Here is a 112,412-nt window from a genome sequence, read left to right as displayed (position 1 = left end):
GGTGGACAAGCTGGCGCTGAAGGCCAACACCCAGGTGTCGATTTTCACCGAAGTGCTGGCGGGCGCCTGGGAGCGGCTGGAACAGGGGCGCGCCGACATCGTGATCGCGCCGGACATGCATTTTCGCGCGTCGTCGGAGATCAACACCCGCAAACTGTACAAGGTGATGAGCGTCTACGTCGCCGCGCCGGATCATCCTATCCACCAGGAGCCGGAGCCGTTGTCCGAGGTGACCCGCGTGAAGTACCGCGGCATCGCGGTGGCGGATACCGCCCGCGAGCGCCCGGTGTTGACCGTGCAGCTGCTGGATAAGCAGCAGCGTCTGACGGTGAGCACCATCGAAGACAAGCGTCTGGCGCTGCTGGCCGGATTGGGGGTGGCGACCATGCCGTACCCGATGGTGGAAAAAGATATCGAGGCCGGACGGCTTCGCGTGGTAGGGCCGGAATACAGCCGAGAAGCCGACATCATCATGGCCTGGCGGCGCGACAGCATGGGGGAGGCGAAAGCCTGGTTCCTGCGCGAAATTCCGCGCCTGTTCGCGCAGCGCTAACGTCGGTGGCATGAGATCCCCTTGCCGGGCGGCAAGGGGATTTTTTTGCCTTAGCCGAAGAACCGATCGCGGTCGTGCGGCTCGTCCAGATCCTGCGCCGGCCCGATGGAAATGATGCCGTGCGGGTTGATGGTGGCGTGGCTGCGGTAGTAGTGGTTGCGAATGTGCGGCAGGCTGACCGTGTCGGCGATGCCCGGCATCTGGTAGATGTCGCGCAGGAAACCGTACAGGTTCAGGTAGTCGCTGATGCGGTGTTTATCGCACTTGAAGTGGGTGACGTACACCGGATCGAAGCGCACCAGCGTGGTCCACAGGCGCAGGTCGGCTTCGGTCAGCCGATCGCCGGTCAGGTAGCGGTGCTGCCCCAGGATTTGCTCCAGGCGCTCCAGCGCGTTGAAGACCCCGTTGACCGCTTCGTCATAGGCTTCCTGGCTGGTGGCGAAACCGGCCTTGTACACGCCGTTGTTCACTTGATCGTAAATCCAACCGTTCAGCTCATCGATTTTGCCGCGCAGCTCGGCCGGGTAGTAATCGCCCGCGCGGGCGCCCACGCCGTCAAACGCGCTGTTGAACATGCGGATGATGTCGGCGGATTCGTTGCTGACGATGGTTTGCCGCTGTTTATCCCACAGCACCGGCACGGTCACGCGCCCGCTGTAGTGCGGATCGGCCTGCAGGTAGATCTGATACAGGAAGTCGGCGTGATACAGCGGATCGCCGGTGGTTTCAGGAAAATCCTGGCCGAAGGTCCAGCCGTTTTCCAGCATCAGCGGGTGCACCACCGAGACCGGAATGATCTGCTCCAGCCCTTTCAGTTTGCGCATCAGCAGCGTGCGGTGCGCCCAGGGGCAGGCGAGAGAAACGTACAGGTGATAACGGCCGGCTTCGGCCTGGAAGCCGCCCACGCCGTGTTCGCCCGGCTGACCGTCGGCGGTCACCCAATTGCGAAACTGAGCGGTTGAACGTTTGAAACGGCCGCCGGTAGACTTCGTGTCATACCAGATGTCTTGCCAAACGCCATCGACGAGTTGTCCCATGGGAATCTCCTTGGTGTCCGAGTGAAAAGCGACAGGGCCCGGCATGCCGGGCCCTGAATGACAGTTTAGATTACCATTTCTTATTCAGAAGACGGTCGATGCTGAAGCCGCCCGGGCCTGCGACCGCCAACACGATGAAGCCGCCGGCGATGGTCAGGTTTTTCATGAACATCAGCTGGTTTACGCCTTCCGCAAAGTCAGTGTGGAACAGCAGCGCGGTCAGAATGGTGAAGCCGGCAGTGAACAGCGCTACGGTGCGGGTCAGGAAACCGAACAGGATCGCCAGACCGCCGCCAAATTCCAGCAGGATGGTCAGCGGCAGCAAGAAGCCAGGCACGCCCATCGATTGCATGTACTGTTGGGTACCGGCATAAGCGTCACCCATTTTGCCGTAGCCTGCCACGATAAACAGGATTGGCATCAGAATACGAGCAACCAGCAAACCTGTATCTTCTAATTTTTTCATCATCTACTCCAAAGTGTTTTTGTGCGCCTGTTCGGCGGTAGTCATATCAACGGGCGGTATATCGGGTCTCTCACCCTGTCCGGCCCATATCGTATTGATGGAGTGAATGTTAAGCGGGAAGTGCTCAGGTTGTTAGCAAGTAAAACTGTCGTAATTTTTCAAAAAATCTGAATCTTTAGCGTGCTAATAAACTGACGCTGGTCAGCAGGTTGCCCGGCCCTCGGGATAAGCAGCGCTGTTTTAGGGGGAAAACGAGGGCGGAGCAACAGGATGTTTGAAGGAAAAATGTGGGGCTTACTTGGCGGAGAAGGTCTTTTTAAACAGGCGGATAGCGCTCCAGGCACCGAACGCGCGGCGCGACCAGCGGATCATCTTGCTGGGGTGGCGGATGCCGTACAGCGCCATGACGCTGGAACCGAGCACCAGATAGCGGCGCAGGCCAAACACCGTTTGCCAGCCGCGGTCGATGCGTTCGGTCTTCTCCAGCCACAGAGACTTGTGTTCGGCCAGATCCAGGCGTTGCTGCTGGATCTGGCGAATCAGCCTCTCTTTTTTCCATTCCAGGTAGCGGCGGCGGCTCATGGCTCGCGCTCCAGTTCGGCGCGGTCGAGTTCCAGCTGCTTGCGCGTGGCGCCGAGCAGCGTGGTGCGACGGGCCTTGACCAGCGTCCAGATGGTGCCGACCACGGCCAGGAACAGCAGCACGCCGGTCGTGGCGCCCAGCGCCACCAGCCGGTAGACCGGATCGATGGCCCAGAAGATCAGGATCAGCAGGCTCATCAAACCGAAGGCGGTGAACAGCAGCGTCATGCCGGCCATGATCAGCAGCTGAATGAGATTGACTTTCTCCTCTTCCAGCTCGACCACCGCCAGCCGGACACGGGTTTCCACCATGCCGACCAGGATCGTGATGATGCGCTGACCGATATCCAGGACCCCTTTAGCGGGGCCCTGCGCGCGCACTTGCGGTTGTTCAGCCATGATTAACGACGCGCGAGCAGCACGCCCAGCACGACGCCGACCGCCGCGCCGATACCGATGCCGGTCCACGGGTTGTCGCGCACGTAATCGTCGGCCTGACCGGCGATCTGTTTGGTTTGCGAAGCCAGCTTGTCACCGGCGTCGCTCAGGCGAGCGCGGGTCTCTTTCAGCGCGCCTTCCGCTTTCGAACGCAGCTTCTCCAGCTCGGCTTTCGGCTTGTCGGTGGAGGAGTTCAGCACTTCCTCGAGCGTATCGGCTAAGGACTTCAGTTCAGCGCGTAAGTTTTCTGCATTTGAATCATGTGCCATGTGATTATTCCTTAACGTTTATTTCGACAGACTTTTAACATAGCGGATTTTTTCGCCGGAGCAAAGGGGTGATGGCCAGCAGATAACACCAGACATCAATTCCATATGCTTAAGAAATCCCGTGTGATGGGGCTCTCATCGATAAATCCGCTGGTGTAAAAAAAATTATTCCGCCTGGGCGCGTTTCAGCTCAGCCTGCGCTTCCGCCAGCTTTTGCTGCTTCTTGGCGACCTTGTCCAGCTTGCCGGTTTGCTGCGCTTCTTTCAGCTCCTGTCGGCGCTCGTCGACCTTGCGCTGCTTTTCCGCGATATTTTTCTGGCGTTCGGCCTGCAGGCCGGCTTCGGTACAGTGAGTCTGCACTTCGCTCAGCGCTTTTTTCAGCCCGTCCACGCGGTGGGTGTTGCCGTGTTGGGTGGCGTAGTCGATTTGCTGCTGGATGTCTTGCGCTTTGGCGGCGCAGCCGCCCTCAGCGGCCGAAGCGAACGCCGGCAGCGTACAGAGTGGCAACAGCAGTAACAGTGAGTGGCGTAATTTCATCTTTCAGTTCCTTTTCATGGGATGCCTGAACAGGCATCCGCTTTCCTGACTGCCGAAGGCAGCAGCGCGAGAGGAGGGCGTTCATCGCCGGCTGAAGTTACCCTTCAGCATAGTCATGAAACCGGCGTGCCCCCAAAGAATCAGCAGTGACTCGGTGCCGACTGATTAATTCTTGAGCTAATCGATGCGAATGAAAATGAAGATAATGGCAATGAAAGGAAACCCCTTCATATGAAGGGGGATTATCCCAGGTTGAGTGGGGAACGCGCAAATTCGCGTACCCAATGCGACGGCACGGGGGACTCGCTCAACGTGATGTGGTAACCGGGCGGTAGGATGGTTTGCAGCGCTTCGCGCGCCAGCAATTGCTGCTCCGGCGAATCCAGACGGATGACCAGGCCATCGCCTTCCGGCGTAATGCTTTTGATGCGGATGCCGCGCTCATCCAGGCGCTGGTAGACGTAAAAACCGTCGGGCAGCGACAGCCCTTGCTGGCTGGCGCGAATGCGCAGCTCGCTCTCGGTACGCACCATGCAGGGCACCAACAGCGTCGCCAACGCCAGCAGGGCGAGCGCGATCATCAAGACGTATTGCCAGCGCGGGCGCTTTGCTGTCACGCCCCTTTCCCCGGATTCTGGCCGCTGGCGCGTTTCTTGCGCCACAGTACGATCAGCGAGCCGACCAGCCCGACCACCAGCAACACCAGCGGCAACATCATCAGGCAGAACATCAGCTGATCTTCATACTTGCGGAACACCGGGGTTTTCCCCAGCGCGAAGCCCAGCGTCGTCAGGATCAAGACCCACAGCAGGCCGCTCATCCAGTTGAAGAACTGGAAGCGCGCGTTGCTTAGGCCGGACAGGCCGGCGATGGTCGGCAGCAGGGTGCGCACGAAGGCCAGGAAGCGGCCGACCAACAGGGCGGAAAGCCCGTGGCGGTGGAACAGGTTATGCGCACGCTGATGGTAGTGGGCCGGCAGGTGCGAAAGCCAGCCTTGCACCGTTCGCGTATTGCCGAGCCATCGGCCCTGTATGTAACTGACCCAGCACCCCAGGCTGGCGGCGACGGTCAGGATAACGATGGTCAGCGGGAAGCCCATGGTGCCTTTGGCGATCAGTACGCCGACCAGGATCAGCAGGCTGTCGCCCGGCAGGAAAGCGGCCGGCAGCAGGCCGTTTTCCAAAAACAGGATCATGAACAGCAGGATGTAGAGGGTCCACACCAACGAAGGGTTCGCCAGCGTCTCAAAATCCTGCTGCCATAAGGCATGTATCAGTTCTTTAATGATGTCCATCCGGTGTTCCTAAAACGTCATTGTTTATTTTTATCTCAGCGGCGGAGCGGGCGTGGGCTGAAAGCGCGCGGCGATCCTAATGCTGATAACGATGAAACGGCGTTGCTTTAAGGTTTCTAAGCGGTGCGACACCGGTCATAGGTGGTAAGTCAGCGTGCCACGGTACTGCATATTGCTTTCTTTCCAGCCGGCCTGCCGGCTCTGTTGCCTGGAGGCGTCCAGCATCCAGTCGACCTGGGCAAGCCGGTTGGGGGCCGGGGTGTCCTGGCGGGGGAAACGAATTCGGTAGCCCGGCTCTGCGGCCAGGGTATAGACCGGTGCCGTCAGGGAGGACGCGAGCAGCGAACCGGGGAAAGAGTGCGCTCTGGGCAGCAGCAGCGGCAACTTGCCGGGGGCTTTGCTGCGCGCTTCGGCCGGTGCCCGATACACATGATCATAGGGGGAAAGCGCCGGCTCCGCCAGCAGCGGCAGGCTGCTTAGCGCGCTGGGAGTTGGCTTGGGTAACGCCACGCATAGCTGTTGGCCGGAGACCGAACCGGTCCAGCAGAAAACAGCAATCAGCATGGCAAACAACCAGCGCATTTATTCGCGTCCCGCCCCCGCAGCAATGGGTAAAAAAGTGGGCTAACTCTACCAAAATAGCACGATTGGCAACAGGGAAATCTACGTTGCCGACGGTGAAATAGTACACGGCAAACGGCGGTTCCGGCATCGATTCAGCGGATTTTACATTACCTGACATAAGCCGACGGTTTTTGACCGCTTGGGCTATTTCGGCTCGTGGCTCATGCCATCCAGATGCACCACCGGATTCTCGGCGAACAGGTAGCGGTCGGCGTTGTATTCGAAGTCGTCGCTGGTGGCGTTAAACAGCATCTGCTTGGTGTTTTCCAGGTGCTGCCACATCGCCAGTTTGGCGGCGTAAGGATCTTTGCGCATCAGCGCCTTGAGGATCTGATCGTGATCGTCGCACCAGCTGGCGATCGAACGTTCGTCGATATGCTCGTGCAGTTTCTTCCAGTAAGGGTTGTTGACCCGCTGCACCCACATTTTTTCCACGATGGTGGCCATGGCGGTGTTTTGGGTGGCCAGCGCCACCTGCACGTGGAATTTCAGATCCCACTGCGAATCGCGGAAGCGATCCTCTTTACGGGCGTGCTCCTGGATCTCCATCAGCTGCACGATATCTTGTTTGGTCACCTGGGTGGCGGCGAATTCGGCGATGTTGCTTTCGATCAGCTGGCGCGCCTGCAGTAGCTCAAACGGGCCCGCGGTGGCGAACTCGATGCTGTCGCCCGGCACCACCAGGTGTTTTTGCTGGTTGGACACCACGTGGATCCCGGATCCCTTGCGCACGTCCACATAGCCTTCCACTTCCAGCATGATGATCGCTTCGCGCACCACGGTGCGGCTGACATTCATCTCTTCGGCGATGTATCGCTCGGCCGGCAGCTTGTCGCCTACCGGGTAGCGGCCGCTTTCGATACGTTGCTTAAGCTCGGCGGCCAGTTGCTGATACAGGCGTCTGGTTTCGGTGAATTCCATAGTGAATGCTCTATACGGTGCGGTGGGAGGGGGCGCGTGGCCATCGGATTTGTTATACCACTTATTCGGCACCGCTGCCAGAGGAGCAAAAGGCCCGGCGCGGCGGCCGGGCGGCGGGATCAGCTGCGCGCCGGGGCCGGCTGCAGCGTGGCAGGCAGCGCTTCGGCGGCCGGGCGGTTTTGCAGCACCGTCCAGATGACGATGGCGCCGAGAATGTCGAAGACCGACAGCGCGGCGAACAACGGGCTGAAGCCGAGGGTGTCCGCCAGGGCGCCGACCACCAGGGCGAACAGCGTGCTGGCGGTCCAGGCCGCCATGCCGGTCAGGCCGTTGGCGGTCGCCACCTCATTGCGGCCGAACACGTCGGAAGAGAGGGTGATCAGCGCGCCGGACAGCGCCTGATGGGCGAAGCCGCCGACGCACAGTAGCGCGATAGCCGCGTAAGGGCTGGTGAACAGGCCGATCATGCCGGGGCCGATCATCAGCACCGCCCCCATCGTCACCACCAGCTTGCGCGAGACGATCAGATTGACCTTGAAATATTTCTGGAACAGCGGCGGCAGGTAGCCGCCGACGATGCAGCCGAGATCGGCGAACAGCATCGGCATCCAGGCGAACATGGCGATCTCTTTCAGATTAAAGCCGTAGGCCTTGAACATGAACAGTGGGATCCAGGCGTTGAAGGTGCCCCAGGCCGGTTCCGCCAGAAAGCGCGGCAGCGCGATGCCCCAGAACTGGCGGTTGCGCACGATCTGCCAGGCGGACATCTTTTTGGCGTTTGAGGTCTGGTGCTGCGCTTCCTGGCCTTCGAGGATGTAACGGCGCTCTTCCTGGCTCAGTTTCTTCTGATCTTTCGGGTGCTTGTAGAACAGCAGCCAGCAGATGGCCCAGATCAGGCTCAGCACGCCGGTGATGATGAACGCCATCTCCCAGCTGTGCGCCACGATGGCCCATACCACCAGCGGCGGGGCGAGCATGCCGCCGATCGACGAACCGACGTTGAAATAGCCGACGGCGATCGAACGCTCTTTGGCCGGAAACCACTCGCTGCTGGCCTTCAGCCCGGCGGGGATCATCGCCGCCTCGGCCATGCCGACCGCGCCGCGCGCCAGCGCCAGCCCGCCCCAGCTGTTGGCCAGCGCGGTGCCCATACAGAACACCGCCCAAAGAATGGCGAACATGGCGTAACCGACCTTGGTGCCGAGCACGTCCAACACATAGCCCGCCACCGGCTGCATCACGGTGTAGCAGGCGGAATAGGCGGCGACGATATAGGAATACTGCTGGGTGGTGATGTGCAGCGTATCTTCCAGCGTCGGCGCCGCCACGGCGATGGCGTTGCGGGTCAGGTAACCCAGCACGGTGCCGATGGTCACCAGCCCGATCATGTACCAGCGTAACCCTTTAATTTTACGCATCCGAAATGTCTCCCCGTTTGAAGGTATGGCCGGCGATGCGGCTGGCGAGACAATAACCTGTCATACAGGTTTAAAAGTTGAGTGATATCACAAAAGGAATTATTCGCCTGAGCGATACTGTCGCCGGTGAAATAGGGCGTTTATGCCGCACATTTGCCGTAAAAACGAGCAAAAAAGGGATTGGAGGGCAGCAAAACGGCAGATGGCGGGAAAAATTTGCTGGACGATTGCTAAGATTGGTGTGATAACTTTTGTGATTCGATCCCTGTGCCGCACGGCAAGTAAGGTAAGGAGCCCGAGATGGCGACGTTTTTGAGCGAAGATTTCCTGCTGGACAGCGAATTTGCCCGGCGTTTGTACCATGACTACGCGGCACAGCAGCCGATTTTCGATTACCACTGCCATTTGCCGCCGCAGCAGATCGCGGAGAATACCCGCTTCAGCAACCTGTACGATATCTGGCTGCGGGGCGATCACTATAAATGGCGGGCGATGCGCACCAACGGCGTGGCGGAGCGGCTGTGCACCGGCGATGCGGGCGATCGCGAGAAATTCGACGCCTGGGCCGCCACGGTGCCGCACACCATTGGTAACCCGCTCTATCACTGGACGCATCTGGAGCTGCGCCGGCCGTTCGGCATCACTGGAACGCTGCTGTCGCCGAGCACGGCGGATGAGATCTGGCAGCGCGGCAATGCGCTGCTGGCGCAGGATGAGTTTCGCGCGCGCGGCATCATGCGGCAGATGAACGTGAAAATGGTCGGTACCACCGACGATCCGATTGACGATCTGCGCCACCATCGGGCGATCGCCGACGATCATAGCTTCGATATCAAGGTGTTGCCGAGCTGGCGGCCGGACAAGGCCTTCACCATCGATGCGCCCGGCTTCAATGACTATCTGCGGCAGCTGGAGGCGGCGGCGGACATCGCCATCGGTCGCTTCAGCACGCTGTGTGACGCCCTGTACAAGCGTATGGATCACTTCGCCGCCCACGGCTGCAAGGTGGCCGACCATGCGCTGGACGTGGTGGTGTTCGGCGAAGCCGATGAAGCGACGCTGGATGCGATCCTGCTGCGTCGCCTGAACGGCGAGCTACCGACGCCGGAACAGAGCGCGCAGTTCAAAAGCGCGGTGCTGCTGTTCCTGGCCGGCGAATACCGGCGCCGCGGCTGGGTGCAGCAATATCACATCGGCGCGCTGCGCAATAACAACAGCCGCATGTTGGCCGCCGTCGGGCCGGATATCGGCTTCGACTCGATCAACGATCGGCCGCTGGCGGAGCCGCTGTCGCGGCTGCTGGATGCCCAGGCGCGGCAGGGCGGCCTGCCGAAAACCATTCTCTATTGCCTCAACCCGCGCGATAACGAAGTGATCGGCACCATGATCGGCAATTTTCAGGGGGAAGGCACGCCGGGCAAGATGCAGTTCGGCTCCGGCTGGTGGTTCAACGATCAGAAGGACGGCATGCAGCGCCAAATGACGCAGCTGGCCCAGCTCGGGCTGCTGAGCCGCTTCGTCGGCATGCTGACCGACAGTCGCAGCTTCCTGTCGTATACGCGCCATGAGTACTTCCGTCGCATCCTTTGCCAGATGATCGGCCGCTGGGTGGTGGACGGCGAAGCGCCGGCGGATATCGCGCTGCTGGGCGAGATGGTGAAAAACATCTGCTTCGACAACGCCAAAAACTATTTCGCCATAGAACTGGCGTAGCCGTTATCCGGGACCGGTTTATGCAAAGTACGATAAAGATTCACGAGCAGGATAACGTGGCGGTGGCGCTGCGCGATCTGGCTGCCGGAGAGCGCGTTGAGCTGGAAGGCGCGGTCATCCAACTGGCGCAGCCGGTGGCGCGCGGGCACAAGTTTGCGCTCGGCCCGATCGACGAGGGCGAAGACATCATCAAATATGGCCAGCCGATCGGCCATGCGCTCGTGGCTATCGGGCCCGGGGAGCATATTCATTCGCAAAACGCCAAAACCAACCTGAGCGATCTGGACAGCTACCGCTACCAGCCGCAGTTCCCGGCGCTGCCGCCGCAGGCGGCGGATCGCGAGGTGCAGCTGTACCGCCGGGCCGGCGGCGGCGTGGGGATCCGCAACGAACTGTGGATCGTGCCGACCGTCGGCTGCGTCAACGGCATCGCCCGCCAGATCCAGCAGCGCTTTTTGCAGCAAACGCAGGCGGAGGGGATCGACGGCGTGCATCTGTTCAGCCATCCGTTCGGCTGCTCGCAGCTGGGGCAGGATCATGCCAACACCCGCATCATGCTGCAGAACATGGCGCGCCATCCCAACGCCGGCGCGGTGCTGGTGATCGGGCTGGGGTGCGAGAACAATCAGGTGGATGCCTTTCGCGCCACGCTGGGGATGGCGGACGAGCGGCGGCTGCGCTTTATGGTGTGCCAACAGCAGGACGACGAGGTGGAGGCCGGGCTGGCGCTGTTGCACGAGCTGTACCGGGAGATGCGCCACGATCGCCGCGAACCGGGCCGCCTGAGCGAGCTGAAGTTCGGCCTGGAGTGCGGCGGTTCGGACGGATTGTCGGGTATCACCGCCAACCCGTTGCTGGGGCGCTTTTCCGATTATGCGATCGCCAACGGCGGCACCACGGTGCTGACCGAAGTGCCGGAGATGTTCGGCGCCGAGCGCATTCTGATGAGCCGCTGCCGCGATGGGGAGACCTTCGACAAAACCGTCGACATGATCAACGATTTCAAACGCTATTTTATCGCCCATCAACAGCCGATATACGAGAACCCGTCGCCGGGCAATAAGGCCGGCGGCATTACCACGCTGGAAGAGAAATCGCTCGGCTGCACCCAAAAAGCGGGCCTGAGCCTGGTGGTGGACGTGCTGAAGTACGGTGAGCGGCTGCGCGTGCCGGGGCTGAATCTGCTCAGCGCGCCGGGCAACGATGCGGTGGCGACCAGCGCGCTGGCCGGTGCCGGCTGCCATATGGTGCTGTTCAGCACCGGGCGCGGCACGCCGTACGGCGGCTTTGTGCCGACGGTGAAGCTGGCGACCAACAGCGAGCTGGCGGCGAAGAAACCGCACTGGATCGATTTCGACGCCGGCAGCCTGATCCACGGCGTAGCGATGGAGACGTTGCTCAGCCGCTTCGTCGATCTGATCGTCGAGATCGCCAACGGCCGCCCGGCGCGTAATGAAACCAACGACTTTCGCGAGCTGGCGATCTTTAAAAGCGGGGTGACGCTGTAAAGCTGACAAAAAAGGCGCTCGAGGGAGCGCCTTTTTATGAAGCAACGCGCGATTAACGCACCTTCAGCGGGTCTTCGTTCGCCAGCCGCTGGTCTTCCGCCTGGCAGGCGGCGGCGGTGAACAGCACGTCGGTGGAGGAGTTGAGGGCGGTTTCCGCCGAATCCTGCAGCACGCCGATGATAAAGCCGACCGCCACCACCTGCATCGCCACATCGTTCGGAATGCCGAACATGTTGCACGCCAACGGGATCAGCAGCAGCGAGCCGCCGGCCACGCCGGAGGCGCCGCAGGCGCACAGGGCGGCCACCACGCTCAGCAGCAGAGCGGTCGGGACGTCCACCGCGATGCCCAGCGTGTTCACCGCCGCCAGCGTCAGCACGGTGATGGTGATCGCCGCGCCGGCCATGTTGATGGTGGCGCCCAGCGGGATGGAAACCGAGTAGGTGTCCTCATTCAGGTTCAGCTTCTTGCACAGCTCCATGTTCACCGGGATGTTGGCGGCGGAGCTGCGGGTGAAGAAGGCGGTCACGCCGCTCTCGCGCAGGCAGGCGAACACCAGCGGATACGGGTTGCGGCGGATTTTCCAGTAAACGATCAGCGGGTTGAGCACCAGCGCCACCAGCAGCATGCAGCCGAGCAGTACCATCAGCAGCTGGGCGTAGCCCCACAGCACGCCGAAGCCGGTTTCCGCCAGCGTGGAAGCCACCAGGCCGAAGATGCCAAGCGGAGCACAGCGGATCACCGCGCGCACCACCAGCGTAACCGCATGGGACATGTCGTTGATCAGCCCCTTGGTGGTTTCGGAAGCGTGGCGCAGCGCCAGCCCCAGCCCGACGGCCCACGCCAGAATACCGATGTAGTTGGCGTTAATCAGCGCATGGAACGGGTTGGCCACCACGCTCATCAACAGACCTTTCATCACCTCCACAATGCCGCCCGGCGGGGTAATGTCCGTCGCGCCGGTGGTCAGCGCCAGCGTAGAAGGGAAGATAAAGCTGACGACGACCGCCACCAGCGCGGCGGCAAAGGTGCCCAGCAGGTAGAGGAACAGGATCGGGCGAATGTTGGTCTTCTGCCCCTGTTTATGGTTGGCGATCGAGGCCATCACCAGAATCAGCACCAGCACCGGCGCTACCGCTTTCAGCGCGCCGACGAACAGGGTGCCGAGCAGGCCGACGGCGGCTGCGGCTGCCGGCGAAACCAGCGCCACCAGAATGCCGGCCACCAGGCCGACCATGATTTGTTTGACCAGGCTACCCTGCGTGATCCTTTGTAATAGTTTTTGCATAGTGCTTTCTTCCTGATGTTATCTGGCCGCCGCGGCGGGAACGACGCCGGGTAGCTTTATATGATTCTGTAACTAAGTGTGTTTGCCGAATCAGTATTCAGCAATCGAATGATGTTGGAAAGAGGCGGGGATGAAATTCTGAGCGCGGATCAACACTTGATAACATACTGGTTACATTTGTGTGATCGCAATAACGTTTGGCGTTTTGGGGGAATTGCCAAACAATCGCGGGGCGACTAGCGCCCCGGATAACAGATTGTGGTTATTTATTCGCCAGGCGATCGTTGCGGCGATTGACCCAGGCGTTGATCAGCAAGGTAAGCGTCAGGATGCTTGCCACCACGCCGAGCGACACGCCGATCGGGATGTGGAAGAAGTCGATAATCAGCATCTTGATGCCGATAAACACCAGGATCACCGACAGGCCATATTTCAGCATCGAGAAACGCTCCGCTACGTTGGCCAGCAGGAAGTACATGGCGCGCAGACCCATGATGGCGAACAGGTTGGAGGTCAGGACGATGAACGGATCGGTAGTCACGGCGAAGATCGCCGGAATGCTGTCCACTGCGAAGATCACGTCGCTCAGTTCGACCAGGATCAGCACCAGCACCAGCGGGGTGGCGAACAGGATGCCGTTGCGGCGCACGAAGAAGCGCTCGCCTTCCAGGCTGTCGGTCATGCGCAGGTGGCTGCGCAGCCATTTCACCAGCGGCTTGTCGCCGATCGCCGAGTCATCTTCCTTCGCCAGCGCCATCTTGATACCGGTGAACAGCAGGAAGGCGCCGAACAGATACAGCAGCCACTGGAACTGGCTGACCAGCCAGCTGCCGGCGAAGATCATGATGGTACGCAGCACGATCGCCCCTAGCACACCGTAGATCAGCACCCGCCGCTGCAGGTTGGCCGGCACGGCGAAGTAGCTGAACAGCATCAGCCAGACGAACACGTTATCCACCGCCAACGCTTTTTCGATCAGGTAGCCGGTCAGGAAGGCCAGCGCTTGGGTATCGGCGACGGCGCGCCCGGCGGTTTCATTCAGGTAGTACCAGAAACCGAAATTGAACAGCAGGGAGAGGCTGACCCACACCAGCGACCAGCTGGCGGCCTGCTTCAGGGTCATGGTGTGCGCGCCTTTACGGCCCTGCAACAGGAGGTCGATTGCGAGCATCACGACGATGACGGCGGCGAAGCTGCCCCATAACCACGGTGTGCCAACGGAATTCATCATCAGAGGTATCCTTCAAAAACAAAAACGGCCAACGTCGGAAGACGCCAGCCGCTCTGTGAACGCTGCAAGCAAACCTCGCCTTCCGGCAAGGTCTCACTTACAACGTTGATGAAGGTGGTTACACCTTTGACATCAGGTTGCCCGGTAACCGGATGCTTGCGCATCGTAATGACGATTGACCGGCAATGAAGTTACTCCCCTTTGCAGAGCAGAAAGTAATGCAAAATGTGTCGGCGGTCAACGTGAATCGCGTTAGCCGGCCATCGCTTTTTGCGCGCCGAGGCTGACGACGAATCCCTGCAGCAGCAGACGGCTGAACGGCGTGTCGCTAACCTGTTGTTGTTGCTGTTGATAGCGGGCTTGCTGCTCGGGATGCAGTTCGCCGAGCCACTGCAGATACTGGCTCATCACCGCGCCGTTGAATTCCGGATGGAACTGGGTGGTCAGGGCGTGATCGCCATAGCGCAGGATCTGGTGCGCGTCCTGCTGCGAACGCGCCAGCGTCTGCGCGCCGGCGGGCGGCGTCAGCACGCTCTGCGAATGGATAAGGTTGGCTTTGAAACGCGGCGGCAGCAGGGTGAGCCGCCGGTCTTCGGCCGCGGCGGGCAGCAGTTCGATCTCCAGCGTACCGACCTCCATACCCTGCGGGTGATAGCCCACTTCGCCGCCGAGCGCGTAGGCCAACAGCTGGTGGCCGTAGCAGACGCCGAACAGCGGCAGTTTGAGCGCCATCGCCTGACGCAGCCATTCGGCGGCTTCCTCGCTCCACGGCAGCTGTTCGGTCACCATCGCCGGTGAGCCGGTAATGACAACGCCGCAATAGGCGGCCGGCGGCAACGGCCGTTCGCCGGCGGGCAGATGCACGATGTGCGCGCGTTCGGCGTCGATATTGCCCTGTTGCAGGAACATACCTTCAAAATTGGCCAGTTCCTGACGAATGGCCTGCGGCGCGTCGCCGGTTTGCATCACGAGCAGCGGTTTCATCTCATTCTCCGTCGGCGGGGAAGACGACGCCGGTCTGGCGGCGGATGTCGGTCAGCAGGCGGGCGACGATCAGCGAATTCTCCAGCCCCGGGTGTTCCACCTGATGCTTCTCAATCAGCTCGGCGAAGGCCAGCGCTTCATACAGCATGGTATTGATGTGCTGCGGTTGGCTCAGATCCTGGCGGTTGCCGCCGCGCGGCGTCAGCGCCACGCCCTGACATTCGGAAATCTTGTCGATAATCAGCGTGCCTTCTTCCCCCTGGATCTCGCTGGGGATCGCCGAGTCGCTGACCTTGGAATGGGAAAGCGTGACGTCGAAATCGCCGTAGTTCAGGCAGACGGTGCCGTGGGCGTCCACGCCGGTATCCAGCAGCGTGGCGCTGGCCAGCACTGACTGCGGCGCACCGAACAGCGCTACCGCGCTGGCCAGGCAGTAGTAGCCGATGTCCATGATCGAGCCGTTGGAGAACTGCGGGTTAAAGGTGTTGGGGTTCTCGCCGGCGAGATAGCGCGGATAGCGCGAAGAGTATTGGCAGTAGTTGATAAAGGCTTTACGCAGCCGGCCGACTTTCGGCAATGCCTGCTGCAGTGCCAGGAAGTTTGGCAGATAGGCGCTTTTGAACGCCTCGAACAGCACCACCTGATTTTCCCGCGCGCAGGCTACCAGCTGTTCCGCTTCGCGCTGGTTGGAGGCCAGCGGTTTTTCGCAGATCACGTGTTTTTTATGGCGCAGGAACAGCAGCGATTGCGGGCAGTGCAGGGAATTAGGGCTGGCGATATACACCGCGTCTATGGCGTCAGACTGCGCCATCGCCTCGAGCGAGTCGAAAAACTGCGTGACCTGATAGTTGGCGCCAAACGCCTGCGCCTGGTCCAGCGAGCGTGAATACACGGCGCTCAGCTTGAGTTTGCCGCTTTCATGGGCGGCATCGATAAAACGTTCCGTAATCCAGTTGGTGCCGACGACGGCAAAGCGAATCATGGCGAGCTCCGGTCCAGGCCTAAAACCGCAGATTATCACGCCCTCACTCGCTATGCATACAGCTCGCCGAACAGCGAAAGGTGCGTCAGATACAGCCGGGTATCGAACTCCAGCTGGTGGTAATCCGGCTCCATATGGCAGCACAGGCTGTAGAACGCCTTGTTGTGATCTTTCTCTTTCAGGTGCGCCAGCTCATGCACCACGATCATGCGCAGGAAGGGTTCGGGCGCGACCTTGAACACCGTCGCCACGCGGATTTCCGCCTTGGCCTTCAGCTTGCCGCCCTGCACGCGCGAGATGGCGGTGTGCAGGCCCAGCGCGTGCTTCATGACGTGGATCTTGCTGTCGTAGGCTACCTTGCTCAGCGGTTGGGCGTTGCGCAGATACTGGTTTTTCAGATCGACGGTAAACTGATACAGCGACTTGTCGGTGGTGCAGTCGTGTACCTGCGGATAGCGCTGCAGCAGCACGTCTCCCAGCCGATTCTGATGGATCAGTTGCTGCACCTGGCTTTGCAGATGCGTTGGGTAGCCTTGCAGGTAGGTCAATTCAGACATTCTTGTTCCGTATCAACGGCCATTCAGCCGGTCATTCTATGCTGTTTTTTCGCTCAAATCCTGGCATACGCAATTTATCCGAAAAAACATTTTACTGACGGGCGTTTTTAGGGGATAAACAGCCCAAATTTTATCAGTCAGGAGGGGCAATGAGCCAACTCGATCTGGGAACACAGCAACTTGAGCTGGAGCGTTATCCCCAACAGGAAGAATCTACCCAGCTGCAGGCGTGGGAAGCGGCGGATGAATATCTGCTGCAACAGCTTGAAAACGTAGATATCGGCGGCCGTCCGGTGCTGATTTTCAACGATAACTTCGGCACCCTGGCCTGTGCGCTGCACGCGCATCGCCCTTACAGCGTCAGCGACTCGTACATGAGCCAGCTGGCAACGCGCCACAACCTGAAGCTCAACGGTTTGGATCCCGAGCAGGTCACGCTGTTGGACAGCCTGGCCGAGCTGCCGGCGGCGCCGGCGGTGGTGCTGATTCGCGTGCCGAAGGCGCTGGCGCTGCTGGAGCAGCAGCTGCGTGCGCTGCGCCACGTCGTGACCGAAGACACGCTGATCGTCGCCGGCGCCAAGGCGCGCGACGTGCATACCTCGACGATGCAGCTGTTTGAAAAGGTGCTGGGCCCGACGCGCACCAGCCTGGCGTGGAAGAAAGCGCGTCTGATCTTCTGTCAGGCGGCGGACATCGTCCCACCGGCGGCGGCGGAAACCACCGACTGGACGCTGGACGGCACCGATTGGCTTATCCATAACCACGCCAACGTCTTCTCGCGCGGCAGCCTGGATATCGGCGCGCGCCTGTTTATGGAGCATCTGCCGCGTGGCCTGAACGGCCACATCGTCGATCTGGGCTGCGGCAACGGCGTGATTGGCCTGACGGCGCTGGCGCAAAACCCGGAAGCGCAGGTGACCTTCGTCGATGAATCTTACATGGCGGTGGCCTCCAGCGAGCTGAACGTGGAGCACAACCTGCCGCAAGAGCTGGATCGTTGCCAGTTTGAGGTGAACAACGCGCTGGCGGGCATCGAGCGCGAAAGCGTGCAGGCGGTGCTGTGTAACCCGCCGTTCCACCAGCAGCACGCGATTACCGATCACACCGCCTGGCAGATGTTCTGCGACGCCAAGCGCTGCCTGCAGGTGGGCGGCGAGTTACGCATCGTCGGCAACCGCCACCTCGACTATCACCAGAAGCTCAAGCGTCTGTTCGGCAACTGCACGCTGGTAGCCTCGAACAAGAAGTTCGTGATCTTGAGAGCGGTGAAATCCGGCGCGCGTCGCTGAGCATGATGACCAAGGGGCGCCAGGCGCCCCTTTTTTACAGCGCCATCGCCAGCCGCATACCCTGATCGATCGCGCGGCGGGCGTCCAGCTCGGCGGCCACGTCGGCGCCGCCGATCAGATGCACGGTTTTCCCCATCGCCAGCAGCGGCTGCTGCAGCTCGCGGCGCGGTTCCTGCCCGGCGCAGATGACCACCGTGTCTACCGGCAGACAGCTGTCCTGCTCGGCGCGGGTGATGTGCAGGCCTTCGTCGTCGATCAGCCGATAGCTGACGCTGTTGAGCATCTTCACGCCGCGCATCGCCAGGCTGGCGCGGTGGATCCAACCGGTGGTTTTCCCCAGGCCTTCACCCACTTTGCTGGTTTTGCGCTGCAGCAGATAGATTTGCCGCGCGGCGCGTGGTGCCTGCGGCCCTTGCGCCGCCAGCCCGCCGCGCTGCTCAAGGCGGCCGTCGATGCCCCATTCGCGGTTGAATTCCGCCTGATCCAGGCTGCTGGACACGCCGTGCTGGCTGAGGTACTCGGCGGTGTCGAAGCCGATGCCGCCGGCGCCGACGATTGCCACCCGCTGGCCGACCGGTTTTTTATCGCGCAGCACGTCCAGATAGCTCAACACCTTGGCGTGGCCGATACCGGGGATGTCCGGGGTGCGCGGCACGATGCCGCAGGCGAGGATCACTTCGTCGAACTCGCTTAAATCCGCCGCCTCGACCTTGACGCCCAGCCTGACCGTCACTTCGCGCAGCGCCAGCTGGCGGCGGAAGTAACGCAGGGTTTCATGGAATTCTTCCTTGCCGGGGATCTGCTTGGCGATGTTGAATTGGCCGCCGATCTGATCGGCCGCGTCGAACAGCGTCACCTGATGGCCGCGGCTGGCGGCGGTGGTGGCGAAGGCCAGCCCGGCGGGGCCGGCGCCGATCACCGCCAGCTTTTTCGGTTTCTCCGTCATCGTCAACGGCATCTCGGTTTCGCGGCAGGCGCGCGGGTTGACCAGGCAAGACGTCAGCTTGCCTTCAAAAATCTGGTCGAGGCAGGCCTGGTTGCAACCGATGCAGGTATTGATCTCGTCGGCGCGTCCCTCGGCGGCTTTCTGCACAAAGGCGGCGTCGGCGAGGAACGGGCGCGCCATCGACACCATGTCGGCGCAGCCGTCCGCCAGCACCTGCTCGGCCACCGCCGGATCGTTGATGCGGTTGGTGGTGATCAGCGGAATACCCACCTTGCCCATCAGCTTGCGGGTCACCCAGCTGAACCCGGCGCGCGGTACCATGGTGGCGATGGTCGGGATGCGCGCCTCGTGCCAGCCGATGCCGGTATTGATGATCGTGGCGCCCGCCTGTTCGACCGCCAGCGCCAGCTGTTCAATCTCCTGCCAGCTGGAGCCGTCTTCCACCAGATCGAGCATCGACAGCCGGTAGATCAGAATGAATTCTGCGCCCACCGCCTGGCGTACCGCCCGCACGGTCTCGACGGCGAAGCGCATGCGATTGGTGAAGCTGCCGCCCCAGCGATCGTCGCGCTGGTTGGTGCGCGCCGCCAAAAATTGGTTGATCAGGTAGCCTTCGGAACCCATCACCTCAACGCCGTCGTAGCCGGCCTGTTGCGCCAGCGCCGCGCAGCGGGCGAAGTCGGCGATGGTCTGCTCGATCTCCGCTTCACTCAGCGCGCTTGGTGCGAAGGGATTGATCGGCGCCTGCAGCGCGGAAGGGCCCACCGGGTGTGGCTGATAGCTGTAGCGGCCGGCATGCAGGATCTGCAGCGCTATCTTGCCGCCCGCGCGATGAACGGCCTCGGTGACCGGCCGATGGTGAGGCAGCTGCGCCTCGCTGTTAAGGGTGGAACCGCCGCGATACACCACGCCTTTGTCGTTGGGCGCGATGCCGCCGGTGACGATCAGGGCCACGCCGGCGGCGGCGCGCTCGGCATAGAACGCGGCCAGGCGTTGCGGGCCGTCAGGCAGCTCTTCCAGGCCGGTATGCATCGATCCCATCAGCACCCGGTTTTTCAGGGTGGTGAAGCCGAGATCCAGCGGCGCAAGCAGGTGAGGATAATTGCTCATTGCACTCTCCATCGTTCATCCCCCGCCTCTTTCAACCTGCAGCGTTGTTGCCTGCGTTCGCTCGCCCCAGTCACTTACTTGAGTAAGCTCCTGGGAACGCCCGAACTTGCCGCCTAGCTGCAGGTTGAAAGCGATTGGGGATGAGCATCTGTTATTATTATGTGAACACAAGTGGTCGGATGAGATAAATCTAGCCGTTGTCGCGCCGCTTGGGAATCTGCGTTGTGCCGAATGTGATAGACGTCATGAATCTCAGGCACCGTTTGCATAACGAACAAAAGATCGGTTAACCTTTGCGCGTTGTAAATTCCTTCTCTCTGCGGAGCCATAACCGAAAATGAACAACCACACCTGTTGATATCGGGTCCCACGCTGTGCGCTCCCGCGCCCTGTGGGGATGTTTTGATCTCATTCAGGAGTGCTTATGGCTCATTTTGCGCAGTCCCCTTATTTCGTTTTACATCAACTGACCTGCCAATTTGCTGACGGCGAAACGCTGTTCGGCCCGCTGGATCTCGCTTTCGATCGGTCGCGCTGTGGCCTGGTGGGGCGCAACGGCGTCGGCAAAACCCAGCTGTTGCGCCTGATCGCCGGGCGGGATCGGCCGGGCATCGGGCACGTCGAATCCCATGCCGTATTGGCTTACGTTGCGCAGCAGCCGGAGAGCGCGGTGAACACCACGCTGGCGCAGCTGCTGGGCTACGGCGAGGTCTTCGCCGCGCTGGCGCGCATCGAGCAGGGGCGGCCGTTGGCGGACGACATCGAACGTCTGGAAGGGCGCTGGGATCTCAACGATCGCCTGCAAAGCGCCTTTGCCGCCGCCGGGTTGCCGGCCTTCGAGCCGCTGCGAGTCGCAAGCTCACTGAGCGGCGGCGAACGGATGCGTGCGGCGCTGTGCGGCGCTTTTCTGGGGGAGGCGGATTATCTGCTGCTGGACGAACCGACCAACCACCTCGACAGCGCCGGGCGCGCCTGGCTGTATCAGCAGCTGGATCAGTGGCACGGCGGGCTGCTGATCGCCAGCCATGACCGGCAGCTGCTGGGGCGTATGGAGCGCATCGTCGAACTGACGCCCGGCGCGCTGCGCAGCTACGGCGGCAACTACGACGACTACCGGCGCCAGCGCGACACGGAGCTGCAGGCGGCGCGCGCCGATCTGGAACATGCGCGCGAGGAGCGCCGCCGCACCCGGGCCCGTCAGCAGAAAGAGCACGACATGAGCCAGCGGCGCTCGGCGCAAACGCTGCGCGTCGTCGATACGCTGAACATCGCCTCCTTCGAACGGGTGGCCTACAAATCGGCGGCGAAGGAGAGCCTCGGCACGCTGCGCAAACAGCATCAGGATCAGCGCGCCAGCCTCGATGCGGCGGTGCGCGAGGCCTATCAGAGGGTGGAGGACGAGCAACCGGTGTTGCTGGCACTGCCGGGCAGCGAAGTGAGCGCGAACAAGCAGGTGCTGGTGCTCGAGCAGCTGCAGCTGCCGTTCGTCAGCGCGCCGCCGCTGGATCTGCGTATCGACGGCCCGATGCGCGTGGCGTTGACCGGCCCCAACGGCTGCGGCAAATCCACCTTGCTGAAAACCGTTCTCGGTCAGCTGACGGCGCTTTCCGGCCATTGTCATTGCCCGCTGTCGACGGCCTACCTCGATCAAACTCTGTCGCAGCTCGACCCGAGCCTATCGGTGATGGACCATCTGGGGCTGCAGGATTCGCCGCTGGCGGAAGGCGCGTTGCGCACCCGGCTGGCGCAGCTGCAGCTTGGCGCGGATCGCATCGCGCTGCCGCTGGGCTCGCTGAGCGGCGGCGAACGGCTCAAGGCGGCGCTGGCCTGCGCGCTGTGGCGGCGACAACCGGCGCAGCTGCTGTTGCTGGACGAACCGACCAACCACCTGGATCTGGCGTCGTCGCTGGCGATCGAAACTGCCCTGGCGGATTTCCCCGGCGCGATGTTGGTGGTATCGCACGACGAAGACTTCCTGCAGGCGCTGCGGCCGACGCACCGCCTGAACCGGCAGGCGGACGGCTGGCGGCTTCAGGCCTGGTAACGCGCAAAGGCGGCCCTAGGGGGCCGCCTTTTTCATCTAGGGGCGTTAATGCAGGCCAACAGTTGGGTGAAGGCTGCGGCCATCTGCTCTTCCGGTACGCAGGCAAACCCCATCAGCAGGCCGCGCCGGCGGTTGGGCAGCATGTAGTAGCGCGACAGCGGCCTCACCAGCACCCCCTGCGCGCCGGCGGCGGCGGCGATCGCCACGTCGTCGGCCTCGTCCGGCAGGTTGAGGATCAGGTGCAATCCGGCGTTGCTGTTGAATTCGCTGAGCGCCTGTTTGCCGAGGTGCTGTTCGATCAATCCGGTCAGGAAGGCGCGCCGCCGGGCGTACAGCAACCGCATGCGGCGGATATGCGCGGTGTAGTGTCCTGCCTGAATAAACTCCGCCAGCGCGCTCTGGATCAGCAGGTGCCCGCCGCGGTACAGCTCGGCGTGGGCGGTTTTCAGCGCCTGCACCAGCGGCGGCGGCAACACCACATAGCCGAGGCGCAGCGCCGGGTAGAGCGTTTTGCTGAAGGTGCCGATGTAAATCACCGGCGCGTCGGCCTCCAGCCCTTGCAGCGCCGGGATCGGTTGGCCGGAAAAGCGGAATTCGCTGTCGTAGTCGTCCTCGACGATCCAGCCGCCGGCGTTGCGCGCCAGCGCCAGCAGCCGTTGGCGGCGCGCCAGGCTCATCACCGAGCCGAGCGGATACTGGTGCGACGGGGTCACGAAGATCAGCCGCGGTGGGTTGGTCGGCTGCTCCGGCGGTACCAGCCCGGCTTCGTCCACCGCCAGCGGGCAGATGTTCAGCGCATTGATGCGCAGGATATTGCGGATCCCCCAATAGCCCGGCTCTTCGATCCAGGCGTCATCCCCCGGATTGCACAGCATGCGCGTCACCAGATCGATCGCCTGATGGATGCCCTCGGTGATCAGGATCTGTTCCGGCGAACAGCGCACCGAGCGCGCCACCCGTAAATACTCCACCAGCGCATGCTGCAGCTCCGGGCTACCGCCCTGATTGCTGTAGGTCAGCCGCTGCGGCGCCGGGCGGCGGCTGAGGCGCGCCTGGATCTTGCTGAACAGCTGATGGGGAAAGGCGTTGACGTCAGGCACGCCGGGAATGAACGCCCCCCACTGTTTGGGGCTGGCGCTGGCGTGGTGCAGCAGCGTGGCGCCGCGCTCCGACAGGTCGACGCGCCGCGGTTGCCCGCTGCCGTCCGCCGGGGCGCCGCCGGTGGACAGGCAGCTGTCCGGCACCGTGTCGGCGACGAAGGTGCCGCTGCCGGCGCGCGCCGACACGTAGCCTTCCGCCAGCAGTTGTTCATAAACGGTTAACACGGTGTTGCGGGACAGGCTGAGCTCCTGCGCCAGATCGCGCGAGGCGGGCAGGCGACTGGAGGGCGGCAGGCTGCCGTCGAGAATGCTGGTGCGGATCGCGTTGTAAAGCCGCTTGTGCAGCTTGTCATCGGGCTGTTCGCCGAGGCGCTGCAGCAACAGATCACCACTCAATGAGCGCAATTGGATCCCTCAATTATTCGTAACTGGCACTCGATTATAGGGCCACATCCTGTGTAAATAAACGGCATTGTTTCACGAATGTGAACGAAACGTGTAACTGGCACCGACCGGAGAGAACAGCATGAAAAACGCAGAATTGAACCAACGCCGTCAGGACGCCACCCCGCGCGGAGTGGGCGTGATGTGTGGTTTTTACGCCGAGCGCGCAGAGAACGCCACGCTGTGGGATGTGGAAGGCAAAGAAGTGATCGATTTCGCCTCGGGGATCGCCGTGCTGAACACCGGCCACCGCCACCCGAAGGTGATCGCCGCGATTGAAAAGCAGCTGCAGGCTTTCACCCACACCGCCTATCAGATCGTTCCTTACGAAAGCTATGTCTCGTTGGCGGAGCGCATCAACCAGCGCGCGCCGATCGCCGGCCCGTGTAAAACCGCCTTCTTCACCACCGGCGCGGAAGCGGTGGAAAACGCGGTGAAGATCGCCCGCGCTTACACCGGCCGCCCGGGGTTGATCACCTTCGGCGGCGGTTTCCACGGCCGCACCTATATGACCATGGCGCTGACCGGCAAAGTGGCGCCTTACAAACTGGGCTTTGGCCCATTCCCCGGCTCGGTGTTCCACGGCCAGTACCCGAATGCGCTGTACGGCGTGACCACCGAAGACGCGATGAACAGCCTGGATCGCCTGTTTAAAGCGGATATCGATCCCAAGCAGGTGGCGGCGATCGTGCTGGAGCCGGTGCAGGGAGAAGGCGGCTTCAACGTGGCGCCGGCCGAATTCATGCTGGCGCTGCGCACGCTGTGCGACCAGCATGGCATCCTGCTGATCGCCGACGAAGTGCAGACCGGCTTCGCCCGTACCGGCAAGCTGTTCGCCATGGAGCACTACAGCGTTAAACCGGATCTGATCACCATGGCGAAAAGCCTGGCGGGCGGCATGCCGCTGTCGGCGGTGGCGGGCCGCGCCGAGGTAATGGACGCGCCGGCGCCGGGCGGGCTGGGCGGTACCTATGCCGGTAACCCGCTGGCGGTGGCTGCGGCGCATGCGGTGCTGGACGTGATCGACGAAGAGCAGCTGTGCCAGCGCGCCCAGCGTTTGGGGCAGCACCTGGTGGAAGTGTTGCAGCAGGCGCGCAAAACCAGCCCGGCGATCGCCGATGTGCGCGCGCAAGGCTCGATGGTGGCGGTGGAGTTCAACGATCCGGCCACCGGCAAACCATCTGCCGATATCACCCGTCAGGTGCAGCAGAAGGCGATGGAAGAAGGGCTGCTGCTGCTGAGCTGCGGCGTGAACGGCAACGTGATTCGCTTCCTGTACCCGCTGACCATCCCGGACGATCAGTTCACCAAGGCGATGGGCATCCTGTCTCGCGCGCTGGCCCACTAAGGAGCGAACGGCATGAAATTGAACAATCCCGAGCTGCTGCGCAGCCAGTGTCTGATCAACGGTGAATGGTGCGATGCCCTGAGCGGCAAGCGAGAAGCGGTGATCAACCCGGCCACCGGCGCCGAACTGGCCAGCATTCCGCTGGTCAGCGAAGAGGAAACCCAGCAGGCGATCGCGGCGGCGCAGCGGGCGCAAAACGAGTGGAAACAGCTGACCGCCAAGCAGCGTTCCGCGCTGCTGTTGGCCTGGGCCGACAAGGTGCTGGCCGCGCAGGAAGATCTGGCGCAGCTGATGACCGCCGAGCAGGGCAAATCGCTGGCGGAAGCGCGCGGCGAAGTGGCGTACGCCGCGTCGTTCATCACCTGGTTCGCCGAAGAGGCCAAGCGGGTGGACGGTGCGGTATTGCAGGCGCCGCAGGCTTCGCAGCGCCTGGTGGTGGTGAAGCAGCCGATCGGCGTGTGCGCGGCCATCACCCCGTGGAATTTCCCGGCGGCGATGATCACCCGCAAGGTGGCGCCGGCGCTGGCGGCGGGTTGCGCCATCATCGTCAAACCGGCTGAGCAAACGCCGTTGACCGCGTTGGCGCTGGCCAAACTGGCGCAGGACGCCGGTATTCCCGCCGGCGTTTTGCAGGTGGTGACCGGGGAAGCGGCGCAGGTGGGCAAGGTGCTGTGCGACAGCCCAGTGGTGCGCAAGCTGAGCTTTACCGGTTCGACCGAGGTCGGCCGCATCCTGATGGCGCAGTGCGCGCCGAGCATCAAGAAACTGTCGCTGGAGCTGGGCGGCAACGCGCCGGTCATCGTGTTCGACGACGCCAATTTGGACGCGGCGGTGGCGGGCATCATGGCCTCCAAGTTCCGCAACAGCGGCCAGACCTGCGTGTGCGCTAACCGCATCTACGTGCAGGACGGCATTTACGAGCGGCTGGCGGAAAAGCTGGTGGCGGCGGTCGAGCAGCTGAAAGTCGGCGACGGCAGCCAGGAAGGCACCACCCAGGGGCCGCTGATCGACAGCGATGCGGTGGCGAAGGTGCAGAGCCATATCGACGACGCGTTGATCAAAGGGGCGCAGATCGCCACCGGCGGCCAGCCGCACGCGCTGGGCGGCACTTTCTTCCAGCCGACGGTGGTGACCGGCGTAACGCAGAAGATGCGCTTTGCCAAAGAAGAGACCTTCGGGCCGGTGGCGCCGCTGTTCCGCTTCCATGACGAGGCGGAGGCCATCGCCATGGCCAACGACACCGAATTTGGCCTGGCCGCCTACCTGTTCACGCAGAACGCCGCGCGCCAGTGGCGCGTGCCGGAGGCACTGGAGTACGGCATGGTCGGCATCAACACCGGGCTGATTTCCAACGAAGTGGCGCCGTTCGGCGGCGTGAAGCAGTCAGGGCTCGGGCGTGAAGGATCGCGCTACGGGATAGAAGAATATCTGGAGCTGAAATACCTGTGTATCGATGTGAGCTGTTGAGCGTCAGGACGTTAACCCATCCCGGCGGCCAGCGTCGCCGGGCGATAAAGGATGATGCATGTCTGATAATATCTCTGTTTCTCCGGCGCTTGCCGCCGGGGTGCGAGCACCTGCACCCGCCAAATCGTTAAGCTTCCTCGAAGGGGTGGCGATGATCGTCGGCACCAACATCGGCGCCGGGGTGCTCTCCATCGCCTACGCCTCCAGCAAGGCCGGTTTCCTGCCGCTGCTGTTCTGGCTGGTGCTGGTGGGGAGCCTGACCACCATCACTATGCTGTACGTCGCCGAATCCACGCTGCGCACTCGCGCGCATCTGCAGCTGAGCGGGCTGGCGAAGCGCTACGTCGGCGGCCTGGGCGCCTGGCTGATGTTCGCTTCGGTGTGCGTCAACAGCGTCGGGGCGCTTACCGCCTACATGACCGGCAGCGGCAAGCTGCTGCAATCGCTGTTCGGCATCTCGCCGGCGCTGGGCAGCTTGCTGTTCTTCGTGCCCGCCGCCGGCGTGCTGTACCTCGGTTTGAAAGCGATCGGCCGCGGCGAGAAGTTCATCAGCATCGGCATGGTGGTGATGTTGACCGCGCTGGTGGCGGCAACGCTGCTGAAAGACACCACCCAGATGCGCAACCTGCTGGACGGTGACTGGCGCTATATGGTGCCGGTTTTCAACGTGGTGGTGTTCTGCTTCTCGGCGCAGTACATCGTGCCGGAAATGGCGCGCGGCTTTGCCGACAAGCCGGAGCAACTGCCGAAGGCGATCATCGTCGGTATGGTGGTGACCTTCATTTTGCTGGCGGCGGTGCCGATGTCGGTGATCGCGCTCAGCGGGCTGGGTGACATCTCCGACGTGGCCACCATCTCCTGGGGCCAGGCGCTGGGGCAGTGGGCGTTCTTCTCCGCCAACATCTTCGCGCTGTGTGCGATGCTGACCTCGTACTGGGGATTGGGCGGCAGCTTCCTGACCAATATTTTCGACAAGTTTCGGCTGGGCAACGACGAGCTGCCGCTGCGCCGCTTCGGTGTGCTGCTGCTGGTGGTAGTGCCGCCGTTCGTGCTGGCCTACAGCGGGCTGGTGTCGTTCGTCAACGCGCTCTACTTCGCCGGGGTGTTCAGCGGGGTGATCCTGTCGATCATGCCGATGCTGATCCTGCGCGGCGCGCGGAAACATGGCGACCAGACCCCGCGCTGGCAGTGCAACTGGATCACGCACCCGCTGCTGCAGGTCAGCATTGTGCTGCTGTACCTGGCCAGCGCGGTGTACGCCATCGCTTCATTGTTAGGCTATCTGCCCTCTGGATGGTGATTTGCCTTCCCTCAAGCAGTGATGTTGTTTCTCGGCATTGAGAACGGCGGCGTCGTGGCCGCCGATTTTTTTCTCAGGCGCGCCGTTTTTCCGATAACGCCAGCCACGCCTGTACCGACGGACGCTGCCACTGCTTGTGCGCATAGTGGCGCACGCGCTCCGGCACCGGATCGCCGTGCATCACCAGCCGGTTGAGCATCAGCGCCAGATCGGTGTCGGCGATGCACCACTCCCTGAACAGATTGTCCTGCCCGTGGCTCAGCAGTTTTTCCACGGCGGCGATCAGCTTGCGCGCGGCCTCCTGCGCGGCTTCGGACAGCGGCGGGAACTTGCCGTTGTTGAACACCACCTCGGTCGAGCGCTCGGCGCGGATCGGCAGCAGATCGCTGCGCAGCCAGGCCTGGATCTCGCGCGCCTTGGCGCGCAGCTTCACGTCGCGCGGATAAACGGCGTGGGCCGGGTGGATGTCTTCCAGGTATTCGGCGATCGCCGAAGACTCCGAGAGTTGAAACTCGCCGATCGCCAGCGTCGGCACCCGGCGGGTGAGCGACAGCGCCGCGTAGGCCGCCTCTTTGTTCTCTTCTTTCGCCAGATCCACCGGCTTCACGGTGAACGGAATGCCTTTTTCCGTCAGCACGACAAAGGCGGACATGGCGTACGGGCTGAAAAATTCACTGTCGGTATAAAGCTCGGTGATCGGTTGAGACATCGGCGGTTCCTCGGGGTTAAGGGGGGAACATTCATCATTGTCGAGGGGAGGCTAAAAATCAATCTGTTAGCAAAAAGTTCTTGGGCGGCGCGGTTTCCGGTGCCGTGAGCTCCTTCAGGATGATGTGATATATTTGTTGCCAACACGTGAATTGAGCCGTATTGGGTAACATGAAGACGCAGTGGATAGAACGAGTAAAAGTGGGATGCGCGCGCCTGTGGCCGCACCCGCTGGCGGTGGGCAAGCGAGAGATGCTGATTTCCAGCGTCGGCGCCGGTTTGGGGCTGATGCTCGCCGGCTGGATCAGCCACTTTATTTTGGGCGAGGTGAACCTGTGGTTTATCGCGCCGATGGGCGCCTCGGCGGTGCTGCTGTTCGGCGTGCCCAACAGCCCGCTGGCGCAGCCCTGGTCGATCGTCGGCGGCAATGCGCTGGCGGCGACGGTGGGTGTCTGCGCCGGTCTGCTGATCCCCGATCCGGGCCTGGCCTGCGGCGTTGCGGCGGCGGTGGCCATCGGCCTGATGTTCAAGCTGCGCTGCCTGCATCCCCCGGGTGGCGCGGTGGCGCTGACCGCCATCCTCGGCGGCCCCGGCATTCACCAGATGGGCTACCACTTCGTGCTGTACCCGGTGCTGCTGAACTCGGTGCTGCTGGCGGCGCTGGCCATTCTGTTCAATAACCTGGCCGGGCGACGCTACCCGCACGCGCTGGCGCCGGCGGAGGCCAAACCGGCCAATCTGCCGATCGATGCCGTTTCCATCACCCGCGCCGATCTGCACGAGGCGCTGATGGAGGGGGATCTGTTCGATATTGACGAGGACGATCTGCAGGAGATCCTGCTGCGCGCCGAGCAGCTGGCGCATCAGCGGCAAAGCAAGACCGCCTGATCAGACCAGCGTTTTGCGGTAAAACACCACCCGCTCCGTTTCGGCAAAGCCCAGCGCCGCATGCAGGCGCTGGGAGTCCAGATTGGCGATGTCGGTATCCGACGCCAGCTCGCTGCACCCCTGCTGCTTCGCCCACTCCTGCACCTGTGCGATTAAGCGCGCGGCCCAGCCCTGGCGGCGGGCGCCCTCGACGGTATAAATCCCTTCCAAAAACGCCACCGGCGACGATTCGCAGCCGTTGACGTAATCGTAGCGCAGCGCGACCTCGGCAAAGCCAACGAAAGCGCCGTCCAGCCCCCGCGCCATAAACGCGGAGTGGTGCGGTGAAGCCAGTATCTCGCGCATTTCCGCGCGGTGATCTTCAGGCGAGCTGGAGGGCCACAGCGCGGTGCGCAGCGCCAGCCAGGCGTCGAGGTTGTCGTGGTCGCAGATGACGATCATGCGGGGCCCTTATGAGTCGGAATAAATCAGGAATGCCGAAAGAGAAGTGTGGCACGGCGGCGGGAAACAAAAAAGTCATTATGGCGGGACTTTCTAAGAGGATGAAAGAGATGTGTTGATATTTTAGGCGAAGTTGGTATAGGGTACGGCCAGCGTGCTTATAAGGGATTGTTATGGATGCGAAAGCCGTAGCTCAAGGAATTCTTGAGGGAATAGAGTCTTTACCAAGGGGCATTGCCTATAGTGCTCGTAGGACATGGCAGGGAGCAGGGCTCGGCGGCCGAGAGCTTAAGCACCGCAATGAAATTGAAACGGAACGATTTATTAAGGTCGTTCGTGCTGGCTATGGTATCGAAACCCCGCTGCGTGAGCTGATAGTGGTGATTATCCGTGACTGCTATCAGCGAATGGATCTGCAAACACAAATTGCGCTAAGCCAAAAATTAAACCATGCAGAGGGTTATCTTACAGGACGTATGGGGACGCAGTTCATTCTGGTTCAGCAAATCACACACCATATTTTGAAAAAGGTTATCGGCAGCACACTTTTCAAATGAGTATTCAAAGGTGTCACCATTGCTGGGCTAAACATCATTATTTTACAAGGAATTATTGAACAGGCCGCCGTTTCTTCGCGTCGTTTGCGGGAACAATATCCCTCAACGTACCATAAGCTCACGCCACGAAATTTGGACATGATCTACTTTCTGGCGGAGGAGTATCTTGAACCCTTTGTTGCCTATACCAGCAAATCGAAAATGTTCTGTGAAGGTGTGAATCATGAGCTATCTAAAGTCTTGGGGCAGTAAGCTCGGTAAAGGATTGTCGCACCTTGTGGAAGCGATTTTGGGCGGGATATTTTCTGTCGCTGCGTTTGGCTCACTGTTCTGGTTCGACGAATGGTGGCAACGAATTCTGAGCGCGGTAATATTCCTGTTGCTGGTGTTTGTCACTATTGCTTTGTGTAGCCTTGTGAGAGGCGAGCGATAGCGGATAGATCAATCAAAAGCCAGCGGTTGGATTTTAACTAATGATCAAGTGATGATGACTTCCTATCGTTAAGTAATAAAATCAATGAACTGGCTAAAATCCTTTCTTGTGAAGTTCGTTAAATTTGTTGGCCGGCAAACTGCTGACTTGGCTGAGTCCATAGTCATTGGCCTGTTCTCTATAGCGGCATTTGTTGCCTTGTTCTGGTTTGATGAGTGGTGGAAATCTATCGCTGTGGCTGTCGCGATCTTCTTTGCCGGCTTCCTGGTGAGCCTGGCTATAGGCTGGTTAAGAGGGGAAAGATAGCTGAGGGGGCCGGCATTACCGCCGCCATTTTGCCGCCACTGCGAGCAAAAAATAAAAAAGCCACTTCGAGAAAAGTGGCTTTTTTATATGATTTTAAAGCTAAAATTTGGTGGCCCCTGTTGGGTTTGAACCAACGACCAAGCGATTATGAGTCGCCTGCTCTAACCACTGAGCTAAGGGGCCAAGCCGCGAGATTATAGGGAATCCTTAAGCGGCGGTCTACAGTTACCCGCCCGTATGTTGCTTTTCTGCACAGTTCTAGCCTGTTGTAATTGCTGGCGGATTTTGCGATAACCGCAGTAAATCCCTGCAATGGACTCACAATACTCATGGAACTTCTGGCGCCTGGCCTGCGGGTGGTGTTTTGCGGCATCAACCCCGGCCTTTCTTCCGCCCATCAGGGCTACCCTTTCGCCAACGGCAGCAACCGCTTCTGGAAGGTGATCCATCAGGCCGGCTTTACCGAGAGCCAGTTGGCACCGGAGCAGTGGCAGCAGCTGAAGGATAACGGCTGCGGCATTACCGCGCTGGTGGCGCGCCCGACGGTGGCGGCCAGCGAGCTGTCGCGCGACGAGCTGCGCAGCGGTGGCGAGGTGCTGCAAGAGAAAATCCTGCGCTATCAGCCGCGCGCGCTGGCGATTTTGGGCAAGCAGGCGTTCGCCACCGCCTTCGGGGTGAAAAACGCGCCCTGGGGCAAGCAGGCGCTGACGCTGGGGGAAACCGAGGTGTGGGTATTGCCTAACCCCAGCGGATTGAACCGCGCCACGCTGGAGCAGCTTACCGCCAGCTATCGCGAGCTGTTCCTGGCGTTGCAATGATGTGGCGGGGCGTATTCAGGGCATAAAAAAACCCCGGCAGGCCGGGGTTTTTGTTTTTGGTGCGGCAGCCGGACTTAGTCGTCCAGGAAGCTGCGCAGCACTTCGGAGCGGCTTGGGTGACGCAGCTTACGCAGCGCCTTGGCTTCGATCTGACGAATACGCTCACGGGTAACGTCAAACTGCTTGCCTACCTCTTCCAGCGTGTGATCGGTGTTCATGTCGATGCCGAAACGCATGCGCAGCACTTTCGCTTCGCGCGCGGTCAGGCCGGCCAGCACATCGTGGGTGGCGGAACGCAGGCTTTCCGAGGTCGCGGAGTCCAGCGGCAGCTCGAGGGTGGTATCCTCGATGAAGTCGCCCAGATGCGAATCTTCGTCGTCGCCGATCGGCGTTTCCATCGAGATTGGCTCTTTGGCGATCTTCAGCACCTTGCGGATCTTGTCTTCCGGCATCAGCATGCGCTCGGCCAGCTCTTCCGGCGTCGGCTCGCGGCCCATCTCTTGCAGCATCTGGCGCGAAATACGGTTGAGCTTGTTGATGGTCTCAATCATATGCACCGGAATACGGATGGTGCGCGCCTGGTCGGCGATGGAGCGGGTGATAGCCTGACGGATCCACCAGGTGGCGTACGTCGAGAACTTGTAGCCGCGGCGGTATTCGAACTTGTCTACCGCTTTCATCAGGCCGATGTTGCCTTCCTGGATCAGATCCAGGAACTGCAGGCCGCGGTTGGTGTATTTCTTGGCGATAGAAATAACCAGACGCAGGTTGGCCTCAACCATCTCTTTCTTCGCGCGGCGGGCTTTCGCTTCACCGATCGACATGCGACGGTTGATGTCTTTGACCTGCTCAATGGTCAGGCCGGTTTCTTCTTCGATCTGACGCAGTTTCTGCAGGCTGCGCTGCACGTCTTCAGCCACGTCTTTCAGCTTTTCCGACCATGGCTTGGCCATCGCCAGCGCGGCTTCGAACCAGGAATCGCTGGTTTCGTTGCCGGCGAACAGGGTGACGAAGTTTTTCTTCGGCATTTTGCACTGTTCAACGCACAGCTTCATGATGATGCGTTCCTGGGTGCGAACGCGGTCCATCATGGTGCGCATGCTGTTGACCAGGAAGTCGAACTGCTTCGGCACCAGGCGGAACTGCTTGAACACTTCAGACAGCTTCAGGATCTCGTCCGCAGCGCTGGCGTGGCTGCGGCCGTTCTTCTTGATCACCAGACGCGTCGCTTCATACTGATCGCGCAGCTCGGCGAACTTCTGACGCGCCAGCTCAGGATCGATGCTGTTGTCGTCTTCGGTATCGTCGTCTTCAGCATCCTCATCTTCGTCGTCGTCGTCTTGCTCTTCGCTCGACAGTTCAGAACCGATGTGGGTGGCGGTTGGGGCGATGTCCTCTTCCGCGTTAGGATCGACGAAGCCGGTGATCAGATCGGACAGGCGCGCTTCGCCCGCTTCGACGCGATCGTACTGCTCAAGCAGGTAGGTAATGGCTTCCGGGTATTCGGCAACCGAGCACTGAACCTGGTTGATGCCGTCTTCGATGCGCTTGGCGATGTCGATTTCACCTTCGCGCGTCAGCAGTTCGACGGTACCCATTTCGCGCATGTACATGCGCACCGGGTCGGTGGTGCGGCCGATTTCGGATTCCACGCTGGACAGAACCTGTGCGGCGGCTTCTTCCGCATCTTCGTCCGTGCTGTTCGAGTTTTCGGCGAGCAGCAGGTCATCGGCGTCCGGTGCTTCTTCCATCACCTGGATGCCCATGTCGTTAATCATCTGGATGATGTCTTCGATCTGATCGGAGTCGACGATATCTTCCGGCAGATGGTCATTGACCTCAGCATAGGTCAGATAGCCTTGCTCCTTACCACGGGTGACAAGTAGCTTCAGCTGTGACTGCGGGTTTTGCTCCATAAGACGGTATCCACACTTCAGAGTATTTAGGTTGGTGTCGGTCGGCGAAACCGCCAACAATAGCATTTGGGGCGTTTTCGTTATCGCCGCGGCCCACTATGGCGGCACTGTGCAGGGCTCTGCCCTCGCAATTATCGGCACTTAAGCCGTTTGGTATTCAGTTTTTCTTCGCTAAAACCTGGTTGAGAGAACGGACTTCTTCACGTTCCTCCGGGCTCAGGCCGCGCGTTCTGGCCTGGGCGATCAGCGTTTCCAGCCGTTGCTCGAGCACCGAGTCGTACAGGCTGGCCAACGTATCCAAAAAGGTCTGTTCGACCATGTCCTCAACGATCATATGGTTCCATGTCGCCAAGGTTTCAAGCTGCTGGCTGAATTTGTTGTCGCGATACAGCTCCAGCAATTGCCCGGTTGTCAGGCCCGGCTGCGCCAAACAGGTCTGCACCAGTTCGACGAACAGCGGCAATCCCGCCTGTTTGGTCTGCTCCAGCCCTTCAAGCGAAGGGATAAGTGTAGCCAACTGCGGATTTTGCACCAGTAACCCTATCAGTATACGCATGGTTGTGCGTTTTAGCTGGGGCGCCTGATAAGGATTCGCATTTTCCGCCTGCTTGGGCATCAGCTTGTCGAGCTGGCTGTCGTCCAGCAGCCCCAGCTTGTTGCCGAGCTCCTGGCGCAGGTACAAGCGCAACGTTTCGCCCGGCACCTGAGTAATCAGCGGCAGCGCCAGCGTGCTCAGCTTGGCGCGCCCGTCCGGGCTGCTCAGATCCACCTGCGGCAGCAGGCTTTCGAACAGGAACGTGGACAGCGGCTGCGCCTGCTCCATTCGCTGTTCGAAGGCTTCTTTGCCTTCTTTGCGCACCAGGGTGTCCGGATCTTCGCCGTCGGGCAAAAACATGAACCGCAGCTGGCGCCCGTCGTTCAGGTACGGCAGCGCGGTTTCCAGCGCCCGCCATGCCGCCTCGCGGCCGGCGCGGTCGCCGTCGTAACAGCAGACGACGTTGTCGGTGGCGCGGAACAGCAGCTGAATGTGTTCAGCCGTCGTCGAGGTTCCGAGCGAGGCGACGGCATAATCGATGCCGAATTGCGCCAACGCCACCACGTCCATATACCCTTCCACCACCAGCAGCCGCTGGAGGGTAGGGTGATTCTGCTGTGCTTCATACAGACCGTACAGCTGGCGGCCCTTATGGAAAACTTCGGTTTCCGGCGAGTTCAGGTACTTCGGCATACCGTCACCCAATACGCGGCCGCCGAAGGCGATCACACGCCCACGCTTGTCGCGGATGGGGAACATCACCCGTTCGCGGAAACGGTCGTACGAACGCCCCTGATCGTTAGTCACCAGCATGCCGGCATCGTTCAATGCGCGGCGCGAGTCGGCATCGCGGCCGAAACGCTTCAGGGCGTTGTCCCATCCCGCCGGCGCGAAGCCGATGGCGAAATGGCGAATAACGTCGTCACTTAATCCGCGCTGCTGCAAATAGCTGCGCGCCGGCGCTCCGGAGGACTGCTGCAGTGACTGTTGATAGAACGCGCTGAGCTGCTCCATCAGTTGGTACAGGCTCTGGCGCTGATGGCGTTCGATCTGGGTTGGCCCGGTGCCCGCTTCGTAAGGCACTTCCAGCCCGTGCATGGTCGCCAGCTCTTCGATGGTTTCGACAAACTCGAGTCGGTCGTAATTCATCAAAAAATCGACGGCGTTGCCGTGCGCACCACACCCAAAACAGTGATAAAACTGCTTTTCGCCATTAACGGTAAAGGAAGGCGTCTTTTCGTGGTGGAACGGACAGCACGCGTGGTAGTTCTTGCCTTGCTTCTTGAGCTTCACGCGAGCGTCGATCAGGTCGACGATGTCGGTGCGAGCCAGCAAGTCATTGATAAATACGCGCGGAATTCGTCCAGCCATAAGCCCTTACTTCATTAGCCTATAAACGAGAACAAGCCGCGCATTCCTTTCGGAAAGCACGGCCTTCGTATGCAACTACTCGGTCTGCGCGATTTTGAAAATCAGAAATTCACGCGGTGGGGTTGCCCCCGAAGAATTAATACAGACGAGTGCGGCGTGCGTTTTCGCGAGCCAGTTTCTTCGCGTGACGTTTCACAGCAGAAGCTTTAGCGCGTTTACGTTCGGTAGTTGGTTTTTCATAAAACTCACGACGACGAACTTCAGCTAAAACACCCGCTTTTTCGCAAGAGCGTTTGAAACGACGCAGAGCAACGTCAAATGGCTCGTTTTCACGTACTTTAATTACCGGCATGTGCCTCTCACCTCAATAAAATTCGGTTTGTTGCTGGCCAAGCGCCAGCCTTTTCAAAATGGTGCGGAATTTTACTCCAATGGATGCTGCTTTGTAAAGCATCACCGCAAATTGAAACCCGCGTCGCTCTGCCGCAACGTGCGCAATTTTGCACCGGGCGCTGATTATAGACTAATCAGAAAAAAATGCTCGTGTTTAATCGCCCGGGCATTTTCTGGATGAATCATCGACATAGGTGCGAGCCGGTGACAAGATGCGCGGCACCGGCGGTAAATGCGGCGGAATGTGGTAGACTGGCGGCCGCACGTGAATGATGGGAAATGTAATGCGAGTACTGGGTATAGAAACGTCCTGCGATGAAACCGGAATTGCAGTGTATGACGATCAAACCGGTTTGTTGGCCAACCAATTATACAGCCAGGTGAAGCTGCACGCCGACTACGGCGGCGTGGTGCCGGAACTGGCCTCCCGCGATCACGTGCGCAAAACCGTGCCGCTGATTCAGGCGGCGCTGAAAGAGGCCAACCTGACCCCGGCCGACATCGACGGCGTGGCCTACACCGCCGGGCCGGGCCTGGTGGGGGCGCTGCTGGTCGGTGCTACCGTGGGGCGCGCGCTGGCGTTTGCCTGGAACGTGCCGGCGGTGCCGGTGCACCATATGGAAGGCCACCTGCTGGCGCCGATGCTGGAAGACAACCCGCCGGCGTTCCCGTTCGTCGCGCTGCTGGTCTCCGGCGGCCATACTCAGCTGATTAGCGTCACCGGCATCGGTGAGTATGAACTGCTGGGCGAATCGATCGATGATGCCGCCGGCGAAGCGTTCGACAAAACCGCCAAGCTGCTCGGCCTGGATTACCCCGGCGGGCCGATGCTGTCGAAGATGGCGCAGCAGGGCACGGAGGGGCGTTTCACCTTCCCGCGGCCGATGACCGATCGTCCGGGCCTGGACTTCAGCTTCTCCGGGCTGAAAACCTTCGCCGCCAACACCATTCGCTCCAACGGCAACGACGATCAGACGCGTGCCGACATCGCCCGCGCCTTCGAGGATGCGGTGGTGGATACGCTGGCAATCAAGTGCAAACGCGCGTTGGAGCAGACCGGTTTTAAACGCCTGGTGATGGCCGGCGGCGTGAGCGCCAACCGCACGTTGCGCGCCAAGCTGGCGGAGATGATGCACAAGCGCGGTGGGGAAGTATTCTATGCCCGCCCGGAATTTTGCACCGACAACGGCGCGATGATCGCCTATGCCGGCATGGTGCGCCTGAAGAGCGGCGCCAACCCGGAGCTGAGCGTTTCGGTGCGGCCGCGCTGGCCGCTGGCGGAACTGCCTGCGGTATAAAGCAAAGGGCCGGATAATCCGGCCCTTCTGTTATTCGTCTTTCGGCTGGTCGCCGTTATCCGCATTCGCCTGGTTTTTCTTCTTGCGGAACTTGCCCCAGATCTTACCTTCCTGGCCGCGCCACAGGCGCTGAATATTGTCGTGATGCCGCATCAGGATCAGGCAGGAGAGCATCGCCACCGGGAAGGTGAACTGCGGTTTGAACCACCAGACGTAGAACGGGGCGATCAGCGCGCTGACGATGGCGCCGAGCGAAGAGTAGCCGCTGAGCAGCACCGTCAGCAGCCAGGTGCCGGTCATCAGGCCGGTCAGATCCCAGCCGATAGGCGCGATGGCGCCAAACGCCGTCGCTACGCCCTTACCGCCGCGGAAGTGGAAGAACACCGGATAGATGTGCCCCAGGCAGGCGGCGATCGCCGTCAGGCCGAGGTACAGCGGCGGCACATCGAGTTTGTAGGCCAGCCAGACCGGCAACATCCCTTTCAGAATATCGAATACCAGCACCGCCGCTGCCGCCAGCCGGCCGCCGATGCGCAGGACGTTGGTCGCCCCGGGATTTCCTGAGCCATGTTCACGCGGATCCGGCAGCCTGGCGATCCGGCAAACCAGGATCGCGCTGGAAATCGAGCCGCACAGATACGCGAAGATAATCATGCCAAGCGCGGTAGCACTCATAACGCGGTTCCGTTTAATAATGGTCGTTTTACTCGCAACATCTATGGATAATACGCACATTCCGCTGGAAGTGGTATCCGGCAAGGCCAAAAACAGAGAATGACGTGATGGATATCGTATTTATTGAAGAGCTTACCGTAATTACCACCATTGGCGTTTATGAGTGGGAACAGGGCATTCGTCAGAAGCTGGTGTTCGATATCGAAATGGGCTGGGATAACCGGCCGGCCGCCGCCAGCGACGACGTAACTGACTGTCTGAGCTATGCCGACGTCAGCGACGCCGTGATCCAGCACGTGGAGTCGAACCGTTTTGCGCTGGTGGAGCGAGTGGCAGAGGAAATATCTGAAATTTTGCTTCAGCGCTTCAATTCCCCCTGGGTCCGTATTAAGGTCAGCAAACCGGGCGCTGTAGCACATGCCAGTCGGGTCGGCGTGATCATTGAGCGCGGCACTCGTCCCGCATGATTTTATGTCATCTGCTTGCAACGAAAGACCGTTAAGCTGGTCTTAATCCTGAGAATTGTTTTAGCGGCACTGTCTTTAAGCATTGCCGCTTTTTTATGTGATAGCCGTTATTTTATGGGGTGAGCGAAGCACATGGCAGACATGCATTCACTGTTTATTGCGTTTGTTCTTGGGGTTGTTGAGGGATTAACCGAATTTCTGCCGGTTTCTTCCACCGGGCATATGATCATCGTCGGCGAGTGGCTGGGCTTTACCGGCGACAAAGCCAAAACCTTTGAAGTCATTATCCAGCTGGGGTCGATCCTGGCCGTCGTCGTGATGTTCTGGCGCCGGCTGTTCGGCCTGATCGGCATCCATTTCGGCGGCAAGCCGGTGGAGCACGAGGGCAAAACCAGTGGCCAGCTGAAGCTGGGGCACATCCTGTTGGCGATGATCCCGGCGGTGGTGCTGGGCCTGGCCTTCCATGATTTCATCAAGTCGCTGTTCGCGCCGAAAAACGTGATGTACGCGTTGGTGGTCGGCGGCCTGCTGCTGTTGGCGGCGGAATGGCTAAAGCCGAAGAAACCGAGCGCGGAAGGGCTGGATGACATCACCTACCGCCAGGCGTTCATGATCGGCTGCTTCCAGTGCCTGGCGCTGTGGCCGGGCTTCTCCCGTTCGGGTTCCACTATCGCCGGCGGCATGCTGGTGGGCGTGAACCGCTATGCGGCGTCCGAGTTCTCCTTCATCCTGGCGGTGCCGATGATGATTGGCGCCAGCGGCCTGGATCTGTACAAGAGCCTGCACTTCCTGACCTGGGGCGATCTGCCGATGTTTGCCGTCGGTTTCATTACGGCCTTCGTGGTGGCGCTGATTGCGATCAAGACCTTCCTGTCGCTGATCAAACGCATCTCGTTCGTGCCGTTCGCCATCTACCGCTTTATCGTGGCAGCCGTGGTTTACATGGTATTCCTGTAAGCCCGACGCCAAGAAAAAACCCCGCTCTGCGGGGTTTTTTTATGCCTGATCGTTGATAATCGTTTGGCTGAGTTTCCAGTCGGCCAGCGCCTGCTGGCGGCGGCGTTTGAGCTCGTCGCGGATCGCGGTGCCCTGCAGCCCGCTGGCCACCACTTCTTTGATAGATACCGCGTTCGCCACCTGATACGCCTGGCGCAGATAGTCGCCCTGCGGATAAGGGTTCTCCTCAAAGCCGGTGCGGCCGCGCGCGTCCGCTTCGCTGGTCAGGATCATTTGCTCCAGCCTTTGGGGCTTGCGCCAGACGTCGATGGCGTCGAACAGCTTCAGCAGGGTTTCCGGGCGCAGCTTGTCCACGGTGTGGATCAGGTCATGGTACTCGGCCACCAGCTTGCTCAGATCGCGCACCGGGTTGGGCACCCGCAGCCGCTGGCACAGGGCTTCGACCAGCCGCACGCCCGCCGGGCCGTGGCCGTGGTGATGCGGCCAGAATTCTTTCGGCGTCAATCCTTTGCCGAGGTCATGGCACAGGGTGGCGAAGCGCACGTCCACCTCCGGCGTGAGGCGGGCGGCAATCGCCAGCGCCATCAGCGTGTGCACGCCGGTGTCGATCTCCGGGTGCCACTTGGCGGGGGCCGGTACGCCGAACAGCGCGTCGATTTCCGGGAACAGCACCGCCAGCGCATCGCAGTCGCGCAACACCTGAAAATAGACCTGCGGGCTCTGGCTTTGCAGCGCCTTTTCGGTTTCCTTCCAGACGCGTTCGGCGGTCAGCGCAGCCAGTTCACCGCCGTGCGCCATTTGGCGCATCAGCGCGAGCGTTTCGTCGGCGATGTGAAAACCCAGGTGGGCGAAGCGGGCAGCGAAGCGGGCCACGCGCAGCACGCGCAGCGGATCTTCGCCGAACGCGTCTGAAACGTGGCGCAGCACGCGCGCTTGCAGATCGGCTACGCCGCCGTAAGGATCAATCAGTTCCCCTTCGGCGGAGCGGGCGATGGCGTTGATGGTCAGATCGCGCCGCAGCAGATCTTCTTCCAGCGTCACGTCCGGCGCGGCATAGCAGGTAAAACCGGTGTACCCCTGGCCGGATTTGCGCTCGGTGCGCGCCAGCGCGTACTCCTCATGAGAATCGGGGTTGAGGAACACCGGGAAATCTTTGCCGACCTGCTGATAGCCCAATGCCAGCAGTTCCGCCGGCGTGGCGCCCACCACCACCCAATCATGATCGACCACCGGAATGTCGAGCAGGCTGTCGCGAACGGCGCCGCCGACCAGATAAATCTGCACTGTTGACTCCTGAATATCGTGTAAGGCTCTGTCTATCAGATTACATGAATTGGCCGCGGGATGTCGGCACCAATGAAAAGGGCGCCCGCAGGCGCCCACACTCAAACTGAACGATACTGAGATCAGTTCATCCAGCGGTTATTGTTCTTGCGGCGCGGGATCAGGTGCGGCAACAGCAGACCCAGCAGCAAACCGACGCCGGCGACGCCGCCGCCGTACATGAACCACTGCAGGATAATGGTGCGCTGCTTGTCGTCGAGCTGCAGGTTAACGGCGTTGACCTTCTTCTGCGCGACCACCAGCTGGTTTTTCAGATCCTGGTTTTCCTTCTGCAGGCTGCTGATGGTGCTGTCGCTGCCCGCGACTTTCTCCTGCATTTCCGAGGTGCGCTGGTTCCAGGTGTTGTCGATGTTGGCCAGCTTGTCGGTCAGGGTTTTCACCTGCTGTTCCAGCTCGGGCACGCGAGTGCGCAGGCTTGGCGTCTGGCTGAGCTGGTCGAGCGGGATCCAGGTGGTGCGGCCTTTCGGATCGCGGATCTGGCCGTAGTTGGTGCTGTCGTTGACGCTCAGCAGGGTGACTTCTTCACCGGCGTTCAGAGTGCCGACAATACGGTACTGATTACCTGGGCCGCTATGGACGTAAGTGCTTAACTCATCGGAGATATAGCGTTTATCTTCGGCATGTGCGGCCCAAGTGATGCTGAAGCTCAGCGCGGCAAGGCAAATCAGGCGTAATTTCTGCATTAGTTCATCGTTTCTGGGTGAATTTATGGAACGATAGTAGAGCGTTCAGTCTGACGACGCAACGCCAAAACCGGAATGAGAACTATCTTACTGTGGCTGATTCTGTGAGTTGCGCAGCGTTTTATAACGTAACAGGTTTTTTCTACAGTTAGCAGGGTTAAGGCGCCGGGAATCGCGGTAAGATAATGGCAACTGTGCGTCATTGGGCAGCATACGGCGGGCCGAACGCGCCGCGCTGAAACCGACGCGAATGCGTAACTTATTGGTGTTAAAGAATTATGACCGTTGAAATTGAACTGAAATTCATCGCCGCGCCGCAAGCGGTGGCCGCTCTGCCACAATGGCTCGCCCCCTGGCCGCATCAGCATTCCGCGCCGCAAAAGCTGACCAACATTTACTTCGAAACGGCCGACAACGTCCTGCGCCGTCACGACATGGGGCTGCGGATTCGCGGTTTCGACGATCGCTATGAGATGACCATCAAAACCGCCGGTAAAGTGGTGGGCGGCCTGCACCAGCGCCCGGAATACAATGTCGCTATCGCCGAACCGCAGCTGGCGTTGGCGCAGTTCCCTGCCGACATCTGGCCGCAGGATTGCGATATCGCGGCGCTGCAGCAGGCGTTGCAGCCGCTGTTCCGTACCGATTTCGTGCGAGAGAAGTGGGTGGTTACTTACGGCCAAAGCGAGATCGAGATTGGTCTGGACCAAGGCGAGGTGCGTGCCGGTGACCTCAGCGAAGCCCTGAGCGAGATAGAGCTGGAGCTGCTGAACGGCAATACTGCCGATCTGCTGGCGTTGGCCGGTGAGCTGGCGGCGCACGGCGGGCTGCGTCAGGGCAGCCTGAGCAAGGCGGCGCGCGGTTACCACCTGGCACAGGGCAATCCGCCGCGCCAGGTGCGCCCGCTGCGGGTGTTGAAGCCGGCGGCGAAGGCGACCGTGGAGCAGGGGATGATCGCCGCCTTCGAGCTGGCGCTGAGCCACTGGCAGTACCACGAAGAGCTGTGGCTGCGCGGTGACGCGCAGGCGCGCGCTTCGGTGATTGAGGCGGTCGGAACGATCCGCCAGGCGCTGGTGATCTTCGGCGGTTTGGTGCCGCGCAAGGCCAGCGCCGATCTGCGCGCCCGCTTGACCGAGCTCGAGCCGCTGTTGGCGGACAAAGCCGCGCAACCAGATACCCTGTGCTACAGCACAGCCTATCTGCAATGTAAGTTGGCGCTCACATCATGGCTGGTGAGCGGCGCCTGGCGGCCGTTTATCGATGCCAAAGCGCAGGCCAAGCTGGACGGTTCTTTCAAACGCTTCAGCGACATCATGCTGGGGCGCAGCGGTGCGGAGCTGAAAGAAGCCTTCAGCCGTACGCTGAACGAAGATGAATATCAGGAACAATTGCCGCGCCTGACGCGTCAGATTTCGGCGCTGGTCCTGCTGTCGGGCGCCTACCCCGACGAGCAGACCGGGCCTTATATCGAGGCCTGGCGCGAGCTGCAGGCAGCGCTGAGCGAGCGCCGCCAGGGTTGGTATGAAGCCAGCCGCAAACAGGCCTTATCGCATGCGCCATTCTGGTTAAACGGCGCGCTTCGTTAATCCAGCCGGCCCGCCAGCCGTGGGCCGCAGAACGGGTCATACACTATGTCGCCACTTTCAGCCGCGTTGCAGGCTCAGGCACAGCAGGTTGTGCAGCGTTTTCAGGAAGTTCACGGCGCGGACTGCGCCTTTAGCGAACAGGAGCAGTGGGTGCTGGCGTCGAGCGACTTCGTCAGCGACGCGCTGCTTGCCCAGCCGGCCTGGCTGGCGACGCTGCGCGAACAGCCGCCGGCGCCCGGCGAGTGGCAACACTATGCCGCCTGGTTGCAGGACGAGCTGGAAGAGGTGCGCGATGAGGCGCAGCTGATGCGCACGCTGCGTCTGTTCCGCCGTGAAACGCTGGTGCGCATTGCCTGGGCGCAGGCTCAGGGGCTGTGTTCGACCGAAGAAACGCTGCTGCAGCTGAGCGGATTGGCGGAAACGCTGATCGTCAGCGCGCGCGACTGGCTGTACCAAACCTGCTGCCGTGAGTGGGGCACGCCGTGCAACGCCGCCGGTGAACCGCAGCCGCTGCTGATCCTCGGCATGGGCAAGCTGGGCGGCGGCGAGCTGAATTTCTCGTCGGATATCGATCTGATCTTCGCCTACCCGGAAAACGGCCAGACCCAGGGCGGGCGGCGCGAGCTGGACAATGCCCAGTTCTTCACCCGCCTCGGCCAGCGGCTGATCAAGGCGCTGGATCAGCAGACCATTGACGGCTTCGTCTATCGCGTCGACATGCGGCTGCGGCCGTTCGGCGACAGCGGCCCATTGGTGATGAGCTTTGCGGCGCTGGAAGATTACTATCAGGAGCAGGGGCGCGACTGGGAACGTTATGCGATGGTGAAGGCGCGCCTGATGGGCGGCGCGGAAGACGCCTACAGCCAGGAGCTGCGCAAAACGCTGCGGCCATTCGTGTTCCGCCGCTATATCGATTTCAGCGTCATCCAGTCGCTGCGCAACATGAAGGGCATGATCGCCCGTGAAGTGCGGCGTCGCGGCCTGAAGGACAACATCAAGCTGGGTGCCGGCGGCATTCGCGAAATCGAATTCATCACCCAGGTATTCCAGCTGATCCGCGGCGGCCGCGAGCCGGCGCTGCAGGGGCGTTCGCTGCTGCCGACGCTGCAGGCGGTGGGTGAACTGGGGCTGCTGGAGGCCGAGCAGGTGCGGGCGCTGAGCGCCGCTTACCTGTTCCTGCGGCGGCTGGAGAATCTGCTGCAGGCGATCGGCGATCAGCAAACCCAGACGCTGCCGCAGGATGCGCTCGATCAGGCGCGGCTGGCCTACGGCATGGGGCTGGCGGATTGGCCGGCGCTGATGGCGACGCTGGACGTGCACATGCAGGCGGTGCGGGCGGTGTTCGATGACCTGATCGGCGACGATAGCCCGGATGTCGGTGAAGATCCCGACTACCAACACTACCACAGCCTGTGGCAGGACGCGCTGGAGGAAAACGAGCTGGCGCCGCTGACGCCGCACCTGGACGAAGAGGGGCGCCGACAGATGCTGCGCACCATCGCCGATTTCCGCCACGACGTCGACAAACGCACCATCGGCCCGCGCGGCCGCGACGTGCTCGATCAGCTGATGCCGCGCCTGCTGGCGGAGGTATGCCCGCGCCAGGACGCGCCGACCGCGCTGGTGCGGCTGGCGCAGCTGCTGCTCAGCATCGTCACCCGTACCACCTACCTCGAACTGTTGGTGGAGTATCACGCGGCGCTCAGCCATCTGATCCGCCTGTGCGCCGCGTCGCCGATGGTCGCCAACCAGCTGTCGCGCTACCCGCTGTTGCTGGACGAACTGCTGGATCCGGCCACGCTGTATCAGCCGGTGGCGCTGGACGCCTACCGCAGCGAGCTGCGCCAGTACCTGCTGCGGGTGCCGGAAGACGACGAAGAGCAAAAGCTGGAGGCGCTGCGCCAGTTCAAGCAGGCGCAGCAGCTGCGCATCGCCGCGGCGGATATCGCCGGCGCGCTGCCGGTGATGAAAGTGAGCGACCACCTGACTTATCTGGCGGAGGCGATCATCGACGCGGTGGTGCAGCAGGCCTGGAGCGACATGGTGGCGCGCTACGGCCAACCGACCCATCTGCAGGAGCGCGATGGGCGCGGCTTTGCGGTGATCGGCTACGGCAAGCTGGGCGGCTGGGAGCTGGGTTACAGTTCCGATCTCGATCTGGTATTCCTGCTGGATTGCCCGCCGGAGGTGATGACCGACGGCGATCGCTGCATCGACGGCCGGCAGTTCTACCTGCGGTTGGCGCAGCGGGTGATGCATCTGTTCAGCACCCGCACCTCCTCCGGCATTCTGTATGAGGTGGACGCCCGCCTGCGGCCTTCCGGCGCTGCGGGGATGCTGGTCAGCACCGTTGAGGCGTTCGCCGATTACCAGCAAAACGAAGCCTGGACCTGGGAACATCAGGCCCTGGTGCGCGCGCGCATCGTGCATGGCGACCCGGCGCTGCATCAGCAGTTCGATGCGATCCGGCGCGAGATCCTGTGCAAAACGCGCGATGCGGAGATCCTGAAGCGCGAAGTGCGCGAGATGCGCGAAAAGATGCGCAACCATCTCGGCAACAAGCAGCGCGATCTGTTTGATATCAAAACCGATGAGGGCGGCATTACCGACATCGAATTTATCGCCCAATATCTGGTCTTACGCTATGCGCCGGGTGAACCGCGGCTGACGCGTTGGTCGGACAACGTGCGCATCTTCGAGCTGATGGCCAATTACGACATCATGCCGGAAGAGGAGGCGCGCGCGCTGACCCAAGCCTATGTCACCATGCGCGATGAGATCCACCATCTGGCGTTGCAGGAGCATTCCGGCAAGGTCGGCAGCGGGCTGTTCGTCGCCGAGCGCGAGCAGGTGCGCACCAGCTGGGCCAAATGGCTGGATTAATACCTTTTTGCGGGTATTCCGGCGGTCTGTGGTAATATCTGCGCCACTAAAATTTTGTACTTTTTTGGAGTTATCGGATGAAAGTTACGCTGCCTGATTTTCGCCGCGCCGGTGTGCTGGTGGTCGGTGACGTCATGTTGGATCGCTATTGGTATGGGCCGACCAGCCGCATTTCACCGGAAGCCCCGGTGCCGGTGGTCAAGGTCGATACCATCGAAGAGCGTCCCGGCGGCGCGGCTAACGTGGCGATGAACATTGCTTCGCTGGGGGCCACTTCCCGTCTGGTGGGCCTGACCGGCATCGACGATGCGGCGCGGGCGCTGAGCGCCAAGCTGAATGAAGTCAACGTGCGCTGCGACTTCGTCTCGGTGCCGACCCATCCGACCATCACCAAGCTGCGCGTGCTGTCGCGCAACCAGCAGCTGATCCGTCTCGATTTCGAAGAAGGCTTCTCCAACGTCGATCCGCAGCCGATGCTGGAGCGCATTCAGCAGGCGCTGCCGCAGATCGGCGCGCTGGTGCTGTCCGATTACGCCAAGGGCGCGCTCAGCCAGGTGCAGGGGATGATCCAACTGGCGCGCGCCGCCAAGGTGCCGGTGCTGATCGATCCGAAAGGCTCTGACTTCGAGCGCTATCGCGGCGCGACGCTGCTGACGCCAAACCTGTCCGAGTTCGAAGCGGTGGTGGGCCACTGCAAGGATGAGGCGGAACTGGTGGAACGCGGCATGAAGCTGGTGGCGGATTTTGAGCTGTCAGCGCTGCTGGTTACCCGTTCCGAACACGGCATGACGCTGCTGCAGCCGGGCGTTGAACCGCTGCATTTACCGACCCAGGCGCAGGAAGTGTTCGATGTGACCGGCGCAGGTGACACTGTGATCGGCGTGCTGGCCGCCTCGCTGGCCGCCGGTAACTCGCTGGAAGAGTCCTGCTTCCTGGCCAACGCCGCCGCCGGCGTGGTGGTGGGCAAGCTTGGCACCTCTACCGTGTCGCCCATCGAGCTGGAAAACGCGGTGCGCGGCCGGGCCGAAACCGGTTTTGGCGTGATGACCGAAGCGCAGTTGAAACACGCCGTCGCGCAGGCGCGTCAGCGCGGCGAGAAAGTGGTGATGACCAACGGCATCTTCGACATTCTGCATGCCGGCCACGTCTCTTATCTGGCCAACGCCCGCAAGCTGGGCGATCGCCTGATCGTGGCGGTGAACAGCGACGCCTCGACCAAGCGCCTGAAAGGGGAAACACGCCCGGTCAACGCGCTGGAGAACCGCATGATCGTGCTGGGCGCGCTGGAAGCGGTGGATTGGGTAGTGCCGTTCGAAGAGGATACGCCGCAGCGCTTGATCGCCGACATTCTGCCGGATCTGCTGGTGAAAGGCGGTGATTACAAACCGGAAGAGATTGCCGGCAGTGCGGAAGTGTGGGCCAACGGCGGCGATGTCAAAGTGCTGAACTTTGAAGACGGGCTGTCGACCACCAACATCATCAAAGCGATCAAAAACGGGCGCGGCTAACGCCGGGCGACCTAAAGAACAAGGGCGCGCTGTGCGCGCCCTTGGCGGGAATTATTCGTCTTCCTGTTTGGCGGCTGGTGTCGCGCTCAGTTTGCTTTCCAGCTCGGCCATGCGCTGTTCCAACAGCGCCAGCTTCTCGCGGGTGCGCAACAGCACCTGAGTCTGTACGTCGAACTCTTCGCGGTTAACCAAATCCAGGCGGGTCAGCTGCGACTGCAGGACCTGACGGATTTTTTTCTCAACGTCTTCCCCGAATTCACGAACGCCTTTAGGCATGGACTCATGAACCTGGCGTGCGATTTGTTCGATTTTTTTCGGGTCAATCATGGCGTATCCCTTTCAGAGTTTAATAGCTGCCGCTTAGTGTAATGCGAGTTGCCCGCGGGATAAACCATTAAGCGCATTCGCCGTGCGTGGCCGAATTGTGCTTTTGCCAATTGCCCTGCCTACCCATTAGCGTTATAGTCATCCTGCTTATTCTCAGGGCGGGGTGAAAGTCCCCACCGGCGGTAAATCACCTTCTACGGTGAAAGCCCGCGAGCGCTCAGCCAGCCTGTCAGGGCCGGTTAGAGGTCAGCAGATCCGGTGTAATTCCGGGGCCGACGGTTATAGTCCGGATGGGAGAGAGTAACGGTATCTGCCGGGCTTGCGCCCGCTTGCGTTATTTTTTTAGCTATTGCTAGCTACTCCTCAAGATCGCCCTGGTTCTGGTAATCCATAATTTTTAATGAGGTTTTTTACCATGAATCAGACGCTACTTTCAGACTTCGGCACGCCGACAGAACGCGTTGAACGCGCGATTGACGCACTGCGCAACGGGCGCGGTGTAATGGTGCTCGATGATGAAAACCGTGAAAACGAAGGTGACATGATCTTCGCCGCGGAAACCATGACCGTTGAGCAGATGGCGCTGACCATTCGCCACGGCAGCGGTATCGTGTGCCTGTGCATCACCGAAGAACGCCGTCAGCAGCTTGAGCTGCCGATGATGGTGACCAACAACTCCAGCCAATTCCAGACCGCCTTCACCGTGACCATTGAAGCGGCGCAGGGCGTGACCACCGGGGTTTCCGCTTCCGATCGCCTGACCACCATCCGTGCGGCGGTGGCAGACAGCGCCAAGCCGAGCGATCTGAACCGTCCGGGCCACGTATTCCCGCTGCGCGCGCAGCCGGGTGGCGTGCTGAGCCGTCGCGGCCACACCGAAGCGACCATCGATCTGGTTTCCATGGCCGGTTTCAAACCTGCCGGCGTGCTGTGTGAACTGACCAACGACGATGGCAGCATGGCGCACGCGCCGGAAGTGATCGCCTTCGCCAAACAGCACGACATGGTGGTGCTGACCATCGAAGATCTGGTGGCCTACCGCCAGGCACACGAGAAAAAAGCCAGCTGATAGCCGGCCGCTTTCAACGATAAAAAAGCCGCGTAACGCGGCTTTTTTTGTGGCTACCGTTTTGACAGGCGTTCGCCGATGCGGCTGGCGTAATTCATCACGTGGAAGGTGTAGTTCTCCTCTACCGTGCCCTGGAACAGATGGGCCCAGGGGCCGATAGCGTAGATGCCGAGATCTTCCCCGCCGTGGGTCTCGCTTTTCAGCGGCACCAGCGCCGGCTGAATAAAGTCGGGCGCGGTGGCCTGCTCCATGGTCAATGCCGGGCGTTCGGCCAGCGGGATCGTGCCGCCGGGGCCATTGGCGAAGCCGATAGTGGTGTAAGGCTTGTCGTCGCTGCCCAGCAACGGTTTGCCGTTGACCCCCACAGCAATGCCGAGGATGGGGTTGCCCCGTTTGGCATAGCCGGCGATGGTGAGCGTGTGGCTGTGATCGCCGGTCACGATTACCAGGGTTTCGTCCAGATTGACCCTGTCGACGATGGTTTTCACCGCCTCGTTCAGGGCGACCGCGTCGCTCAGCGTGCGGTAGGCGTTACCGTTGTGGCTGCCGTGATCGATGCGTCCACCCTCCACCAACAGCAGGTAGCCTTCGGGGTTCTTGGCCAGAATATCGATGGCCTTGCCGGTCATTTCCGCCAGCGAAGGTTCTCCCGCCGCGTCTTGCCGCCGATCGTGCTCGAAGTTCATGTGTGACGGCTCAAACAGGGCCAACAGGTGGTCGACCTTACCCGGCTCGATTTTGTCGAACTGCGCCTGATTCCATACGTATTGTCCTCGCTCGCCATAGCGTTGTAGCCAGGCCTGCGTCAGATCGCGGCCATCCTTTCTGGCGCCTGTCTTGCCGGGGTATTCCGGGTCGCTCACGCTGTCGGGCAGGAAGTTGGCGCGCCCGCCGCCCATTGCCACGTTGAGGCCGTTGCCGTACTTCATTTCCACCAGTTGGCGCGCGATGTCGCGGCAACCTGCGGCCAGGGCCGCTGCCGGCATTTTGGCGTCGGATTCCCAATCGCGGTTGGCGATATGGGCATAGGTGGCGCCCGGCGTGGCGTGGGTGATGGTCGCGGTCGTCACGGCGCCGGTGGACATGCCGAGCGTTGCGGCCATCTCCCACAGCGTGGTGACGGCCTTGGTTTGCTGATCCTCGCAATTATTGAGGGCAGCCGTGTGGTTGAGGCCCATCAGATCGTTGATGGTTTTGACGCCGGTAGTCATCGCCACTGCGCTGGGCGCGGAGTCGGTGATTTGGGCGTCGGCGGAGTAGGTTTTGGCCGCCGCCAGATAGGGGAAGGCCTCCCAGGCCAGCACGTTGGATTCGCCGTCCACGCCGCGCTGCTGCCCCTCAAAAATGCGGGCGGCGGTCACGGTGGAAAACCCCATGCCGTCGCCGACCACCAGAATGACGTTTTTGGCGCGGTTGGTGTTTGGCGTCTGTTTCAGCCGCTGTTGCAGCTGAGCTTGCGCCTGAAGGAAGTAAGGGTCTTCGCGCTGCGTCAGCTGCGCGTTGTCCGCTGCGCCGGCGGTTGCCGTACAGCCGGCGAATAAGGACATGGAAAGCGCCAGGCGGGTTGCCAGTGTGAGTCTGAACATGAATTCCTCCTTGGTGAGACGTAATTCCCATCGCGCGGCGGGGCTGTCGGCACCCGTCGGCAGAGGAGGAGTGTATAGATTGTGTTAACAAAAAATACATAAATTGTTCACAAATTGGATCTGTGTGGCAGTAATGCCATGACATTCACGGTTGTTATTAATCTATTGATATATATAATTTTTTTATCTTTCTGTTGACCGACGTATTTCTCTGCTTTTAATTCAAATTTATTGAATATCTTCATCACGGTTATCCGGCTGTGTTGGTGCGGCAAAGCGCGTAATGTAGCGGCATAGCACAATTTGAACTAAGGATCTCCCTATGAACACCTCTCGTATGCCTGCACTGTTTCTTGGCCACGGTAGCCCGATGAACGTGCTGGAAGACAACCGTTACACCCGGGCATGGCGTGCGTTGGGTGAGTCATTGCCGCGTCCGAAGGCGATCGTGGCGATTTCCGCACATTGGTATACCCGCGGCACTGCGGTTACCGCGATGGAAAAACCCAAAACCATTCACGACTTCGGAGGGTTCCCGCAGGCGCTGTTCGATACCCGTTATCCGGCGCCGGGCTCTCCCGCGCTGGCTGCGCAGCTGCAGCAAATGCTGGCGCCGGTGCCGGTAACGGCCGATCTCGGCGAGTGGGGGTTGGATCACGGCACCTGGGGCGTCTTGATCAAGATGTATCCCAATGCCGACATCCCGGTGGTGCAGCTCAGCGTCGACGGCACGCAGCCGGCGGCCTATCACTATGAACTGGGCCGCAAACTCGCTGCGCTGCGCGATGAGGGGGTGATGATTGTCGCCAGTGGCAACGTGGTGCACAACCTGCGCATGGTGAAATGGCAGGGCGATACCAGCGCCTACCCGTGGGCGGAATCGTTCAATAACTTTGTCCGCGATAACCTGCGTTATCGGGGTGATAACCATCCGCTGGTGGATTTCATGCGCCATGAGGGGGCGGCGCTGTCGAATCCGACGCCGGAACACTATCTGCCGTTGCTGTACGTGCTTGGCGGTTGGGATGGAAAAGAGGCCATCAGCGTGCCGATCGACGGTATCGAAATGGGAGCACTGAGCATGCTGTCGGTGCTGGTAGGCTAAAGAAAAAACGCCAGTCAGAGACTGGCGTTTTTGTCTTCGGTGGGGGGATCAGCCGAGGATGGTGTGCGGATAGAAGCGCGACAGATCCTGCGTGATCAGTTCGCGATCTTCGCGCAGGCCGATGCCGCAGGGTTGATCGTTTACCAGCCAGCTGCCGATCAACGTGTAGCTGTCTTCGAACTTCGGCAGCGGATGGAACTGCTGCACGATCATGCCCTCTTCGCCGTATGGCCCATCGACGCGCGCCACTTCCTGACCGTTTTCGACGATCTGGATATTGGCGCCTTCGCGTGAGAACAGCGGCTTGGTGACGTAATGATCCATCGGCGGATGATCGTCTTGCGCGAAATAAGCCGGCAACAGATTCGGGTGGTTCGGGAACATTTCCCACAGCAGCGGCAGCAGCGCTTTGTTGGAGATGATGCTCTTCCAGGCCGGCTCCAGCCAGCGCACGCCGGCGTCTTCGAGCTTGGTGGAGAACATCTCGCGCAGCATGAATTCCCACGGATAGAGCTTGAATAGGTTGCCGATCACCTGATCCTGCAGATCGGTAAACTGGCCTTTCTCGCCAAGGCCAATCTCTTCCATGAACAGGAACTCGGTCGGCAGACCGGCTTCCTGCGCGCAGTCCTGCAGATATTGCACCGTGCCGCGATCTTCTTCGCTGTCCTGGCAGCAGGCCAGGTGCAACAGGCCAAAACCGTGATGCGCTTTCAGCTCGGCGAAACGCTCGATCAGTTTTTCCTGCAGGCTGTTGTACTGATCCGACTCCGGATCCAGCTTGCCGGCGTTGATCTGGTCTTCCAGCCACAGCCACTGGAAGAAGGCCGCCTCATACAGCGAGGTTGGCGTATCGGCGTTGTTCTCCAGCAGCTTCGGCGGGTTGACGCCGTCGTAGGCCAGATCGAGACGCGAGTACAGCGACGGCTGGTTGGTGCGCCAGGAGCTGCGCACGAACTCCCAGGTGTGTTTCGGGATGCAGAACTTGGCCATCAGCTCGTCGCTGCCAACCACTTTTTCCACCACCTGCAGGCACATCTGGTGCAGCTCGGCGGTGGCGCTTTCGATCTCTTCAATCTGCGCCAGCGTGAACTGGTAATAGGCGTCTTCACACCAGTAGGGCTCGCCGTACATGGTGTGGAAACGGAACCCGAACTCGGTCGCTTTTTCACGCCAGTCCGGGCGCTCGGTAATAGCAATACGTTTCATGCATCAACCGCCCATGCTGCGAGAGCCGGAGTTGGAGGTGGCGCTGCTGCGCTGCATGCTGCTCTGCTTGGCCACGGTCTCGCCGAAGCCGCCGCGGGTCACGGTGTTGGTGACCGCAGGCTTCGGTGCCATGGCGGTTTTCGGCACCGTCATGGTGCGGCCGCCGGCGGTGGCCGGGCCGTAGCTCTTGCCGCTGGCGTCGACAAACTTGCCGTTTGCCGGGCTGGCGGCGTTCTTGGAGGTGAACAGCGGCTGCTGCGCGAAGCCGGAGCCGCCCATCAGGCGACCCATCATGTAGCCCGCCATCAGCGGCATCCAGAAGCTGCCGCTGCTTTGCGATTCCGCCGCCATGCCGGCCTGCGCCGGAGCCGGCGCCTGGGTGCACTGCGCTTCGCCGAACTCGGCGACGCAGTCTTCGCGGGTAGCATATTTCGGTGCGGTTTTCGCCGCTTCTTTCAGGGCGTTGTTGTAGGCGGTGGTGCACTGCTCGCTCATCGAAGGATTGGCGCGCGAACAGTCATCGGCATTCTGATACAGGGAGACCGTTTCATCGCTCTTCTCGCAGCCGGCCAGCATAAAGACAGCGCTGATCGCCAAAGCCACGGGCGCGACACGGTAGCTGCGCCAGGATTTGCGGAACGTCTCTTGGTTGATGTTTTTTGTCCGTTTCATCGTTATCAATCCCATCATGCGGGCTGTTTTCGCCCTTTCCCAGTAGTGGCGCTAAGGATAGGGGAAACATGGTCAAAATTAAAGCTGAAACGCCCGCAGAATCGACTCTTTACGCAGTTATACGTTGGGGTGTGCGCCAGTTCGCTTTCGCGGCGAAAAAACGCGCGTTGGCGTTTCATCATGAAACGTTGTCGCTATGATGATGTTCCATAATGGAACAAAAATCGCGAGGCTCGCCAGGCGGGCGGCGGGCGCTCATAGTCGAAGCACAACAACAAGCCGGCGGCGAAGTCGGCGCGTCATCACCTGATATCTGAACGTTACCATCGCCAACTCCCTACAAGGATCCGGTTATGTTGAGAATCATCCAGTCACCAGGCAAATATATTCAGGGCGCCAATGCGCTGGCCGCCGTCGGCGAATACGCCAAATCCCTCGCCGATCACTACCTGGTGATCGCTGACGACTTCGTGATGCAGCTGGCGGGCGACACCCTGATGGGCAGCCTGCAGCAGCACGGCGTGAAACATCACGCGGCCCGCTTCAACGGCGAATGCTGCCGCAAAGAGATAGACCGGCTCGGCCATGAGCTGCAGGCTCACGGCTGCCGCGGCGTGATCGGCGTCGGCGGCGGCAAGACGCTCGACACCGCCAAGGCCGTGGCGCACTACCAACAGCTGCCGGTGGTGCTTATTCCCACCATCGCCTCCACCGATGCGCCGACCAGCGCGCTGTCGGTCCTCTACACTGAACAGGGCGAATTCGCCGAATACCTGATTTATCCGCGCAACCCGGACATGGTGGTGATGGACAGCGCCATCATCGCCAAAGCGCCGGTGCGTCTGCTGGTGGCCGGCATGGGTGACGCGCTCTCCACCTATTTCGAAGCCCAGGCCTGTTTCGACGCCCAGGCCACCAGCATGGCCGGCGGCAAATCGACGCTGGCGGCGCTCAGCCTGGCGCGGCTGTGTTATGACACGCTGCTGGCGGAAGGGGTGAAAGCCAAACTGGCGGTCGAGGCCGGCGTGGTGACGGAAGCGGTGGAGCGCATCATTGAGGCGAATACCTATCTGAGCGGCATCGGCTTCGAGAGCAGCGGGCTGGCGGCGGCGCATGCCATTCACAACGGTTTTACCGTGCTCGAAGAGTGCCACCACCTGTATCACGGCGAGAAAGTGGCGTTCGGCACCCTGGCACAGCTGGTGCTGCAGAACAGCCCGATGGCGCAGATTGAAACCGTGCTGGCGTTTTGCCCTGGCATCGGCCTGCCGATCACGCTGGCGCAGATGGGCGTCACCGGTGATGCGACGGCGAAGATCATGGCGGTGGCCGAGGCCAGCTGCGCCACCGGCGAAACCATTCACAACATGCCGTTCAAGGTCGCCCCTGCGGGCGTGCAGGCGGCGATCCTGACGGCGGATCGGCTGGGCGCCGCCTGGTTGCAGCATCATTGATACCCTTGGGGCGCGGTGTGCCGCGCCCTTGTTCTTACAGAGGAAACCATCGTGAAAAAACTGATTAATCAGGTCGAGTCGGTGTTGGAAGAGCAGTTACAGGGGCTGGCGGAGGCCCATCCCGAGCTGCTGGTGCACGCGGATCCGGCGTTCGTGACCCGCGCTGACGCGCCGGTAGTGGGCAAAGTGGCGATCCTGTCCGGCGGCGGCAGCGGCCATGAGCCGATGCACTGCGGTTTCGTCGGCGAAGGGATGCTCGACGGCGCCTGTCCGGGCGAAATTTTCACCTCGCCGACGCCGGATAAAATGTACGAGTGCGGCCAGGCGATCGACGGCGGCGCCGGGGTGTTGCTGCTGATCAAGAACTACACCGGCGACGTGCTCAACTTCGAAACCGCCACCGAGCTGCTGCACGACAGCGGCGTCGCGGTGGCGACGGTGCTGGTGGATGATGACGTGGCGGTCAAAGACAGCCTGTTTACCGCCGGACGGCGCGGGGTAGCCAACACCGTGCTGATGGAGAAGCTGCTGGGCGCCGCCGCGGCGCGCGGCGACGATCTGGACAGCGTGGTGACGCTGGGGCATCGCATCAATAACCACGGGCATTCGATCGGCATCGCGCTGGGGGCTTGCACCGTGCCGGCCGCCGGCAAGCCGTCGTTCACCCTGGCGGAGAACGAAATGGAGTTCGGCGTCGGCATTCACGGCGAGCCGGGCATTGCGCGCCGCCCGTTCACCACGCTCAACGCGGCGGTGGACGACATGTTCCATACGCTGATCGACCACGGCCACTATCAGCGCACGATCCGCGTCTGGGATCGTCAGCAGGGCGAGTGGCGCGATGAGATGCAGACCAAGCAGCCGCTGACGCGCGGCGATCGGGCGATCGCGCTGGTCAACAACCTGGGCGCCACGCCGCTGTCCGAGCTGTATGGCGTATACCATCGATTGGCGGAACGCTGCGCCGAGGCCGGCATTATTATCGAACGCAACCTGGTGGGCGCTTATTGCACCTCGCTCGATATGCAGGGCGTGTCCATCACGCTGTTGAACGTGGACGATGAGCTGTTGTCCTTGTGGGATGCGCCGGTGAAAACGCCTGCGCTGCGTTGGGGTTGCTGAGGAGGAATCATGGCGTTGACCAAACAACAGGTTGTCGATTGGCTGATGCGTTGCGGCGAGGTGTTCAGCCGGGAGCGCGATTTTCTGACCCGGTTGGACACCGAGATCGGCGATGCCGACCACGGTTTGAACATGAATCGCGGTTTTAACAAGGTGGTAGAAAAACTGCCGTCGGTGGCAGACAAAGATATCGGCTTCATTCTGAAAAACACCGGTATGACGCTGCTGTCGAGCGTGGGCGGCGCCAGCGGTCCGCTGTTCGGCACCTTCTTCATCCGCGCGGCGCAGGCGGCGAACGCCAAGCAAAGCCTGGATCTGGCGGAGCTGCAGCAGATGATGCAGGAGGGGGTGGAAGGCGTGGTGATGCGCGGTAAGGCGGAGCCGGGCGACAAAACCATGTGCGACGCCTGGTGGCCGGTGGTGGAAAGCCTCGGCCAGTCCGCGCAGCAGAACCTGAGCGTGGCGGAGGCGCTGCAGCGCGCCGCCGACAGCGCCGAGCGGGCGGTGGAGAGCACCATCACGATGCAGGCGCGCAAGGGGCGGGCCAGTTACCTGGGCGAGCGCAGCATCGGCCACCAGGATCCCGGCGCCACTTCGGTGATGCTGATGATGAAAACGCTGGCCGAGGTCGCCGGTAGTTAGCTGTAGCAGGAGGCGAGATGATTAATATCGTGGTGGTTTCGCACAGTGCGTTGCTGGCGCGCGGCGTTGAGCAGTTGGCGCGGCAGATGATGCGCGGTGATGGCTGCAAGCTGGCGCTGGCGGCGGGTGTGGATGACGAGCAGCATCCGATCGGCACCGACGCGGTCAAAGTGATGGAGGCGATCGAAGCGGTTGCCGACGGCGACGGCGTTCTGGTGCTGATGGACCTGGGCAGCGCGCTGCTCAGCGCGGAAACCGCGCTCGATCTGCTGGACCCAGACGTGGCCGCCAAAGTGCGGCTGTGTGCGGCGCCGCTGGTCGAAGGCACGCTGGCGGCGGTGGTCGCCGCCAACTCCGGCGCCTCGCTGGAGCAGGTAGTGGCGGAGGCGCAGGGTGCGCTGCAGGCTAAACAGGCGCAGCTGGGCGAGGCCACATCTACGGCCAAAAGCGCGGCTTTGCCGCTGGCGCAGGGCAAAAGTGCAACCTGGACGGTGCAGAACCCGCACGGGCTGCATGCGCGCCCGGCGGCGCGGCTGGTAGAGGCGCTGGCGCCGTTCAAGGCCGAGCTGGTGCTGGAAAAACAGGGGCAGTGCGTCGATCCGCGCAGCCTCAATCAGCTGGCGCTGCTGCAGGTGCGCCACGGCGACACTATTCGCTTGATCGCTGACGGCGCGCAGGCGGACGAAGCGCTGGCGGCGTTCAAAGCGCTGGCGGAACAACATTTCGGCGAGACGGTTTCCGAGCGGCAGCAGCCTTCGCTGCATGGCATTCCGGTGGCGGAAAGCGTCACCAGCGGGCCGGTGTTCCAGGCCCACTGCTTCTGGCCGCCAACCGTCGATAGACGGATTGGCGCGGACGAGGTGTTGGGCGAACAGCAACGCCTGCGGGAGGCGCTACAGCACACCCTGAGCGATCTGAACCGGCTGGCGGAACGTACCGGCACGCTGATCGGCAAGCCGCAGGCGGCGATCTTCGGCGCCCACAGCATGCTGCTGGACGATCCGGATCTGCAGCAGGCGGCGTACACCCGCATCGCGCAGCAGCTGTGCTGCGCCGAACAGGCCTGGCGGCAGGTGCTGGAGGCAATCGCCGAAGAGTACCGCGAACTGGATGACGACTACATGCGGGCGCGTGAACTGGACGTGCGCGACATGCTGCGCCGCACGCTGTGCCATTTGCAGGGGCTGCCGCTGCCGGTCATCGCGCTGGCAGAGCCGTCGATACTGGTGATGGACGAGCTGATGCCTTCAGAGGTGGTGATGCTCGACAGGCGGCTGGTGCTTGGCATCTGCCTCAGCGGTGGCAATGCCCTGTCGCACAGCGCCATTCTGGCGAAGGCGATGGGTATTCCGATGGTGGTCGGCATGCAGGATTGCCTGAGTAAAACCCGCAGCGGGCAGAAGGCGATGCTGGACGCCGCGCGCGGGGTGTTGCAGCTTAGCCACTAGGCGCGCAGCTTGAACTGGCGGATGTCGATCCCGTGCTGTTTGATCTTCCGCCACAGGGTGGTGCGGCCGATGCCCAGCAGCTGTGCCATCTCTGTCAGCTGGCCTCGGCTGACGGTCGCCGCGCGGAGGATCGCCTGGCGCTCCATGTCCGTCAGCGTCAACAGCGGCGCGCCGGGCTGCGGATCGCTCTCCAGCAGCGATGGCTGGCCGAGCAGGTGTGCCGGCAAATCTGCTAACTGGATGTGGTGGCCGTGGCAGATCATCGCCGCGCGCTCCACCACCCCTTTCAGTTCCAAATCGTTGCCCGGCCACAGGTAGAGCGCCAGCTGGGCCATCACTTCGTCATCCACCCGGAAGCGGCACTGAAAATGCAGCTCCAGCGCGCGCAGATGGTGTTTGACCAGCAGCGGAATATCGCTCAGCCGCTGGCGCAGCGGCGGGATCTGGATCTCGAAGGCTTGCAGGCTGTAAAACAGCTGGCGGCGGAAGCGGTTTTGCTGCACCAGCAGCGGCAGATCGGCGGCGCTGCCGGCGATCACCCGCACATCGACCGGGATCACCCGGCTGGAATTGAGGCGGATCACCACGCCGGTTTTCAGCACCTGCAGCAACGCCGACTGCATCTCCGCCGGCAGATATTCGATCTGTTCGAGGTACAGCGTACCGCCGTTGGCCAATTCGAATTTGCTGAGCTGGCCCGCCTCTTCTTCGCTGGCGTCGCTGCCCAGCAGCTCACGCAACCCCTGCGCCTGCGGCAGCAGCTGGCAGTTGAGGGCGATATACGGCCCGGCGGCGCGTTCGCCGGCGTTGTGGATAGCCTGGCTGAGCCGCTCTTTGCCGACCCCTTCCTCTCCGCGCAGCAGGATTGGATGCTGGCCCTTGGCCGCCTGCTGCCCGTAACGGATCAGCCGCCGCATCTCCAGCGAGGCGGAGGGCATCTGCTCAAAGCTGTGGCTGACGCGCCCCAGCTGGCTGCTGACGTACTGGCGCAGCCGCTCGAGCGGGTGCAGCAGGGCGATGAAACTGCAGCGATCGCCGTCGAAAATCGGCTTGAGCGTCAGCAAGGCGGCGATAAACTGCCGCTGGCTTTCGAAGGTGACTTCGACGTGTTGCAGCGGCTGCCGGTCGGCGATGGCGCGCTTGAGCAGGGCGGGCAGCGTCAGCAGCTGCGCCAGCGGTTTGCCCTGGCTCTGCTGTTCATCCAGCTTCAGCAGGCCGGCGGCGCGCTGGTTGATGTATTGCAGGTAGCCACGGTGATCCCAGGCCATAACGCCGTCGTCCACGCCGTCCAGCAGGCCGTAAAGCTGATTCAGATGGCGGTTGGATTCCGCCAGCAGGCCGTCGGCGTTCAGCGAATTGCCGATTTCGCGGGCGATGGCCAGCGTCAGCGACAGATCGCCGGCGGCGCAGTCGGCCAGCAGGCAGCCTAGCGCGATCGAGCCGCGTTGGCGGCCGCTGTTGTCGTAGACCGGCGTGGCGCAGAACGACCAGCCGTGCAGCGCCCGGCGCACGTGCTCCTCGCCGCTCACCCGCACCGGGTGGCCTTCCGCCGCCGCCAGCGCCGGGGCGTTGGTGCCGATCTGCCCCTCGGCCCAGTAAGCGCCGGGGGCGAACCCCAATGGCTGCAACAGCTCCCAGGTTTTGGCGTCGCCGCAGCGCCACAGCATGCAGCCGCTCTCGTCGAGGATCATCAACAGGCAACGCCGTGGCTCCATGTATTCGCAGGCATCTTCCAGCGCCGCCTGGCCGAGCGTCAGCAGGTCGTTCTTGCGGCGGCAAATCGATTCGAAGGTGGCGCCCTGAGCGCGGTGCGGTGCTTGCCAGACGTCGGGCTGCATCAGGCTGCGGCAGCGCAGCCAGGAGGCGTAAACCGCCTGTGTCGGGCGCAGCGGCGGCGGCAGTTCGCCGTCGTTAATCAAGCGCTGCCAGCGTGAATCGTTGTCCATCGAACCTCATCCAGACTGCGAAAACGAGAGTGACGATGATACCACCTGGGGCAGCGACGGCTGTGAGGTGGCGGGCAGAAGTGGGGAAATCGGGGCAAAAAAAACGGGGTGCGGCGCAGGCCGGACCCCGTGTTTATCAACGCGCGCTTCAGTTGCGGAATGGGTTGCCGCTGTTGCGTACCGGTTGGCGGACGGCCGGTGCCGCAGCGCGTGTGGCGCTTGGTGCCGGCGCTGCGGTTTGCTGCATTGGCGCATTGTCCTGATAACCGTCCGCATAGGCGTCCTGAGCGCGGTTGTGCGGTGCGACGGCGTCAGGTGCGGTCGACACCGGTTTACCCAACGCGCCATTCAACAGCAGCAGATCGTTTTGGTTCAGCGTGCCGAGCGCCGACTTGATGTTCAGCTGGTTGATCAGATAGGTATAACGCGCGTCGGACAGCTGACGTTTGGCGTTATACAGGGTGGTGGTGGCGTCCAGCACATCGACGATGGTACGGGTACCGACCTGATAACCGGCTTCCATCGCATCCAGCGAGCTCTGCGCGGAGATCACCGCCTGTTTGTAGGCGTTGATGCTGCTGATCGAGGCGTTGACGTTGTTGAACGACGAACGCACGGTCTGCACCACGCTGCGGTGTGAGCTTTCCAACTGCTCGCTGGCGCCGACGAAGCCGTACTGCGCCTGTTTCACCTGGGAATTGGTCGCACCGCCGCTGTACAGCGGCAGGTTGAAGCTGATGCCGACCTTATTTTGGCCCGCATCGGAATCGCTGTAGCGTGCGGCATTCGCGCCTCCGGTTTTGGAGCCGTTGTATTTGGTATTGCTGATGCCGGTTGACGCGCTGACGTCAATCGTCGGCATATAGCCGGTTTGGGCTGCGCGGATTTGCTCGCGCGCCAGATCCTGGCTCAGACGGGCGGACAGCAGGCTCAGGTTACGTGCTTCCGCTTCTTTCAGCAGGTTGTTCACCGCTTCCGGGCGCTGGGTACTGAAGCGATCGGTATTCAGCGAGGCCAGTTCCGGGTAGAAGGCCCCGGTCACCTGGCGCAGCGTTTCGAGCGCATTATCCAGATCGTTGCGGGCGGAGACTTCCGCCGCCAGCACGGTGTCATAGTTCGAGCGGGCGTTCTGCACGTCGGTGATCGCTACCAGGCCCACGTTGAAGCGTTGGGTGGTTTGATCCAGCGTGCGGTATACCGCATCTTTCTGCGCCTGGGTATAGGACAGCTTGTCGATCGCTTTCAGCACGTTGAAGTAGGCAGTGGCGGTGTTGAGAATCAGCGATTGCTCTGCGGTCTGGAAGGTGACGTCGGAGATGCCGGCGGTCTTTTCCTGCAGCGTCAGCTGGCGCCATTTCGACATGTCGAAAATAGTTTGCGTCAGCGTCAACGAACCGCTGGTCACGTTGCTGTTAACGCCATTGCTGTCACGATAACCGTTGGTGTAATCGTAACCTGCGGCTAAACCGAGCTGCGGCAGCAGCGGGCTGCGCGCTTCATTGATCTTTTCGAATGCGGCGTCGCGGTCAGCAGCACTTTTGCGCAGATCCGGGTTACTTTCCCTGGCCTGTTTGTAGACCTGCAGCAGGTTCTCTGCCTGGCTCATTGCACTGAAGCCGCCCAGGCTCAGTCCGATAAGAAGGGGGAGCAGTTTCTTCATTTGCATTCCTTGTTGTGCAGCAATATTGCTATGTTAGCGCTGACGATAGACGAAATAGTTGCCGATTCTAGCAGAGTCTGCGGTACGCATCAGGTGGCTGAATGTGCCATCTCACGTAACTTTTACCTTTCAGACCGCCCATTTACCAGGGCAAACTGCCCGAGCCGGCTGCAGCTGATATTATGGCTGACAATCCGGATTGTTTCCCACTATTACATGCGAGCGCACAAACGTGCCGCATCCGGCGGCGAAAAACAGCCTAACATAAAGCCGCGGCGGAGAGTCCCGCTGTTTCTGTCATCAAAACCGTTTATTTTATCGGCATACTACGCAGGAGAATTCGCACATGAACCGTTCGCAGCCGTCACCCGTCACTTTCGATAAAAAAGATGTAGAAATTATTGCACGCGAGACGCTGTACCGTGGTTTTTTTTCACTCAATTTATACCGGTTTCGCCATCGCTTGTTCAATGGCGAAATGAGCCCTGAAATCACGCGTGAAATTTTCGAGCGCGGCCATGCGGCGGTGCTGCTGCCCTACGATCCGGTGCGCGACGAAGTGGTACTGATTGAACAACTGCGCATCGCCGCGGTCGATACCAGTAATTCGCCCTGGCTGCTGGAAATGGTGGCGGGTATGATCGAAACCGGCGAAAGCGTCGAAGACGTGTGCCGCCGCGAAGCGCAGGAAGAGGCCGGCGTGGTGGTCGGGCGCTGCAAGCCGGTGCTGAGCTATCTGGCCAGCCCGGGGGGCACCAGCGAACGTCTGTCGATCATGGTCGGCGAGGTGGACGCCGGCACCGCCGAAGGCATCCATGGCCTGGCGGAAGAACATGAGGATATCCGCGTCCACGTGGTCAGCCGCGAGCAGGCTTACCGCTGGGTGGAGGAGGGCGCGATCGATAACGCCGCATCAGTGATTGCATTGCAATGGCTGGCGTTGCACCATGAATCGTTGAGAAAAGAGTGGGCCAACTAATGAAACAGCGCTATACCCCTGATTTCCCCGAAATGATGAGATTGTGCGAAACCAACTTCGCGCAATTGCGCCGCTTGCTGCCGCGCAACGACGAAGCGGGCGAAACGGTGACTTATCAGGTGAACGGCGCCGGCTATCGTTTGACCATCGTTGAGTCCACGCGTTACACGTCGTTGGTGGAGATTGAGCAGATCTTTCCGGCGGTCAGCTACTGGAGCCTGCCCGCGATGACGGTGCGGTTGTACCATGACGCCATGGTTGCGGAAGTGTGTTCCAGTCAGCAGATCTACCGCTTTAAAGCGCGTTATGATTATCCTAATAAAAAGTTGCATCAACGCGACGAAAAGCATCAAATTAACCAGTTTCTTGCTGATTGGCTGCGCTACTGTTTGGCGCATGGAGCGATGGCGGTTCCGGTTTGTTAGACAGACTGAAATAACAAAGGACACCATTTGGAAAGCCTGTTTAAACTGCCCGTGGCGAGTGGGGCCGCGGTCAGGATTCTACAAATAACAGATACCCACCTTTTTGCCGGCGAACACGAGACGTTGCTCGGCATCAATACCTATCGCAGCTATCACGCGGTGCTGGACGCCATCCAGGCGCAGCGCCGCGATGTCGACTTGATCGTCGCCACGGGAGATTTGGCGCAGGATCATTCGCAGGAGGCGTACCGCCACTTCGCCGCCGGCATCGCGCAACTGCCGGCCCCCTGCGTGTGGCTGCCGGGTAACCACGATTTTCAACCGGCGATGGTCGACGCGTTGGCCGCCGCTGGCATTGCGCCTTCCAAACAGGTGCTGCTGGGCGATAACTGGCAGGTGCTGATGTTGGACAGCCAGGTGTTCGGCGTACCGCACGGCGAATTGAGCGAATACCAGCTCGAGTGGATGGAGCGCTGCCTGCAGGCTCACCCCGAGCGCTATACGCTGTTGCTGCTGCACCATCATCCGCTGCCTTCCGGCTGTACCTGGCTCGATCAGCACAGCCTGCGCAACCCGCATATGCTGGGTGCGATCCTGCTGCGTTATCCGAAAGTGAATACCGTGGTGTGCGGGCACATTCACCAGGATCTGGATCTGGAATGGCAGGGCCGGCGCCTGTTGGCGACGCCCTCGACCTGCGTGCAATTCAAGCCGCACTGCACGAACTTCACCATCGACGACGTCTCCCCCGGCTGGCGCTACCTCGATCTGTTGCCGGACGGCCGCGTCGAGACGCAGGTGTTCCGCCTGGAAAACGACGATTTCCGCCCCGATATGGACTCGGATGGATACTGATGCCTTCGACACTGCTCTACCTGCACGGTTTCAACAGCTCGCCGCAGTCGGCCAAGGCGGTGGCCTTCAAGGCCTGGCTGGCCGAACACCATCCCGATATCCAGATGCTGGTGCCTCAGCTGCCGGCTTTTCCGGCGGAGGCCGCCGAGATGCTGGAGAATCTGGTGCTGGAGCGCGCCGGCCAAACGCTCGGGCTGGTCGGCTCCTCGCTCGGCGGCTATTACGCCACCTGGCTGTCGCAGTGTTTTTCGCTGCCGGCGGTGGTGGTCAACCCGGCGGTCAAGCCGTTTGAGCTGCTGGTCGACTATCTCGGCGCCAACGAGAACCCCTACACCGGCCAGCAATATGTGTTAGAGTCACGTCACGTTTACGATCTGAAAGTGATGCAGATCGATCCCTTGGAGTCGCCGGATTTAATCTGGCTGCTGCAGCAAACGGGCGATGAAATTCTCGATTACGGCCAGGCAGTGGCGTATTACACCGCGTGTCGGCAAACGGTGGAGTCGGGTGGAAACCACGCCTTCGTCGGTTTCGAGCACTACTTCCCCCAGATTGTGGATTTTTTAGGGCTAAACGCGGTCTGACGGACCGTTCCGGCACCTCCCTTTAACCACGAAAAAATAATCAACGATGACTCAATCCAGCTATAACGCTGATGCCATTGAAGTACTCAGCGGTCTAGAACCAGTGCGCCGTCGTCCCGGCATGTATACCGACACGACGCGCCCAAACCACCTCGGCCAAGAGGTGATCGATAACAGCGTCGACGAAGCGTTGGCCGGTCACGCCAAGCGTATCGACGTGATTCTGCACGCCGATCAGTCGCTGGAAGTGATCGACGACGGCCGCGGCATGCCGGTGGATATCCACCCGGAAGAGGGCGTGCCGGCAGTTGAGTTGATCCTGTGCCGGCTGCACGCCGGCGGTAAATTCTCGAATAAAAACTACCAGTTCTCCGGCGGCCTGCACGGCGTTGGGATCTCGGTGGTCAACGCCCTGTCGAAGCGGGTGGAAGTCAACGTGCGCCGCGACGGCAACGTCTACGGCATCGCCTTCGAAAACGGCGACAAGGTGCAGGATCTGACGGTGACCGGCACCTGCGGCAAACGCAATACCGGCACCAGCGTGCACTTCTGGCCGGACGAACAGTTCTTCGACAGCCCGCGCTTCTCGGTATCGCGCCTGACTCACCTGCTGAAAGCCAAAGCGGTGCTGTGCCCCGGCGTCGAGATCTATTTCATCGACAAAGTGAACAACACCGAGCAGCGCTGGTGCTACCAGGATGGCCTGACCGACTACCTGATGGAAGCGGTTAACGGCCTGATTACCCTGCCGGAAGCGCCGTTCGTCGGCAATTTCGCCGGTGACACCGAAGCGGTGGACTGGGCGCTGCTGTGGCTGCCGGAAGGCGGTGAGCTGCTGACCGAAAGCTACGTCAACCTGATCCCGACCATGCAGGGCGGCACCCACGTCAATGGCCTGCGCCAGGGGCTGCTGGACGCGATGCGCGAGTTCTGCGAATTCCGCAATATTCTGCCGCGCGGCGTGAAGCTGTCGGCGGAGGATATCTGGGATCGCTGCGCCTACGTGCTGTCGGTGAAGATGCAGGATCCGCAGTTCGCCGGGCAGACCAAAGAGCGTCTCTCCTCGCGCCAGTGCGCGGCCTTCGTTTCCGGCGTGGTGAAAGACGCCTTCAGCCTGTGGCTGAACCAGAACGTTCAGGCGGCGGAACAGCTGGCCGAGCTGGCGATCTCCAGCGCCCAGCGCCGTCTGCGCGCCGCCAAGAAAGTGGTGCGCAAGAAGCTGACCAGCGGGCCGGCGTTGCCGGGCAAGCTGGCGGACTGCACCTCGCAGGATCTGGCCATGACCGAACTGTTCCTGGTGGAAGGGGACTCGGCGGGCGGATCGGCCAAGCAGGCGCGCGATCGTGAATATCAGGCGATCATGCCGCTCAAGGGCAAGATCCTGAATACCTGGGAAGTCTCCTCGGACGAAGTGCTCGCCTCGCAGGAAGTGCACGACATTTCCGTGGCGATCGGCATCGATCCGGACAGCGAAGATCTCAGCCAGCTGCGCTACGGCAAAATCTGCATCCTGGCGGATGCGGACTCCGACGGCCTGCACATCGCCACGCTGCTGTGCGCGCTGTTCGTGCGCCACTTCCGTTCGCTGGTGAAAGGCGGCCATGTCTATGTCGCCATGCCGCCGCTGTACCGTATCGATCTCGGCAAAGAGGTGTTCTACGCGCTGGATGAAGAAGAGAAAGCCGGCGTGCTGGAACAGCTGAAGCGCAAGAAGGGCAAGCCGAACGTGCAGCGCTTTAAAGGGCTGGGCGAGATGAACCCGCTGCAGCTGCGCGAAACTACCCTCGATCCGAACACCCGCCGTCTGGTGCAACTGACGGTGGCAGAGGATGACGTCGATCAGACGCTGGCGGTGATGGACATGCTGTTGGCCAAGAAGCGTTCGGAAGATCGCCGCAACTGGCTGCAAGACAAGGGCGACATGGCCGAACTGGCGGTCTGATCCTGATCCTGGCCCGGTGAAACGCCGGACCTGCTTTCCCGCAGGGCGTTGCATGCGGCGCCCGTCAACCTGGGGCGAACCGCGTGAAGATCACCCTCGAAGAGCTGCTGGCGTTCACGGCGGTGGTCGACAGCGGTTCGGTCACCGCCGCCGCCGATCGGCTCGGCCAAACCACCTCCGGCGTTAGCCGCGCACTCAGCCGTCTGGAAGCGAAGCTCGACGCTACGCTCTTGCGCCGCACCACGCGTCGCCTGAGCCTGACCGAAGAAGGGCAGAGCTTCCTGGCGCCTGCGCGCGAAATCCTGCGTTCGGTGGATCAGGCCGAAGAACTAATGGCGCTGCGGCGCCGGCTGCCCGCCGGTCGGCTGCGGGTCAACGCCGCCGCCCCTTTCATGGCGCATGTGCTGGTGCCGATGGTGGCGGAGTTCCGCCGCCGTTATCCGCAGATTGAGCTGGAGCTGGACACCGACGATCGCAATATCGACCTGCTGGAGAAACGCGCCGATATCGCGATCCGCATCGGCGCGCTGCGCGACTCTACGCTACACGCTCGCCTGCTGGGCAACAGCCGGTTGCGCATTCTCGCCAGCCCGGATTACCTGCAACGGCATGGCGAACCGCGCGGCGTGGAAGATCTGCACCGCCATTGCCTGTTGGGATTCACCTATCCGGAGTTGCTGAACCAGTGGCCGCTGCGTCACCGGCAGGCGCGGCATTTCGCCATCGAACCGACGATCTCGGCCTCCAGCGGGGAGACGCTGCGTGAGTTGGCGCTGCGCGGGGCGGGCATTGTCCAGCTGGCGGACTTTATGACGCGACGCGATCGGGAAGCGGGCAGGCTGGTACCGCTGCTGGTGCGGGAGACGCTGGACGCGCGTCAACCGATCCACGCGGTGTATTACCACGACGCCCAGCTGGCGGCGCGCCTCACCTGTTTTCTCGACTACGTCAGCGCCCGCCTTGAGGCAGAACCGCCAGAGGCCGCAGAGGGCCTCTGAGGGGATTACAGCGCGTTTTCCAGCACGTAGATCTCGGTACCCAGCACATAGTCCTTGATGGTCTCGCGGTGCTTGAGCATATGCTCGATCTGCAGGTGTTTTTCCAGATGCGACTGGCTTTGCCATTTTTCCAGCATAAACACCGAGTCCGGCGACAGTTTCTGCCAGGGGGCCTGGGTGTGGCTGTCTACCATCGGCGTGTATTCGCCGCAGCCTTCTTCCGCCAGCACCAGCGGCACCAGTTTTTCAATGGCTTGTAACACGGTGGCGCGGTGGCCGGGTTTGACTTTGATTTCTGCGATTACGGTGATCATCATTACCTCGTTGGTTAAGCCCTTCGCTGCCAGTTAAGCAAAAATTTCCGCCAGATGCTCGCGATAACGTGCGATGTCCGTTTCGATATCCGGTTGTTTTATCACGTCATTGCAGATAAAGGTCGGCAAGGCTTCCATCCCCAGGAACTGGTTGGCCTTGTGGAAGTGCAGGTAAACGCCGTCGACGCCGACGCCGTGGAAGAACTGGTTCGGATCGGTGAAAGCCTCGAGCGGGGCGTTCCAGGTCAGGCTCAGCAGGTATTTTTTTCCCTGAATCAGGCCGCCGGAACCGTACTTCTTGCCGGCGTCGGAGCGGGTGCGGCCATCGCTGGCGTACAGGCTGCCGTGGCCGGCGGTGAACACTTCGTCGATGTATTTTTTCAGGATCCACGGCTCGCCCATCCACCAACCCGGCATCTGATAGATGACCGCATCGGCCCACAGGTATTTCTGCACCTCGGCCTCAATGTCATAGCCGTCGTCGACCACCGTGACCTGCACATCGTGCTGCAGATCGCGCAGGAAGCTTTCTGCCACGTCGCTCAGGGTTTGGTTGAGTTCGCCGTTGGAATGGCCGAATTGCTTTTTAGCGTTGATAATCAGGATATTGCTCATCTTTTGCGGCTCCCGTCAGAGTTAAGATAGATGCCGTTTTCCGCTGCGGGGCGCAAAAACAGCTTGCTGAACGAGAGTGTAATCGTTGGCCAGGCAAGTAAAAACGTGACGGCAGGCACAACAGTGTTGATTCTTAATCAACAATCGCGGTGGAATTTTGCCTAAACGCCCCGGCGACAGCGCCTTCGGCCGGCGATCCTTGCGCCAACTGTGACAGCCACCCCGCAGATGGGTTACTATCGCGGGCAGAATCGACAAGCGATGCCTTATTGTCGTCCCAGGGATTGCCAAGCCACGGTCTGAGGATAATTGAGTAATGAGTGATCTGACTCATGACGGTGTAGAGCGTTTACCGCTGCACACATTCACTGAAAACGCCTATCTGAACTATTCCATGTACGTCATCATGGATCGGGCGTTGCCGTACATTGGCGACGGCTTGAAACCGGTACAACGCCGCATCATCTACGCCATGTCTGAGCTGGGGCTGAACAACAGCGCCAAATTCAAAAAATCCGCCCGTACCGTGGGCGACGTGCTGGGTAAATACCACCCGCACGGCGACAGCGCGTGTTATGAAGCCATGGTGCTGATGGCGCAGCCGTTCTCGTACCGCTATCCGCTGGTGGACGGCCAGGGGAACTGGGGTGCGCCGGACGATCCCAAGTCGTTTGCGGCGATGCGTTATACCGAATCGCGCCTGTCCAAATACGCCGAAGTGCTGCTGGCCGAGCTGGGGCAGGGCACCGTCGACTGGATCCCGAACTTTGACGGCACGCTGCAAGAACCGAAGATGTTGCCGGCGCGCCTGCCGAACATCCTGCTGAACGGCACTACCGGCATCGCCGTCGGCATGGCGACCGACATTCCGCCGCACAACGTGCGCGAAGTCGCCGCGGCGGCGGTGGCGCTGCTCGACAAGCCGGGCGCTTCGCTCGATGACCTGCTCGAATTCGTGCAGGGGCCGGACTTCCCGACCGAAGCCGAGATCATCACCCCGCGCGATGAAATCCGCAAAATTTACCAGAGCGGCCGCGGCTCGGTGCGCATGCGCGCCGTGTGGAAGAAAGAAGACGGCAGCGCGGTGATCACCGCCTTGCCGCACCAGGTGTCCGGTGCCAAGGTGCTGGAGCAGATCGCCAGCCAGATGCGCGCCAAGAAGCTGCCGATGGTCGAAGATCTGCGCGATGAATCCGACCACGAAAACCCGACGCGTCTGGTGATCGTACCGCGCTCCAACCGCATCGATCTGGAACAGGTGATGAACCACCTGTTCGCCACCACCGATCTGGAACGCAGCTACCGCATCAACATGAACATGATCGGTCTGGATAACCGCCCGCAGGTCAAAGGGCTGGTGGAAATCCTCACCGAATGGCTGGCCTACCGTCGCGACACGGTGCGCCGCCGCCTGAACTACCGCCTCGAGAAGGTGCTGAAACGCCTGCATATCCTCGAAGGTTTGCTGGTGGCGTTCCTCAATATCGACGAGGTGATCCACATCATCCGCAGCGAGGATGAGCCGAAGCCGGTGCTGATGCAGCGTTTCGGCATCTCCGACACTCAGGCGGAAGCGATCCTCGAGCTGAAACTGCGTCACCTGGCCAAGCTGGAAGAGGTCAAGATCCGCGGCGAGCAGGATGAGCTGGCGAAAGAACGCGATCAGCTGCAGGCGCTGCTGGCGTCCGAGCGCAAGCTGAACACGCTGATTAAGAAAGAGATCCAGGCCGACGCGCAGACCTACGGCGACGATCGCCGTTCGCCGCTGACCGAGCGTGCGGAAGCCAAGGCGATGAGCGAGCACGACTTCGTGCCGTCCGAGCCGGTGACCATCGTGCTGTCTGAAATGGGCTGGGTGCGCAGCGCCAAGGGCCACGACATCGATCCGGCCGGCTTGAGCTACAAGGCCGGCGACAGCTTCCGCGGCGCGGCGCGCGGCAAGAGCAACCAGCCGGTGGTGTTCATCGACTCCACCGGACGCAGCTATGCGCTCGATCCGATGACGCTGCCTTCGGCGCGTGGGCAGGGCGAGCCGCTGACCGGCAAGCTGACGCCGCCGCCGGGCGCCACCATTGAGCAGGTACTGATGGCGGCCGACGATCAGAAGCTACTGATGGCGTCCGATGCCGGTTACGGCTTCGTTTGCACCTTCAACGATCTGGTGGCGCGCAACCGCGCCGGCAAGGTGATGATCACGCTGCCGGATAACGCCAGGGCGCTGCCGCCGATGGAGATCCACGGCGCAGACGACATGCTGCTGTCGATCACCGCCGCCGGGCGCATGCTGATGTTCCCGGTTGCCGATCTGCCGCAGCTGTCGAAGGGCAAAGGCAACAAGATCGTCTCCATTCCGGCAGCCCAGGCGGCGGCCGGTGAAGACAAGCTGGCCTGGCTGTTCGTGTTGCCGCCGCAGGCGTCCGTCACGCTGCACGTCGGCAAACGCAAGCTGACGCTGCGGCCGGAAGATCTGCAGAAGTTCCGTGCGGAGCGCGGTCGCAAGGGCACCCAGCTGCCGCGCGGCCTGCAGCGTATCGATCGCGTCGAAGTGGATGCGCCGGTGCGGGTATCGGGTAGCGACAGCGAAGAGTAAGCGTTGGCGCCAGCGTTAACGGGCGGTCGCAGCATGCTGTGGCCGCCTTATTTATTTTTGCTGGCGTTTATTTTCCAAATAGTTAACATTTCTGCGCATAAAATTATTGTGCGTATTGCTGGCTGGCGGGAAAATAGCGAGAAACGCAGGCGACATCGGCGTGCTTATCGCCTGGCCGGCAAATAATGAGTAAAGGAATCTGCGCAGCGAAGTAAACTGCGTTGGCAGTGTGCTAATGAGGTTGTTATGTTATTGATTTTGCGTGCCGTTCTCGCCACTCTTTTCTGTATTCTGGTGTGTATTTTCGGTTCTGTTTATTGCTTGTTCAGCCCGCGCAATCCCCGCCATGTGGCGACCTTCGGCCACCTTTTCGGCCGCCTGTCGACGCTGTTCGGCATCAAGGTTGAAACCCGCGTGCCGGCCGATGCGGCCAACAACGGCAACTGCATCTATATCGCCAACCACCAAAATAACTACGACATGGTGACGGCCTCGAATATCGTGCAGCCGCGCACCGTGACCGTCGGTAAAAAAAGTCTGGTGTGGATCCCGTTTTTCGGCCCGCTGTATTGGCTGACCGGTAATCTGCTGATAGATCGTGATAATCGTGCCAAGGCGCACGGCACCATCGCCCAGGTGGCGGAGCAGTTCAAAAAGAAAGACATTTCGATCTGGATGTTCCCGGAAGGGACCCGCAGCCGCGGTCGCGGGCTGATGCCGTTTAAAACCGGCGCGTTTCACGCGGCCATCGCCGCCGGCGTGCCGATTGTGCCGATCTGCGTATCGACCACCAGCGGTAATATAAATCTTAATCGCTGGAATAACGGTCATGTGATCGTCGAGATGTTGGCACCGGTGGATACCAGCAAATACGGCAAAGAAAACGTGCGCGAGCTGGCGGCCCATTGCCGCGAGCTGATGGAGGCGAAGATCGCCGAATTGGACGCCGAAGTCGCCCAGCGCAACGCCGCCAAAAAATAAGAGTCTACCGTCTTCAAAGAATACGTTTTTAATTGGCGTTCAGCGCCGTTAACGCCTGAGCGCCTGCTAATCTTGATTGGCGGGCGTTTGGGTTTTGCACACGGTTTAGTTATTGCTTTTCATGGAGAAAATATGTCACTCAGTCGACGTCAGTTTTTACAGGCATCGGGCCTGGCGCTGTGCGCGAGCGCCGTGCCGCTGAGGGCAGAGGCGAGCGGAACGCAGACCCCATTACCCATTCCGCCGCTGCTGGAGTCTCGCCGCGGTCAGCCGCTGTTCCTGACCCTGCAGCGCGCCCACTGGGCGTTTATGGATAACCGCAAAGCGGCGGTGTGGGGCGTCAACGGCATGTATTTGGGGCCGACGGTGCGGGTTTACAGCGGCGACGACGTCAAGCTGATCTACAGCAACCGCCTGCAGGAGCCAGTGGCGATGACCGTCAGCGGGCTGCAGGTGCCGGGCACGCTGATGGGCGGCGCGCCGCGCATGATGTCGCCTAACGTCGACTGGTCGCCGGTGCTGCCTATTCGTCAGGCGGCAGCCACCTGTTGGTACCACGCCAACACGCCGAACCGCATGGCGCCGCACGTTTACAACGGGCTGGCCGGGCTGTGGCTGGTGGAAGATGCCGTCAGCAAAGCGCTGCCGCTGCCCAACCACTACGGCGTCGACGATTTCCCGCTGATCATTCAGGACAAGCGCTTTGATAACTTCGGCACGCCGCAATACGATGCGCCGTCGCAGGGCGGCTTCGTCGGCGATACGCTGTTGGTCAACGGCGTGCAAAACCCGTATGTCGAAGTGTCGCGCGGCTGGGTGCGTTTGCGCCTGCTTAACGCCTCCAACGCGCGCCGCTATACCCTGCAGCTCAGCGACGGGCGCCCATTCAACGTGATCGCCAGCGATCAGGGCTTCCTGCCCGCGCCGGTCGCGGTGCAGCAGCTGTCGTTGGCGCCGGGCGAACGCCGGGAAGTGCTGATCGACATGTCGAAGGGCGACGAGGTGACCATCACCGCCGGTGAAGCGGCGGGCATCATGGATCGCCTGCGCGGCCTGTTCGAGCCGTCGAGCATTCTGGTGTCCACCCAGGTGCTGACGCTGCGCCCAACCGGCCTGCTGCCGCTGGTGACCGACAACCTGCCGATGCGCCTGCTGGCGGATCAGCTGTTGGACGGCAGCGCCAGCCGCACCCGCGATTTCCGCCTGGGCGAAGGCGGCGTTGGCATCAACGGCGCGATTTGGGACATGAACCGCATCGACGTGCAGGCGCAGCAAGGCACCTGGGAACGCTGGAACATTCATGCGGATACGCCGCAGTCGTTCCATATTCAGGGCGTGCAGTTCCTGATCAAACGCGTCAACGGCGCGCAGCCGATGGCGGAAGATCGCGGCTGGAAGGACACCGTCTGGGTCGATGGCGACGTCGAGCTGCTGGTGTATTTCAACCAACCTACCTCCGAACACTTCCCGTTCCTGTATTACAGCCAGACGCTGGAAATGGCCGATCGCGGCACCGCCGGCCAGTTGATGGTGCAGCCGACGATGTAATCTGCGCTGCGGGCCGCTTACGGCGCCCGCAGCCTCTCCAGAAAGGCCTGTACCACCGGCGTGACGCTGTCGGCGCGGTAAACCGCATACAGATCCGCCGGCGGCGCCTGTTGCAGCGAGCAAAAGCGGACGCCGGGCCACGGAATGCGGCCGTAGCTGTCCGGCAGCAGCGTAATGCCGCAGCCTTCCGCCACCAGCGCCAGCAGGGTTTGCGGCTCGTTGACCTGATAAGCGACGTCCGGCAAGAATCCCTGCTGCAGACACAGATTGTGCAGATACAGCCCCAGGCTGGCCTCATGCGGCGGCAGCACGATGAAGCTATCGTTCTGCAGCGCCGCCAGCGGGATGTTTTCCTGCTGCGCCAGCGGATGATCGAGCGGCAGCACCACGGCGATGCTTTCGCTCGCCAACCGTTGGCAGGTTAACCCCGGCAGCGTCTGCTGCTGCGCCTCTCGCCAGACCCCGATATCGATATGCCGCTTTTGCAGCGCGGCGATTTGCTGGCTGGGCGTCAGCTCGTTCAACGACCAGGTGACGCCGGCGCTTTGCTCGCTGAACCGCCGCAGCGCCGCGATCAGGCCGCCCCAGGCCGAGGTGCCGACCATGCCGACCACCATGTGGCCGCCTTCGCCGCGCCCCATCTGTTGCACCTGATGCAGCGCGCTGTCGGCCTGATCCAGCAGCCGCTCGACGTTGCGCAGTAGCGTGCGGCCGGCCGGCGTCAGCGTCATGGAGCGGGTGGTGCGTTTGAACAGCACCACGCCGAGCTGGCTCTCCAGCTCCTTGATGTGCTTGCTGAGCGGCGGCTGTGACATATTCAGCCGCCGAGCCGCCTGGGTGAAGTTCATCTCTTCCGCCACCACGCGGAAATAGTGCAGCAGGCGGAAGTTAATCCGGCCGGGATCGGGCAGGGCATGGGGCTGACTCATCCGGGATATCGTCTCCTTGTGACGCAGCTCAACTTATAGGTAAATGGAATAAATCGGCCGCCAAGAATGTATTGGTCTCGGCTGAGCCTCGCTCTCTACTATGGGGATTATTATCCCCCGCTGAAAGAGAGAATACGATGTTTAATCAAGAAGATGCTTTTACCTGCGCCGATGTCGTCCGCGCACGCCTGCCGGGTTTCCAGCCGAAAGCGGCCTTGATTCTCGGCTCCGGGCTCGGCGCCCTGGCGGAGGTGATGACCGAAACCGTCACCATCGACTACGCGGAGCTGCCGGGCTTTCCGGTGAGCGGCGTCGCCGGCCATGCCGGGCAGCTGGTCGCCGGCAAGCTGGAGGGCGTACCGGTATTGTGCATGAAAGGGCGCGGTCATTTCTATGAAGGGCGCGGCATGCAGGTGATGACTACCGCGGTGCGCACCTTCAAACTGCTGGGCTGTGAGTTCCTGCTGGCGACCAACGCCGCCGGTTCACTGCGCCGCTCGGTGGCGCCGGGCAGCCTGGTGGCCATTACCGATCACATCAACTTCATGCCGGAATCGCCGCTGGTCGGCGCCAACGACGAGCGCTTCGGGCCGCGCTTCTTCAGCCTGGCGAACGCCTACGATCGCGATCTGCGCGCCCAGCTGGCGGCGGTGGCCGAAAGCGCGGGCATCCTGCTGGCGGAAGGGGTATTCGCCGCCTACACCGGGCCGAATTTCGAAACGCCGGCGGAGATCCGCATGATGCAGACCCTGGGCTGCGACGTGGTGGGGATGTCGATCGTGCCGGAAGTCCTGACGGCGCGCCACTGCGGCCTCAAGGTGCTGGTGGTGTCCGCGATGACCAACTACGCCGAAGGGCTGTCGGATACGCCGCTCTCCCATGAACAAACGCTCAGCTGCGCGGCGCTGGCGGCGGACGATTTCATGCGCCTGATCCGCGAACTGTTCAAAACGCTGTAATAGCGCAAGCAAACCGGCGGCGGGCGGCAGGGGGCCTGCCGCATCAATCATCGTTGAAAGCATAATAACAAGGTGATGGCGATGGCGATAAAAACACGATTGAAAGTCATGATTTTCCTGCAGTTCTTTATCTGGGGGGCCTGGCTGGTCACGCTGGGCTCCTACATGATCAACACGCTGCATTTCAGCGGCATGCAGGTGGGTATGGTTTACAGCGCCAAAGGCATCGCTGCGCTGATCATGCCGGGGCTGGCGGGCATCATTGCCGATCGGTGGATGAAGGCCAACTATCTGTATGCGCTTTGCCATCTGCTCGGGGCGCTGGCGCTGTACTGCGCGGCGCAGGTCGAGCAACCGATGCTGATGTTCTGGGTGATGCTGTTCAACGCCATGGTCTACATGCCGACCATCGCGCTCTCCAACGCCATTTCCTATTTTTGCCTCGAGAAGCACGACTTTGACACGGTGAAGGACTTTCCGCCGGTGCGGGTGTACGGCACGGTGGGGTTCATTCTGGCGATGTGGCTGGTCGGCTTTAGCCAAATTGAGCTCAGCAATCTGCAGCTGTACCTGGCTTCTGCGGCGTCGCTGCTGCTGTCCGCCTATTCGCTGACGCTGCCGCGCTGCCCGACCAACCGCGCGGCCGAGTCAAAGAGCTGGGTGAGCGTGCTGGGGCTGGATGCGCTGGTGCTGTTTCGCCAGCGGCGCATGGCGCTGTTTTTCCTGTTCGCCATGTTGCTTGGGGCGGCGCTGCAGATAACCAATACCTTCGGCAACCCGTTCCTGCACGATCTGTCGCTCAATCCGCTGTATCAGGACAGCCTCAGCGTCCGGTATCCGGCGGTGCTGCTGTCGCTGTCGCAGATCTCCGAAGTGTTCTTTATCCTCACCATTCCCTTCTTCCTGCGCCGTTACGGCATCAAGCAGGTGATGCTGATCAGCATGGCGGCCTGGACGCTGCGTTTCCTGTTCCTGGCTTATGGCACGCCGGTCGGCTTTGGTTTCGTTCTGCTGCTGTTGTCCATGATCGTCTACGGCTGTGCGTTCGACTTCTTTAATATCTCCGGCGCTATCTTCGTCGAGAAAGAGGCCGATCACCGCATCCGCGCCAGCGCGCAGGGGCTGTTCATGACCATGGTCAACGGGTTGGGCGCCTATCTGGGGGCGCTCGCCAGCGGCGAGGTGGTGGACTTCTTCAGCCATGACGGCGTGAAAGACTGGCAGAGCATCTGGCTGGTGTTTGCGCTGTATACGCTGGTGCTGGGGATCGTGTTCGCGTTGAGCTTCAACTACCGCCACTCGCCGCAGGAGAGCGCGGTGGCGGCGCAGTAGGGCAGGGGGCGCAGCCTGGCTGCGCCCTGAAACGTCAGGCCTGCGGGAAGCGCTGTTGCAACTGCGGCCAGTCCGGCGGATTGGCGGCCCCGAGGCTGGCCACCACGCAAGCAGCGACCCGGTTGGCCAGATCGACCGCCTGCGGCAGCGGCCAGCCGGCGGACAGGCCCGCCAGTAAACCGGCGCAGTGGGCATCGCCCGCGCCGATGGTGTCGACCACGTCTACCGGATAGGCGGGAACGTGCAGCGGCGGCGTGCGGCCGTCGCAGATCCACGCGCCGTCGCGATCCAGGCGGCAGATCAGCGTCAGATTACGGGCGGCGGCATAGCGCTGCGCGGCCTCTACGGCGTCGCCAGCGCCGCACAGCGCGGCCACTTCGTCGCGGTTGAGCGTCAATAGGGTGTGGCTGTCGCTGAGCATGGCGAAGAAATCTTCGCTGAGCTGAGCGATGCGCGGGCCGGGATCGATCAGGCGCGGTTGGTCGAACGGCATGCGCGTCAGCCACTCGCGCAGCGCTTCGCCGCTTTCGCCCGCCAGCTCGTAGCCGCTGGCGTAGATCAGGGTGTGCTCCGTCAGCGGCAGCGTCGCCAGCTGCGCTTTATTCCATTGGCTTTCGCAACCGGACACCGTGATGAAGGTGCGTTCGCCGTTTGGCTCCACCAGCGCCAGGCACCAGCCGTTGTCCATCTGGCCGTGGCGCAGCAGTACCTCCAGATCCAGTTCGCCCATGGCGGCTTCGACAGCCGCGCCCCATTCGCCGTTGCCAACCGGCATGCCGTTAATCACCGGCGTTTCCAGGCGCACCAGCGCGCGCGCCACGTTGAACGCGCAGCCGCCGATTTGCCGCGCCTGCGGCTGGGCTTCGATATCTTCGCCGCTGGTCGGCAGGCGCGGCAGCGTCATCACCAGATCGCCGACCGCGCCCCCAATAACCAGGACAGGTGTTACAGCTTCCCACTTACTCATTGATGTTCTCTGCGTTGGGTCAGGTACAGACCGTAAGCGATCAGACTCACCGCGAACGATACAAACAGCCCCAGGCTGGAATCGGCGAACAAGCCTTTGGCCAGCGGGCCGTCGATAAAACCGGTTTTGGTGACCAGCAGGCCGCACAGGGCGCCGAGGAACCAGCAGAACAGCGGGGCTTTGCGCACGCCGCGGTTCTGGCCATGCAGGCCGTACAAAGCGTTGCCATCATACCCGTGGCGGCGGCGCAGGCACAGGTAATCGAGCAGGAAAATCGCCTCCCAGGCCGCCAGGAATACGCCGCAGAACACCAGGAAGGAGATGAACGGCCCCATGAAATCGCCGGAGATGAACAGCACATACAGGGCGATGCCCAGCACCACGACCGCGTCGATCGACACCGCCAGCCACTGTTTGACCTGCACGCCGATGGTCAGCAGGTTAAGGCTGGCAGAATACAGGCTGAGCACCGCGATGGTGACGATGCCGGCGGTGGCGGCCAGCAGATAAGGGATCGCCATCCAGGCGGGCAGCACTGAGCCTATCAGCGCGATGGGGTTGGCGGCGCTGGCCAGATCGGGCAGCTGCACGGAAAGCAGGATGCCGGCCAGCATCAGCAGCATCAGCGGCAAACAGGCGCCGCCCATTACCGCGGCGAAAATGCTTTTGCTCGACGAGCTCGGACTTTGATAGCGGCTGTAATCGGCGCCGGCAATCGCCCAGCTGATGCCGGTGCCGGCGGCGATCACCGATACCGCCGGCAGGAAGCCGGTCAACCAGCTGCCGGAAGGCAGCGCCAGCACCTGGCTCCACTCGGTGTTGAACAGGATATAGAGCACCACGATCAGCGTCATGGTGCCGAAGATGCGGCTGAACCAGCTTTGCATCCAGACCACGGTATTTTGCCCCAGCAGGCTGACGACGACAGTGAGCCCGCCGAACAGCTGCAGGCTGAGCGCGGTCAGCAGGTGGCTGCTACCCAACCCGAAGGCCTCGAACAGCGCCGCCAGCGTCAGGGTGCCGGTGATCACATTGACCGCTTCCCAGCCCATCAGGTTGATCCAACTGAACAGGGTGGGCGCCACGTTGCCCTTCAGGCCGAAAATCACCCGCGAGAGCGTCAGCGTCGAGGTGCGCCCGCGCTTGCCGGCGAAGCTGGTGAGGCCGACCAGCACGAAGCTGGCGACGCCGACCAGCGCGGCGAGTACCGATTGCAGGAAGGATAAGCCGAAGCCGACGATAATGGCGCCGTACACCACGCCGAGAATGCCGATATTGGCCGCCGACCAGATCCAAAACAGCTCGATGGGCTTGCCGGTCTGCTCCGCGTCCGGTACCCGATCGATACCGGTGCTTTCTACCTTCCATGCTTCATTGCGATTGATATCGGTCATAGCAAATGATCCCTGTAGCGCAGGGCCGCGAGGGCCGCCGCAGTTGACTGAAAATCGATTCCGTTGGCGCGGTTGACGCCGGCTATTCCGTTGTCGGTGAAGACGCCGATTCCGCGCAGTGTGTAGCGGCTGATACCGCCGGGTCTGTCAAAGTGAGGGCGGTATCCACCTTATCGGGTGAGGCACGTCGGCCGCACGGCGCCAATGAGTGTAGTCAAAGAGTGGGTCTGCAGCGGGGTTTGGCGAAGCGGGAACGTTTCTATTTGCCGACATCAAACCGTTGCGCCCACCGCAAGGGGATCCTGTGATGTGGCTATGAGCAGTGAGCAAGCTATCCATTAGCTACGTTGCTTATTCTCGGCCGTTTGTGCTGACAGTATATCCCCGCTACCGGCCATCAAGGGTATCCTTTAGGGCCGGCAGCGGGTTTTTTATTTTTTTTAAAGTGGGTCCCTGGTGTTGGTGCAATTGATGTATCAACATCAATAAGCACAGATTACGCGCGATCTAGATCCAATGAAAGTCCATTAGGCAAAAATTGTGATGCCACTCTGAAAACATTAGCGATATTTTAGTTAAGGTGAGGGGCTTATCGCCGGATCGGCGATAGGATAAAAAACGAAATCCAGACAAATGGCATAGGTAAGAGGGCGGGCGAATGACGGATTTTATGGCCTGGCTGCGTGGCCATCTGGCGCAGGGGGCGGTAGCGCCGCGTTATATTCAGCTGGCGACGGCGATAGAAACCGCAATCAGGCAGCAGGTGCTGGCGGCAGAGGCGTTTTTGCCGCCCGAACGGCAGATGGCGGAAGGCCTGGCGCTGTCGCGCGTCACCGTCAGCAAGGCGATGAAGCTGCTGGAGGAGAAAGGGCTGATTTCGCGGCAGCAGGGCGTTGGCACCCGCGTAGCGATGCGCATCGGCTATTCCCTCGATAAAGACAGCGGTTTCACCGCTCAGGCGCTGCGCCACGGCAGCAGCGTCAGTAACCGATGGTTGCTGCGCACCCGGGTCGGCGCGCCGGCCAAGGCCGCGGCGGCGCTGGGGCTGGCTGAGGGGGATGAGGTGATCAAACTGCGGCGTTTGCGCTTGCTGAACGGCAGCCCGGTCTCGCTGGAAACCACCTATATTCCGCCGCGCTTCCTGCCCGAACCGGGGCAGCTGGAGCATTCGCTGTATGCGTTATGGCAATCGCGCGGCATCGTGCCTGAAGATAAACACTTTCTGCTGAAGGCGGTGTCCTGCAGCGACGAGGTCGCCGAGCTGCTCAACGTGCCGTGCGGCGCGCCGTTGTTGCACATCACCCAGACCAGCCGCAATGCCCAGGGTGAGGCGCTGGAGTTCAGCGATATCTTGTGTCGCAGCGACGTTTATGAATTCGAAGTGAACGGTTAGCGAAATAACCATGCTCTTTTTGCTGCTAGTGCGTATAATCGCCGCCCGGCGATTAATTAACCTGTAAAAAGAGCAGCAGAATGAGCACCACCAGCCTGATCCAACCCGATCGTGAACTGTTTTCCTATAAGCCTTATTGGGCGGAATGTTTTGGCACCGCGCCGTTTTTACCGATGTCGCGAGCAGAGATGGATCAACTGGGCTGGGACAGCTGCGACGTGATCATCATCAGCGGCGACGCCTATGTCGATCATCCGAGCTTCGGCATGGCGATCATCGGCCGCATGCTGGAAGCGCAGGGCTTCCGCGTCGGCATCATCGCGCAGCCGGACTGGAGCAACAAAGAAGATTTCATGCGGTTGGGGAAACCGAACCTGTTCTTCGGCATCACCGCCGGCAACATGGACTCGATGATCAACCGCTATACCGCCGATCGCAAACTGCGCCACGACGATGCTTACACCGCCGGCAACGTCGGCGGCAAACGTCCGGATCGTGCTACCCTGGTTTACAGCCAGCGTTGTAAAGAAGCCTACAAAGACGTGCCGATCGTGCTGGGCGGTATCGAAGCCAGCCTGCGCCGCATCGCCCACTACGATTATTGGTCGGATACCGTGCGCCGCTCGGTGCTGGTGGATTCCAAAGCCGACATGCTGATCTACGGCAACGGCGAACGCCCGCTGGTGGAAGTGGCGCATCGCCTGGCCGCCGGTGAGAAGATCGGCGACATCCACGATATTCGCAATACCGCGGTGATGCGCAAAGAAGCGCTGCCGGGCTGGAGCGGCGTGGATTCCACCCGTCTCGACAAGCCGGGCCGCATCGAAGCTATCCCGAACCCGTACGGCGACGATCTGCCGTGCGCCGACGGCGCCAAGCCGAAAGAGCCGGAAGCCAAGCCTGTCACCGTGCGCGCCGCCAAGCCGAAGCCGTGGGAGAAGACCTACGTGTTGCTGCCGTCCTTCGAGAAAGTGAAGGGCGACAAGGTGCTGTATGCGCACACCTCGCGCATTTTGCACCATGAAACCAACCCGGGCTGCGCCCGCGCGCTGATGCAGAAACACGGCGATCGCTACGTGTGGATCAACCCGCCGGCGATCCCGCTGACCACGCCGGAGATGGACAGCGTCTTCGCGCTGCCTTATCAGCGCGTGCCGCATCCGTCCTACGGCCAGGATCGCATTCCGGCCTATGACATGATCCGTTTCTCGGTGAACATCATGCGCGGTTGCTACGGCGGCTGCTCGTTCTGTTCGATCACCGAGCACGAAGGGCGCATCATCCAGAGCCGTTCGGAAGATTCGATCGTTCGTGAAATCGAAGAGATCCGCGACAAGGTGCCGGGCTTTACCGGCGTGATCTCCGATCTCGGCGGCCCGACCGCCAACATGTATATGCTGCGCTGCACCAACCCGCGCGCCGAGCAGACCTGCCGCCGCGCCTCGTGCGTGTATCCGGAGATTTGCACCTACATGGACACCAACCACGAGCCGACCATCAAACTGTATCGCCGTGCGCGTTCGCTGGAGGGCATCAAGAAGATCCTGATCGCTTCCGGGGTTCGTTACGATCTGGCGGTGGAAGATCCGCGTTATATCAAGGAGCTGGCGACCCACCACGTCGGCGGCTACCTGAAGATCGCGCCGGAGCACACCGAAGAAGGGCCGCTGTCGAAGATGATGAAGCCGGGCATGGGCAGCTACGATCGCTTCAAGCAGCTGTTTGATCACTATTCGAAGCAGGCGGGCAAAGAACAGTACCTGATCCCGTACTTCATCTCGTCGCACCCGGGCACCCGCGATGAAGACATGGTGAACCTGGCGCTGTGGCTGAAGAAGAACCGTTTCCGCCTCGATCAGGTGCAGAACTTCTATCCTTCGCCGATGGCCAACTCCACCACCATGTATTACAGCGGTAAAAACCCGCTGAGCAAGGTGGGGTATAAGAGCGAAGACGTGGTGGTGCCGCGCGGCGATCGCCAACGCCGCCTGCATAAGGCGCTGCTGCGTTACCACGATCCGGCCAACTGGGCGCTGATCCGCACCGCGCTGGAAGAGATGGGGCTGAAGCACCTGATCGGCAGCCGCCGCGAGTGTCTGGTGCCGGCACCGAGCATCGACGAGCAGCGCGAAGCGAAACGCCTGCAGCGCCATACCCGGCCGGCGCTGACCAAGCATACCGATATCAATCGGCAGCGCACGCCGTCCAACCAACCGCCGCGCAAACCGATTCGCAAAGCCAAGCCGTAACGGCCACGCCGCGTGCGCAAACAAAAAGGAGAACCCTCGGGTTCTCCTTTTTACTTTTGCTCATCACAAACTATCGTAGGCGGCTTCCACTTTCATCAAATGGCGCGGCGCCTGCGGAGCGGGGTGGTATTTGCGCACGTGCCAGTTAAAGGCTTCCGGCGACAGGTTGTTGATCATCGCGATGGCCTGCTGACGGTTGCTGGAGAAGGTGCGCAGCAGCGCGCCGGTACCGTTGACGTAGGCGATGATGGTGGCGTAGCGCAGCGTAACAGGGTTCGTGATCCCTTTAAGCTGCTGTTTTTGCAAGGTGGCCAGGTAGGCGGCGCCGAGATCGATATTGGTGTCGGGATCCCGCAGGTCGTCAGCGTCCGGGCAACCGCGTTTGCCTTTGTAGCGGTAGGCATCGCAGCCGGCGGTATCGGCTTTCAGCTGCATCAGGCCGATAGCGTTGGACTTGCTCACCGCCGCGGGGTTGAAGCCGGACTCCACCTGGATCATGGCGGTGATCAGCTTGGCGTCCACGCCGTATTCGCTGGCGGCGTCTTTAATGGCGCTATCGAAAGCGTGGCGATCGTAGCTGACGCGCTGTTTCTTGCCGGCGCAACCCGCCAGCACCAGCATGACGCAAAGCATGCTCAGCCTTAACCCGTGTGAGAAAGAGAATTTCATGGTGCTCCGTGCTTGTCTGTTTTTTTAACGGCGTTAACCGGCGGGCGAGGCCTCCGGCGTCGTCATCATAACGTCAGGCGGCGTAAGGGAGCAATGCGCGGGAAGGAAAAGCCCCCTCCGGCGGGAGAGGGCTTGGGGAGGGGTTACAGGGTATCCGGATCCGGCCCGAGGCGGTTGCCGACGTCCAGCTTGGCGATCTCGCCCAGTTCGTCCTTATCGAGTTTGAAATCAAACACCTCGAAGTTTTCGCGGATGCGCGACGGCGTGACCGATTTCGGGATCACGATAAGGCCGCTGTCCAGGTGCCAGCGCACCACGATCTGCGCCGGGGTTTTCTCGTATTTCTCGGCCAGCGCCTTGATCAGCGGCTGGTCGAACACCCCTTCACCGCCCTGCGCCAGCGGGCTCCAGGATTCGGTCGCGATGTGGTGCGTGGCGTTCCAGGCGCGCAGCTGGCGCTGTTGCAGCAGCGGGTGCAGCTCTATCTGGTTGATGACCGGCGCCACGTTGGTTTCATCCAGCAGGCGCTGCAGGTGCGGCGTATGGAAGTTGCATACGCCGATGCTTTTCACCAGGCCTTGATCGCGCAGCTTGATCAGTTCGCGCCAGGCGGAGACGTATTGATCTTGCTGCGGGCGCGGCCAGTGGATCAGGTAAAGATCAACATAGTCCAGCCTGAGTTTTTCCAAACTGGTTTCCAGCGCCGCCAGCGGATCGCCCTGATCGTCGTTCCACAGCTTGGTGGTGATGAACAGCTCGCTGCGCGGCAGCGAGCTGGACTGCAGCGCGGCGCCGACGCCTGCCTCGTTCTTGTAGATCGCGGCGGTGTCGATGGAGCGGTAACCGATCTCCAGCGCTTTGCTCACCGCGCGGGTGGTCTCTTCAATACTCGCCTGCCAAACGCCGAGACCCAACTGCGGCATCAGATTACCATCGTGGAGTTTGATGATGGGTTGTTGCGTTGTCATGCGCATCTCCTTGTGTACGGATTGCGGCGCCTGCGGCACCGAAACGGCTATAGATAAATTCTAGTTGGCAAAATGAGCGGTTGCCGGGTTTGCCAGCCTAATTTCAGCGGTGGCGGGAGGGCGACTTTCTCCCCGCTCTCCCTGCGAATGAGCGGTAAGACGGGGGGGCGAAACGATCGGCGGCGCGCGGAGGCGCCTGACGGCACCCGGTGATCGGCCGGGCGCCGGATGCGGCGAAAAATGGCTGACGGAGACTAAAGCCTAGCAAAAAATCGCCGTTTTGCGATTAACGCGCCGCTTCGTAAATGCGGCGGCTGACGTCCAGGGTGATGTCCTGATGCTCGCCCAGGGCGGTCATGCCGTGCTGATGCAGCTTGTCGAGCAGCGCCGGAATGCTGCTGCCGTCGAGCTGATAATCCGCCATGCGGGTCGGTACGCCCATCTGCTCAAAGAAGGCGCGAGTGGCGGCGATGGCACCGTCGATACGGCTGTCTTCGCTGCCTTCGCGCAGGCCCCAGACGCGGTCAGCGTACTGCAGCAGTTTTTCGCGCTTCTGCGCTTTCTTCTCGTGCAGCAGCGCCGGCAGGACGATGGCCAGCGTTTGCGCGTGGTCGAGATCGTGCATGGCGGTCAGCTCGTGGCCCAGCATGTGGGTTGCCCAGTCCTGCGGCACCCCGGCGCCGATCAGGCCGTTCAGCGCCATGGTGGCGCTCCACATCACGTTGGCGCGCACCCCATAGTTTTCCGGTTCGGCCAGCGCGCGCGGCCCGTCTTCCAGCAGGGTCAGCAGCAGGCCTTCGGCGAAGCGATCCTGCACTTTGGCGTCCACCGGGTAGGTCAGATACTGCTCCAGAGTGTGCACGAAGGCGTCGACCACGCCGTTGGCTACCTGGCGCGGCGGCAGCGAGTAGGTCACCACCGGATCCAGCACGGCGAAGCGCGGCTGCACCAGCGGCGAGAAGAAGTGCTGCTTGTCGCCGCTGCTTTTACGGGTGATCACCGCGCCGCTGTTGGATTCGGAACCGGTGGCCGGCAGCGTCAGCACGCAGCCCATCGGCACCGCGTCGGTGATGTGGCTGCCGACGGTCTGCAGGATATGCCAGGCGTCGCCGTCGGCGGTGTAACGGGCGGCGGCGGCGATGAACTTGGTGCCGTCAACCACCGAACCGCCGCCGACCGCCAGCAGGAAATCGATGTTTTCCGCCTTCACCACCTCGACCGCTTTCATCAGCGTTTCGTAGGTCGGGTTCGGCTCGATGCCGGAGAACTCCCGCACGTCGCGGCCGGCCAGCGCGCTGTACACCTGATCCAGCACGCCGTTTTTCTTCACGCTGCCGCCACCGTAGGTGATCAGGATGCGTGCGTCCGCCGGGATCTGGCCGGCCACTTCGGCAATTTGGTCTTTGCCGAACAGGATTTTGGTTGGGGTATGCAGAATGAAGTTTTGCATGGGTGATTTCTCTCTTTCTGTCAGGCGGGCGCCAAAGTGGCGCAAAGGTTTCTGGCCCGTATTGTCAGGAACCTGGCGGCAACGCACAATGCACATTCCTGTCTGGTTCTTGCCTATTCCTACAAGTCGCTGTAGAAATGGCGAGTTTTAAATTATTATTTATGCCGAATCGTTCTGACTGTAAGAGGGGGTTTCCGTGATTGAAATCGATGCGCAGCGCAGCCGCATGGCGCGCCAGGCGATGGCTATCGCCACCGGCAACGGCTACACGCCGTCACCGGTGCCACGGGTAAAGATCCTGTATGTCGATCGCCACTGCCCGCGCCAACCGGTGATGTACGAGCCGGGGATCGTGATCGTCTTTCAGGGGCATAAGGTGGGCTATTGCGGCAACAAGATGTTCCAGTACGATCCGCGCAACTACCTGCTGATGACGGTGCCGCTGCCGTTCGAGTGCGAAACCTTCGCCAGCCCGGAACTGCCGCTGGTTGGGTTGGCGGTCAATATCGATACCCAAATGCTGCAGGACTTGCTGATCGACATTGGCGACGACGACTACCTGATGCAACCGCGGGCGGAGAGCAACGGGGTGAACCTGGCCGAGCTGACGGAAGCGCTGCTGTGCGCCACCGAACGCCTGCTGGACGTGATGGCCAAGCCGCTAGATGCCCGGGTGCTGGGGCCGCAGATCGTGCGCGAAATCCTTTACTACGTGCTGCGCGGCACCTGCGGTGCGTCGCTGCAGGAGCTGGTCAACCGCCATACCCACTTCAGCCAGATCGCCAAGGCGCTGCGGCGCATAGAAAATCAATATGCCGACAACCTCAACGTCGAACAGTTGGCCAGCGAGGTCAACATGAGCGTCTCGGCGTTCCACCACAACTTCAAGGCGGTGACCAACACCTCGCCGCTGCAATACGTGAAGTCGTACCGGCTGCATAAGGCGCGCCTGTTGATGGTGCATGACGGCCTGAAGGCCAGCACGGCGGCGATCCGCGTCGGCTACGAGAGCGCGTCGCAGTTCAGCCGTGAATTCAAGCGCCTGTTCGGCATGACGCCGAGCGATGAAATCGCCCGGCTGCGCGACGCCAACCCGCAGCTGCTGGAGGGCTGAACCGCGTTTACGGGGTCAAGACGATCTTGCCGAACGGTCCGCGATCGAGGTGATCCAACGCCTGCGGCAGCTGATCGAAACGGTAGACCTGGTCGATCACCGGCTGCAGGTTGACGGCGTCCACGGCGCGCACCAGATCTTCCAGCGCGCGGCGGTGGCCGACGCCGATGCCCTGGATCTCCGCCGATTTCAGCAGCAGCAGGCCGGCGGGGGCGGAAATCTCGGCGCCCGCCAGCACGCCGATCACCGAGATGCGGCCGCCCACCGCCACGGCGCGTACCGAGTTGCCCAGATTCGGGCCGCCGACGGTGTCGATCACATGGTCGATGCCGCGATCCTGCGTCAGCGCATAAATTGCTTCCACCCAATCGCCTTTCAGCCGGTTGATGCCGTGACTGGCGCCCAGCGCCTGGGCACGCGCCAGCTTTTCATCGCTGCCGGAGGTCACATACACCTCGGCGCCGTGCGCTTTGGCGATCTGCAGCGCGAACAGCGCCACCCCGCCGGTGCCTTGCACCAGCACCGTCTCGCCGGCATGCAGTTTGCCTTGCTCCACCAGCGCGAACCAGGCGGTTAGCCCGGCGCACGGCAGGGTGCTGGCCTGCACGTCGTCCAGCGACGCCGGCGCCGCCACCAGCCAGTCCTCATGCAAAATCACATATTCCGCCAGCACGCCCTGATAGAAACCGCCGAGGGTGTGGTAAGGCACCTGGCGCGCATTGCCGTACGGTTTTTGCCGGCCGTCGAGCCAACCGGGGCTGAAGGTAGAGATGACCCTAGCGCCGGGTTGGAAGCGGCTGACGCCGGGGCCGATAGCGTCGACCTCGCCGGCCATGTCCGAGGCGGGGGGGAACGGCTGCGGCAACGTCAGCCCCATGCCGCTTTCAATCATCAGTTTGTCGCGGTAGTTGAGCGCGACCGCTTTCACTTTCACTCTGATTTCGTGTGGCCCCGGCTGCGGGATCGCGTCGACGGTCAACCGCAGGTGTTCACGCCCCAGGGCGTCCATCGTCCAGCGTTGTATCGTGTCGGTCATGATGTTCTCCAAAGTCAGCGATTAACGACCGGTCGATAATATCGTTGATGAAGGTTCGCCAGTGGCGATAAGATTTCCGAAGATTGTTTCTTTTAGGGCGACAAATCATGAGCGATCGGTTGAGCGGTATTTCGGTATTCGTCACCGCCGTGGAGGCGGGCAGTTTTGCGTTGGCGGCCAGCCGGCTGCACCTGTCGCGTTCGGCGGTGGGGAAAACCATCGCCCGGCTGGAACAGCGGCTGGGCGTGCGGCTGTTTCATCGCACCACCCGCAGCCAGAGCCTGACCGACGACGGCGCGTTATTCTATGAGCGCTGCCTGCGAGCGCTGGAGGAGATCCGCGGTGCGGAAACGCTGCTGGAGTCGGGCAAGCGACAGGTCAGCGGCCGGCTGCGGGTATCGATGCCGGTGCTGTTTGGCCGCATGTGTATTGCGCCGCTGTTGACCGAGCTGACGCGCGAGCACCCGGGCCTGGAGCTGGAGCTGTCGTTCAACGATCGGGTGGTGGATCTGATTGAGGACGGCTTCGATATGGCGATCCGCAACGGCACGCTGGCCAACAGCGGCGGGCTGGTGGCACGCCGCATCGGCGATCACCGCATGGCGCTGTGCGCCTCGCCGGCCTATCTGCAGCGGTGCGGTGAACCGCACAGCATCGAACAGCTGGCACAGCATGAGGCGGTGACCTATATGCGCGCCGGTGCACGGCGCAGCTGGTTGGTATTGGATAGCGACGGCAAGCCGCAGGAAGTGATGCCGACTAACCGGCTGCAAATGGACGATCTGCAAGCGATTGCGGATGCGGCGACGGCGGGGTTCGGCATTGCCTGGCTGCCGTGCTGGCTGGTGCGTGAGCAGCTGTTGAGCGGGGCGCTGGTGCGCTTGCTGCGTGACCGGCCGGGCGCCGCCTTTGAAGCGCATGCGGTGTGGCCGCACACGCCTCACCTGCCGCTGAAGGTGCGGCTGGCGGTGGATACGCTGGTAAGCAAGTTACCCGCCAGTCTGGCGTTGGTCGAGAAGGCGCTGTAGTGCGCCGGGCTCAGGAGGAGGCGCGCTTTTTACGCCAGATCACCAGCATGGCGCCCAGCAGGCCGACGAACAGCAGCAGCAGCGGCAGCAGCATCAGGCCGGTCATCACCTGGCTTTCGTAGCGCTTCACCAGCGGGATTTGGCTGAAAGCGTAGCCGAGGCCCACCAGCGCGCAAACCCAGATCGCCGCGCTCAGCCAGTTGAACACCTGGAAGCGTGAGCTGTTGAGCCCGGAAATGCCGGCCATGGTCGGCAGCAGGGTGCGCACGAAGCCGAGGAAGCGACCGATCAGCAGCGCCGTCAGCCCGTGGCGGTTGAACAGGTTATGCGCGCGCTGGTGATATTGCGCCGGCAGCTGCAGCAGCCAGCCCTTCACCAGGCCGGTGTGGCCCAGCCAGCGGCCCTGGATATAGCTCAGCCAGCAGCCGAGGCCGGCGGCGGCGGTCAGAATCAGCAGGGTGGGGGCAAAGCCCATCACGCCTTTGGCGATCAGCGCACCCGACAGCAGCAGCAGGCTGTCGCCGGGGAGGAAGGAGGCGGGCAGCAGTCCGTTTTCCAAAAACAGAGTGGTGAAAAGTACGGCGTAAACCACCCAAATTACGCTTGGATCGGCGAGGGCGATAAAGTCCTGCTGCCAAAGCGCATGAATAATCTCTCGTAATACATCCATTTTATGTCCTGTTGCATGCCGGTTGCGCCCAGGGTCACGTTCTCCAGGGTGCGGCGGTTACCGTATCTGACAGTTACCCGGGTAGTGTACCGCTAATAGCTTAAGCCGACATTAAACGAGACGAAGAAAATTAGCGGAATCCGCCTTAGCGCACGCCGTTGAGGCGATCGAAACCGGCCGCCAGATCGGCGATCAGGTCTTCGACGTTCTCCAGGCCGATGTGCAGGCGCACCAGCGTGCCGGAGAAATCGACGCCGCCTGCCGGACGGATCGCTTCCAGCTCTTCCGGCTGGTTGGCCAGGATCAGCGACTCGAAGCCGCCCCAGGAGTAGGCCATGCTGAAGTGGCTGAAGTTGTCCAGGTAGGCGGCCAACTGCGCATCGTCCAAGCGCTCTTTCAGCACGAAGGAGAACAGCCCGTTGCAGCCGCTGAAGTCACGGCGGTAGAACTCGTGGCCCTTGCAGCTGGGCAGGGCCGGGTGATTGACCGTCGCCACTTCCGGCCGCGCCGCCAGCCAGTGGGCGACTTCGATGCTGCTGCGTTCGTGCTGCTTCAGGCGCACGCTCAGGGTGCGCAGGCCGCGGCTCGCCATGTAGGCGGTGTCGGCATCCACCATCTGCCCCATCAGGTAGGAGTACTCGCGCAGCCGATCCCAACAGCGCGCGTTGGCGACGGCGGTGCCGAGCATGTAATCGGAATGGCCGATCAGGTATTTGGTGCCGGCCTGAATCGAAATGTCGATGTCGAAATCCAACGCCTTGAACAGCACGCCCGCCGCCCAGGTATTGTCGATCATGATCACCACCTCCGGCGCTACGGCGCGAATGGCCTGCACCATCGCCGGAATGTCCTGCACTTCCAGGGTGATGGAGCCGGGGGACTCAAGGAACACCACGCGGGTATTGGGTTGGATCAGCGTGGCGATGTCGGCGCCGATCAGCGGATCGAAATAGGTGGTGCTGACGTTCATGCGGCCGAGGATATGGGTGCAGAAATCCTGGGTCGGTTCGTACGCCGAGCCCGTGACCAGCAGGTGATCGCCGGCGCCGACGAACGACAGGATCGCATTGGCCACCGCCGCGGCGCCGCAGGGGTACAGCACGCAGCCGGCGCCGCCCTCCAGTTCTACCATCGCATCCTGCAGGGCGAAGTGGGTCAGCGTGCCGCGTCGGCCGTAAAACAGCTCGCCGTGGGCGCGTTGCGCGGTGGCATGCTTTTTGGCGGCGACGGAGTCGAAAACCAAAGAAGAGGCGCGTTGCGTGACGGGATTGACGGAGCCCTGGGTGTAGCGTTTGCCGCGGCCGGCGCCGATCAGCGTGGTTTCGATGTGTTTTGACGTCATGGTACCTGGCTCACCTCTGGTTGCTCTGCACGTGCCCGTTTGCGATAGCCCTTACGTTAGCATGAGTTAATATGGCCATCCAGACGTTTTAACTTCCAGATATAGAAACGGCTATAATTGGCTGCCGGGCGCGCCTTTCTCACCTCATCCTTCTGCCGTGGTGCGAGAGAGAAGCCCATTCCTCGGTCAAGACGCCGTTCGGCAGCGTGGCCTTGTTGCGTCGTTGTGGGAGAAAAGTAACGAAATAAGCCCATAAAAGGGGCGTTTGGCGGTGAACGGGCGCAGATTGGCGCTTTGCGGCGGGGCTGGCTAAAATTTTCTCGTTTATTTGGTAAATAATAATGAGAACTACTATCAATCCCCGGTTGGTTTGATATGATCGCACGCTGAATTATTCCTTAATTTTGATCGGTAATGGGTGGAGGCACAGCGTGAAAACGGCTGGCAAGAATTTAAATCAAGGATCGTTCGGCCAGGGCCGGGCGCAGTGGGGCAAGGCCTTCGGCCGCAGCCTGATGGCTTCTATGGTGCTGGTCGTGGGGCTGGCCGGCAGCGCGCAGGCAGCGCCGGCGGCCAATCCGGCCGTTACCGAAAGCGTTGCGCCGACCACCGCGCCTGCAGCCGCCGCGCCGGAGAGCATCACGCCGGTGAACCCGGCGCCAACGATCCAGCCACCGGAAACCCGCGGCATGGACCTGTCCGTTTGGGGCATGTACCAGCACGCCGACGCGGTGGTGAAAGCGGTAATGATCGGCCTGGTGCTGGCCTCGATCGTGACCTGGACCATTCTGTTCTCCAAAGGCAGCGAACTGCTGCGGGCCAAGCGCCGTCTGCGCCGCGAACAGCTGGCGCTGGCCGAAGCGCGCTCGTTGGATGAAGCCTCCGAGCTGGCGCAAAACTTCGGCCCGGAAAGCGTCAGCGCGGTGTTGCTGAACGATGCGCAAAATGAGCTGGAGCTGTCTGCGGAATCCAACGACAACAACGGCATTAAAGAGCGTACCGGCTTCCGCCTCGAGCGCCGCGTGGCGGCCTACAGCCGCAACATGGGCCGCGGCAACGGTTTCCTGGCTACCATCGGCGCCATCTCGCCGTTCGTCGGCCTGTTCGGCACCGTGTGGGGCATCATGAACAGCTTCATCGGCATCGCCCATTCGCAGACCACCAACCTGGCGGTCGTGGCGCCGGGCATCGCAGAGGCGCTGCTGGCGACCGCGCTGGGCCTGGTCGCGGCGATCCCTGCCGTCGTTATCTACAATATCTTCACCCGCGTCATCAGCGGCCATCGCGCCCAGGTGGGCGACGTAGCGGCGCAGGTCTTGCTGCTGCAGGGCCGCGATCTGGATCTGGCCGCAACGGCGGAAGCCAAGCGCTCACAGCACGCACACCAACTGCGGGCGGGGTGAGTCATGGCGATGCGCTTAAATGAAGATCTGGACGACAGCGGCGAACTGCATGAAATCAACGTGACGCCGTTTATCGACGTTATGTTGGTGCTGTTGATCATCTTTATGGTGGCCGCGCCGTTGGCAACGGTAGATATTCGCGTCGATCTGCCGGCTTCTTCCGCCAAACCGCAGCCGCGGCCGGAAAAACCGGTGTTCCTGTCGGTGAAGGCCGACAAGCAGCTCTACGTCGGCGATCAGCCGGTGAATGCCGATCAGCTGACTTCGGTGCTGGATCAACGCACTCAGGCGAACAAAGAAACCACCATCTTCTTCCAGGCGGACAAGAGCGTGGACTATGAAACGCTGATGAGCGTGATGGACACCCTGCGTAAAGCCGGCTACCTGAAAGTGGGGCTGGTGGGCATGGAAGGCGCCGCCAAGTAGCGGCAGCAAAACGATAAAGGGCGCTCAGGCGCCCTTTTTTATTGATTCAGAAATATCACTCCCCGGCCAACAACGCCCGGGAACCGGCATGGCGCCAGTGGATGCGGCCCGGCAGATAAAGCGCATTCTGTTCCAGCGGCCGCTCATCGATGAGCGCGGTAACCTGGTCGAAACTATGCTGCGCCAGCGCCCGGCAGTCTTGCGCGACCGTATCTATCTTCAGCGTCATGCAATCGAACAGGTAGTGATCGTCGAAGCTGCACAGGTGGATGTCGCTCTCCATCAGCTGATGCTGCGTCAGATAACGCAACACCCCTTCCAGCAGGCCACAGGCCGCGGTGAACAGCGCTTTGGGCGGACGCCCCAGCTGTGCGCACAGCTGAGCGAACATCTCGTAACCCGAGCTGGGGTGGTAGCTGCCGTTGATGATCCATTCCGGTTTGCACGTTACGCCGGCGCGCTCCAGGCCAAGCTGGAAGCCGGCCAGCCGATCGCGGGTCGGCGAAATGCGCGGCTGCCCGCCGAGAAAATAGATCTCATCCGGATGTTGGCGCGCGACCTTTTCCACCAGGTCGGCGGTCGCATTAACCGAATCGGTGATCACCAGCGGCAGCTCGGAACCGGCGATCAGGCGGTCCATCTGCACCACCGGGAGCCCGGCGTTGATCTTCTGGTATTCCGCGTCGTTCAGCTGACTGGAGGCGACGATCAAACCGTCGACTTGCCGCTGCACCAGACTGTTCACTGCCATCATCTCCTGCGCCGGGTTTTCATCGGTGCAGGCGATCAACAGCTGCAGACCGGCTTCGCGGCACAGCGTTTCCAGCTCGCGCGAGATCACCGCAAAGCCGTAGTTGGTCATCTCCGGCACCACCAGCCCCAGCGTGTGGCTGCGGTTGGAGCGCAAAGAGCGGGCGTGGATGCTGGGCTGATAATGGTGTTCGTGCGCCAGCGCCAGAATGCGATCGCGGGTGTCGTCGGACACCCGGTATTCCTTGCTGCGGCCGTTCAGCACCAGGCTGGCAGTCGATTTCGACACCCCGGCCAGCGTGGCGATGTCACTGATGGTAATGCGTTTATTTTTTTTCACTGACGCCATCTGAAGTCATCGGAGGATGCGTCATTCTAGCATGCATGGCGTCAGCGGCCAGTATTCCAACGCCAGCGGCGCGCTCCCGTTCAGCCGCAGTTGCGGTTCACCTGCCGGGAAGTAGCGCGCGCTCATCACCGCCTCGCCGTGGTTGATGAAGATCTCCACGCTGGAGCGATCGAACAGCAGCTGCAGATGCGTGACCTGGCCGCGCCAGTAACGGTGCTCCGGCCGGCCGTCGGCCAGAGAGGCGCGCGTCAGCTGCAGCCGCTCGCCGTCCCAGTTCAGCGTCATCGCGTCGCCAAAGGCGGCGCTGAACGCGCCCTGCGGCGTCAGCTGCAGCTCCGCGGCGCCCAGCGCATAGGTGGGGGCGTCATCGGCGCGGCCTCGCCAGTCTTCTCGCTCGCCGCGCAGCTGTTGCAACTCGTGCGCTGGGCGCTGGTGGAGGCGGCCATGCCGCAGCGACAGCTCGCGTGGGCAGGTCATGGTGTGGATCCAGCCATAACGGCGCGTCGGATGGGCTTCTTCATCTTGCTCGGGCACGCCCATCCAGGCGAACAGCAGGCGGCGGCCATCTTCTGCCAGCGTCGTCTGGGGCGCGTAGAACTCGAAGCCGGCGTCCAGCTCGTGAAATTCGCCGTGGCTGAAGGCCGCCTGCCGATAATCCAGCTTGCCGAGCAGATAGCCGGCCTGATAACGGTTGAGGTAGCGTTCCGGCTGTGGCGCCAGCCCCTGCGGGCAGCAGATCAACACGTCGCCGCCGTCCAGCGAGAACAGATCCGGGCACTCCCACATGTAGCCGAATTCGCCCAGGTCATTCAGGCCGGAACCGGCGATCTCTCCCAGCGCTTGCCAGTCGCGCAGATTGCTGGAGCGCAGCAGCAGCACCTTGCCGCGATCCTGCAAGTCACGCGCGCCGAGCACCATGTACCAGGCATCCTGATGACGCCACACTTTCGGGTCGCGTACGTGGCCGCTGTAGCCCTCCGGCAGCGGCAGCACCGGCCCGAGTTTGCGGTATTCGCCCCGATCGCTTGCCTGAGCCAGGCATTGGTAAGCGGTGCGTGAACCGTCGGGGAATTTCACGTTGCCGGTGTAGATCAGCGTGACTTTGTCTTCCGCCACCACCGCCGAGCCGGAGTAACAGCCGTGGCTGTCGTAACAGGCGCCCGGTGCCAGGGCGAGCGGCTGATGTTCCCAATGCACTAAATCGATCGACTGCCAGTGTCCCCAGCACTTGTTGCGATGATCGCAGCCCAGCGGATTCCACTGATAGAACAGGTGATAAACGCCGTTGTACTGGATAAAGCCGTTGGGATCGTTCAGCAAGCCAACGCTGGGCGCCAGATGCCAGGTCGGGCGGTGCGGATCGCGCAGCGCGAGTGGCTGGCCGTTCATGACCGCCCGCAGTGCCTGTTTGATTAAGCTGAGTTCTTCCATCATTGTGCGTCCGTGTTGTATTTCAGCAGCAGGGAGAGCACGAAGGCGCTGCCAAAAGCGATTGCCAGGCCGATGATATAGCTGACCAGCGAACTGGCCTGCACGATCGCCATGCCGGGGATCGCCGTCAGCCCGACCGCGTTCATGCCGACGTGGTTGGCCACTACCCAGGCGCCGCCGAGCGCGCCGCCCGCCAGCGCCGCCAGGAAAGGCTTCACGAAGCGCAGGTTGATGCCGAACAGCGCCGCCTCGGTGATGCCGAGCATGGCGGAAAAGGCCGAAGGCACCGCGATGGCTTTGATTTTGGCGTCGCGGGTTTTGAAATACACCGCCAGGCAGGCGCCGCCCTGCGCGATGTTGGCCATCGACCAGATAGGCAGCAGGAAGTTGACGCCGATATTGGGGTTACCGAGCAGCCCGGCCTCTACCGCATGGAAACTGTGGTGAATGCCGGTGATGACGATAGCGGAATAGAGGCCGCCGAACAGCAGCCCGGCGAACCATCCCGCATGGGCAATCAGCGTGCTGAGCACGAAGGAGATACCATCGCCCAGCGCGCGGCCGGCGGGGCCGATAAACAGCAGGGCGACAAAGCCTGAGATGACCACCGTCAGGAACGGCGTCAGGATCAGATCGAGCGCGTTGGGGATCACTTTGCGCAGCCGTTTCTCCAGCAGGCTCATGAACCACACCGTCAGCAGCACCGGGAACACGGTGCCCTGATAGCCGATCATGGCGATGTCCAGACCGAAGAAGTTCATGGTGTGGAACCCTCCGGCGACGCCCCAGGCGTTGGTCAGCGCCGGATGCGTCAAAATGCCGCCGAGCGTGGCGCCCAAGTAGGGATTGCCGCCGAATTCGCGTGCGGCGGTAAAGCCGATCAGAATCGGCAGGATAATGAACGCCGCCGAGCTGAACATATCCAGCATGATGAACAGCGCGCTGTTGGCATCGGCCCAGCCGTAGGTTTTCACCATGCCGAGCAGCCCCATCAACAGGCCGGAAGCGACGATCGCCGGGATGATCGGCACGAAGATGTTCGACAGCAGGCGGGCGATGCGCTGCAGCGGGTTGAGCTTTTTCGCCGCAATATCGGCGGCTTCGGCCTTGCTGGATTCGCTGACGCCCGCCGCCTTGATGAATTCCGCATGCACCTTGTTGACCAGCCCGGTGCCGAAGATCACCTGGATCTGACCGGCGTTGCTGAAGCAGCCTTTGACGCCGTCCAGTTTGCCGATGGCCTCTTTATCCACTTTGCTGTCGTCCACCAGTACCAGGCGCAGGCGCGTGGCGCAGTGGGCGGCGCTGGCGATATTCTCTTTACCACCGAGCAGCGGCAACAGCGCGTTGGCGGTTGCGGTAATGTCCATGTTGTCCCCTTGCTAAATAAAAATGCCGCTGCGCAGTTTGCGGCGCAGCGACGTGAATCGATGTCAGAAGAAATACTTGAATCTGGCGCGCATGCCGTAACGTTGGTCGTTGTCGCCGTTGGCTATCTTGTTGTCGGCGTTGGCTTCCAGCAGTGAGACATAGGCCCCCAAATACAAATTGAAATTCTTCATATTCATAATGTTAGGTATCTGATACGACGCATGAACGGTGTGGATGTCGTAGTTGCCCGGTTCGCTGAGCGGGTTGTGGATATCGGCGGCGATCCCGGCGGTATTGAACTCTTTGATATTGTTATGGGCATAGATATAACCCAGTTCGAAGCGCCGCCACAGCACGTTCACGCCGGCGGTGAAATCTTGCTCGCCTGACGCATCCAGATAGGCGGTGCTCAGGTTGGCTACCACGCCGTTGTTCGGATCGGCTGCGCTGTTGTTCCAGCTCATCGTCATGCCGTAGCCGTTGCGCTTGGACTGATCGACGAAGCGGCCCTGGCCGTCCTGATAGCCGTAGGCGTTATTCACCACGTTGCTTTCCATTGCCGCCGCGATGCTGAAGGCGTCTTTTTTCCAGGCGATCACCGGGCGCAAATAGGCGACGTTTTTCTTATTGTCCAGGGCGTTGCCGTGGTAGCTGTTGTCCTGGAACAGCGAAGTGCCGTCCTCCACCAGCGTGTTCAGCTCGAAATAGACATCACCGGCGTATTTGCTCAACATCAGGTTGCCGCCGCTGCTGCTGCGGCCGCGGCCTTCTTTCATCATGTAGATATAGCCGAAGCCGTCGGCGTACAGATCGTTGGCGGTATTGCCGGAGTATTGAATGAAGGTGTCCTGATTCAGCGGGAACATGTCGTAGGCTTCAAAGCGGCCGATTTTGGTTTGCCAGTTCTTTTCATTGCCGAAGAAGAAGGCGGCGTCGTCCAGATTCATTTTGCCGGTCATGTCCGCCAGCGGCTGCACGCTGAAGCCGGAGAAGTTACCGTCCTGATTGCGGCGGTAGCCGTCCAGCCCGACCAGAATGCGGCCGTTGATATCCCAACGTTCTTTGTTGCCGGGCTTCCAGTCCTTGTGGTCGCTGCCTTTCAGCGACGTCAGCTGGCCGCTGCGGCTGGCACCGTCCAGGTTGAACTCCACGTCGCCGTACAGCTTCAGCTCATTGAATCCGCTCAATTTCAGCGCGCTGGCCGGGGCAATCGGCGTAGCGGCATGCTGCGCAATCTGCGCGGTTTGCCGTTCGGTGTTGGCGGTGCGTTGTTCCAGCTGTTGCGCCCGGCGTTCCGCCGCCGTCGCGCGGGTTTCAGCCTGTGCGGCGCGCCGTTCCGCCAGCGCCAGACGTTGTTCCAGGGCGTTGAGGCGCGCCTCGATGCCGCCGCTGCCCGATGCCGCTGCGCTGGAAGCGGAGAGGAAAAGCCCTGTTGTTATCGCCAAATAGCTGAGTTTTTTCATCATCGTCTATCATCCGGGTAAGGGTTGTTATTATTGTTTGCTAAATTGATAAACCGGTTTTTCATGGCGAAAGATAACGAGAGGGAGGCGAGCTGGCAACTCAGTTAGCTAACCCGATTCAGCTATTGTGATCGAGCGCGCAAATCGTGGGCAAAAGACCACGGCGAACCTGGGGATCGCCGTGGATGCAGAGGATCAACGGAGGAAAGCCGCCAGCTCGTCGGCGTGGGGCAGGGCGGTCATGGCGCCTTTGGCAGTGGTGGCCAGTGCGCCGCAGGCCTGCGCCTGGGCGATAACCGCCGGCCACTGCGCTTCCTGCGGCAATTCGTGCAGGCGTGCCAGTGCCGCTAACAGCCCAGCGACGAAGGCGTCGCCGGCGCCGGTGGTATCGACCGGAACGACAGGCGCTGCGCGGAAATGACGCAGCCGTTGGCCGTCATGCACATAGACGCCGTCGCCGCCCAGCGTCACCAGCAGCAGGCGCAGCGGATAGGTTTGCATCATCCAGCGAATGGCGTTCTCCAGATCGTCAAGATGGCTGATGAAAGCCAGCTCTTCGCGCGACAGTTTTACCACGTCCGCCAGCAGAAGCGCCTTTTGCAGGCAGGGGCGCAGCGCTTCCGGCTGGCGCCAGACCTCTTCGCGGATGTTGGGATCGAAACTGACCCGGCCACCGGCCGCCCGGATGCGCTCCATCGCGGCAAAGGCCGCGCTGCGGCTGGGCTCCTGCGAGAGCGCGATGGAGCAGAGGTGCAGCCATTCCCCCCGTTGGAAATCCGGCAGATCGTCAGGCTGCAAAAACAGATCGGCGCTGGGCTGCACCATAAACGTGAATGAGCGCTCACCCTGCAGATCGAGATCCACCACGACCGTGGAGGTGTGGTGTTCGGGGTCCGGCCGCATATGGCCGATATCCACCCCTTCATCGCTCAGCACCTGCTGCAAAAAGGCACCGAAGCCGTCTTGCCCCACCCGCCCGATAAAGGCGCTGTCGCCACCGAGCCGGGCGATGCCCACCGCCACGTTAGCCGGCGCGCCGCCGGGGCATTTGAGATAACCGTTGGCATTTTCCGGCACCAGGTCGATCACGGCGTCACCCAGTACCCATACGCGATTTATCATGCTTAATCCCTGTTTTTGTCCTTGTCAGATGGGGTGCTAAAATAGAAGAATCGGTTTAGCAAGGCAATGAAATAATATCCGACCGTGAGCGAGATCAAAAAAATAGCGGGGGTGGGGCAGGGATAAGGTTTTGAGAATGCGCCCTCCGCAGGAGAACCTACGTCTGTGGGCGCCACAAAGAGGCTGGCGGTTTAATTTCCGCGATTTCAATCTACAACGCTTTACTCCTGGCCCATCAGCGGGTCGCTGACGCTGTGCTCGCCATCCTCCAACCGGCCCGCCAGGCGGCGCAGCCAACCTCCCGGGCTTTGCAGCGTAAGGTCATACCAACCGCCGCTGGCGCGGGCGTCAAACCTCTGTTGGTGACTGCTGCCCGCCGGCAGCGTGATGTGCCACGGGCCCTGCTGCGTATAGGGGCAGCGTTCGAGGGTAACCGCGATCGCTTCGGTGCCCGGGTTGTTCAGCTGCAGCTGCAGGCTGCGGCCCGTCGGGCGCAAACGCACCTCCGGCTGCGGCCGGTTCAGGGCGCCGCGCAGTTCACGATGAAAGCCGTTGGGGCCGAGCAGCCACAGATGGTACTCATCCTCCGTCTGCCAGTCGTCGCTGACCGCCTTGCCCGCCTCGACGGTAAAACGGCGCGGGATCTGCGCCAGATCTCGCCGATCGTAGACGTGAAACACCGCTCCCTGCTCGCCGGTATTGAACAGGTTCAGCGTCACGCGGCGCTGTTCGGCCTCGACGGTGGCCTCGACGTGCAGCTGGTAGGGCAGCGCGCGGGAAGGGCGCGCCAGGCGACGTTGGTGGGGCAAACGCTGGTGGACAGGCGATGGCAGCGGTACCTGCGGCAGCTGTTCCTGGCGCTGGCGCAGGCCATCGGCGGCGTGGCGACTGGTGGCGGGCAGGTTCGGCAGCGCTTCGCCGTTAGGGTCGACAAAGTTGAACGCCGAGGTGAGATCGCCGCACACGGCGCGGCGCCAGGCGCTGATGTTGGGTTCATGCACCTGAAAGCGCTTTTCCAGGAATTGCAGCACCGAGGTGTGATCGAAGACCTGCGAATTGACCCAGCCGCCGCGGCTCCAGGGCGACAGCACCAGCATCGGCACCCGCGGGCCGGGGCCGTAGATGCGGCCGTCCGGCGGCGGTTGATCCTGCGAACCGGGCGGCGCCACGTGCTGGAAGATCTCGGTGTCGAACGGCACCGTCGATTTACCGGCGAAGCTGCCGTCCTCGCGCAGCGACGGCGCGGAAGGCGAAGGCATATGGTCAAAAAAGCCGTCGTTTTCGTCGTAGTTGACCAGCAGGACGGTTTTACTCCACACCTCCGGGTTGTCGGTCAGCGCGTTGAGGATCTCTTGGGTGAACCAGCCGCCCTGCACCGGGCTGGAGGGATCGGGGTGTTCCGAATAGGCCGCCGGCGCGATGATCCAGCTGACCTGCGGCAGTTTGCCCTGCTGTACGTCGGAGCGGAACCCGGTCAGCATGGCGTCCAGATCGTTGCCGTCGGCGGCCGGCAGGGTGTTGCCGTTGCCTTTGTACAGTGGCGCGGCCTCGTTAAGCGCATCGCGATAGGGCACGAAGGCGTTGAAGTCTTTCGGCGGCCGCGCCGGATTGCCCACCTGAATGCTGGCGGCGCGGTATTGGCGAAAACCCGCCAGCGGGTTGTCGGTAAAGTTGTCCGGCAGGAATTGATACACCTTCCAGCTGACGCCGCTCGCCTCCAGCCGTTCCGGATAGGTTGTCCACTGGTAGCCGATCTCCGCCGGGCCGGGGCTGTCCCATTCGTTGACCACCACCGCCACGTCGGCGGCGGACGGGCCGTTGGTGCCGGTCCAGTGGAACAGCCGGTTGGTGTTGGTGCCGGCGTGAATAGCGCAGTGATAGGCGTCGCAGAGGGTAAAGGCGTTGGCCAGCGCGAACTGGAACGGCAGCTCATGCTGGCGGTAGTAGCCCATCGAGGCCGGCGTTTTGTAGGTGGGCCAGGCGCTCATGCGGCCGTGATCCCAGGCGGCTTGCTCATCCACCCACGAATGCGGCGTGCCGGTGACGCGCTGGGCGTTGCCGCGTTTGCTGTCCAGGTGGTAGGGCAGCACCAGTCGTTCGGCGCCCTGCTGTTGCCAGACATGGCGATCGCCGGGCAATGGAATGGTAAAGCGATCGCTGAAGCCGCGCACGCCCGGCAGGGTGCCGAAGTAGTGGTCGAAAGAGCGGTTCTCCTGCATCAGGATCACCACGTGTTCGACGTCGCGCAGGGTGCCGGTGCGGTTGTTGGCGGGGATGGCCAGCGCTTTGCGAATCGAGGCGGGCAACAGCGAGAACGCCGATCCGATGGCGGCAGCCCGCAGGATGTCTCTGCGTGAAAGGTCAGGCATGCGTCGTTAATCTCCGTCAGTGTGCTTTGAAGATAGCCGCTGACGACGATAATGGCGAAAAATAACAGGGAGATGAAAGCGAGGGAAACAATGCTCCCTGGCGGGAGCATTGCGGGGATAACGCTTACTGTCTGATCAGGCGACCAAGCGCCGGTGCCGTTTCGAAATCGCTGCGGAAGGGGTTGATGTCCAGGCCGCCGCGGCGGGTGTAGCGCGCGAACACGCTGAGTTTTTCCGGACGGCAGCTCTGCTTGATGTCGTTGAAAATACGCTCGACGCACTGCTCGTGGAATTCGTTGTGCTGGCGGAAGGAGATCAGGTAGCGCAGCAGGCTTTCGCGGTCGATTTTGCGGCCTTCATAGCGGATCACGACGCTGCCCCAGTCCGGCTGGTTGGTGACCAGGCAGTTGGATTTCAGCAGGTTGGAAGACAGCGTCTCCGACACCGGTTCCCCTCTCTCGGCCGCGCCGCTCAGGTATTCCGGTTTGAAGGTGAAGTCGTCGACCGCGATATCCAAATCGTCGATGTTGATGCCCGGCAGGCGCTCGATCTGCGCCGGGTAACCTTCCAGCCCCGGATAGAGCTTGACGGTGACCTGGCCGTTGGCCGCCTGCGACAGATCTTTCTGCATGGCGGCGCTCACCTGTTCCACGCTGTCAAAGCGCGTTTGGTTGAAGCTGTTGAGATACAGCTTGAACGATTTGGACTCGATCAGGTTCGACGAGGAGTGCGGGAAGGTAAATTCGCCGATGCCCACTACCGGCTTGCCCTTGGCGTTGAGCCAGGACAGCTCGAAGGCGGTCCACAGATCAAAGCCGCTGAACGGCAGCTGCCGCTCGTCCACGCCGATCAGATCGCGGCCGCGCGCACGCGGCAAGGCTTCGAGCAATGCGGGAGCATATTGATCCGGATAATCGGAGTTCGCGCCAAGATGGGTGATCTTATCTTGCTTTTGGATATGCATATTCATTGCCCTTTGCTTGTTCGGTATTGATGTAGCGGTTAAACAGACTGCGGGTGGCGTAGATTGGCCCGACGCCCAGCAGGGCGTAAACCACCTTGATCAGGAACTGCGACAGGATCATGGTTTTGATGATGTCCCAGCTCAGCACGTTGTAGAACGCCAGCGTACAGAACACCACGCTGTCGATGGCCGAAGCCACAACGGTACTGGTGATCACGCGCACAAACAGGTAGCGGGAGTTGGTCAACTCTTTGATTTTGCAAAGCAGGTAGGAGTTGACGTTCTCGGAGATCAGATAGGCCGCTGACGAGGCCACCAGCACCGCCATGATGCTGTGCACGATGCCGTTGTAGGTCTCGCTGTACTCCCACTGCGGAATGCTCGGCACCAGCGTCGTTACCCAGCCCCCCAGGACGAAGGTCAGGTTGGCGATAAACGAGATGATAATCGTGCGCCGGGCCAGCCGTAATCCATAGAATTCGTTGAGGATGTCCACCAGAATGAACGTGAGCGGGTAGATGAAGATCGCCGGTGGCGTGATGAGATTCAGCACCGGGATTTGGATCGGCTTGACGCCGCACAGCGTTGAGAAAATATAAATCACGCTGAGCGCCACGGTAATAATCAGGTAGGCGTACCAGGAGCGTTCGTGGCGATCGCTGAGCTCGTAGGCGGTTTTTTGTTTGTTGTCGCCATAGAGTTTGCGGTACAGCGCCTGCAGCTCGTGCCGGCTCAGATCTTCTGATATTTCGCTGTCGGCCAGCTCATTCAGCCCCATGGTAATGGTTTTGCCGGTGGCCAATACCATGACATTGGCCGCGATGGTGCCATGTCGGGTGAAGCCCAACAGCTTGAACTTCTGATTCGGTTCCATTTATAACCTTTCTCCAACGATATAACCCAGGAATTGCACGGTGTCCTGAGGGCGTTTGTCCATGCTTTCGCTGTCTTTGTCGTCAACCACAAAGAAGCCGCTTTTTCCCGAGTGATACAGCAAAGGTGAATCGCAAATCAGTACCGGCGGGCGTTTGATGATGATGACTTCGCCGGGAATAAATGACCCTTTAATTTCGGTCTCTATTTTCATTGCCAACATGTTCGACTCATCGCCGAAGAAATAAGTCAGAGGAAACTCGGTGACCAGTTGCCCGATCTTGCGCTGCGAGACGGCCAGATAGCGCGACTGCGGGATCACTGGGATGGCGGAAGGGTTCTTGTTGCCCTCGGTGGACAGCGTTTCGTTGAGCAGCTCCAGTTTTTCCAGATCGTAGTCTTCGATCTCTTCACAGGAGACCCCGAAGAAATCGGAAATTCGATTCACGGTGGATTGCTGAACGTTGTTCACTCTTCCGTCAAGAATTTTGTAGAGAGTCGTGCGCGTCAGGCCGCTGCGGTTGGAAAAGGAAGCCTTGGTTTCACCGCGGGTACGCATCAGATATTCAATATTTTTAATGATGTTGATTTTGCGCTGTGCGTTGGTGGTTTTCATCGGCTGTCCTTACAAACATTACGCTGGCTTCACTATATCTTACGCGTCGGCGTTGTCCAGATAAAAAGGCGCTGAGGGGGAGGTAACAGGCTGATTATTGGTGGTAATTATTGTTTTTTGTCAGCCGTTTAGCGCAGTGATGTTAGCGCAGGCGATCGGGGTGACCTGCAAAGATGATAAAACTGTGTAAATCAATTGATTAGCTTTTGCTTATGGAAAAGTGAACACAAAAGTCAATTTTATGTGTACTTTTATGTTGACCAAAGCCGATTTCATAAGCTACTGTTCATTCAAGCTGAAGTTTTTCTTTATGATCAAAACACTGAAGCCAACGATTTTATAATAAAAAACTCAGAGGGGGCGCTGCCACACTCTGAGCCTAATAGATTGCTTGCTACCGACACCAGGGACCCTAACTATCATGGCCGTTTGTCCGCGCGATCGGCCCATTCTTTTCCGTTACGCCCACCTTTCTCGAGCATAAAACACTCCCCCGTTACCGGAGGAGTGCATTAACTCATGGGCGAAAATCAGAGCGACTTCTGTGAGGCCAGCGGTTTTTGCGCCCGGCTGAAGGCCAGTTTGAGCACCCAATACAGCAGGCTGGCGGCCACCAGAGAGTTGATGGTCGGTACGCCCCATTCGGTCGCCAGACCAACGGCGCCACCGGCGATGCTGGCGACGATCGCCGCCCAGCCAATGGTTGGCGTTTCGTTTGGCAACTGGCCCGTGCGGCGGCTCTCGTCCAGGATTTTGCGGTGGCTGCGCAGCAGATAATAGTCCACCAGCATGATGCCGATAATCGGCGGGAAGACTACGCCAAGCACCGTCAGGAAGTCGACAAAGCGGTCCAGAATGCCCAGCACCGACAGCGTGGTGCCCAGAATCCCGATCACCAGTGTGGTGTAGGTGTACTTCAGCTTTTTGCCGGTGATGCCTTCCACCGCGTTGACGATGCCCAGCGAAGAGGAATACAGGTTGAGATCGTTGACGCGCAGGGTGGAGAACACCACGACCAGCAAACCGGCACCGCCGGCCGCTTGCGACATGATGGTGACCACATCGGCGGTGCCCAGGGTTTTGGCGATCAGGATCGCCAGGCCGTTCACCACGAACTCGCCGGCGATGATGGTGAAGATCGTGACGCCGAGCACGTGCTTGCCGTTTTTGGAGTAACGGGTCAGGTCGGGCGTCATCAGGCTGGCCACGATGGCGCCGCCGACGACGATGGTGATGCCGGCGCTGATGGTCAGCGGTTCACCCGGCGGCGCCAGCTGGATGATCTCCTGCAGGTTATGCCCGGTCAGTGCGGTCACCGATATATAGGCCACCAGCATGATGAACATCGGCACCGCGATACGGGCGGCGATGCGCAGCGCTTTGAAGCCGAATGCCACCAGGATGGTCAGCAGCGTGCCCGAGAGCCCGGCGGCCAGGCCGAAGCCCAGCTTATTGCCGAGCGCGAAGTCGAGCGACTTGGCGAAAATGGCGTTCTGAATGCCGAACCAACCCAACAGGCTGACGGCCACCACCACGCCAATCAGCACCGACCCCAGACGGCCGAAGCCGCACCAGCGCGCCAGCAGGCTGCCGGAAATCCCTTCGCGCATGCCCGCCAGCCCCAGGCCGTAGGTCACCACGCCGAAGATCAGGCTGCCGACGAAAATGGCGGTGAAGGCGTCAATCAGCGTCATGGAGTTGCCGAGCACGGCGCCGAGCATGAACTGGTCCAGCGCGGTCAACATGCCCATGTGCACGATGGCCACGCTTAAAAACGAAACTCTTCTATCCTGCGGCACCCGGGTGAGCGGATAATCTTCGATCTTTATCACGGTGAGATCTTCCTTGCGGTTCAAATAAACTGAATGCCTTTGGTTATCAGGCGATCGGGAATGTAGTTATCCAGGTTGGCGTATTTGCAGTACTCCTCAAATTGCTGCTGAGTATGCACGTTGGCCTTCTGGTAAATGTTATAAATGCGGTTTTCGATGGTCTTATTGCTGACGTTATAGATTTTGGCGATCTCTTTCACCGTAAATCGCTGAAGCATAAGAAAAATGACATCGAGTTCGGCACGGGTGAACAGCTCGTTATTGACTTCGGTGGTCAACACGCTGGGCTTTTGCTGATTGATGTATTTCAGCGGCGACAGGCTGTTCATCGGCTTGGCGTTCCAGATCACGCCAATCACCTGTTTGTCATCGTTGTACACCGGCAGCTTTTCGCTGATAAACGGCGTCAGGTTGTCTTTGCCGTACCAGTAGTGCGTTTCTATGACCGTGACCCGATCGCGCGCCGCTTCGGTCATCTTGTCATGCTCGATAAAATCGGCGGCGGAGTCGGCCCAGTCGGCGGGGAATTCGTGGTCATATTTGCCGGCGACGTCGAAATTCAGCGGCGTATTGGTATAGAGATAAGCGGCGCGATTCATATAGAGGTGGCGGGACAGCTGGTCTTTGATGCCCCAGGGCTCGCTCAAGTGCTCCATCATGGTGATGAGGCCCTTAAAATAAGATTCATTATTTTTATGCGATGAACCCATACCTACCTCTGCGCCGCTCAGGCCGCGTTACAGGCTTTTAGCCAGGTAATGGCGGGTGTGGCGATGTGCGTAGTCGCCCAGCTCGCCGTAGACCCGGTAGCCCAGTTTTTCGTAGAAGCCCCGGGCCTGGAAATCGAAGGTATCGACATAGGCCATATGGCAACCGCGCTTGCGGGCTTCTTCTTCGGCCAGTTGCATCAATTGGCGGCCGTAACCGCTTTTGCGACATTGATCGCCGACCCACAGATATTGCACTTCCAGGCCGCCCCACCAGGTGCGTGCGACCAGGCCGCCGACGATCTGCTGGTTGTCGTCGGTGACGGTCAGGAACAGTGGGTGAATGTCTACGGGCTGGGTTTTATGGTTGTGAGCCCAGAGGCTGTCGATAACGAACTCTTCATCCTGCGGGTTGGGTTTGTCGGTGATATTAATATTCATTTTTAATATAATTCCCTGTTTTAATTATTCAAAACTGAATTAGGCACTTTCGCCCTAACCGCCTCTAATATCACTTCCGTTAATGTATTTCAAGGGTGGTTTTCACCCTTTTCCGCCGGGTGAGGGGACGCTTATAGTAGGCGTCACAGGGAGAAGAAAATAGTGAAACAGGCGATATTAAAACGCTGAAATGCCCTGCTTACACCATCTTTTCCTACTTGCGCCTCACCAGGGCCCCACCGGGAAAACTGCAGTACTGTATGGCTCCACCGGATAGAGCAAGCTCACTTGCCGACGGGGGAGCCACTTTGTTTTTTGAAGCGCCCACCCACGCCCGCCATTCGCTGTCTCAGATATTAAACACTCTTCTCATCAGAAGATATGCGCCGCAGATGAAAATGTGGCCGATACCTTCTGATCCGCTGATTTAGTCCTCTGTTATGACGCTGCTCAGCGCCGGCTCGATGGTGGCATCCAGCATGGCGCCGTGTCCTAAGGCCGGCCACTCCCGATAGCCGACGGCGAGACCGTCGAGCTGCGCCAGGTGTTCGGCCAATAAATGCGTTGCGTCCGCCGGCAGAGTGGGGCTCTTCACCCCGGGCGGGGCCGCACGATCGCGTTCCGCCAGGCCAACCCACAGTTGCAGCCTCGCCACCGGCGCCGGGCGTCGCGCCATCATCTGCTGCGCTTCTTGCAGGATCATGCCGTTGCCCCACCACAGCGAGGGTTCCACGGCGATGTAGCGTTGGAAGGCGGTGGGATGGGTGAACAACGTGTGCAGCACGAAGAGCCCGCCATAGGAGTGACCCCACAGCGTTTGCCGCTGCGGATCGACCGCCAGTTTGGCGGCGATCGCCGGTTTGATCCGCGTTTCAATCAATTGCAGGAACGCATCCGCGCCCCCGCCGCTCCGCGGCGGTTGCTTCAGGCCCGCCGGCAGAGGGAGCGTATAGTCGTAGGCGCGGCCGGCGGCATCGATGCGCAGATCGTTGTCATAGCCGATCATCACCAGCACCGGCGGCCGCTTCGCCGCCGCCAATTTGGCCAGCAAGGCGGGATTCAATCCCATCAGCACCGCATTGCCGTCGAGGAAATAAACCGTTGGATAGCCGTCAGGCGCAGGGGCCTGGCGCGGCTGGGCGATGCGAACGCGGTAATGCCGTTGGCCGTCGGCGGAGGTGAAGCGCAGATCGCTGAAACGGTAATCTGCAGAATCGCTATCGGCAACGGTAGTGCCGATCTTGCGTTCCAGGTCGGGCCTGGCCAGCACGGAACCCGGCAGCCAAAGGCCGATGGCGAGCGCCAGAAGCGCGGAGATAAAATGCCGGTTGGACAAGAACATGCGGATCAACATCCTTGTAAAAGGCCGATAGTAGCATCCGTTCGGGGCCGGCAAAACCTACCTTTAGGGCGGGCATTCCGACGGCGAAGTGCGGCCGAAGCCCAGAGAGGGCCGCCAGTTGCTTTGCAGGGTTAATAGCAACCCCTTGTTATTATTGATAAGTCAGGAATAAGAAGGGTTACAATTAATTAGAAATGGTTATGATTTTTGTGGGTGAGCAAACGGCGAAGAAGGGCGAAAACATACGGTTATCAACGATGTTTAGCAAAAAAAGCCCTATAAAATAGGGCAAAGACACACAACAACACCAGGGAAACTTTCCGGTATCTTATATTATAGCTTCCTATACATATAGAACATTTTATTATAAATATGTAAGTGATTCTTATTAATCACTCAATACCATTGTTTTTCAAATGGTTATGCAGCCTTTGCTGAGATATTGCCCTTGGGGCTGGTGCAGGTAGCCAAGGGCAGGCGACAGAGGGCTTTGCCGTAACGGTGGCATAGGCAGGCGGGATGATCGGCCCAATAATCTTCAAGGCGATACCGGCCGGCAGGCTGCAAAAATGCCGGCCGGTATTTCTCCAGGTGCGCCACCCAATCTTCCTGGTGGCGTCCGGTAAAATCAGTGCGGTTGCAACGTCAACATCTCGCCAAGCAAAACATCGGTTGGCGGCAGGATATCCGTATCCAGCCCGGCGGATGGCGTAAAGGTCAATTCGCCGAAAATGATCTGGCCTTTGGAGATATAGAAGTCAACGCGAACAAACTCGAAGGGGGCGGACAGGCGTGAAGCGTACTCAAACAGCGCATCATATCCCTCTGGCTTCACGAAGGCGTCTATTTCTTCCTGGCTCAAGGCCAGGCAGTCATCGCTGTAGCACAGAAACTTGAAATCTTTGTCAAAGAAGTAATACTTCGGCGACCCGGTATCTCTGCCGACACACAGCAACGTGCAGTAAGGCACACCGCGGAAACAATAGATTTTATAATCTTCAGGCCCGTGACCATTGGGCGATTCGATATATTTTTCCCCAATGATCTTTTTTTGTATCCCTTTGTAGTTGAGTTCTACATAGGTTTTCCAATAATCATCTTTCATCCAGCCATCGATCAATTTTTTGGCGCTCTTGATATTCAGCAATTTTTTATTTTGGCAAATCAGGTTATACCCGGAACCGTGATTCCCTTTGATCACAAACTTATCCGGCAATGTGTCCCACGGAATATCGTTTACTGAATCACAGGCAAAGTACAATTCATTAAGGATCTCTTCGCACCCTTGATCTTTGATGTATTGCCTTACCGCATATTTATCTGCACATTGCTTCACCAATGTATTTTGACTATAACCATTCAACTTCAGATGATTGATCTTTTCATTCCAGGTGGACGGCGACTGTAAGTTTAACGGTTTGCCAAATGCTTTTTTGTAGAGCAACCTGGCTTTGAATTCGGGGGCCAGTACGGCCAGCTGCTTTATGATAAATTTAATGATTTGTCTTTTCATATACGTAATTCCATCAAAGCGTAGTGACAATGATTAAGACGTTTTTATTTAAAACGCGGGTGGCTCGCTTTCACTGCGCCATTGAATGGCCGTCGGCGTTGTTCCCAGATCAAATGGCTTGTGGCCTAACGCCCGATTAAGAATGCGGGCCGATCGCCACGCCATCAGGCTCAACTGAGGATCGGCAATGCCGTGGTTGTGCATGCTGGCGTTCATGGCAAATAAGCAGTTCTCCGCTGGGCCTTCCCACTCAAAGGTAAAGTCTGGGGAGATGCGGTATTCGCCATCTGCAGTGGTCAGCAAGCGGTGGGCCAAAGGCTCAAGGAACTCTGGCGTGGCCGCCTGATAACCGGTGGCAAAGATCACCACCTCCGCCTTGAAGGCTTCTTCGCCGTGATCGAGATGATGACGCGTTTCGAGTTGGTAGGCGTTATCCAGCGTGTGTTTCACGGCCGTCAGCGAACGGCTGGGCAGCAGGCGCACCCATAGTTTCTCGCGCAGGACATCGAAGCGGTGGTACATGGCGCGATAAATCGCCAGCAGCGACTCACTGGTGATGCCGTCTGAGGTCATCTTCTGTTCGGCCAGCATATGCCTTTTGGCCGCACTATCCAGCGAGTAAAAGCTCTCGACGTAATCGGGCGTGAAGTATTCGTTGGCAAAGGCCGCTTCATCGAGCGCGTTGTAATTGTTACGGCGCGATATCCAGTCGAGCTGCTCCGGCTGCCCCCATTCACCTTTAAAAATATTCAGGAACAGGTCTGCGCCGCTCTGGCCGCCGCCGACGATCGCCACGCGCTTGCCGGTCAGGTCGGGGTTGCGCAGCATCATTTCACTGGCGTGGAAACAGCGATCGCTTTGCGCCATCACGCAATCCGGCAACTTTATTTTCTTGCCAATACCAATGCTGACGTGTTTGGCGTGGAAGACCTTATTCGAGGTGGTCACCACGAACTGGCGCTGCCGATCGTCGAACTCGATCCGCTGAACGTCTTGATTGAACGCCAACGAGTCCATTCCGCCGGCGGCCCAGGTGAGGTAATCGGCGAACTCTTCACGCGATGCGGTGCGCTGTTCCGTCGTCAGAAAACGATAGAACTTTCTGTTTTTTACCAGATAGTTGAGGAAACTGTAGCGATTGGTGGGAGCAACCGCGCTCACCAAATCTTTTAAAAAGTTGGTTTGCATGCTGCAATCCGCCAGGATCATCCCTGGGTGCCAGGAGAAATGAGGCTTGCGCTCCAGGAATTGCCCCGTAAACCCCTCTATTTCACTTCCTAAGGCCGCCAGGCTAAGATTCGACGGGCCAAGGCCAATGCCGATTATATCCAAACGCTGATTCATTAATAAGCTCCAGTATAATGAGAATAATACCCAGAAATACGGCTGCAGATAGGGTGGCTTATAGCAACCAGGCTGCCTTTTTCTTATAAGTAAGCTTCACGAATTAAATTTAATTAAAATGTGTGCGGGCCAGAAATACCGAGTTTTTAAATGCCCGTTTAGAATTAGGTAGCACATCAGGTAAAGGCTACGGGCGTATTTCTTTCCATGAAAATCCCTATGAAAGCTTGCATGTGTTTATAATTAACTCGTTTAGGTATAAATCCGATAAATTCTTGTTTGTCACTCCATGAAAACGCCAACCCAGGAAAAAGAAAAACCGCTGGGTTTTCATCAGTTGTTCTCGTGTCGACGCTGGACTGCGCTCGTCTTATGTCTCTGGGATCAAGTATTCGTTGCTTAGAATAGCCCTAAAATGCGCCTTGGGAAGGTGAAATAACATGATATTAGAAGCAGAGGGCGTTTTGAAAATATGAAATTAAAAGTGAAATTATGAAATCAGCTTATCATGATTTGTTTTTTGCCATATTATTCAACGTGTTGAATTGTTATTCGTAATGACGTAGCGAGCCAGTGAGCAGGGGTTTTTCCTGCCGCAGTGAGCCTCTTCCTTCGCTGTATCCTAAGCATTCCCTCCCTGCGAGTACTCATAGGCTGAGTAAAGACTGCTCATTCCGCATGCAAAATACACTATTCGTTTAGTGGGCACCGGCTCAATGCCGGTGGAAGGTCAGAGAGGCTGGCCGTCACGCTCGACGTGGCTACGTTGTGAGAAAGACTTGTCTAACCACGCGACGGTTAATTGTTCGTATGATAGGAAGATTCTTATGTTTTAGTTATAATCCGTACCAGGAGTAGGTCTAAGAGAGCGATTATGAGGTTCTTAATCAATAACCGAATCATCTTCGATGAGGATAACTCGACGCTGGCGTTGGCGGAGGAGAACCTCGAACCGGTGACGCTCACCACGATAGCCAATCGTCTGCTCGCGCTGTTGGTAAAAAATAACGGCATCTTGATTAGCCGGGACTTTATTTTTTCCACCGTCTGGGACGACCATGGCAAAACGGCCTCGAACAGTAACCTGAACAACTATATCGCCAGCCTGCGCCGTACATTTTCCGGCTTGGGAGAGAGCGAAATTCTGGTTACCGTGCCGAGGCAGGGATTTATGTTTACCGCAGACAGCATTTATTCCGTGGCGGACAATATGACGCAGGACGAAAGCGTTCCTGCCGCTCCTTTACCCGTCCGGCGCCGTTGCGATGCCATTTTACCTAAGGAAGGTGCGAACAAGTTCCTGATATGA

General features: G+C 60.7%; 102 protein-coding genes, 1 tRNA gene and 1 riboswitch (1 of these 104 running past the window's edge). Of the genes, 44 read left to right on the top strand and 59 right to left on the bottom strand.

What is annotated here, in order from left to right:
* A protein-coding gene (locus tag HMPREF3138_RS17425) for a LysR family transcriptional regulator (protein WP_004937113.1) crosses the window boundary here: on the top strand, positions 1 to 553 show its 3' portion. The gene continues 344 nt to the left of window position 1, outside the view; 553 of the gene's 897 nt are visible here — the last part of the coding sequence; the start codon falls outside the window, past its left edge; its stop codon occupies positions 551 to 553.
* Positions 554 to 603: 50 nt separating this feature from the next.
* Here HMPREF3138_RS17425 and HMPREF3138_RS17420 read toward each other — a convergent pair whose 3' ends face one another.
* The 11 genes from HMPREF3138_RS17420 to HMPREF3138_RS17370 form a co-directional block, all read right to left on the bottom strand.
* The gene (locus HMPREF3138_RS17420) at positions 604 to 1,590 is read right to left on the bottom strand and encodes a glutathione S-transferase family protein (protein ID WP_038879591.1); all 987 of its coding nucleotides are present in this window, start codon (positions 1,588 to 1,590) and stop codon (positions 604 to 606) included.
* 70 nt (positions 1,591 to 1,660) lie between these two features.
* On the bottom strand, positions 1,661 to 2,056 hold the full coding sequence (locus HMPREF3138_RS17415; protein ID WP_004937119.1) for a DoxX family protein: 396 nt from the start codon (positions 2,054 to 2,056) through the stop codon (positions 1,661 to 1,663).
* A gap of 294 nt (positions 2,057 to 2,350) precedes the next feature.
* On the bottom strand, positions 2,351 to 2,638 hold the full coding sequence (locus HMPREF3138_RS17410; RefSeq protein WP_004937121.1) for a YqjK-like family protein: 288 nt from the start codon (positions 2,636 to 2,638) through the stop codon (positions 2,351 to 2,353).
* On the bottom strand, positions 2,635 to 3,036 hold the full coding sequence (locus HMPREF3138_RS17405; protein ID WP_038879587.1) for a phage holin family protein: 402 nt from the start codon (positions 3,034 to 3,036) through the stop codon (positions 2,635 to 2,637). Before HMPREF3138_RS17405 ends, HMPREF3138_RS17410 begins: the two co-directional genes overlap by 4 nt.
* 2 nt (positions 3,037 to 3,038) lie before the next feature.
* The gene (locus HMPREF3138_RS17400; RefSeq protein WP_004937125.1) at positions 3,039 to 3,344 is read right to left on the bottom strand and encodes an ElaB/YgaM/YqjD family protein; all 306 of its coding nucleotides are present in this window, start codon (positions 3,342 to 3,344) and stop codon (positions 3,039 to 3,041) included.
* 165 nt (positions 3,345 to 3,509) lie between these two features.
* Positions 3,510 to 3,881, bottom strand: coding sequence for a DUF1090 domain-containing protein (locus tag HMPREF3138_RS17395; RefSeq protein ID WP_038879584.1), 372 nt, complete (start codon positions 3,879 to 3,881; stop codon positions 3,510 to 3,512).
* A gap of 242 nt (positions 3,882 to 4,123) precedes the next feature.
* Positions 4,124 to 4,498, bottom strand: a complete 375-nt coding sequence (gene mzrA, locus HMPREF3138_RS17390; protein WP_071605373.1) for an EnvZ/OmpR regulon moderator MzrA — start codon at positions 4,496 to 4,498, stop codon at positions 4,124 to 4,126.
* Entirely contained in the window at positions 4,495 to 5,175 is a 681-nt protein-coding gene (locus HMPREF3138_RS17385) for a DedA family protein (RefSeq protein WP_033644523.1), read from the bottom strand. Before HMPREF3138_RS17385 ends, mzrA begins: the two co-directional genes overlap by 4 nt.
* A 135-nt stretch (positions 5,176 to 5,310) precedes the next feature.
* Positions 5,311 to 5,757, bottom strand: a complete 447-nt coding sequence (locus HMPREF3138_RS17380) for a hypothetical protein (RefSeq protein ID WP_038879578.1) — start codon at positions 5,755 to 5,757, stop codon at positions 5,311 to 5,313.
* Between the two features lie 186 nt (positions 5,758 to 5,943).
* Entirely contained in the window at positions 5,944 to 6,720 is a 777-nt protein-coding gene (gene exuR / locus HMPREF3138_RS17375; RefSeq protein ID WP_038879576.1) for a transcriptional regulator ExuR, read from the bottom strand.
* A 119-nt stretch (positions 6,721 to 6,839) separates the two neighbouring features.
* Positions 6,840 to 8,138, bottom strand: a complete 1,299-nt coding sequence (locus HMPREF3138_RS17370; RefSeq protein ID WP_038879573.1) for an MFS transporter — start codon at positions 8,136 to 8,138, stop codon at positions 6,840 to 6,842.
* A gap of 77 nt (positions 8,139 to 8,215) precedes the next feature.
* Between HMPREF3138_RS17370 and HMPREF3138_RS26755 the strand changes: the two genes are divergently transcribed.
* From HMPREF3138_RS26755 to HMPREF3138_RS17360, 3 genes are read left to right on the top strand one after another with little or no spacing between them, the layout of a single operon-like run.
* Positions 8,216 to 8,383: a hypothetical protein gene (locus tag HMPREF3138_RS26755; RefSeq protein WP_155523184.1), complete on the top strand. Its 168-nt coding sequence runs from the start codon at positions 8,216 to 8,218 to the stop codon at positions 8,381 to 8,383.
* A 55-nt stretch (positions 8,384 to 8,438) separates the two neighbouring features.
* Entirely contained in the window at positions 8,439 to 9,851 is a 1,413-nt protein-coding gene (uxaC, locus tag HMPREF3138_RS17365) for a glucuronate isomerase (protein WP_038879570.1), read from the top strand.
* A 20-nt stretch (positions 9,852 to 9,871) separates the two neighbouring features.
* Positions 9,872 to 11,359, top strand: a complete 1,488-nt coding sequence (locus tag HMPREF3138_RS17360) for a UxaA family hydrolase (protein ID WP_038879568.1) — start codon at positions 9,872 to 9,874, stop codon at positions 11,357 to 11,359.
* Positions 11,360 to 11,411: 52 nt separating this feature from the next.
* Here the strand turns inward: HMPREF3138_RS17360 and sstT are convergent, their stop codons facing one another.
* The 5 genes from sstT to HMPREF3138_RS17335 form a co-directional block, all read right to left on the bottom strand.
* Positions 11,412 to 12,647, bottom strand: coding sequence for a serine/threonine transporter SstT (gene sstT, locus HMPREF3138_RS17355; RefSeq protein ID WP_038879565.1), 1,236 nt, complete (start codon positions 12,645 to 12,647; stop codon positions 11,412 to 11,414).
* Between the two features lie 262 nt (positions 12,648 to 12,909).
* The gene (locus tag HMPREF3138_RS17350) at positions 12,910 to 13,878 is read right to left on the bottom strand and encodes a TerC family protein (RefSeq protein WP_038879562.1); all 969 of its coding nucleotides are present in this window, start codon (positions 13,876 to 13,878) and stop codon (positions 12,910 to 12,912) included.
* A 252-nt stretch (positions 13,879 to 14,130) separates the two neighbouring features.
* Complete coding sequence (locus HMPREF3138_RS17345; protein WP_038879559.1) at positions 14,131 to 14,862, bottom strand: glutamine amidotransferase; 732 nt, start codon at positions 14,860 to 14,862, stop codon at positions 14,131 to 14,133.
* Between the two features lies 1 nt (position 14,863).
* A complete protein-coding gene (locus tag HMPREF3138_RS17340; protein ID WP_038879555.1) occupies positions 14,864 to 15,844 on the bottom strand; it encodes a Gfo/Idh/MocA family protein in 981 nt (326 codons plus the stop codon).
* 50 nt (positions 15,845 to 15,894) lie between these two features.
* Positions 15,895 to 16,401, bottom strand: a complete 507-nt coding sequence (locus HMPREF3138_RS17335; protein ID WP_004937154.1) for a M48 metallopeptidase family protein — start codon at positions 16,399 to 16,401, stop codon at positions 15,895 to 15,897.
* 149 nt (positions 16,402 to 16,550) lie between these two features.
* On the opposite strand from HMPREF3138_RS17335, the gene rlmG reads away from it, so the two are divergent.
* Positions 16,551 to 17,690, top strand: coding sequence for a 23S rRNA (guanine(1835)-N(2))-methyltransferase RlmG (rlmG, locus tag HMPREF3138_RS17330; RefSeq protein ID WP_015379148.1), 1,140 nt, complete (start codon positions 16,551 to 16,553; stop codon positions 17,688 to 17,690).
* 34 nt (positions 17,691 to 17,724) lie between these two features.
* On the opposite strand, the gene HMPREF3138_RS17325 is transcribed toward rlmG, so the two are convergent.
* A complete protein-coding gene (locus HMPREF3138_RS17325) occupies positions 17,725 to 19,746 on the bottom strand; it encodes an oxidoreductase (protein WP_038879551.1) in 2,022 nt (673 codons plus the stop codon).
* A 424-nt stretch (positions 19,747 to 20,170) separates the two neighbouring features.
* Between HMPREF3138_RS17325 and HMPREF3138_RS17320 the strand changes: the two genes are divergently transcribed.
* On the top strand, positions 20,171 to 21,790 hold the full coding sequence (locus tag HMPREF3138_RS17320; protein WP_038879548.1) for an ABC-F family ATP-binding cassette domain-containing protein: 1,620 nt from the start codon (positions 20,171 to 20,173) through the stop codon (positions 21,788 to 21,790).
* 32 nt (positions 21,791 to 21,822) lie between these two features.
* Here HMPREF3138_RS17320 and HMPREF3138_RS17315 read toward each other — a convergent pair whose 3' ends face one another.
* A complete protein-coding gene (locus HMPREF3138_RS17315; protein ID WP_038879545.1) occupies positions 21,823 to 23,295 on the bottom strand; it encodes a MocR-like pyridoxine biosynthesis transcription factor PdxR in 1,473 nt (490 codons plus the stop codon).
* A 121-nt stretch (positions 23,296 to 23,416) separates the two neighbouring features.
* On the opposite strand from HMPREF3138_RS17315, the gene HMPREF3138_RS17310 reads away from it, so the two are divergent.
* The 3 genes from HMPREF3138_RS17310 to HMPREF3138_RS17300 are packed head-to-tail and all read left to right on the top strand — an operon-like array spanning position 23,417 to position 27,449.
* Positions 23,417 to 24,682, top strand: coding sequence for a 4-aminobutyrate--2-oxoglutarate transaminase (locus HMPREF3138_RS17310; protein ID WP_038879541.1), 1,266 nt, complete (start codon positions 23,417 to 23,419; stop codon positions 24,680 to 24,682).
* 12 nt (positions 24,683 to 24,694) lie between these two features.
* On the top strand, positions 24,695 to 26,149 hold the full coding sequence (locus HMPREF3138_RS17305) for an NAD-dependent succinate-semialdehyde dehydrogenase (protein ID WP_038879538.1): 1,455 nt from the start codon (positions 24,695 to 24,697) through the stop codon (positions 26,147 to 26,149).
* A 58-nt stretch (positions 26,150 to 26,207) separates the two neighbouring features.
* On the top strand, positions 26,208 to 27,449 hold the full coding sequence (locus HMPREF3138_RS17300) for an aromatic amino acid transport family protein (protein ID WP_038879536.1): 1,242 nt from the start codon (positions 26,208 to 26,210) through the stop codon (positions 27,447 to 27,449).
* A 73-nt stretch (positions 27,450 to 27,522) separates the two neighbouring features.
* Here the strand turns inward: HMPREF3138_RS17300 and yfcF are convergent, their stop codons facing one another.
* Positions 27,523 to 28,158: a glutathione transferase gene (gene yfcF / locus HMPREF3138_RS17295; protein WP_004937171.1), complete on the bottom strand. Its 636-nt coding sequence runs from the start codon at positions 28,156 to 28,158 to the stop codon at positions 27,523 to 27,525.
* 170 nt (positions 28,159 to 28,328) lie between these two features.
* Between yfcF and HMPREF3138_RS17290 the strand changes: the two genes are divergently transcribed.
* Positions 28,329 to 29,045: an HPP family protein gene (locus HMPREF3138_RS17290; protein WP_038879532.1), complete on the top strand. Its 717-nt coding sequence runs from the start codon at positions 28,329 to 28,331 to the stop codon at positions 29,043 to 29,045.
* On the opposite strand, the gene aac(6') is transcribed toward HMPREF3138_RS17290, so the two are convergent.
* Positions 29,046 to 29,486, bottom strand: a complete 441-nt coding sequence (gene aac(6') / locus HMPREF3138_RS17285; protein WP_038879528.1) for an aminoglycoside 6'-N-acetyltransferase — start codon at positions 29,484 to 29,486, stop codon at positions 29,046 to 29,048.
* Between the two features lie 173 nt (positions 29,487 to 29,659).
* On the opposite strand from aac(6'), the gene HMPREF3138_RS25720 reads away from it, so the two are divergent.
* From HMPREF3138_RS25720 to HMPREF3138_RS17275, 3 genes are all read left to right on the top strand, one after another.
* A complete protein-coding gene (locus HMPREF3138_RS25720; RefSeq protein WP_048234938.1) occupies positions 29,660 to 30,043 on the top strand; it encodes a hypothetical protein in 384 nt (127 codons plus the stop codon).
* Positions 30,044 to 30,266: 223 nt separating this feature from the next.
* Positions 30,267 to 30,476, top strand: a complete 210-nt coding sequence (locus tag HMPREF3138_RS25715) for a hypothetical protein (protein ID WP_047729812.1) — start codon at positions 30,267 to 30,269, stop codon at positions 30,474 to 30,476.
* Between the two features lie 84 nt (positions 30,477 to 30,560).
* The gene (locus HMPREF3138_RS17275; protein WP_038879525.1) at positions 30,561 to 30,782 is read left to right on the top strand and encodes a hypothetical protein; all 222 of its coding nucleotides are present in this window, start codon (positions 30,561 to 30,563) and stop codon (positions 30,780 to 30,782) included.
* 107 nt (positions 30,783 to 30,889) lie between these two features.
* Here HMPREF3138_RS17275 and HMPREF3138_RS17270 read toward each other — a convergent pair.
* Positions 30,890 to 30,965, bottom strand: a tRNA-Ile gene (locus HMPREF3138_RS17270).
* 146 nt (positions 30,966 to 31,111) lie between these two features.
* Here HMPREF3138_RS17270 and mug point away from each other — a divergent pair.
* The gene (mug, locus tag HMPREF3138_RS17265; protein ID WP_038879522.1) at positions 31,112 to 31,600 is read left to right on the top strand and encodes a G/U mismatch-specific DNA glycosylase; all 489 of its coding nucleotides are present in this window, start codon (positions 31,112 to 31,114) and stop codon (positions 31,598 to 31,600) included.
* A 74-nt stretch (positions 31,601 to 31,674) separates the two neighbouring features.
* Here the strand turns inward: mug and rpoD are convergent, their stop codons facing one another.
* The 3 genes from rpoD to rpsU form a co-directional block, all read right to left on the bottom strand.
* Positions 31,675 to 33,516 (bottom strand): RNA polymerase sigma factor RpoD, encoded by a 1,842-nt coding sequence (gene rpoD, locus HMPREF3138_RS17260; RefSeq protein ID WP_038879518.1) that lies wholly within the window; start codon positions 33,514 to 33,516, stop codon positions 31,675 to 31,677.
* A 157-nt stretch (positions 33,517 to 33,673) separates the two neighbouring features.
* A complete protein-coding gene (gene dnaG / locus HMPREF3138_RS17255) occupies positions 33,674 to 35,422 on the bottom strand; it encodes a DNA primase (protein ID WP_025304325.1) in 1,749 nt (582 codons plus the stop codon).
* Between the two features lie 136 nt (positions 35,423 to 35,558).
* Positions 35,559 to 35,774 carry a 30S ribosomal protein S21 gene (gene rpsU, locus HMPREF3138_RS25710; protein ID WP_001144069.1) on the bottom strand — a complete coding sequence of 72 codons (216 nt, stop codon included), beginning with the start codon at positions 35,772 to 35,774 and terminating at the stop codon, positions 35,559 to 35,561.
* A 325-nt stretch (positions 35,775 to 36,099) separates the two neighbouring features.
* On the opposite strand from rpsU, the gene tsaD reads away from it, so the two are divergent.
* A complete protein-coding gene (gene tsaD, locus HMPREF3138_RS17250; protein ID WP_038879514.1) occupies positions 36,100 to 37,113 on the top strand; it encodes a tRNA (adenosine(37)-N6)-threonylcarbamoyltransferase complex transferase subunit TsaD in 1,014 nt (337 codons plus the stop codon).
* A gap of 30 nt (positions 37,114 to 37,143) precedes the next feature.
* Here tsaD and plsY read toward each other — a convergent pair whose 3' ends face one another.
* Positions 37,144 to 37,788, bottom strand: a complete 645-nt coding sequence (plsY, locus tag HMPREF3138_RS17245; protein ID WP_038879512.1) for a glycerol-3-phosphate 1-O-acyltransferase PlsY — start codon at positions 37,786 to 37,788, stop codon at positions 37,144 to 37,146.
* A 107-nt stretch (positions 37,789 to 37,895) separates the two neighbouring features.
* On the opposite strand from plsY, the gene folB reads away from it, so the two are divergent.
* Both folB and bacA read left to right on the top strand, forming a co-directional pair.
* Positions 37,896 to 38,255 carry a bifunctional dihydroneopterin aldolase/7,8-dihydroneopterin epimerase gene (folB, locus tag HMPREF3138_RS17240; protein WP_019453081.1) on the top strand — a complete coding sequence of 120 codons (360 nt, stop codon included), beginning with the start codon at positions 37,896 to 37,898 and terminating at the stop codon, positions 38,253 to 38,255.
* 132 nt (positions 38,256 to 38,387) lie between these two features.
* Positions 38,388 to 39,212 carry an undecaprenyl-diphosphate phosphatase gene (bacA, locus tag HMPREF3138_RS17235; RefSeq protein ID WP_025160107.1) on the top strand — a complete coding sequence of 275 codons (825 nt, stop codon included), beginning with the start codon at positions 38,388 to 38,390 and terminating at the stop codon, positions 39,210 to 39,212.
* 39 nt (positions 39,213 to 39,251) lie between these two features.
* On the opposite strand, the gene HMPREF3138_RS17230 is transcribed toward bacA, so the two are convergent.
* Positions 39,252 to 40,496, bottom strand: coding sequence for a multifunctional CCA addition/repair protein (locus HMPREF3138_RS17230; RefSeq protein ID WP_038879508.1), 1,245 nt, complete (start codon positions 40,494 to 40,496; stop codon positions 39,252 to 39,254).
* Between the two features lie 122 nt (positions 40,497 to 40,618).
* Positions 40,619 to 41,239: a TIGR04211 family SH3 domain-containing protein gene (locus HMPREF3138_RS17225; RefSeq protein WP_019453078.1), complete on the bottom strand. Its 621-nt coding sequence runs from the start codon at positions 41,237 to 41,239 to the stop codon at positions 40,619 to 40,621.
* A 278-nt stretch (positions 41,240 to 41,517) separates the two neighbouring features.
* Between HMPREF3138_RS17225 and HMPREF3138_RS17220 the strand changes: the two genes are divergently transcribed.
* The 3 genes from HMPREF3138_RS17220 (at position 41,518) to hldE (ending at position 47,216) form a co-directional block, all read left to right on the top strand.
* On the top strand, positions 41,518 to 42,825 hold the full coding sequence (locus tag HMPREF3138_RS17220; RefSeq protein ID WP_038879504.1) for a CYTH domain-containing protein: 1,308 nt from the start codon (positions 41,518 to 41,520) through the stop codon (positions 42,823 to 42,825).
* Positions 42,826 to 42,870: 45 nt separating this feature from the next.
* Positions 42,871 to 45,708, top strand: coding sequence for a bifunctional [glutamate--ammonia ligase]-adenylyl-L-tyrosine phosphorylase/[glutamate--ammonia-ligase] adenylyltransferase (gene glnE / locus HMPREF3138_RS17215; RefSeq protein ID WP_038879501.1), 2,838 nt, complete (start codon positions 42,871 to 42,873; stop codon positions 45,706 to 45,708).
* Positions 45,709 to 45,785: 77 nt separating this feature from the next.
* Positions 45,786 to 47,216, top strand: coding sequence for a bifunctional D-glycero-beta-D-manno-heptose-7-phosphate kinase/D-glycero-beta-D-manno-heptose 1-phosphate adenylyltransferase HldE (hldE, locus tag HMPREF3138_RS17210; protein WP_038879497.1), 1,431 nt, complete (start codon positions 45,786 to 45,788; stop codon positions 47,214 to 47,216).
* A gap of 51 nt (positions 47,217 to 47,267) precedes the next feature.
* Here hldE and ubiK read toward each other — a convergent pair whose 3' ends face one another.
* Positions 47,268 to 47,543 (bottom strand): ubiquinone biosynthesis accessory factor UbiK, encoded by a 276-nt coding sequence (gene ubiK, locus HMPREF3138_RS17205; protein ID WP_038879493.1) that lies wholly within the window; start codon positions 47,541 to 47,543, stop codon positions 47,268 to 47,270.
* A gap of 145 nt (positions 47,544 to 47,688) precedes the next feature.
* A riboswitch (FMN riboswitch) is annotated at positions 47,689 to 47,849 on the top strand.
* 109 nt (positions 47,850 to 47,958) lie between these two features.
* On the opposite strand from ubiK, the gene ribB reads away from it, so the two are divergent.
* Positions 47,959 to 48,612, top strand: coding sequence for a 3,4-dihydroxy-2-butanone-4-phosphate synthase (gene ribB, locus HMPREF3138_RS17200; protein WP_033636071.1), 654 nt, complete (start codon positions 47,959 to 47,961; stop codon positions 48,610 to 48,612).
* A 53-nt stretch (positions 48,613 to 48,665) separates the two neighbouring features.
* On the opposite strand, the gene HMPREF3138_RS17195 is transcribed toward ribB, so the two are convergent.
* Entirely contained in the window at positions 48,666 to 50,198 is a 1,533-nt protein-coding gene (locus HMPREF3138_RS17195) for an alkaline phosphatase family protein (RefSeq protein ID WP_038879490.1), read from the bottom strand.
* A gap of 322 nt (positions 50,199 to 50,520) precedes the next feature.
* Here HMPREF3138_RS17195 and ygiD point away from each other — a divergent pair, with 322 nt between their 5' ends.
* Positions 50,521 to 51,303: a 4,5-DOPA-extradiol-dioxygenase gene (ygiD, locus tag HMPREF3138_RS17190; protein WP_038879487.1), complete on the top strand. Its 783-nt coding sequence runs from the start codon at positions 50,521 to 50,523 to the stop codon at positions 51,301 to 51,303.
* Positions 51,304 to 51,351: 48 nt separating this feature from the next.
* Here ygiD and HMPREF3138_RS17185 read toward each other — a convergent pair whose 3' ends face one another.
* A complete protein-coding gene (locus tag HMPREF3138_RS17185; protein ID WP_033649062.1) occupies positions 51,352 to 52,512 on the bottom strand; it encodes a glutathionylspermidine synthase family protein in 1,161 nt (386 codons plus the stop codon).
* Between the two features lie 3 nt (positions 52,513 to 52,515).
* Positions 52,516 to 53,184 (bottom strand): DUF1190 family protein, encoded by a 669-nt coding sequence (locus HMPREF3138_RS17180; protein WP_038879485.1) that lies wholly within the window; start codon positions 53,182 to 53,184, stop codon positions 52,516 to 52,518.
* Positions 53,185 to 53,537: 353 nt separating this feature from the next.
* On the opposite strand from HMPREF3138_RS17180, the gene HMPREF3138_RS17175 reads away from it, so the two are divergent.
* Genes HMPREF3138_RS17175 through dhaM form a run of 4 tightly spaced genes read left to right on the top strand, consistent with a single transcriptional unit; the run spans position 53,538 to position 57,850 of the window.
* Complete coding sequence (locus HMPREF3138_RS17175; protein ID WP_070559197.1) at positions 53,538 to 54,638, top strand: glycerol dehydrogenase; 1,101 nt, start codon at positions 53,538 to 53,540, stop codon at positions 54,636 to 54,638.
* A gap of 51 nt (positions 54,639 to 54,689) precedes the next feature.
* Complete coding sequence (gene dhaK, locus HMPREF3138_RS17170) at positions 54,690 to 55,760, top strand: dihydroxyacetone kinase subunit DhaK (protein WP_038879479.1); 1,071 nt, start codon at positions 54,690 to 54,692, stop codon at positions 55,758 to 55,760.
* Positions 55,761 to 55,769: 9 nt separating this feature from the next.
* On the top strand, positions 55,770 to 56,402 hold the full coding sequence (gene dhaL, locus HMPREF3138_RS17165) for a dihydroxyacetone kinase subunit DhaL (protein ID WP_038879477.1): 633 nt from the start codon (positions 55,770 to 55,772) through the stop codon (positions 56,400 to 56,402).
* Between the two features lie 17 nt (positions 56,403 to 56,419).
* On the top strand, positions 56,420 to 57,850 hold the full coding sequence (dhaM, locus tag HMPREF3138_RS17160; protein ID WP_038879476.1) for a dihydroxyacetone kinase phosphoryl donor subunit DhaM: 1,431 nt from the start codon (positions 56,420 to 56,422) through the stop codon (positions 57,848 to 57,850).
* Here the strand turns inward: dhaM and dhaR are convergent.
* Both dhaR and hasF read right to left on the bottom strand, forming a co-directional pair.
* Positions 57,847 to 59,796, bottom strand: a complete 1,950-nt coding sequence (gene dhaR, locus HMPREF3138_RS17155) for a dihydroxyacetone kinase operon transcriptional regulator DhaR (RefSeq protein ID WP_038879474.1) — start codon at positions 59,794 to 59,796, stop codon at positions 57,847 to 57,849. The genes dhaM and dhaR overlap by 4 nt on opposite strands.
* Before the next feature lie 148 nt (positions 59,797 to 59,944).
* The gene (hasF, locus tag HMPREF3138_RS17150) at positions 59,945 to 61,456 is read right to left on the bottom strand and encodes a multidrug efflux transporter outer membrane subunit HasF (RefSeq protein WP_038879471.1); all 1,512 of its coding nucleotides are present in this window, start codon (positions 61,454 to 61,456) and stop codon (positions 59,945 to 59,947) included.
* Positions 61,457 to 61,802: 346 nt separating this feature from the next.
* Between hasF and nudF the strand changes: the two genes are divergently transcribed.
* The 6 genes from nudF (at position 61,803) to HMPREF3138_RS17120 (ending at position 67,239) form a co-directional block, all read left to right on the top strand.
* A complete protein-coding gene (gene nudF, locus HMPREF3138_RS17145) occupies positions 61,803 to 62,435 on the top strand; it encodes an ADP-ribose diphosphatase (RefSeq protein ID WP_004937242.1) in 633 nt (210 codons plus the stop codon).
* Positions 62,435 to 62,860, top strand: coding sequence for a DUF1249 family protein (locus tag HMPREF3138_RS17140; protein WP_004937244.1), 426 nt, complete (start codon positions 62,435 to 62,437; stop codon positions 62,858 to 62,860). The genes nudF and HMPREF3138_RS17140 overlap by 1 nt, the downstream gene beginning before the upstream one ends.
* Positions 62,861 to 62,887: 27 nt before the next feature.
* Entirely contained in the window at positions 62,888 to 63,715 is an 828-nt protein-coding gene (gene cpdA / locus HMPREF3138_RS17135; protein ID WP_004937250.1) for a 3',5'-cyclic-AMP phosphodiesterase, read from the top strand.
* A complete protein-coding gene (gene yqiA, locus HMPREF3138_RS17130; protein ID WP_038879469.1) occupies positions 63,715 to 64,299 on the top strand; it encodes an esterase YqiA in 585 nt (194 codons plus the stop codon). The genes cpdA and yqiA overlap by 1 nt, the downstream gene beginning before the upstream one ends.
* Positions 64,300 to 64,345: 46 nt before the next feature.
* Positions 64,346 to 66,241, top strand: coding sequence for a DNA topoisomerase IV subunit B (parE, locus tag HMPREF3138_RS17125; RefSeq protein WP_025304305.1), 1,896 nt, complete (start codon positions 64,346 to 64,348; stop codon positions 66,239 to 66,241).
* 83 nt (positions 66,242 to 66,324) lie between these two features.
* Complete coding sequence (locus tag HMPREF3138_RS17120; RefSeq protein WP_038879466.1) at positions 66,325 to 67,239, top strand: LysR substrate-binding domain-containing protein; 915 nt, start codon at positions 66,325 to 66,327, stop codon at positions 67,237 to 67,239.
* A gap of 5 nt (positions 67,240 to 67,244) precedes the next feature.
* On the opposite strand, the gene HMPREF3138_RS17115 is transcribed toward HMPREF3138_RS17120, so the two are convergent.
* On the bottom strand, positions 67,245 to 67,553 hold the full coding sequence (locus HMPREF3138_RS17115; protein ID WP_038879464.1) for a putative quinol monooxygenase: 309 nt from the start codon (positions 67,551 to 67,553) through the stop codon (positions 67,245 to 67,247).
* A gap of 33 nt (positions 67,554 to 67,586) precedes the next feature.
* On the bottom strand, positions 67,587 to 68,168 hold the full coding sequence (locus HMPREF3138_RS17110; RefSeq protein WP_038879461.1) for an NAD(P)H-dependent oxidoreductase: 582 nt from the start codon (positions 68,166 to 68,168) through the stop codon (positions 67,587 to 67,589).
* A gap of 316 nt (positions 68,169 to 68,484) precedes the next feature.
* Here HMPREF3138_RS17110 and parC point away from each other — a divergent pair, with 316 nt between their 5' ends.
* The 3 genes from parC (at position 68,485) to ftsP (ending at position 73,287) form a co-directional block, all read left to right on the top strand.
* The gene (gene parC, locus HMPREF3138_RS17105; RefSeq protein WP_038879458.1) at positions 68,485 to 70,758 is read left to right on the top strand and encodes a DNA topoisomerase IV subunit A; all 2,274 of its coding nucleotides are present in this window, start codon (positions 68,485 to 68,487) and stop codon (positions 70,756 to 70,758) included.
* Positions 70,759 to 71,004: 246 nt separating this feature from the next.
* On the top strand, positions 71,005 to 71,739 hold the full coding sequence (locus HMPREF3138_RS17100) for a 1-acylglycerol-3-phosphate O-acyltransferase (protein WP_004937266.1): 735 nt from the start codon (positions 71,005 to 71,007) through the stop codon (positions 71,737 to 71,739).
* A gap of 132 nt (positions 71,740 to 71,871) precedes the next feature.
* Positions 71,872 to 73,287, top strand: coding sequence for a cell division protein FtsP (gene ftsP / locus HMPREF3138_RS17095; RefSeq protein WP_038879454.1), 1,416 nt, complete (start codon positions 71,872 to 71,874; stop codon positions 73,285 to 73,287).
* A 17-nt stretch (positions 73,288 to 73,304) separates the two neighbouring features.
* On the opposite strand, the gene HMPREF3138_RS17090 is transcribed toward ftsP, so the two are convergent.
* Positions 73,305 to 74,216 carry a LysR family transcriptional regulator gene (locus tag HMPREF3138_RS17090; RefSeq protein WP_038879449.1) on the bottom strand — a complete coding sequence of 304 codons (912 nt, stop codon included), beginning with the start codon at positions 74,214 to 74,216 and terminating at the stop codon, positions 73,305 to 73,307.
* Between the two features lie 137 nt (positions 74,217 to 74,353).
* Between HMPREF3138_RS17090 and xapA the strand changes: the two genes are divergently transcribed.
* Together xapA and HMPREF3138_RS17080 are read left to right on the top strand one after the other, a co-directional pair.
* The gene (gene xapA, locus HMPREF3138_RS17085) at positions 74,354 to 75,175 is read left to right on the top strand and encodes a xanthosine phosphorylase (protein ID WP_038879446.1); all 822 of its coding nucleotides are present in this window, start codon (positions 74,354 to 74,356) and stop codon (positions 75,173 to 75,175) included.
* Positions 75,176 to 75,256: 81 nt separating this feature from the next.
* Positions 75,257 to 76,507, top strand: a complete 1,251-nt coding sequence (locus HMPREF3138_RS17080; protein WP_038879794.1) for a nucleoside permease — start codon at positions 75,257 to 75,259, stop codon at positions 76,505 to 76,507.
* Positions 76,508 to 76,541: 34 nt separating this feature from the next.
* Here HMPREF3138_RS17080 and HMPREF3138_RS17075 read toward each other — a convergent pair whose 3' ends face one another.
* Positions 76,542 to 77,474, bottom strand: a complete 933-nt coding sequence (locus HMPREF3138_RS17075; protein WP_038879442.1) for a PfkB family carbohydrate kinase — start codon at positions 77,472 to 77,474, stop codon at positions 76,542 to 76,544.
* Entirely contained in the window at positions 77,471 to 78,868 is a 1,398-nt protein-coding gene (locus tag HMPREF3138_RS17070; RefSeq protein ID WP_038879439.1) for a purine-cytosine permease family protein, read from the bottom strand. The genes HMPREF3138_RS17075 and HMPREF3138_RS17070 overlap by 4 nt, the downstream gene beginning before the upstream one ends.
* Before the next feature lie 658 nt (positions 78,869 to 79,526).
* On the opposite strand from HMPREF3138_RS17070, the gene HMPREF3138_RS17065 reads away from it, so the two are divergent.
* The gene (locus HMPREF3138_RS17065) at positions 79,527 to 80,261 is read left to right on the top strand and encodes a GntR family transcriptional regulator (protein ID WP_038879436.1); all 735 of its coding nucleotides are present in this window, start codon (positions 79,527 to 79,529) and stop codon (positions 80,259 to 80,261) included.
* 80 nt (positions 80,262 to 80,341) lie between these two features.
* Entirely contained in the window at positions 80,342 to 82,510 is a 2,169-nt protein-coding gene (locus tag HMPREF3138_RS17060) for a YgiQ family radical SAM protein (RefSeq protein ID WP_038879433.1), read from the top strand.
* Between the two features lie 63 nt (positions 82,511 to 82,573).
* On the opposite strand, the gene HMPREF3138_RS17055 is transcribed toward HMPREF3138_RS17060, so the two are convergent.
* The 3 genes from HMPREF3138_RS17055 to yqhD form a co-directional block, all read right to left on the bottom strand.
* A complete protein-coding gene (locus HMPREF3138_RS17055) occupies positions 82,574 to 83,179 on the bottom strand; it encodes a transglycosylase SLT domain-containing protein (protein WP_038879430.1) in 606 nt (201 codons plus the stop codon).
* A gap of 143 nt (positions 83,180 to 83,322) precedes the next feature.
* On the bottom strand, positions 83,323 to 84,147 hold the full coding sequence (gene dkgA, locus HMPREF3138_RS17050; RefSeq protein WP_038879427.1) for a 2,5-didehydrogluconate reductase DkgA: 825 nt from the start codon (positions 84,145 to 84,147) through the stop codon (positions 83,323 to 83,325).
* Between the two features lie 286 nt (positions 84,148 to 84,433).
* Entirely contained in the window at positions 84,434 to 85,597 is a 1,164-nt protein-coding gene (yqhD, locus tag HMPREF3138_RS17045) for an alcohol dehydrogenase (protein WP_038879425.1), read from the bottom strand.
* A 226-nt stretch (positions 85,598 to 85,823) separates the two neighbouring features.
* Between yqhD and HMPREF3138_RS17040 the strand changes: the two genes are divergently transcribed.
* Positions 85,824 to 86,711, top strand: coding sequence for an AraC family transcriptional regulator (locus HMPREF3138_RS17040; protein WP_176602459.1), 888 nt, complete (start codon positions 85,824 to 85,826; stop codon positions 86,709 to 86,711).
* Between the two features lie 7 nt (positions 86,712 to 86,718).
* Here HMPREF3138_RS17040 and HMPREF3138_RS17035 read toward each other — a convergent pair whose 3' ends face one another.
* Positions 86,719 to 87,747, bottom strand: coding sequence for a zinc-dependent alcohol dehydrogenase family protein (locus HMPREF3138_RS17035; RefSeq protein ID WP_070559195.1), 1,029 nt, complete (start codon positions 87,745 to 87,747; stop codon positions 86,719 to 86,721).
* A 107-nt stretch (positions 87,748 to 87,854) separates the two neighbouring features.
* Here HMPREF3138_RS17035 and HMPREF3138_RS17030 point away from each other — a divergent pair, with 107 nt between their 5' ends.
* Positions 87,855 to 88,775 carry a LysR family transcriptional regulator gene (locus HMPREF3138_RS17030; RefSeq protein ID WP_038879415.1) on the top strand — a complete coding sequence of 307 codons (921 nt, stop codon included), beginning with the start codon at positions 87,855 to 87,857 and terminating at the stop codon, positions 88,773 to 88,775.
* 10 nt (positions 88,776 to 88,785) lie between these two features.
* Here the strand turns inward: HMPREF3138_RS17030 and HMPREF3138_RS17025 are convergent, their stop codons facing one another.
* Together HMPREF3138_RS17025 and metC are read right to left on the bottom strand one after the other, a co-directional pair.
* Positions 88,786 to 89,445 carry a DedA family protein gene (locus HMPREF3138_RS17025; protein ID WP_038879412.1) on the bottom strand — a complete coding sequence of 220 codons (660 nt, stop codon included), beginning with the start codon at positions 89,443 to 89,445 and terminating at the stop codon, positions 88,786 to 88,788.
* Between the two features lie 145 nt (positions 89,446 to 89,590).
* A complete protein-coding gene (gene metC, locus HMPREF3138_RS17020) occupies positions 89,591 to 90,787 on the bottom strand; it encodes a cystathionine beta-lyase (RefSeq protein ID WP_038879409.1) in 1,197 nt (398 codons plus the stop codon).
* Positions 90,788 to 91,218: 431 nt separating this feature from the next.
* On the opposite strand from metC, the gene exbB reads away from it, so the two are divergent.
* Entirely contained in the window at positions 91,219 to 92,190 is a 972-nt protein-coding gene (gene exbB / locus HMPREF3138_RS17015; protein WP_072145083.1) for a tol-pal system-associated acyl-CoA thioesterase, read from the top strand.
* Positions 92,191 to 92,193: 3 nt separating this feature from the next.
* On the top strand, positions 92,194 to 92,616 hold the full coding sequence (gene exbD, locus HMPREF3138_RS17010; protein ID WP_004937307.1) for a TonB system transport protein ExbD: 423 nt from the start codon (positions 92,194 to 92,196) through the stop codon (positions 92,614 to 92,616).
* A 55-nt stretch (positions 92,617 to 92,671) separates the two neighbouring features.
* Here exbD and HMPREF3138_RS17005 read toward each other — a convergent pair whose 3' ends face one another.
* The 15 genes from HMPREF3138_RS17005 to HMPREF3138_RS16935 form a co-directional block, all read right to left on the bottom strand.
* A complete protein-coding gene (locus HMPREF3138_RS17005; RefSeq protein WP_038879406.1) occupies positions 92,672 to 93,715 on the bottom strand; it encodes a LacI family DNA-binding transcriptional regulator in 1,044 nt (347 codons plus the stop codon).
* Between the two features lie 21 nt (positions 93,716 to 93,736).
* Complete coding sequence (locus tag HMPREF3138_RS17000) at positions 93,737 to 95,146, bottom strand: sucrose-6-phosphate hydrolase (RefSeq protein WP_038879789.1); 1,410 nt, start codon at positions 95,144 to 95,146, stop codon at positions 93,737 to 93,739.
* Positions 95,146 to 96,516, bottom strand: coding sequence for a sucrose-specific PTS transporter subunit IIBC (locus HMPREF3138_RS16995; RefSeq protein ID WP_038879402.1), 1,371 nt, complete (start codon positions 96,514 to 96,516; stop codon positions 95,146 to 95,148). Before HMPREF3138_RS16995 ends, HMPREF3138_RS17000 begins: the two co-directional genes overlap by 1 nt.
* Before the next feature lie 63 nt (positions 96,517 to 96,579).
* Complete coding sequence (locus tag HMPREF3138_RS16990; protein WP_038881883.1) at positions 96,580 to 97,980, bottom strand: carbohydrate porin; 1,401 nt, start codon at positions 97,978 to 97,980, stop codon at positions 96,580 to 96,582.
* A gap of 195 nt (positions 97,981 to 98,175) precedes the next feature.
* On the bottom strand, positions 98,176 to 99,102 hold the full coding sequence (locus tag HMPREF3138_RS16985; protein ID WP_038879399.1) for an aminoimidazole riboside kinase: 927 nt from the start codon (positions 99,100 to 99,102) through the stop codon (positions 98,176 to 98,178).
* A gap of 221 nt (positions 99,103 to 99,323) precedes the next feature.
* The gene (locus tag HMPREF3138_RS16980; RefSeq protein ID WP_038879395.1) at positions 99,324 to 101,471 is read right to left on the bottom strand and encodes a phosphocholine-specific phospholipase C; all 2,148 of its coding nucleotides are present in this window, start codon (positions 101,469 to 101,471) and stop codon (positions 99,324 to 99,326) included.
* A 124-nt stretch (positions 101,472 to 101,595) separates the two neighbouring features.
* Positions 101,596 to 102,435 carry an NADPH-dependent 7-cyano-7-deazaguanine reductase QueF gene (queF, locus tag HMPREF3138_RS16975; RefSeq protein WP_038879393.1) on the bottom strand — a complete coding sequence of 280 codons (840 nt, stop codon included), beginning with the start codon at positions 102,433 to 102,435 and terminating at the stop codon, positions 101,596 to 101,598.
* Positions 102,413 to 103,309, bottom strand: coding sequence for a queuosine precursor transporter (locus HMPREF3138_RS16970; RefSeq protein ID WP_038879390.1), 897 nt, complete (start codon positions 103,307 to 103,309; stop codon positions 102,413 to 102,415). The genes queF and HMPREF3138_RS16970 overlap by 23 nt, the downstream gene beginning before the upstream one ends.
* Positions 103,310 to 103,924: a helix-turn-helix domain-containing protein gene (locus HMPREF3138_RS16965; RefSeq protein ID WP_004937341.1), complete on the bottom strand. Its 615-nt coding sequence runs from the start codon at positions 103,922 to 103,924 to the stop codon at positions 103,310 to 103,312.
* Positions 103,925 to 104,454: 530 nt separating this feature from the next.
* A complete protein-coding gene (locus HMPREF3138_RS16960) occupies positions 104,455 to 105,756 on the bottom strand; it encodes a cytosine permease (RefSeq protein WP_038879783.1) in 1,302 nt (433 codons plus the stop codon).
* A 20-nt stretch (positions 105,757 to 105,776) separates the two neighbouring features.
* Positions 105,777 to 106,466 carry a helix-turn-helix transcriptional regulator gene (locus tag HMPREF3138_RS16955; RefSeq protein ID WP_038879387.1) on the bottom strand — a complete coding sequence of 230 codons (690 nt, stop codon included), beginning with the start codon at positions 106,464 to 106,466 and terminating at the stop codon, positions 105,777 to 105,779.
* A 27-nt stretch (positions 106,467 to 106,493) separates the two neighbouring features.
* The gene (locus tag HMPREF3138_RS16950; RefSeq protein WP_019453029.1) at positions 106,494 to 106,904 is read right to left on the bottom strand and encodes a GNAT family N-acetyltransferase; all 411 of its coding nucleotides are present in this window, start codon (positions 106,902 to 106,904) and stop codon (positions 106,494 to 106,496) included.
* A 427-nt stretch (positions 106,905 to 107,331) separates the two neighbouring features.
* Positions 107,332 to 108,246 carry an alpha/beta hydrolase gene (locus HMPREF3138_RS16945; protein ID WP_038879781.1) on the bottom strand — a complete coding sequence of 305 codons (915 nt, stop codon included), beginning with the start codon at positions 108,244 to 108,246 and terminating at the stop codon, positions 107,332 to 107,334.
* A gap of 628 nt (positions 108,247 to 108,874) precedes the next feature.
* Positions 108,875 to 109,759, bottom strand: coding sequence for an ATP-grasp fold amidoligase family protein (locus HMPREF3138_RS16940; protein WP_038879385.1), 885 nt, complete (start codon positions 109,757 to 109,759; stop codon positions 108,875 to 108,877).
* Between the two features lie 48 nt (positions 109,760 to 109,807).
* Positions 109,808 to 111,103 carry a lysine N(6)-hydroxylase/L-ornithine N(5)-oxygenase family protein gene (locus HMPREF3138_RS16935; protein ID WP_038879382.1) on the bottom strand — a complete coding sequence of 432 codons (1,296 nt, stop codon included), beginning with the start codon at positions 111,101 to 111,103 and terminating at the stop codon, positions 109,808 to 109,810.
* 874 nt (positions 111,104 to 111,977) lie between these two features.
* On the opposite strand from HMPREF3138_RS16935, the gene HMPREF3138_RS16930 reads away from it, so the two are divergent.
* Complete coding sequence (locus HMPREF3138_RS16930; RefSeq protein WP_070559193.1) at positions 111,978 to 112,412, top strand: winged helix-turn-helix domain-containing protein; 435 nt, start codon at positions 111,978 to 111,980, stop codon at positions 112,410 to 112,412.

Source organism: Serratia sp. HMSC15F11 (assembly GCF_001808215.1).
Taxonomy (GTDB): domain Bacteria; phylum Pseudomonadota; class Gammaproteobacteria; order Enterobacterales; family Enterobacteriaceae; genus Serratia; species Serratia nevei.
This window is presented reverse-complemented; position numbering and strand designations above follow the sequence as displayed.

Excerpts from the sequence above, each read along its gene's own strand:
- metC (WP_038879409.1), bottom strand. The coding sequence starts at position 90,787 with ATGACGTCAAAACACATCGAAACCACGCTGATCGGCGCCGGCCGCGGC.
- HMPREF3138_RS17065 (WP_038879436.1), top strand. The coding sequence starts at position 79,527 with ATGACGGATTTTATGGCCTGGCTGCGTGGCCATCTGGCGCAGGGGGCG.
- nudF (WP_004937242.1), top strand. The coding sequence starts at position 61,803 with ATGAACCGTTCGCAGCCGTCACCCGTCACTTTCGATAAAAAAGATGTA.
- HMPREF3138_RS17350 (WP_038879562.1), bottom strand. The coding sequence starts at position 13,878 with ATGATGAATTCCGTTGGCACACCGTGGTTATGGGGCAGCTTCGCCGCC.
- HMPREF3138_RS25715 (WP_047729812.1), top strand. The coding sequence starts at position 30,267 with ATGAGCTATCTAAAGTCTTGGGGCAGTAAGCTCGGTAAAGGATTGTCG.
- folB (WP_019453081.1), top strand. The coding sequence starts at position 37,896 with ATGGATATCGTATTTATTGAAGAGCTTACCGTAATTACCACCATTGGC.
- dhaM (WP_038879476.1), top strand. The coding sequence starts at position 56,420 with ATGATTAATATCGTGGTGGTTTCGCACAGTGCGTTGCTGGCGCGCGGC.
- HMPREF3138_RS17290 (WP_038879532.1), top strand. The coding sequence starts at position 28,329 with ATGAAGACGCAGTGGATAGAACGAGTAAAAGTGGGATGCGCGCGCCTG.
- rlmG (WP_015379148.1), top strand. The coding sequence starts at position 16,551 with ATGAGCCAACTCGATCTGGGAACACAGCAACTTGAGCTGGAGCGTTAT.
- HMPREF3138_RS17140 (WP_004937244.1), top strand. The coding sequence starts at position 62,435 with ATGAAACAGCGCTATACCCCTGATTTCCCCGAAATGATGAGATTGTGC.
- HMPREF3138_RS17075 (WP_038879442.1), bottom strand. The coding sequence starts at position 77,474 with ATGAGTAAGTGGGAAGCTGTAACACCTGTCCTGGTTATTGGGGGCGCG.
- yqiA (WP_038879469.1), top strand. The coding sequence starts at position 63,715 with ATGCCTTCGACACTGCTCTACCTGCACGGTTTCAACAGCTCGCCGCAG.
- exuR (WP_038879576.1), bottom strand. The coding sequence starts at position 6,720 with ATGGAATTCACCGAAACCAGACGCCTGTATCAGCAACTGGCCGCCGAG.
- dhaR (WP_038879474.1), bottom strand. The coding sequence starts at position 59,796 with ATGGACAACGATTCACGCTGGCAGCGCTTGATTAACGACGGCGAACTG.
- HMPREF3138_RS17100 (WP_004937266.1), top strand. The coding sequence starts at position 71,005 with ATGTTATTGATTTTGCGTGCCGTTCTCGCCACTCTTTTCTGTATTCTG.
- HMPREF3138_RS17000 (WP_038879789.1), bottom strand. The coding sequence starts at position 95,146 with ATGGAAGAACTCAGCTTAATCAAACAGGCACTGCGGGCGGTCATGAAC.
- ubiK (WP_038879493.1), bottom strand. The coding sequence starts at position 47,543 with ATGATTGACCCGAAAAAAATCGAACAAATCGCACGCCAGGTTCATGAG.
- bacA (WP_025160107.1), top strand. The coding sequence starts at position 38,388 with ATGGCAGACATGCATTCACTGTTTATTGCGTTTGTTCTTGGGGTTGTT.
- HMPREF3138_RS17360 (WP_038879568.1), top strand. The coding sequence starts at position 9,872 with ATGCAAAGTACGATAAAGATTCACGAGCAGGATAACGTGGCGGTGGCG.
- ygiD (WP_038879487.1), top strand. The coding sequence starts at position 50,521 with ATGAACACCTCTCGTATGCCTGCACTGTTTCTTGGCCACGGTAGCCCG.
- uxaC (WP_038879570.1), top strand. The coding sequence starts at position 8,439 with ATGGCGACGTTTTTGAGCGAAGATTTCCTGCTGGACAGCGAATTTGCC.
- HMPREF3138_RS16990 (WP_038881883.1), bottom strand. The coding sequence starts at position 97,980 with ATGAAAAAACTCAGCTATTTGGCGATAACAACAGGGCTTTTCCTCTCC.
- HMPREF3138_RS17025 (WP_038879412.1), bottom strand. The coding sequence starts at position 89,445 with ATGGATGTATTACGAGAGATTATTCATGCGCTTTGGCAGCAGGACTTT.
- HMPREF3138_RS17400 (WP_004937125.1), bottom strand. The coding sequence starts at position 3,344 with ATGGCACATGATTCAAATGCAGAAAACTTACGCGCTGAACTGAAGTCC.
- mug (WP_038879522.1), top strand. The coding sequence starts at position 31,112 with ATGGAACTTCTGGCGCCTGGCCTGCGGGTGGTGTTTTGCGGCATCAAC.
- glnE (WP_038879501.1), top strand. The coding sequence starts at position 42,871 with ATGTCGCCACTTTCAGCCGCGTTGCAGGCTCAGGCACAGCAGGTTGTG.
- tsaD (WP_038879514.1), top strand. The coding sequence starts at position 36,100 with ATGCGAGTACTGGGTATAGAAACGTCCTGCGATGAAACCGGAATTGCA.
- HMPREF3138_RS17340 (WP_038879555.1), bottom strand. The coding sequence starts at position 15,844 with ATGATTCGCTTTGCCGTCGTCGGCACCAACTGGATTACGGAACGTTTT.
- queF (WP_038879393.1), bottom strand. The coding sequence starts at position 102,435 with ATGCATATCCAAAAGCAAGATAAGATCACCCATCTTGGCGCGAACTCC.
- HMPREF3138_RS16980 (WP_038879395.1), bottom strand. The coding sequence starts at position 101,471 with ATGCCTGACCTTTCACGCAGAGACATCCTGCGGGCTGCCGCCATCGGA.
- rpoD (WP_038879518.1), bottom strand. The coding sequence starts at position 33,516 with ATGGAGCAAAACCCGCAGTCACAGCTGAAGCTACTTGTCACCCGTGGT.
- parE (WP_025304305.1), top strand. The coding sequence starts at position 64,346 with ATGACTCAATCCAGCTATAACGCTGATGCCATTGAAGTACTCAGCGGT.
- HMPREF3138_RS16950 (WP_019453029.1), bottom strand. The coding sequence starts at position 106,904 with ATGAATATTAATATCACCGACAAACCCAACCCGCAGGATGAAGAGTTC.
- HMPREF3138_RS17195 (WP_038879490.1), bottom strand. The coding sequence starts at position 50,198 with ATGTTCAGACTCACACTGGCAACCCGCCTGGCGCTTTCCATGTCCTTA.
- HMPREF3138_RS17005 (WP_038879406.1), bottom strand. The coding sequence starts at position 93,715 with ATGGCGTCAGTGAAAAAAAATAAACGCATTACCATCAGTGACATCGCC.
- HMPREF3138_RS16965 (WP_004937341.1), bottom strand. The coding sequence starts at position 103,924 with ATGAAAACCACCAACGCACAGCGCAAAATCAACATCATTAAAAATATT.
- HMPREF3138_RS17055 (WP_038879430.1), bottom strand. The coding sequence starts at position 83,179 with ATGAAATTCTCTTTCTCACACGGGTTAAGGCTGAGCATGCTTTGCGTC.
- HMPREF3138_RS17180 (WP_038879485.1), bottom strand. The coding sequence starts at position 53,184 with ATGAAACGGACAAAAAACATCAACCAAGAGACGTTCCGCAAATCCTGG.
- HMPREF3138_RS17420 (WP_038879591.1), bottom strand. The coding sequence starts at position 1,590 with ATGGGACAACTCGTCGATGGCGTTTGGCAAGACATCTGGTATGACACG.
- HMPREF3138_RS17380 (WP_038879578.1), bottom strand. The coding sequence starts at position 5,757 with ATGCGCTGGTTGTTTGCCATGCTGATTGCTGTTTTCTGCTGGACCGGT.
- HMPREF3138_RS17325 (WP_038879551.1), bottom strand. The coding sequence starts at position 19,746 with ATGAGCAATTATCCTCACCTGCTTGCGCCGCTGGATCTCGGCTTCACC.
- HMPREF3138_RS17275 (WP_038879525.1), top strand. The coding sequence starts at position 30,561 with ATGAACTGGCTAAAATCCTTTCTTGTGAAGTTCGTTAAATTTGTTGGC.
- HMPREF3138_RS17175 (WP_070559197.1), top strand. The coding sequence starts at position 53,538 with ATGTTGAGAATCATCCAGTCACCAGGCAAATATATTCAGGGCGCCAAT.
- HMPREF3138_RS16985 (WP_038879399.1), bottom strand. The coding sequence starts at position 99,102 with ATGATAAATCGCGTATGGGTACTGGGTGACGCCGTGATCGACCTGGTG.
- yfcF (WP_004937171.1), bottom strand. The coding sequence starts at position 28,158 with ATGTCTCAACCGATCACCGAGCTTTATACCGACAGTGAATTTTTCAGC.
- HMPREF3138_RS17410 (WP_004937121.1), bottom strand. The coding sequence starts at position 2,638 with ATGAGCCGCCGCCGCTACCTGGAATGGAAAAAAGAGAGGCTGATTCGC.
- HMPREF3138_RS17225 (WP_019453078.1), bottom strand. The coding sequence starts at position 41,239 with ATGCAGAAATTACGCCTGATTTGCCTTGCCGCGCTGAGCTTCAGCATC.
- HMPREF3138_RS17080 (WP_038879794.1), top strand. The coding sequence starts at position 75,257 with ATGGCGATAAAAACACGATTGAAAGTCATGATTTTCCTGCAGTTCTTT.
- xapA (WP_038879446.1), top strand. The coding sequence starts at position 74,354 with ATGTTTAATCAAGAAGATGCTTTTACCTGCGCCGATGTCGTCCGCGCA.
- HMPREF3138_RS17335 (WP_004937154.1), bottom strand. The coding sequence starts at position 16,401 with ATGTCTGAATTGACCTACCTGCAAGGCTACCCAACGCATCTGCAAAGC.
- HMPREF3138_RS16955 (WP_038879387.1), bottom strand. The coding sequence starts at position 106,466 with ATGGGTTCATCGCATAAAAATAATGAATCTTATTTTAAGGGCCTCATC.
- HMPREF3138_RS17070 (WP_038879439.1), bottom strand. The coding sequence starts at position 78,868 with ATGACCGATATCAATCGCAATGAAGCATGGAAGGTAGAAAGCACCGGT.
- HMPREF3138_RS16940 (WP_038879385.1), bottom strand. The coding sequence starts at position 109,759 with ATGAAAAGACAAATCATTAAATTTATCATAAAGCAGCTGGCCGTACTG.
- dkgA (WP_038879427.1), bottom strand. The coding sequence starts at position 84,147 with ATGACAACGCAACAACCCATCATCAAACTCCACGATGGTAATCTGATG.
- HMPREF3138_RS17040 (WP_176602459.1), top strand. The coding sequence starts at position 85,824 with ATGGCGCGCCAGGCGATGGCTATCGCCACCGGCAACGGCTACACGCCG.
- HMPREF3138_RS16935 (WP_038879382.1), bottom strand. The coding sequence starts at position 111,103 with ATGAATCAGCGTTTGGATATAATCGGCATTGGCCTTGGCCCGTCGAAT.
- HMPREF3138_RS25720 (WP_048234938.1), top strand. The coding sequence starts at position 29,660 with ATGGATGCGAAAGCCGTAGCTCAAGGAATTCTTGAGGGAATAGAGTCT.
- dhaL (WP_038879477.1), top strand. The coding sequence starts at position 55,770 with ATGGCGTTGACCAAACAACAGGTTGTCGATTGGCTGATGCGTTGCGGC.
- sstT (WP_038879565.1), bottom strand. The coding sequence starts at position 12,647 with ATGCAAAAACTATTACAAAGGATCACGCAGGGTAGCCTGGTCAAACAA.
- parC (WP_038879458.1), top strand. The coding sequence starts at position 68,485 with ATGAGTGATCTGACTCATGACGGTGTAGAGCGTTTACCGCTGCACACA.
- HMPREF3138_RS17300 (WP_038879536.1), top strand. The coding sequence starts at position 26,208 with ATGTCTGATAATATCTCTGTTTCTCCGGCGCTTGCCGCCGGGGTGCGA.
- dnaG (WP_025304325.1), bottom strand. The coding sequence starts at position 35,422 with ATGGCTGGACGAATTCCGCGCGTATTTATCAATGACTTGCTGGCTCGC.
- HMPREF3138_RS17385 (WP_033644523.1), bottom strand. The coding sequence starts at position 5,175 with ATGGACATCATTAAAGAACTGATACATGCCTTATGGCAGCAGGATTTT.
- HMPREF3138_RS17345 (WP_038879559.1), bottom strand. The coding sequence starts at position 14,862 with ATGAAACCGCTGCTCGTGATGCAAACCGGCGACGCGCCGCAGGCCATT.
- hasF (WP_038879471.1), bottom strand. The coding sequence starts at position 61,456 with ATGAAGAAACTGCTCCCCCTTCTTATCGGACTGAGCCTGGGCGGCTTC.
- HMPREF3138_RS16930 (WP_070559193.1), top strand. The coding sequence starts at position 111,978 with ATGAGGTTCTTAATCAATAACCGAATCATCTTCGATGAGGATAACTCG.
- HMPREF3138_RS17415 (WP_004937119.1), bottom strand. The coding sequence starts at position 2,056 with ATGAAAAAATTAGAAGATACAGGTTTGCTGGTTGCTCGTATTCTGATG.
- HMPREF3138_RS17405 (WP_038879587.1), bottom strand. The coding sequence starts at position 3,036 with ATGGCTGAACAACCGCAAGTGCGCGCGCAGGGCCCCGCTAAAGGGGTC.
- HMPREF3138_RS16995 (WP_038879402.1), bottom strand. The coding sequence starts at position 96,516 with ATGGACATTACCGCAACCGCCAACGCGCTGTTGCCGCTGCTCGGTGGT.
- HMPREF3138_RS17370 (WP_038879573.1), bottom strand. The coding sequence starts at position 8,138 with ATGCGTAAAATTAAAGGGTTACGCTGGTACATGATCGGGCTGGTGACC.
- HMPREF3138_RS17030 (WP_038879415.1), top strand. The coding sequence starts at position 87,855 with ATGAGCGATCGGTTGAGCGGTATTTCGGTATTCGTCACCGCCGTGGAG.
- HMPREF3138_RS17090 (WP_038879449.1), bottom strand. The coding sequence starts at position 74,216 with ATGAGTCAGCCCCATGCCCTGCCCGATCCCGGCCGGATTAACTTCCGC.
- HMPREF3138_RS17220 (WP_038879504.1), top strand. The coding sequence starts at position 41,518 with ATGACCGTTGAAATTGAACTGAAATTCATCGCCGCGCCGCAAGCGGTG.
- exbD (WP_004937307.1), top strand. The coding sequence starts at position 92,194 with ATGGCGATGCGCTTAAATGAAGATCTGGACGACAGCGGCGAACTGCAT.
- HMPREF3138_RS17305 (WP_038879538.1), top strand. The coding sequence starts at position 24,695 with ATGAAATTGAACAATCCCGAGCTGCTGCGCAGCCAGTGTCTGATCAAC.
- HMPREF3138_RS17395 (WP_038879584.1), bottom strand. The coding sequence starts at position 3,881 with ATGAAATTACGCCACTCACTGTTACTGCTGTTGCCACTCTGTACGCTG.
- rpsU (WP_001144069.1), bottom strand. The coding sequence starts at position 35,774 with ATGCCGGTAATTAAAGTACGTGAAAACGAGCCATTTGACGTTGCTCTG.
- HMPREF3138_RS16945 (WP_038879781.1), bottom strand. The coding sequence starts at position 108,246 with ATGTTCTTGTCCAACCGGCATTTTATCTCCGCGCTTCTGGCGCTCGCC.
- HMPREF3138_RS17115 (WP_038879464.1), bottom strand. The coding sequence starts at position 67,553 with ATGATCACCGTAATCGCAGAAATCAAAGTCAAACCCGGCCACCGCGCC.
- HMPREF3138_RS17060 (WP_038879433.1), top strand. The coding sequence starts at position 80,342 with ATGAGCACCACCAGCCTGATCCAACCCGATCGTGAACTGTTTTCCTAT.
- HMPREF3138_RS17035 (WP_070559195.1), bottom strand. The coding sequence starts at position 87,747 with ATGACCGACACGATACAACGCTGGACGATGGACGCCCTGGGGCGTGAA.
- plsY (WP_038879512.1), bottom strand. The coding sequence starts at position 37,788 with ATGAGTGCTACCGCGCTTGGCATGATTATCTTCGCGTATCTGTGCGGC.
- HMPREF3138_RS17310 (WP_038879541.1), top strand. The coding sequence starts at position 23,417 with ATGAAAAACGCAGAATTGAACCAACGCCGTCAGGACGCCACCCCGCGC.
- HMPREF3138_RS17110 (WP_038879461.1), bottom strand. The coding sequence starts at position 68,168 with ATGAGCAATATCCTGATTATCAACGCTAAAAAGCAATTCGGCCATTCC.
- hldE (WP_038879497.1), top strand. The coding sequence starts at position 45,786 with ATGAAAGTTACGCTGCCTGATTTTCGCCGCGCCGGTGTGCTGGTGGTC.
- ribB (WP_033636071.1), top strand. The coding sequence starts at position 47,959 with ATGAATCAGACGCTACTTTCAGACTTCGGCACGCCGACAGAACGCGTT.
- HMPREF3138_RS17185 (WP_033649062.1), bottom strand. The coding sequence starts at position 52,512 with ATGAAACGTATTGCTATTACCGAGCGCCCGGACTGGCGTGAAAAAGCG.
- HMPREF3138_RS16970 (WP_038879390.1), bottom strand. The coding sequence starts at position 103,309 with ATGGAACCGAATCAGAAGTTCAAGCTGTTGGGCTTCACCCGACATGGC.
- yqhD (WP_038879425.1), bottom strand. The coding sequence starts at position 85,597 with ATGCAAAACTTCATTCTGCATACCCCAACCAAAATCCTGTTCGGCAAA.
- HMPREF3138_RS17320 (WP_038879548.1), top strand. The coding sequence starts at position 20,171 with ATGGCTCATTTTGCGCAGTCCCCTTATTTCGTTTTACATCAACTGACC.
- ftsP (WP_038879454.1), top strand. The coding sequence starts at position 71,872 with ATGTCACTCAGTCGACGTCAGTTTTTACAGGCATCGGGCCTGGCGCTG.